Below are 115,343 nucleotides of genomic sequence, written 5' to 3'. Positions count from 1 at the left end.
CAACGTTACGAGAAACGCCATATTTATTTTCGCGATGGAAACCAAATTTTGGTGGCAATAAGCCATCACGAGCAACTTGAATAATTGTTTTTGATGGTCCAGTAACCCAAGCAGATAATTGTAATAACACGCCTAAGAAGACCATGAAACTAAAGATATTACCAATAATTGTTGGTAAACCTAAAACGTCACAATAAAGCAAAATTGGTTGTGTAATGTTAGACAATTCCATTTTGCCATTTGGAACAATATTAGCAACAAACATTGCATTAATAACGTTTAATAAAACTAAACCAATTAATGAAATGAAAACGCCTTTTGTATAATTTTTTGTTGCATCTTTCAAACGAGGAATATAAACAGAAGACATTTCAATCCCAACAAAGATAAACGCAATCCCTGCTAGATATTTAAATGTGTCCATATTTTCTAAGTTTGGTAAAACTTTTGACCAAGAGAAGGCACCTAAATAGCCGCCAGGTGTTAAGCCTACTTTAATCATTGAAAGAAGACCTAAAACAAACATAACTAATACTGGGATGTAAACACCTAGCCAAACACCAATATTTCCGCCAACTTTCGCCATGTCAAATTTCAAGTTCAAGATTGTAATAATCCAGTAAATCACTAAGATACAACCTAATACGAACCAATGATTTTCACCTAAGTGAACATTACCAAATGTATTACCTAGCAAAGGGCCTAATGTAGAAGCAACCATTACCATTCCTGGGAACATTTGCACCCATAGTAACCAAGCGACAACAAAACCCCATTTGCTACCTAAGGCAGTTTTAACCCAAAGTTGAGGGCCACCTTCTTGAGGAAGCATCGTAGATAATTCACCAGATATCAATGCGATTGGACCAGCAAAGAATAAGACCGCGAAAATTGTGTAAGAAATTAATGTCCAACCAACAGCAGCAAGTGTTGGGATACTACGTACAGTTGCACACAATGCCATTGTTAAACCGATAAAAGTACCTAATTCAATTTTTTTAACTTGTTGTTTATCCAATTTTGTACACTCCTTATAAGATTTTGGATAAGGAGCATGAATGACTGTTATACGCTGAGTAAAACAGTCATTCGACTGCCTCTTACCCAGACAAAGAATTGGTTAAGAGGTTAGCCGTCTGGTTGATTTATCTATTGAATAAATCAACCAGACCAACGTTCCCTCGTTCGGTTACCATTTCTTTTTTCCGTTTAAGATTCAATTATTTTACGTCGTAAATTTGTTCTAATTTTTCTTGTAAAGCAGCTTGAATCTTAGGAGCGTAAACATCAAATTCTTCTTTATCGTTCATGTATGGAGTCATTACAGCAGCACGTAACACAGTTACTTTACCTGCACGGTTCCATTCTTCGTCACTAAATCCTAAGCTGTTTACAAATTTTAATGGGCTGTTGCCATAATCTGGAATAGCAAAGTCAGTATGTGAAGTAATGAATTCGTTGTTGTAAATATTTCCTTTAACGTATGATGCATAGTCATATACATCATGGTTTAATTTGTTCATTGCTACTAAATCATCGTTGCCTTTTTCTTTAAACACATAGTCAACCATGTTGAAGTCTGGATGAGTTAATGTGTGGACTTCGATTTCTTTGTCGCCAACTTTGAATGTTAAATCATTCAAGAAGTTATAGAAATGATGTGATCCTTCAATTGAAGCACCAATTAATTTACCATAACCTGCAACGTTTAAAGGTAAAACGTGATGTGCAGCCCATACAGAAGCAGCTGTTGCACCAGCTTTTGAACCTTCAAGGATATAAGCACCTAGTAACGCAGGAATATCGGCACCTTTTTCAAATACGTAAGTTGCGAAGTAAGAAATAACGTCGCGCATACGGATATCTTGGATAACGATACCACCAGCTGAATAAGGGATATAACCCATTTTATGAGGGTCAATTGTTACTGATTCTGCTAATTCGATTGCTTTATATGCATCATACACTTCTCTTGAAATGTGTTCTTTTTTCTCTTTGAAGACACCGTATTCTTCGTGAACATCTTGTAAATCTTCGTAAGGGATGAAGTTGTTGTCTTCGTCTAAGAAGATGGCACGTCCATAACCACCATAAGCAGCATCAACGTGTACATAATAGTAAATACCGTCTTTCATTAATTCATCGCGTAAAGCAATAATTTTATCGATTGAGTCAACGGCACCTTCTTCAGTAGAACCAACTACACCGACAACACCTAGCACTGGAATTTGTTCTTCTGCTAAGCCACGAACGATTTTTTCTAATTCGTTGATATCCATACGGTAGTTATGGTCAACTGGTACTGGGATAACTTGATCTAAACCGATACCGATAATATCAGCAGCTTTTAACCAAGAATAGTGTTTAGTTTGTGGGACTAACCATTTACCGATTGCTTGTAAATGTTTACCTGAACGAGCTGAATGAGCTTTGATTTCATCAATTTCATCTTCAGCTGATTCTAATAAGTCCATAATTTCTTTTGTTGGCATGTTCAATAGTTCCCAATCTGATTTGCCAGCAACTAATTCTGGTTTTACTTCTTTCATAGCAAATGGTAATGATTTAATGTTACGGGCATACCATAAGCCTTCTAAGTTAGCTAAAGAACCATCAGCAACGATGTGTCCCCAACCATTTTTGTAGCTCATTAAGTGAGCAAATTCATGTCCTACTTCTTCTTCCATTTGAGAAGTTGCTGGAGAAGATTCATAGGCAACGTTGTTCCCGTTCCATAGCATTGCAAAGTTGTAAGCTAATAGAGAAGGCATTAATGTTTCTGAGTTCATATGTCCCCAATATCTACCTGCTGTATGCCATGGAACTGAATGTGTACGCATGCGAGAAGAGATTTCATTCAATACATCTTTCATATGGTTGACAGTTTTTTCGTAGCTTTCAGATGTGCGTTCTTGAGAAGAGATAACTGGCATGTCTTGTGGCATGTAGTTTTGACGCCATCCTAAATGTTCATCTACTAAGTCGATCAACAAGTCTTTATATAATTGTCCGTTTTCGGCTTTGTCCCCAATGAATAGTGCATTAAGGTTCATTTCGCCTTTTGCTAATTTTTCGTTTTTCATACGAAAATTCCTCCTTACAAATTTTAATGAATTAGATTTTGCATTCACAACTTACACCCAAACGGCTAAAGTGTAAAGAAGAAAAATAACAATGGTTATCATAGCTCTTTAATTTTATAATTTTTTCACAAGGTGTCTTGTCAGAACCATTATATAAAAAAATAAGAGTGGGATTGTGTGTACAATCCCACTCTTATTAGGTGTATTAACGGTTTCACCACTACCTGTAAGGAGAAATAGAATTTTAACTTTGATCAAATAATCACACGTCTTCTCTTCGTGAAATTATTATCAATTTCTAATCCATTACTTTTGCTAAAAAGTAATTTTTCTTCCCTTTCCGTACAACAACGAATTTTCCATCGAAATGTTGTGTTGGATCGACTGCAAAATCTAAATCGGTAACTCGGTCACCGTTAATACTTATAGCTCCTCCGCTCACATCTTCGCGAGCTTGACGTTTTGATGGTTCGATTTCTGTGTCAACTAACCAATCTACAATGTTTTTAGCATCTTTGGTAATTTCAACAGTTGGCACATGTTCTAACCCTTGCTCGATTTCCTCAATCGTTAAGTCTTTAATATTGCCTGAGAAAAGAGCTTCTGAAATTTTTTGCGCTTCTTCTAATGCTGCATCATCGTGAACAAATCGTGTCACTTCTTCAGCTAAGCGTCTTTGTGCTTCACGTTTACCTGGTTCTTTTTCAACTTTTTCAGCTAACGCATCGATTTCTTCTTTATCTAAGAAAGTAAAGAATTTCAAGTATTTGATGACATCACGATCATCTTGGTTTAACCAGAATTGGTAGAATTCAAATGGTGAGGTTTTCTTAGGATCTAACCAGATAGCGCCACCCGCTGTTTTCCCAAATTTTGTACCATCTGCTTTTAGCATTAAAGGAATGGTTAACCCGAATACTTTGGCTTCTGGTCCTTCTTTTTTACGAATCAAATCTAATCCTGCAGTGATATTGCCCCATTGATCAGCGCCACCAATTTGCAATTGAATATTATGTTTTTTATGCAATGTGTAAAAGTCAATTGATTGAAGAATTTGGTATGTGAATTCTGTAAAGGAAATGCCACTTTCTAAACGACTAGCGACAATGTCTTTTGCCAACATCGTGTTGACATTAAAGTTTTTCCCGTAATCTCTTAAAAAATCTAATAAAGATAGTTCTGATAACCAATCGTAGTTGTTCACCATTGTTACCTCAGCATCTTTACCAAATAATTTTTTCATTTGGTTTGAAAGACTGTCCACATTATGTTGCACAGCTTCCATCGTTTGTAAAACACGTTCAGTTGTTCGTCCACTTGGGTCACCAATTGTTCCAGTTCCGCCACCAATTAAAATGTATGGGTGATGACCTGCTAATTGGAATCGTTTCATCATCATAAAAGGAATTAAATGTCCAATATGCATGCTATCTCCAGTTGGATCGACACCGCAATATAGCGAAATGCTCGTATTTTCTGTAAGTTCTCTTAGTCCTTCTTCGTTTGTTTGTTGATTGATTGCATCACGCCATGCTAGCTCGTCAATGATATTCATGTTATCACCCTCCATATTTATAATTATCTCTTTATAGGAAATCGTTCATTTAACGAAATAAACGATTAACACACTTGTTTTTACACGATATCCCGTGTTTATTTCTATGTATACACGGGTTCACGAAATTTTCTTTGGTCTGCCACGTATTCAAAAAAAGAATACAAAAAATCCCTAAGCCGTCGAAACGACTTAGGGACGAATTTCTCGTGGTACCACCCAAATTTATACATAGTTTAGTTTATTTAAAATACTATATACCTCTTAACAAATAACGCTGTTACCCGTGCCCTGTAGGCAGAAGCTCAAGAATGTAATTCGATAAATAACGTGTACTAGTTTCCAGCGCCACTAGCTTTCTGTAACAGTGGTTATTTCTCTACTGCTTTTCTGTCATTGCTTTGTATTTAACTTGTACATGTAGCATATTCCTTTTCGTTTTTTTTGTCAACACTCTTTGCTTAATTTTTTTTACTTTTACAAAAGACGCCCCTTTTTCACAAAAATAAAATAACGAATCCACAATAATATTTATTTGTTTTAACAACAACTACAGATAAAAAAATAACGAAAAAATTTAAAAAATATTCTTTAAATTTTTTTTGACTTTTTTTGTGATTTTCTATACTTTTATAAAATTCCCGAAGAAAAATGACGAACTTCGGATCAGAAGTTCGTCATTTTGTGAAAAACAGTTTTAAAGAATTGGTGAAAATAATCGTGAAATTTGTTGTTTAAAAATCAACCATTTTGACATGTCGCGAACAACTTCTGGAGTCATTGTTGTACATTTTTTTCGATCTTCTAAGAAAATTGCTTCTAATTGATCAATGATTTTTTTATCATATAACACAGCATTTGCTTCAAAGTTTAATTTGTAACTTCGGATATCTTGATTGGCTGAACCAACTGTGCAGACTTCATCATCCATAATCATTGTTTTCGCATGTAAGAAACCACCGTTATAAATTAAAATTTCAATATTTTCTTTCATCAATAAGCGGCCGTAATACTGTGTTGCTCGATAAATAAACGGATGGTCGGGCTTATCTGGAATCATAATTTTAACATCTACTCCTGAAGCCGCAGCAACCTTTAAAGCAGCCAAGACACTGTCATCAGGAACTAAATACGGCGTTTGAATCCAGACTCTTTTCTTGGCAGAAGTAATCAATTTAATAAAGGCCAATTTAATTTGTTCACGGTCACTGTTAGGACCACTGGCAATCATCTGAATGGATGTATTTGCCTCTGGCACCAATGCTTCAAGTTTAAAGAAATAATCCAATTGATACGCCACACGATTTTTCTCGGGGGAAGAGACGTTCCAATCCATTAAAAAACGCATTTGCAGTAATGAGGCTGCTGGCCCTTGAATCCGTAAATGTGTATCCCGCCAATAGCCAAACTTTTTAGTCGTTCCGGCATATTGATCGGCAACATTAAAGCCGCCAATGTAGCCTACTTTTCCGTCAATAACAACAATTTTCCGGTGATCATGATAATTCAAACGAAACTTCAAAAGTGCTTTTTGAGAAGTAATAAACGTTTGGACAAAACCGCCGTTTTTTTTCAATTCATTCAAATGATGAACCTTGGTACCCTTTGAGCCAAAGGCATCGTAAAGCAACCGCACTTCAACCCCTTCAGCCGCCTTTTCTTCTAATAAGTTCAAAATTTTGGTACCGATATGATCCGTTACAAAGGCATAATATTCAATATGAATGGAGTGCTGAGCTTTTTTTATGTCTGCCATCAACGCATTGAATTTTTCCGTACCATCCGTAAAAATTTCAACATCATTTTTCTTAGTCAGAGGCATCCTATTTAACGAGGAAAAAAAGTCTGTAAACTGTTGTTGCTCCTCCGTCGGCATCTTTTGACTATAAAGTTCAAAACTTTCTTCTTGGAAATTCTGAAAATTCTCTAATTCCCGCAAATCACTTTGTTGCAAATAAAATTTCTTTTTGTCGGTTAAACCGCGACCAAAGAATAAATATAAGAAAAAACCAAAAACGGGTAGAGCAATCAGTACGAGTAGCCATGCCCAAATTGCTGCTACATCTCGAGGTTTTAACAAAATGGTAATTCCCGCAATAATTGCATTAATAAAATAAATAACTGTTAAGACGCTAAGAATCAATTGTCTTCCTCCTTTATTTGTTACGTTTTAGTATACCATCAATTACGGATTTGGAATATCTTTTCTTTAGCGACTTCTGTCTCAAAAAATAAAAAGAGCCCCCATTCTAGTTAGTGATACTAGAATGAGGGGGTCTTTTTGATGTTTGTTTGAAAGTCTTTTAACTTAATTTCGTGTAAATGGACCTTTAGGAGCAATCAATTCTAAATTTGTACCATCTGGATCGGTAAAGTAAGCGACACCTGTACCAAAACCGCTCTTCAAGCCATCTTCTTCTTGGAATGTAATCGGCTCTCCATCAGGTTCTACGCCAATCGCTCTTAAACGTGCAACAGCTGCATCAATATCTTCCACTTCGAAACACATATGCATTGCACTAATTTGTTCGTTGGAATAAGAAGCTTTTTCTGATTTTGGTTTAACATATTCTAATAAATCAATATTGATGTTTTCTAGATGCACATTGGCATACTTGATTAATGTATCATCTAACCCTTGTGTTTGGGCCATCCGTTTTCCACCAATTTCATCACGATTTGCGATTTTTGTTCCTGTTAATGCTTCATAAAACTTTACTGATTCATCCAAATTACTGACTGTAATCCCCACGTGGTTGACTACTGAAAAACCTTTAACTGCTTCACTCATTGTATCTCCTCCTAGTTAATTTTTAGAAATCAAACGTGTCTGGATCTGGTCCCACACGTAACGATTCATTCAATTGGTTAATTTGTGCCATTTCTTCTGCACTTAGTTCAAAATCAAAGACCGCTGCATTGCTAATCATCCGTTCTTTGTGGACAGATTTCACGGCTAATAAGATATCTTGTTGAATATCCCAACGTAAAATCACTTGGGCTGCTGATTTATTATGGTTCTCAGCAATCGCCAAAATGGTTTCATTCGATAATAATTGGCCTTGCATCAATGGTGACCAAGCTTGGACTTTGATATCATGTTTTTCACAGAAATCACGCACTTCTTTTTGATCCAATTTTGGATGTAGTTCCACTTGGTTAATTACCGGAACAACTTTTGCATAAGAAAGTAAATCTTCTAAATGATGAACTTGGAAGTTGCTGACACCAATTGCTTTCACTTTTCCTTCAGCATATAAAGTTTCTAAAGCTTGCCATGATTCTTTGTAAGAATTATTTCCTGGCCAATGAATTAAATACAAATCTAAATAATCTAAACCTAAACGTTCCAAACTATCATTGAAAGCTTGAATTGTTTCATCATAGGAAATATGCGCGTTCCAAACTTTCGAGGTAACAAATAAGTCCTCACGGTTCAAACCAGTTGCCGCTAAGCCTGCTTTAATTCCCGCTCCTGTGCCAGATTCATTGCCATAGATTTGCGCTGTATCGATTAAACGATAACCATTGATAATCCCTTCTTCGACCACTTTTGCTGTCTCTTCGTCTGGTATTTGAAATACCCCGAGACCCATTCCTGGAATTTTAGTGCCGTTGTTTAATGTTACTGTATCTGCTAGTGATGTAATCATTTGATTCGCTCCTTTAACGTTTTCTGATATCATCATATACCGTGCCGTACATGCTGTATAGTACGTACTTTTTCGTTTCATAGGAACCAAAAAGTGCGCTTTTTGGTAAATTCGCTTTTTTAGCCTGAAATTTTTTTAACTTTTTTTATTACCTGAACTGCCAGAAACAAAATATACTAGTTTTTTATTAGTTTTTCAGGTATCAGCAATAAAGTTACTAACTGATTTTGGTAGCTTTGCCCATTTTTTAGCTTCAATGAAGTTCCATTGATTAATTTTTCATATAGCTAAAATCTAGCCTTACTCCGAGGAACTTGCCATAGGCTTCTTTTAATGTCCAAAAAAAGAAGAATCTTTCAGTTTCGCTAACTAGGAAGCTATAATTGCTAAAAATGACTTTGTTTTTAAAAATAAAAAAAGAAGTTACTACATTAGTACAATTTAAAGTTGTAATTCTCTGAATATCTACTTCTAACAGATAATCTGAAATTACAATAATAAATTTGTTATAAGAATACAACACACTAAATTCTGTTTATTCCAACAAAATTTATTATTGAAGGCGTACATTTATAATACCCAGTTCAATTGCTTTAACAACTGAAGCAATTGCAGAATTTGTTTCTAACTTTTCATTGATGGAATAAACATAGTTACGAAGAGTTCGGTCAGTAATATTCATTTTGGAAGCTATTGCTGATTGTTTTACTCCTTGCGATAAAATTCTTAATACTTCTTTTTCTCGAGGAGTAATTAGGTTATGCTTTAAATCATGTCTACTTGTTTGAGGAAATATTTTTTTGTCTTCATAGCTTATTTTTTTCAAATTCTCAATCAAAGAGTCAACCGCTATATGTTTGTCTAAAAAGCCATTAGCTCCGATACCAATTGCTTTATCTCTATACTCTGCTAAATCAAACCCAGATAAAAAAACTAATTTTGTTTTTGTTTTTCTCAACACTTCTTCTCCCAATTCCAAGCCATTGAACATACCCATGTGAATATCCATCAAAATTATCGATGGTCGATATGTTTCAATCATTTCAAAAACCGTGATTGGATCTGAAATATATCTAAACTCTTTAACATCTGCATAGTTTTTTAAAGTCATCTCGAGACTTTTCCCAATCAATTTATGGTCATCAACTAGTAATATTTTCATATTGCTCTCCCTTCATACAAGGAATAGTGACCCAAACTTTCGTACCGCTATTTGGACCTGGTAAAGACAACATCTTAAATGAACCATTCAACCAATTAATGTCATTTTTTATCGAAAGTAGGCCGATGTGATCATTCGTCTGAATTAACGATTTTTCAAACTCTAAAATATTGCCAACCCCTACTCCGTCGTCTTCTACTATCAACTGAATCTCAGCGTTGTCTATTTCAACTGTTACTTTTCCTATTTCAGCATCTGCATGTTTTCCAATATTTTCATTTAACTCTTTCACGATCCGATATAGTGGAGCGATAACATGCTGTGGTATTATTTCCTCAATACTATAATCCAATGTAAACTCTGTCTTCGGGTATTTTTTGTTAAAATCATCAATTAATATTTGTAAGTTTTCTTTAAAAGTAAGATGATAAAGCGTTGATGGATACGTGTTAAAGATTTCAGAACGTATAGAACTAACTAATTTTGAAAACTCCTCATTAATTAAATCCGTAATCATGACATCTCCTGACAAATTTGATATTAAAGTATGGAGTCCAATAACAGACTGGAGTATGTTATCGTGAAGATAATTAGCGTAATTTTTCTTCTCAATCTCCATACTATTAAACAGCTTGATTCTTAACAATTGACAGACCTCTATTGGATCTTTCACATAACTTTTGCTATGTAAGTGAAGTAATCTTACGGTAATTATCAAGGTTCCATGTTGTTCTACAGTTTTATGTATAGATTTCAAATCAATATCATTGTCATTGTTTTCAAAGAAAATCCAAACTGTATATCCAGAGATTATTATGGGTATACAGGTATATTCTTTTTTTCGAAACTTAATTTTTTGTTTTTGTTTTTTTAGTGAATGAATCTCTTTTTTTAGTGAATTAAAAACTGTTTCGCCTTTTTGACATAGTAAATAACACTCTTCTTTTGATTCAACAAATACAGCTAGTCTTTGGCTCGCAGTTAATTCTTCTAATTTATCGAGCAATAATTCAGATACATTATTGAGAAATTGCGAGTATGTAACTTGATCTAGTACTTCTAACTTTTCGTTATTTAAATTCCTAAAATTATTTTTTAATTGTTTTACTTTATTTGAACGTATTGCATTTATTGATAGATGAGTCAAATAACATACTAGGGCGAAAAGAATAGTCAAAATGAAACTTTTCCAGAGAACAATACCAATTACTTCTAGAATTAAGAAGAAAACTGCACTATATACTAAGACACAAAACGCTAACAGAAATTTTTCAGATAATATAATTTCTCTTTCTTTAACGAGAATATAAACTACACCAGTTGGTAAAATAGTAACTAGTATGGTAGTTTTATCCCAATCATAAAAAGATAACTCTGGGAAAAGCAGGCATATAAAATAAAATAAGATAAGTAGTACAAAAGAGAGTAGTAATGAAGTAATCAAAACTTTATATTTTAGTGCACTAAAAAAAAATTTTTTTTCTTTAATAATTGTTAAAGAATTGACAGTAATTGACGAAATCATTAACAAGATCAAAGTAGGTCCTACATAAAAATCAAGTAAAAGAGCCAAATAGCTGTATAGTGAAACACAACATAGAAGAATACGATTTTTATTAAGTTTTTTCTTATCATCTATATGTATAAAGGAATACAAAAACTGATAAAGGGTTAATGGATGGCAACATAAAAGAAATAGTCCTACTAGCTTTAGAACCCATATATCCGAGTAAACCAATAACACTGTCCAACCCAAATAGAAATTTAATGAAAAAAACGCTAATGAATATAGTTTTTCGGGGAGCTTTATATAGACAAAACTTCCTAAAAAAATGATATATATACTGCACAATAAACTTAGGAAGCTCATTTCTTTTTCCATAAATGCTGAGTAAATAACAATATATGATATGGTAACCAACCATTTCAAACCAATTCCAACTTTCTTTCGCTTATCCACCAAGTACTTTCTCCTCGTAATATATATTTTGATAGAATGCTTATCCCTTCATTCTATCTTATGGGCTATCCCCCAATTTTTTTAATAAAAATAACGGTTTTTACTTAGATACTGTGTAAGATTCCTGAATAATAAGTCTTAGAAAAAACTTACGAGAAGATGTTAGCTCTCCTTGCAGCTAGTCTGTAATATAAAGTTTGCCTAGATCATTGGTATAGCCTCCAACAAATTAGCTGAGTCCACCTCTAGTAGAGATTAGGCGGCTAGCCTAATGAGAGAAACTCAATGAATTCGAGCAAAGCTGTCGTTAAGCAACGAAATTTCGAGGTATCTTACAGTACCTATGCACATTCCGAGTAAATAATGATAAGATCCTTTCACAGCAAACTTTTTGTCGGTTTAGATGTTAGTTCCGAGAAATTAGATGTTCGCTTTATGATAGACAATCCAACATTCCCTGTGCCAAAAGAAGTATCATTTGAAAATAATTAAATTGGCGAAATCCCGAAGAAATTGCGAGAGATATTTTGACCCATTTGTAGTTCTTATCGTTTAGGATAGGTTTATCAGGACTCGTAGACCTTGGCTTAAGTGTTTTTTAGCAAAAAAATACAAAGTCTAGATAAACTAATTAGGTATTTGTACAAAACCATTGATGATTTAGTCGTTATATTCCCTGAATATCAATATTTAACCAGCATTCCATGAAGCAATCCTTTTTATATTGCTGATTTACTCCCTGAAATTGATTCTTTAACCGTTTTTCCGATAAAACCAAGTTAGCGAAATATGCTGGTTTTTATTAACGACTAAATCAATTAAGTAACTCTGAATACGGAAACACACCTATAGTCAAACAAGTTACTCGTTATCTCCACCATTAATTAGTTAAGTCTAACCAAGTCCATGGAGAGATTTGATCCTAAACGCAATATGTATTATAAGAAAAACTACAAGAAAATAATCGGATATAACATATTTTTTAAGTACTTAGCATATTGACCAATCTTCTACACCAAAAAACGCTTACATCAAATTATAATAACATTCTCTACTTCAACTAAGATAATTATTCTTACTTGAAGTAGAGATCAGACCGAACTTATTCAAAAATCATCATCCTAATATCTAAGTGATAAAAGTAGTGCACCTGAAAAAATGACCAGAATTTCACTAACATTCTGCGAGCTAAATCATAAAACAGGAATACATAGTACATTAAGTTCTACTATTATTCTATTTCTAATTCATCTGAGCAATTCAATCTAAGTCTTATTTATACTATACATATTAACACACACTGCCGCTCATTACTAATTAATTTAATACTAATTAGTTGACAAATAATCTTTTTTAGTTTTATGTCTAAAGAATAGATAAAACTTTGACAAGACTATTCGTCTATTATTTTTCTATAACTTCATTTTTTTTATTTAAAAAGACAATATTAAAAGGGCCAAGAAGAACACTCCTAAGCCCTCGCAAAAATTCAAATTTCTAGCAACAAGTTACTAAACCTTTATTTGGTGTAATAACTTCTTCAATACTGTCCAAATCTTCGAAATCAAAATCATGTAAAAACATTTTTTATTCCTACTTCCTTCTTTTTTTGATATCTCATAAAAAATTAAAATATCCTAAGTTATGATTTGTCCTTCTTCCAATTTAAAAACTTGATCACAGAATCGCTCTACAGATTCATCATGTGTTACAATAATGAAAACCTTGTTTTCCATAAATGGAAGCGTTCGAATCAGTTTCAAGAATGCATCTGTATTTTTTTTATCTAAATTTCCAGTAGGTTCATCAGCCAAAATAATTTTAGGTTCCATTAGTAAACAACGGGCAATTGCCGTACGTTGTTGCTCACCACCAGAAATTTCATTTATATATTTTTCTTCAATCTTCTTAATTCCTAACCAATTGACTAGCTGTTCATAATTATCTGAATGATTTTCAATCTTTTCACCTTTTAAACGAAGCGAGAAAAGAATGTTTTCTTTTACATTTAAAAAGGGAATCAAATTAAAATCTTGGAAAATGAATCCAATATCATTAGTACGTAATTCAGCTAATTGATTACTATTAAATTCTGTGATGTTCTTATCCCCTATTTTCACTTCCCCTTTAGTAGGATGAATTAACCCACCAATAATGTTCAGCAAAGTAGATTTACCTGAGCCAGACGGTCCCACTAAAGCATAAATATTACCTTTATCTAGAGTAATTGTTATACCATTTAGAACTTGCTGAGAGTGCCCATTTATTCCGTATTCCTTTTCGATAGACTTTAGTTCAATCATATTTTCACCTCCCTATTCAGATTCTTACTTACTATTTTTTTCTTTTAAAATAACTCTAGAAATTAAAATAATCCCCAAGACAAGTATCAAATAGATAACAACTAATACTGAACATACTTGCAAGTAAGGAATATTAATGGCAGGTTTGAATACAATGACTTCTTCCATCATCTTAATCCCACCTTCAGCAAAAATAATTCCGAAAAGCCAACCTAAAACAACACCTAAAATATAGATAATAGACATTTCTATTAACATGCTGACTAGCAAAGCTTTTCTTTTCATCCCTATAATTAATAATCCTTTGTATATTCTTTGTCTAGAACTAATTGAAAGAATAAACATATTTAATATGATTGCTCCACTGAAAAAGATCAGCGCATAAATAAATGCTTCAATCATTTCAGTTTGTTTAATTGCTTGATTTTTGTATTTCTCTTTCAGATCACCAATGTTCATTAAGTCATAATTTTTAACAGATAAATACTTTGTGAATTCTTTTATTTCCTCATCACTCAGCCGATTCAAATAGATTGTGTTGTAAATTCCTTTAACACCCTTTCCAAATAAATACTCTGTTAAAGCAGATTTGGATGTAAACACTTGTTGTAGATCCAACGGCTGATAAAAATCTTTCGGACTAATTTTTATAGATTTGTCTTTATCAAAGGAATAATCTATGACTTGATTACGTTTAATCTTTGATTTTTCAGCTAATTGTGACGGAAATAATACATTCAAACTATCATTATTTAAATCAAAATCTTTAATATTAAACTCTTTTTCAATTTCTAGCACTTGAATATTTTTGAAGTTAGAAGAAACGCCTGTCAAAATCAAAGTGTTTTCATTATTTTCTTTTTCAATTTCCATACTTAAAGCAATCTCAAAAGCTGCATGTGGATATAAGTTCTGCAAATAAGCCTTAACTTTTTCTTCTTTAACCTCAGATAATTCATTCATCACAAGTATATGTTCAAATCTATAGGTCTCATCTACCTTTTGTACAACAGCTTCCTTGACAGAATGAAAAAAGGTCAACATTCCTACTAGAAGCATAACTGAAAAGGCCAATGTAGATATTAATGAGCTGATTCTTTTAATATTCCAGCAGTTTTCTTCCACAGCAACGAACAAAGAAAGTCGGTTAAAACGGAGCGACAAAAAACGAAGAGACGCCAAGGTCCCTGCTATTAACGGATCAAAAATCAAGATTAAACCTGTAAATAGTAAAATTATTTTCATAGTTGTGTATCCACTAACAATTGAAACAATCAAAAGGATAATACCTAAAGCTAACTTGATTCTAAATAAAAATTTTTCTTTAATAGTAGGTTGAGACTTAAACGTGCTGCCTTCTTTCTGTTTACTTTCTACTTCGATATTCATACTTTTTAGATTTTTTGAACCGCACCATATAAAAAATAAAATTGCAGAAACAATAACTAGTAGATAAATATAAATTGGAATATGTTCGACCTTCATGTCTTGATAATTAGACAAAAATACTCTTGAAAACACTATGCCTATGAAAAGTCCCATAACGGCTGTAACAGAACTTAGCAGAAAGCTTTCAATACTTAAAATCTGCTGAATTTTTTTGTATTTCATACCTAACTTATATAGCAGTTGGAATTCTTTCTTTCTCCCTTGAATAACAATCGAGTATGTATTATAAATAATAAATAAAGAAAAACCTACAAGAACTCCCGTCCCTAATTGTAAAAATAATTTCATATTTTTAAAGTCTTTTTTTAATAAATAGTCTGCTAACTCATTTTCAATTCTGTAGTTTATTGTATAAATAACTCCTAAAGAAAATGTCAATAGCAGCATTGTTACAAAAAATATCAATATGATGAAAAGAAACTTACTACTATTTTTTTTAAAATTTTCTCGAATATATATCCACATATTTCTCACGTCCTTCATAATGTCTTCAAAAAGATTTTAATGCTTTCTTAAAAGAAAGAAGTACTTGTATTAGACTTATAAATGCCATTACATAGACGAAAATGCTTAGTACTGTTGAACTAAATCCAAATACGTTTAGATAATTCAATGTTATACGTATAATAGAAAAAATCCCTGCAATACCAATAACATATGAAAGAATAAAATAAAGAAACAATCCAATCATTTTTTTGTTTTGAAATTTTTTTAAAATTGAGGTCTCTTTTTTTAGTACTCCTGCAAGAAGCAACAATAACTGCCATCTTGTCCCTTCACTACCATATATGATTGTAAAAATATGGTATCCATCACTCGTTGATAGCGGTAATAAACTACTAAAAAGATACCCTATATTAAGAAGAGCTATATAACCAAACCACCAATTATTTGTAATGATAAATAAGCATAATGAGAAAAATATCAGTATACAGTAGTCACATTTAAAGTTGAAAAATTTATCTGGCTTATGTAAGAATCCATTAGTTGAACTGGAAATTTAATAATAATTGGAAATCCAATTAACATTACAGCTATCAACAATAAATTTAAATAATATATGCCTTTAGCCACTCTCTCAATTCTTTTTTGAATAGCAAATAAAGGAATTTTAAATAGTTTCCGACTATTCAACTCAAACACGATATTACTTTGACTATTTGTATTTGGGTATGTACACAAATTATGCTTACTTAATATGGTTCTCATTTTTTCGTAGCTAATCGTACTATTTTCATGTAAAAATTCTTTTACTTCTTCAATTTTTTCTTTCTTAAGCAAAGCAATATGTACAATCGAAATTACATATTCTAGCAGACATAAATGTCAACGCAACAGTCCCTCTACCTGGAACTTTTTCTACAGCTACATCCGAACTATTTTCCTTTTTAAATTGCTCTTGATCACTATTTATTAAATACAGCTGATTCTGCATGCTTTTCCTCCTTATATATTACTACTCGCTTCATAAAATCATTTTAAATTTACAAATAATGAAATACCATGTATATAGTTTAAAGGAACAGGAATGTAAATTAAATAAGTAAAAGCGGAAAATTGTTATGACTCCATAGATAAATTTTTAGTAATGTTTACACTTTAAATGTTATAAAATAACAGGTAATATGAAATGCCTACAACTTTTTTAAATTATTTTGTCTAGAGATACACCTGTTCATAAAATAGCAAGGAGAAAACAAAGCGTTGCTTAACTCACACATTCTTTCACTAAAGTTGGAGTCCCACCCAGTTTCCAAAAAGCTTATTATTCCCTATCGCTTTTCTTAGCGAGCGCGAACAACATATTTGTAATAGTTATCGTAATCTCAACAGAAAAACGACCTATCAAATAGGTAGATATGCAGCAAAAACTGTTGTTTCTCTCAGCCTATTATTTAATATCAACCATTCAGCATGCAGGAAGTCTCGCTGTCTCATACAAAAAATACAACAATCGTACCTGAACCACCTGCATAGCAGGTGGTTTTCAATATATACAAAAAATTCCAGAGGATTTTCTCCTCTGGAATCGACAGGATTCTACAATTTCTCTTTACCAACATTATTTGACAAAGAGCAAAAAAAGAGAACGCGTACTCCGTCTTCGAAACGTCCTAAGACGCCGACAGAATACCGTTCTCGTGGGTTTGGCACCCAATGGGGGCATAGGGATTCGAACCCTAGACCCTCTGATTAAGAGTCAGATGCTCTAACCAACTGAGCTATGCCCCCGTTGTATAAAATGGCTTTTCAGCTACCTCAATATTGTAGCACTCCGCTATTATTTATACAAGAGGGAATTTTTTTCAGTTGTTATTCTTGTGAAGATTGTTCTTTTTTTACAGGACAAGCTGTTTGACAATCTTCACAACTTTCCCCTTTTTTGATTCGTCGATAGGTGATGATTCCTGCTGTTCCAAAAATTAAAATGGATAAAATAATTGTTGCCATCCGTTATTACCCTCTTTCTAAAGAAGTGATTGCTTGGATACTTTCTTTGCCTGGCTTTGGTTTTCTTATAAGGAAATAAAATCCAGCTAAAACAACGCCCATCGCTAAAAAAGTCCCCAGAGTTAGTGTACCTTTTTCGACTAACACATGGCCCAATTGATAAATCACAAAACTAACCATATAAGCCAAACCGCATTGATAACCAATGGCTCCTAATGTCCATTTAAGGTCTCCCATTTCACGACGAATTGCGCCAATTGCAGCAAAACAAGGTGCACATAATAAGTTAAAAGTTAAGAACGAATAGGCCGCGACTGGCGTAAAGGTGTGTTGCAATGCGCCCCAGACTTCTACCCCGTTTTCAGAAACATCTTTCACATTGCCAAATAAAATGCCTAAGGTGCCAATAATATTTTCTTTCGCTATCAGTCCTGTAATTGTGGCAACTGCCCCTTGCCAATTACCCCAGCCTAATGGGATAAATAGCACCGCCAACCCTTTACCTAGAAATGCTAGAATACTTTGACTTTCTGGAACGGGTTGAAACGTCACAGAATAATGTGACATGAACCAAATGAGAATACTGGAAACAAAAATAATCGTTCCTGCTTTTTTTACAAATGAGCGACATCGTTCATAGGCATGTCGAACCACACTTCTAAGCTGTGGCAAATGATAGGCGGGAAGTTCCATAATAAATGGTGCTGGATCTCCCGAAAAATGCTTGGTCTTTTTTAAAGCAATCCCTGATAACACAATGGAAGCAACCCCTAAGAAATAAGCAGAGGGCGAGACCCAACTTTGGTTAGGAAAAAATGCACCTGCAATCAGAGCGATAATTGGCAACTTCGCCGAACACGGCATAAAAGTCGTGACCATAATAGTCATTCGCCGATCGCGTTCGTTTTCAATCGTTCGACTAGCCATCACGCCTGGGACCCCACAACCTGTCGCAATTAACATCGGAATAAATGACTTACCAGATAGGCCGAATTTCCGAAACAAGCGATCCATGACAAAGGCAATCCGTGCCATATAGCCACAATCTTCTAAAAAACCTAAACATAAAAACAGGACGGCCAGTTGCGGTAAAAAGCCTAACACCGCCCCAACACCTGCAATGATCCCATCTAAAATTAAACTTTGCATCCATGGCGCTACTTGCCATTGCGCCAACCAATTTCCCACAAATTGAGGAACCCATTCCCCGAAAAAGACATCGTTTAACCAGTCTGTCCCCATTGTACCAACCGTTTGAATAGACAAGTAATAGACCAACCACATCACAAACGCAAAGATTGGCAACGCCAACCACCGATTGGTTACCACTCGGTCAATCTTATCACTGTGAGTAAATGTCATTTCTGTTTTTTTCGTCGCACACAAAGCAATTAATCGAGCAATAAAGGCATAGCGTTCATTGATGATAATCGCTTCACTTTCATCTTGAAAGATTTTTTCAGTAATTTGAATGACTTCTTCAATTTCTTTTTCTTGAAAAGAACTCAATAATAATTGCTCTTTGGTTCGAACATCTCGTTCAAAAAGTTTTAAACTATACCAACGCTGTTGCGTTTCAGGAACAGTATTCCCTAAAATATCAACAATTTCAGCAAGTGCTGCTTCTAAGCGATTATCATAAGAAGGATAAATAACCTCTGTCTCTATGGCATTCGCTCGCTGCTTACTTTGTTTTAAAGCGTGATCCAACCCACGATTCTTCAAAGCACTAATCTCAACGACAGGCACGCCTAAGCCATAACTTAACTTTTCACTATTCAATGTTTGGCCGTTTTTTTCCAACAAATCCATCATGTTTAACGCACAAACAACCGGTAATCCGGTTTCAATTAATTGTGTTGTTAAATAAAGATTCCGTTCCAAATTGGTCACATCGAGAATATTCAAAATCACTGAAGGTTGGTCCTCCAAAAGGTAATCTCGCGCCACAATTTCTTCAGGCGTATAAGGAGAAAGAGAGTAAATCCCTGGCAAATCTTGAATAATGAGTGTCTTATCTTTCTTTGCCACCCCCTCTTTGCGTTCCACAGTCACCCCTGGCCAGTTTCCAACATATTGGTTGGCTCCTGTTAACATATTGAACGTTGTCGTTTTACCGCTATTAGGGTTGCCGGCTAGTGCAATTTGCTGAGTCATTCGCTTTCCTCCTTCTCAACCAAGATCAGTTCCGCCTCACTTTTTCGTAACGTTAGTTCGTAACCACGTACATTGATTTCAATTGGATCAGCTAAAGGAGCCACTTTGCGAATAAAAATTACTGTTCCTTTTGTTAAGCCCATGTCCATCAACCGACGTTTCACCGCTCCTTGTCCGTGGATCCCTACTATTGTAGCGCGTTCTCCAACTTTCAAGGTATCCAAGGAGACCCAAACTTTCTCATTCGCCGAGCGCTCCTCCACATGAATCGCTTGTAAAATCGTATCTGTCAGCGCAATTCGACTATTATGTAATAAAACAATACCATTTTGATTCTGATAATTGACAAGGACAACTGCTTGGCCTGCAACGACACCTAAATTGTTCAGATGTTTCTTTGTCTGAACATCTGCTTGGACGCTTTCGACTGTATAGACTTTCCCAACTTCTGCCTGCGCTAACGTAATCATTTACTTTCCTCCATGTGAAAAAGTTTCAAACGAAAATGAGAATCGTTCTCAATTAAAAGAATACGCTTGCTTACACGGAAAGTCAATGAATTTCTGGATGTATCTCCTGTTTTCTTCTATTTTCCTTCTATATAGAGACACTTTTTTCAGGTTACCATTTTTGAAAAAAAGTCAGCACTTGTTTTTTATGTTACTAGCTACTGTAAAATTCCACTCATTCAATAACAAATCCGCTTGTTTTTTCTTCTTGTGCCTAACTCAAATGTCAACACAATATTTAGTGTTTTTTCACTAAATGTTCTCTTTCAAAATTTTAATTTTTTTGTTTGTCAAACACTGACCAATGTGTTTTTTCTCCCAAAAACGAGGATTCACGTGTTTTCATTTTTCTTTCAAAAACACAAAAACTAGTATTATGAGAAAAATGCACCACAATATATAGTGTTAAAGTGTTGACTTTTTTCTACATAGATTTATACTAGTCTATGTAGAAAAAAAGAGGAGGAACTTTCAATGAACGTAAAAATCTTTTCAAAAAATAACTGTATCCAATGTAAAATGGCGAAACGTTTCCTAAGTGAAAATAACATCGCTTTTGAAGAAATCAATATCGACGCACAACCAGATGCTATCGACTGGTTAAAAGAACAAGGGTTCCAAAGCGTACCGGTAATCACATCTGAAGCAACAACCGTTGTTGGCTTCCGTCCAGACCAATTAAAACAATTGGCTAGCTAAGATGAAACTTGTTTATTTTTCAGTCACCGGTCAAACAAGGCGCTTTATTAAAAAATTGGATTTGCCTGCTTATGAACTTGAGCCAGCGAATCCTTTTTTTGAAATAAATGAGCCTTTTATTCTTGTCATTCCTACCTATGATGCAGAAATTACAGAGGTAGTGAATGACTTTCTTGATTATAAAAGTAATCAAGAACTGTTAGTTGGTGTAGCTGGTGGGGGCAACCGTAATTTTGCTGAATTATTTGTCTATACCGCCAAAGATATTGCCCGCGATTACCACGTTCCGCTTCTATACTCCTTTGAGTTTAGCGGAACAGACGAAGACGTGGAGACCTTTAAGAAAGTAGTGGAAGAAATTGAGTCTAAAAGAAATTAAAGATGTCAGCTATTTCAAACTGAATAACGAGATTAACCGTCCTGTTGATGGTCAAATCCCTTTAAATAAAGATAAAGAAGCACTCGCAGCCTTCTTTAAAGAAAATGTAGAACCGAATACGCGTAAATTCAGCTCTGCTGAAGAAAAAATCAACTTTTTAATGAAAGAAGATTTTATTGAAACTGAATTCATCAAAAAATATTCAATGGACTTTATTGAAAAATTATATGCTTTCTTAGATGAACAACATTTCCAATTCAAGTCTTTCATGGCGGCTTATAAATTTTATTCTCAATACGCTTTAAAGAACAACGCCGGAACAGAGTATTTAGAAACATATGAAGATCGGGTTGCCTTTAATGCCTTGTATTTTGCGGATGGCGATGAAGAGTTGGCTTTAACATTGGCGGATGAAATGATCCATCAACGGTATCAACCAGCCACACCTTCTTTCTTAAACGCTGGACGTAAACGTCGAGGCGAATTGGTTTCTTGTTTCTTAGTTCAAGTAACAGATGATATGAACAGCATTGGGCGTTCAATTAATTCTGCCCTTCAATTATCACGAATCGGCGGCGGCGTAGGAATTACTCTTTCCAACTTACGTGAAGCGGGCGCACCAATCAAAGGTTATGATGGCGCAGCAAGTGGTGTTGTCCCTGTTATGAAATTATTTGAAGATAGCTTTAGCTACTCTAACCAATTAGGTCAACGTCAAGGTGCTGGTGTGGTTTATCTAAACGTCTTCCATCCAGATATTGAAATGTTCTTATCTGCTAAAAAAGAAAACGCTGATGAAAAAATCCGTGTAAAAACGTTGTCTCTTGGTGTTATTGTTCCAGATAAATTTTACGAATTAACACGTAACAACGAAGATATGTATTTATTTAGTCCTTATAGTGTGGAACGTGAATATGGTGTGCCTTATTCCTATGTAGATATCACCAAAGAATATGATAACCTAGTGGCCAATCCAAACATACGTAAACGTAAAATTAAAGCCCGTGACTTAGAAAATGAAATTTCTAAATTACAACAAGAATCTGGCTATCCTTATATCATCAATATTGATACAGCTAACAAAAACAATCCGATTGATGGCAAGATTATCATGAGTAACTTATGTTCTGAAATTCTTCAAGTTCAAACGCCTTCTGTTATTAATGGGAAACAAGAATATGAAGTTTTAGGAACAGATATTAGTTGTAACTTAGGTTCAACTAACATTGTTAATTTAATGGAAAGTCCTGACTTTGGAAAATCTGTTCGCGCTATGACGCGTGCGTTAACTTTTGTAACAGATGCTTCTGAAATTGATGTCGTGCCAACTATCCAAAATGGAAATCGTTTAAGCCATACAATCGGGCTAGGCGCAATGGGTTTACACACCTTCTTCGCTAAAAATCATATGGAATACGGCTCTGAAGAATCATTAGACTTTACAGACATTTATTTCATGTTATTAAATTACTGGACTTTAATGGAAAGTAACCAAATTGCGAAAGAACGTAACCAAGTCTTCCACAATTTTGAAAAATCAGATTATGCTTCTGGTGCTTACTTCGATAAATATATTGAAGGCAACTTTACACCAAAATTTGATAAAGTGAAAGAAATTTTCAAAGACATTCAGATTCCAACGGCTGAAGATTGGGCTGCGTTACGCGATGCTGTGAAAAAAGATGGTCTTTATCATCAAAATCGTCTAGCCGTAGCGCCAAATGGTTCAATTTCATATATTAATGATACTAGTGCCAGCATTCATCCAATTACTCGCATGATTGAAGAACGTCAAGAGAAGAAAATTGGTAAGATTTACTATCCAGCGCCTTATTTAGCTAATGATACAATCCCTTACTATACTTCTGCTTACGACATGGATATGCGCAAAGTGATTGATGTCTACGCAACAGCGCAACAACACGTTGATCAAGGAATGAGTTTAACCTTGTTTATGCGTTCAGAAATCCCTGAAGGCTTGTATGAATGGAAAGAAACACCAAAACAAACAACCCGTGACTTGAACATTTTACGTCATTATGCGTTCAACAAAGGGATTAAATCAATTTACTATATTCGTACATTTACAGATGATGCTGAAGAAATTGGCAGCAATCAATGTGAGTCTTGCGTGATTTAATGAAAAGCACTTAAATAAGGCGTTCTGCTTGAGCGTCTTATTTTTTAGGAATGTTCTCTTTTTAAACAGGACATTTTCAGATATACTGGACAAAGAAGAACGGCTGCACGCTCCTATTTGGACTCTGTAGAACGTTTTAAGCGAAGAAACGAGACAACTAGTCAAACAGACTGCTGTCCCAGCATACAGGAGGAATAACCATGGCAACGTATTATGAAGCAATTAACTGGAACGCCATTGAAGACGTCATTGATAAATCCACTTGGGAAAAATTAACCGAACAATTTTGGTTAGATACACGGATTCCGTTATCCAATGACTTAGATGATTGGCGGACTCTTTCCGATTTAGAAAAAACTACTGTCGGCTACGTTTTCGGCGGTTTAACTTTATTAGATACTGTTCAATCAGAAAGCGGCATGGATCAACTGAGAAATGATGTGCGGACGCCTCATGAAGAAGCCGTCTTAAATAACATCCAATTCATGGAATCTGTCCATGCCAAAAGTTATTCTTCTATCTTCAGTACATTAAATACAAAAAAAGAGATTGATGATATTTTTGAGTGGACAAATACCAACAAACATCTGCAATATAAAGCAGAACGGATTAACGAAATTTATAAAAACGGTACTCCGTTAGAGAAAAAAATTGCTAGTGTATTTTTAGAAACGTTTTTATTCTATTCTGGGTTCTACACTCCCCTTTACTATTTAGGAAACAACAAACTAGCGAACGTCGCTGAAATTATTAAATTGATTATCCGTGATGAATCAGTGCACGGCACGTATATTGGCTATAAATTCCAATTAGGATTTAATGAATTACCAGAAGATGAGCAAGATAAACTAAAAGATTGGATGTATAATTTACTTTACGAATTGTACGAAAATGAAGAACGTTATACAGAAGAATTATATGATGACTTAGGTTGGACCGAAGAAGTAAAAACCTTTTTACGTTACAACGCCAACAAAGCTTTAATGAACTTAGGTATGGATCCCTTATTTGCGGATACAGCCAATGATGTGAACCCGATTGTAATGAATGGTATTTCGACAGGAACTAGCAACCATGACTTCTTCTCTCAAGTAGGAAATGGCTATTTACTAGGAACAGTTGAAGCCATGAAAGATGATGACTATCTTTACGGTTTAGATAAATAGCAAAAAGCTAGAAACGATTAACGTTTCTAGCTTTTTATTTTACCAACTTCCAGAGGCACCGCCACCGCCGAATGAGCCGCCACCGAACCAAGAACTAATCCAACCAAACATACTTTTCACCTCCCTAAGTAAAAGATATATATAAATTAGAGTATGAAACCATTTTATTATGTACCCTACTCTAACTTATAAGTAATTTCTTTTCTCATTGCCCCTGATAAACAGGATAACAATTAGCTTATGCAAAATGGATTACTTTTTTCTTTTAAAAGCAACCTGGATAATTTTGGAGAAAATAAAGCTAAAAATTATGATGCAGGCTAAAATAACAAAAGAACCGATAGTATTTTCCAAAACATTCTTAAATACGGGAATTTTTATTAACCCTAGATACCCAATAAGAGATAAAATAATGCCCACCAAATAAAATTGGAGTATTTCTCGGCTAGATTTTTCTTCTCCTTTTTCAAATCTGGTAGAAGCAAAATCTCCCACTTGAAATGGAAGGGGTGAACCATTTTGCGAAGGATCTACTTTTGTATTCATTTTATCAAAAGAAGAATTAGAGATATTCATTTTCTCATTAGCTTTTTCTTGATTATTTTTCATCCTACATCCCTCTCTATTTTCATTATCCCTATAAAACTAAACGCTAAAAGCATTCATTTCATGAGATATTTTTTAATTTCTACACATTAATCAATCGTAATTTTGTTACATTATTTGAAACAGATAGATCTTCGATAACATCGGCATACGTTAGGCCTTTAGGCAAATCAATAGTATAGATATTCGTATAGATTTTTGTATCATCCACCCAAGAAACATTGAAATTCACATCATAAATTTCAATATGTTTTTCTTCAAAATACTGATTAATAAATTCTTTGGTTTCTTGTTTATGTTGATAGCGAATTTCTAATTTTTTGATTGTTGGTACGTGAATAATTCGTTTGACAATGGTTAAGGCAAATAATACACCGATAAAACTTGTTAAGGCAATCGTATAGTAGCCCATGCCCACCGCGATCCCTAAACCAGCAACGGTCCATAGTGACGCTGCTGTCGTCAATCCGGTGACACTTTGTTTCGTTACAATGATGGTTCCAGCACCTAAAAAGCCGATTCCACTTACAACTTGTGCAATCAACCTTGCTTGATCTGAACGAATGACCCCCGTCAAAGCCGGATTAGCTAACGCATCTTTCAATGCATTGATTGCAATTTGCGACTGAATTAACGCAATAATAGCCGCGCCCATACAAACTAAAATGTGAGTGCGCATCCCTGCTGGGCGATTCTTATATTGTCTTTCAAAACCAATTGCACCACCCATCACCATCGCTAGGACTAACCGTAAAATAATTTCTGGAATTGTTAGCTGTAACATCCTTTTCACCTCTTCTTCTATTACTTCCAGTATAACAAAAAAAGAACTTGAAACATAAGGAAATCCTTATGTTTCAAGTTCTTTTTCATCAACGATTATAATTTACTTGCAGCTGCATCATCAATGATTACAACAACATCTTGATGGTTTTGTAATGCACTTGCTGGCATGTCTGTTGTTACTGGTCCGTCAATCATTCCTTTAATGGCCTCTGCTTTTGCTTCGCCATAAGCCATTAAAATCATTTTTTTACCTTTCATGATTGAGCCAATCCCCATAGAAACAGCACGTGTTGGGACATCTTCTACTTTGTCAAAATAACGTTTGTTTGCGTTGATTGTTGATTCAGTCAACTCAACGACATGTGTTAAGCTATCTAGAGGTGTGCCTGGTTCGTTGAAACCAATGTGTCCATTTTGACCAATACCTAAGATTTGGATATCTACTGGATGTGCATCGATAATTTTTTCATATTCTGCGGAAGCAGCATCTAAATCTTCTGCTTTACCATTTGGTACAAATGTTTCTTTAAATGGTTTTTTGTCGAATAAGTGTTTGTTCATGAAATAACGGTAACTTTGCTCATCTTCGCCACCTAAACCAACATATTCATCTAAGTTTACAGAAGTCATTTCTGTAAAGTCGACATCACTTGCTGTCATTTCTTTATATAATGTTTCTGGTGTACTACCTGTTGCTAAGCCTAAAACTTTCGCACCATTGTTCATACCTTCTTTAATTAATTCAAACGCTTTTTTGCCGCCTTCTTCTGCATTTGCTACACGGATAATTTGCATTTTGACACGCTCCTTACGGTTTATTTTGGTATAGTCCAATTATAACACCTTCTGAAAAAAATTTCTAGAATAAAAGAAAAAAACTTCTATTTCCCATCAGAAATAGAAGTTTTCGAGCTTGTTTAACAGATTAATATTGCGGTGCGTTGGGATCCACATACGTATTTGGATCAGCATAAGCGTTTGGATCTGTGTACGCATTTGGGTCAACGTACGTATTCGGATCGTAGGCTCCTTCTGCTGCTTGTTGCGTATTGCCGTTGTATTCTGTTTGTCCGGCTGTGGTGTCCGCTGTGCTACTCGAACTAGTAGAGCTATTAGCACTTGAATCACCAGATTCACCAATCAGTGCAGTATCTGTAACAGCATAGCTAAACTGATTATAAAAGGCTAAATCTTTTTCACGTTCAGAAGCATGTTCTTTTAAACCAAGTTGTTTTCTAAGCGTTGTTTGTGTTTTGTATAAGCTATTTGGATCTAGGACTTGATAATAAATATCATCAATGGTTGCACTGTATCCTTGTAATTGTTCTGAGTCAATTGTTTTAAAGGCAGATAAATATTTTGATTGGATGTCCATCATGTCATCCCAAGTTAAGTCTGTTTTTACGTTGGCTTCAACAGCATCAAGAATTTTTCGATATTTTGAAACACCATCAAAACTCATGACTTTGCGCACAATTTTCTCAACAACTTCTCGTTGGCGGCGTTGACGACCCACATCTCCTTCAGGATCTTCGTGACGCATCCGCGCATAAGCCAAACCTGTCGTGCCATCTAACTTGATTTTACCTGCTGGAACAGTAATACCGTCCAACGTAAATTCACCAATCGTATTATCTACTTCAATACCGCCTACCGCATCAATCAGGTCTTTTAACCCTTTCATATTGATGGATACATAGTGATGGATGGGAATATCCAGTAATTCTTGGACTGTATTAATCGCCATTTCGGCGCCACCAAATGCATAGGCATGGTTCAATTTGTCTTGTGTGTCATTTCCAACAATATCTGTTAGAATATCTCTATCCAAACTGATCATTGTGGACTTGTTTTCTTTCGGGTTGATGGTTACAACCATTGTAGTATCTGAACGACCTTGCTCTGTTCGGCCTAAATCGCCTGTGTCAATCCCCATTAAAAGAACAGAGAATGGTTCTTGCGCATCAATATTGGCCGTGGCTCCTTTATTGGACTTACGGTTAACTGATTGATAGATCCCATTAATTGTTGAATTGGCATCTGAATACATCTTAATCCCGTAAGCACATACCCCAGCTACTACCACTAGCAAGACGCTCAAGAAGCCCAGTACTACTTTTTTCCATAGTTTCATAAGACACTTCCTCGTTTATCTAAGAATAATTCTTAATTCATGCCCTTTATTTTCTCATAGTTTGCTTATTCAAGCAATATTTTTTATTTTTTGGAACAAGAACTTAACACAATTGTAAAATAAAAGAGCGCTTTATCAAGGAACAATTGTTATTTTTGAGAAAGTGTTTGCAGAAATTCTTGATAATGTTTCTGTTCATTCGTTTCAGTAATAGTTATTTTCTCAAATGCACCATTTAGTAAATCAGTCAGTGATCCTTCAATCAAATGCGTAATCGTGGCATTCCCAATTAATTCCATCCAATAACTGCCATCTGACGTTTCGTGGACGACTGTTTTCACCATACCTCCAGCATTTTTGACGGTTATTTCTTCATAAAAAACACCATCTTTCAATAACGTATAAAGTAAACTGCTTGCACACATGGCTGTTCCACAAGCACTTGTAAAACCTACACCACGTTCATACGTTCGAACAAATAGTTGATTTTTGCCAAGAATTTCAACAAAACTCACATTTATCCCTTCTGGAAAATATGGATTTTCATTATTTACATAGGTAGCGATTCGTTCAAATTCTGGACCATTTAAGGTTTCGTGATCCACAAATGCTACAAGGTGCGGATTAGGCACTGCTACCGCTGTAAAGCGAATGGTTTTAGATAAGGCTGGTACGATTTCATCAATTAATGTTTGGACCCCTAAATGCATTGGGATAGTGACTGCTTCAAAACTTACTGGTGAAATTTCCACTTGGTAAGTCGCTACTTCTTCAGCTAAATTGGGGGCTTGACGTACTTTCAAATCTGCAAACATTGTTTCAACTGTAAATGATTTTTCTTGGTTTTTTTCAGATAAATAACGGGCAACCGTACGCAAGCCGTTCCCGCACATGCTTGCTTCACTACCATCGCTGTTAATCACTCGCATTCTAGCATTGGACGTGCCGTGAGTCCCTTCTCCTACCAAAAGTAACCCATCTGCTCCCGCCAATAATCCTGTTTCCCGCGAACATAACTGGATGCGCAATTGCTCAATTTCCTCAGCGGTTAAAGAACGCTCAAACTGTGTTTCATCCAATAAAAAGAAATCATTTTCTGACCCGTGTACTTTTTGCATCATAACATTCATTTTTTTAGCTCCTTCTTTATGTATCCGTTATCTTTCCCTACTTACTTTAGTATGCCATAAACGAACAACTATTTCGACCCTGGATTTGTAAAAGGAAAGAGTCAAATGACAGCCGTCATTTGACTCTTTCCTTCACAATTGGCAAACTTATTTTGCTGCTGCAAAAAGTTCGTTTACTTTATCCCAGTTAACAACGTTCCAGAATGCTTCAATGTAATCTGGACGAACGTTTTTATATTTTAAGTAGTACGCATGTTCCCAAACGTCAAGACCTAAAACAGGTGTTTGGCCATCCATTAATGGTGAATCTTGGTTTGGTGTTGAAGTGATTTCTAATTTACCGTTATTCACAACTAACCAAGCCCAACCTGAACCAAAGCGGCCAGTTGCAGCTGTTTTGAAAGCAGCTTTCATTTCATCAAAGCTACCAAATGTTTCATCGATTGCTTCTTTAATAGCGCCAGTTGGTTGTCCACCAGCATTTGGTGCCATAATTTCCCAGAAGAATGTATGGTTTGCGTGACCGCCACCATTGTTACGAACGGCAGTACGGATATCTTCAGGAATAGCATTCATATCTGAAATTAGGTCTTCTACAGATTTTTCGCCTAATTCTGGATGTTTTTCAATCGCTGCGTTTAAGTTAGTCACATAAGTGTTGTGGTGTTTATCATGGTGTAAGTGCATTGTTTCCACGTCAATGTAAGGTTCTAATGCATCATAAGCATATGGTAATTCTGGTAATGTGTAAGTCATTTTTTAAATCCCCCTATTTTTTAGTATGTAACATACGTCTTTCATACAACTATTATGATAACAGAGTGAACCGCTTTCTACAAAATAGTTTGCTTGCCAAAAGAAAAGTTTTACAAAAGAGGGAGATTACCTTGTGTTTCCCTCATAAATTCGCTAGAATGACCTGTAGAAGAATGATGTGAGGAGTAAATAAATGAATACATTGCAATTATTTAAGCAGGCCTTTTTTTCAGTTTCAGAATTACGGCATGCGAAAAAAATGGCGTTTTGGAAAGTAATTCTCTATGCTGTTTTTTTAAGTGCTATTTTAGCACTACCTATTACCAAACAAGTCTTTTCTGTGCTACAAGAGGTGCAACAAGATGGCCAAAAAATTGCAGAAAAGTTGCCTGACTTTTCTATTGAAAATGGCACGTTGCAAACAAAGGCCAAAGAATCTGGCTTTATTTATCAAACCGACTCGATTATTTTTACGTTTGATCCAGATGGAAAGCGTACAGCCGCTGATGTCCAAAAGGATTTAATTGGTAATGCGTTTGGTTTGGCTTTTTTACAAGATGAATTTGTAGTCGCCTTACCAAATTCAGGCGCAACTGAATCAATTCTAGGCACTGACCAATTTATCTTCCCCTATAGTAAAGGAACCTTAGATGGCGTTAACGCTCAGAGTATCAAGACTGCGCTAAGTGAGGCAGCGATCCCCTGGTGGACAAAACTCATTGTCTTTTTAGTGGCTATTTACCCTGTTCTAATCGGTTTAGTTTTAGACTTACTGATTGCCGCTATCGGTGCATCTCTCTATTCAAAATTACGTTTTTATTCTTTACGTTTGATTGATTGTTTAAAAATTATTACGTATTGTGCTACCGTGCCAGTTATCTTAAGTGCTATTTTAAACTTCGTAAATCCGATGTTTAACGATGGCATCCTAGTTATTTTACTAAGTCTGTTCTTTTTCTTTGTCACAACCAAAAACGAACCACGGAATATCCCTGGTTCTTAAAAAAAGAGCCTGGGACAAAAATCACTTTGGATTTTTGTTCCAGGCTCAAAACCTGATAAACGGCGGGAACAGAACCAACTCCTTCGGAAATAAGCCGAAATTCTCCAAAAATTAAAAAGCAATTTTCGGAAATTCCTTCTTATTTCTCGGAGCTAAACGGTTCCGTCCCGACCTCTTTCTATTCTTCAAATTCTTCTTCATCTGTTAATTCAGGTAAGTCAATCGTGGTCACCGCAGATTGGCCAATTTGCGTTAAATATGCAGCTAATTCATCCACATTTTCCACAGGTGACACGGCTGCTTCAATTGCCATTGCTAAATTAAGTCCGGCGACTACTCGCAATTGCGGATAAGTGCCCATGGCCATCATAGCCACATTACAAGGTGTTCCTCCTTTTAAATCAGCTAATACAAGCGTCGGGACATTGCCAGCTTCTTTTAAGATTGCTGCCAGTTTTGCTTGCGTGCCGCTCAAGCCATCTTCTGCGGTCATTGACACAATCGCAGCATCTGCTAATTCCCCGACAATCATTTGAGTAGAAGCTAAGGTTTCTTCTGCCATCCGTCCATGGCTCATTAAAATTAATTTTGGTTTCATCATATCCTCCTAAAAATACTGCTGATAAATTTTTGTTCGTGCTTTCAGAAAACCACGTTCTTCACGAGTGGGATGAATCCGATTCGTCAACAAAATTAGGGCTTCTTTGGTCTCTTTTTTCATACCAATCGCCGTTCCAGTAAAGCCAGTATGATACAAATAGTCTGCCCCAGCTTGCGTCTTTTTCACTTCCCAACCAAATGTACGTCCCCCTTGATTCATAGACCAGAGAGCAGTGAACATTTTTTCAGAAAATAATGGTTTGCCAGACGGGTAGCGATTGTTCATAAAACACTGAACAAAAGTGAGTAAATCTGGTAAAGTTGCAAATAAACCTGCACTGCCAATTGGCGCTTTCAGTTGATAGGCTTTCGAATCGTGGACTACCCCCTGAATAACGCCGCGTTGTTTTGTAATTTCTGTGGGCACTGCCTGGGCAAAATCGCTGACCGTAAAACTTGTATGCTGTAGGTTCATTGGTTGAAATACGTATGTTTGAAAGCTCTCTTCTAATGAGCAGCGATCCAATACTTGAATAATTTCTCCCAATAAGTAATACCCTAAATCAGAATAAGTGGTTTTCCCTCGTTCAGATAACGAATGCGTTAAAATGATTTCTTGCAAGCTTTTTTTTGTGACATTTTTCTTATCGACAACATCAGCTGGCAGTCCGCTCTGATGCAGTAGAAGCTCCCCAATCGAACAAGATAGTCCTTGATAATCAGGCAGGATTTCCCCCACAGTGGTTGAAAAAGCAAGCTGATTTGTATCGATTAATTGTAACATTCGATTTGTTGTCCCAATAACTTTCGTTAAGGACGCTAAATCATACAGGCTAGCTGATGAAATCTTTTGTCTTGCAAATGGACCAGTATTACCTAAAAAGCCCGTATACTGTTCTGATAAGCTATCTTCTGTGATTGTCCCCCAAGCGACACCCGGAACGACTTGCTGATTAATCAGTCTCTGAATTGTTTCTTGAATTGCGATTTGATTCATTGTTCACCACTTCTATGCTAAAACTTCTGAAATCCGTCCGTCATGTTCTGCTAATAGTTGTTTGGCTTTTTGAAAATCAACGTGAGCTTTCGCCATTACAATGGCTGGTGCCACTTCTAGCTGCGCTGCCTCCAAGTATTCTTTGGCTTGCGATTCCTCGATTTCTGCTGCTTCTTTAATGATATTCGTGGCACGTTGCATTAATTTTTCGTTCGTTGGTTGTACGTTGACCATCAAATTTTGATAGATATTCCCTACTTTAACCATAATCCCTGTTGAAAACATATTTAACACCATTTTCTGTGCTGAACCCGCTTTCATTCTAGTTGACCCTGTAATGACTTCCGGTCCTACAATTGGCGCAATCCCAATTTCCGCCAATTGATTCATCGGACTTTGATTATTACAGGTAACTGAAATGGTTAGAGCGCCCACTTTTTTTCCGTATTCAATTGCGGAAACAGCATATGGTGTCCGACCACTAGCAGCAATCGCAATTACGACATCTCGGGCGGTCAATTGATGTTGCGTTAAATCTTCGATAGCTAATTCTTTCGAGTCTTCAGCGCCTTCAATTGCTTGATACATTGCTTTTTCACCACCAGCTAAAATACCAAATGCGCGTTCTGGCGACACACTATATGTGGGCGTTAATTCAATCGCATCCAAAGCACCTAAACGTCCAGACGTTCCTGCACCACAATAGATTAAACGGCCCCCTTTTTTAAATCGTTCTGCCGCTGCATCAATTGCTGCAGCAATCTGCGGAAGCACCTTTTCAATTGCTTGTGCTACCTTTTGGTCTTCTTGATTTATTAAAGTCACCATCTCTAATGTTGACACTTGGTCAATCTTTTTAGTCGCTTCATTTCTGGCTTCTGTCGTTAATCCTTCTAAGTTCATTTTCTTGCACACCCCTACTTCTCTTTTAGACGGCTGACAAGTTGACTCGTTTCAATCATATTGCGTTCAATTTCTGTGTCTAAATCATCTTGAATTGAACCTAAATACAGAACATCGCCAATTGCCATTGACGAAGCAATCGATGAAATGGCCCCAACTCGAATAAGGTGCTCATTATTTGGTACTAAAAGAACTTCATCGCTCAATGATCGCACGTTTTCTCCATCGTTACTGGTAATAAAAATAACCGTTGCGCCTCTATTTTTGGCAATTTCACAGGCAATTAAGGCTTCTTTTGTCAAACCACTATAGGAGACCGTGATCAAAATGTCTTGTGCCGTTGCATAATTTAAAAACTCCAACATCATGTGACTATCATAATTAAAAATTGCTTGGCGACCAGCGCGGTTAAACTTGTGATAAAGATTATAAGTCGTTAAAGAAGAGGCACCAATTCCAACCAAATGAATTTTTTCCGCTTTTTTAACATGCGCGATTGCTCGTTCCAAGGCTTGTTTATCCACTGTATAAAATAAATCCTCAATCGTAGCATTTAATAAAGATTCTACTTTCATACAAATAGTATCCACCGAATCATCCGCCGCTACAATTGGATCAATATCTTTTTTACCGTTACTGGCAGCTTGTACCGCTGCAATGGATAGTTTTAACTCTTCCCAGCTGTCAAACCCTAATTGTTTAGAAAAACGGGTAACTGATGCTGGAGAAGTTTCGCTATTGCTAGCAATTTCGTTTGCTGTTAATGAGAGAAGACGGGTCGGATCCTTCAGTATATAGTCTGCGATTCTCTTATTTACTTTGGAAAAGTCCTTATATTTTTGTCTGATTGAACGGATTGGCTCCATCTTCTCATCTCCATTTCTATTTTATGAAAGTTAAAATTGCTTCGTTTGGTTCAGAAGGGATCATCTGTGCGGTAATAGTCACCCCATTATCTGTTAAACGACGAACGGTTTGAATATCTTCATCGGTTAATGCAACAGATTTTTTAATTGCACGACTGCCTTCTTTTTGAGAAATATTGCCGACATTGAAGCTCTGTAATGGGACACCGCCATCAATTAAAGCCGCCATGTCTGCAATGTCTTTCGTAATTAAAAAGACTTTTTCTTCATCATAATTGCCTGCTAAAATTTTTTCAATCGCTTTACGTTTTGATAAAATGGATAATTTAACTCCTGCAGGCTTAGCCATTTTTAAGGCACCAATTTGTAATTGATCTTTGACAGCGGCATCATTTACTACCATGATTCTTTGTGCGCCAACCGTATTCGTCCAAACGGTTGCAACTTGTCCGTGAATTAAACGCTCATCTACTCTTGCATGTACAATTGTCATAATAAATCTCTCCTATTATATACTATTTTTTTAAAATAAACCGCCAACCCAAGCCAACATTGGTTGTAAATTGCCTAAAACCATGCCAATTAAAATTAAAACAAAGATTAGCCGTGTTGAATTCATTTTCTTTTTCCCTAGTAACCAATAGGATAAAAGAACAATCCCTAAAGGAATTAATGCGGGTAAAATTTTATCCAACATTTCTTGAACAGATAATGTTACATCTCCCATTTTATAAGTTAAATCTAATTTGTAAGTAATTACCGAAGGAATCAAACCGCCGACCACCGTTAACCCTAAAATAGCTGCACCTTGCGTAAACAATTTCATTTTATCCGCAAATTCTGTCGCAATTTTTTTCCCTTGATGGTAACCAATCCAAGTGAATTTATAGCGAACCCATAGGACCACTGCTCCGGCAATTAACGGGATCATTAACCCAACAACCTGGCCCCCTTGCGCCATGTAAGCTGCAATCGAAAAAACAATCGCACGATAAATCGCGATAAAAATGGTATCACCAACACCAGCAAACGGACCCATTAGACCTGTTTTCAAACCAGTAATGGCCGTTTCATCTTCAATGCCAACTTCTTCTTCCAAAGCCATATCAGCTCCGACAATTAAATGCGACATGGCTGGCGTTGTATTCATAAAGCCAAGATGTGTCTTCAAGGCTTTCTTCATAGCTACTGGATCTTCACTGTATAGTCGCTTTAATGCAGGCATCATCACCCAAGCGTAACCAAGTCCTTGCATTTTTTCATAGTTCCAGCCCCACTGATAGCCAAAAAGATTACGGACGTAAACTTTATTAATATCCTTTTTTGTTAATTTGTTAGTCATCAATCTCAACCTCCTCATCATCTTCGTAAATAACCGTGCCACTTGTTGTAGCTGCGCCGCCTTTGTTATGATTCATCACATAAATCGCTGCTAAAGCCAAGCCAACCAGTGCGACACCTAAAACTGAGAAGAATTGGGCCCCATAAGCAAGTAACACGAACCCAATAATAAAATAGGGCCAGTATGTTTTAATTGGTAAGTAACGCATTAAAATAGCAATCCCCATCGCTGGTAAAATAGCGCCTGCTGCTTTTAGCCCATTCATCACCCAAATAGGAATCCAATTATTGATAGCGTTTACAACTTGTTCACCAAAAGCTAGGCCAATAAAAACTGGGATGACACGAGAAATCGTCCAAGGAAAAATTCCTAAAACATTGCAACGCTCGACCCCTTTATAATTGCCTTCTTCCGCATAGCGATCTGCTTTGTGTTGGAAAAACGTATTAGCCATTCTGCCTAAAATATCTAGTTGTGTCAATAATAACCCAATCGGAACCGCAACTCCGATACCATACTCTGCCCCTTTCCCTGAAATGATTGCATAAGCCGTTCCCATAATGGCCCCTGAAAGAAAGTCTGGGACTGTTGCTCCTCCATAAGTCGCTACGCCTAATGTCATCAATTGAAGCGTTGCCCCAATCATCAAACCTGTTTGAACATCTCCTAAGACTAGGCCAGTAAACGTTGCAGCAAACAATGGTGTATATGGACCAATCTGAATAGAAATTTGGTCAAGTACACCAACAACTGTGTAAAGACATAAAATCAAAATAATACCAATCGATACTGTCATGCTTTCTCATCCTCCTTGAATGCGTTTTCTTTTTTGTATTTGTAGAATACCATTAAAGAAATATCATTTCAAGTTCTTTTTAAAAATATTTTTAAATGAAATTGCATTTCTTATATAATTTTTGTGCTATACTAAAAGAAAACGGTTTAGGAGTGATTATGTGCGGGTTTTGCTGATTTATTTCATAACTATTTTTCTATCCAATACAGTTGGGGCGCTCTCTGGGATGGGTGGAGGCGTCATTATTAAGCCTGTTTTGGATTTTCTTGGGTTCCATTCGTTAAATAGTATTGCGTTCTATTCAAGTGTCGCTGTTTTTGTCATGTCCATTTCTTCGACTTATAAACAGTATCAAAATGGTGTCCAAATTGAATGGAAAAAAGCCGCGAGTATTTCGTTTGGTTCCTTAGTCGGCGGTATGTTGGGTGATTTACTTCTTAATCAGGCGATTGCACTAGCGCCAAATGAAGAAAAAGTACAACTAATCCAATATATCATCATGTTGCTGACCTTGGTTTTGGTTCTTCTCTACAATCAATTTTCCAACTGGCACTTACACCTCAACGGATTGAGCATTTTTCTGATTGTCGGATTAGGCTTAGGGATTCTATCAACCTTTTTAGGCATCGGTGGCGGTCCCATTAATGTAGCTTGCCTTATTCTCTTTTTTGGAATGGATATCAAATCAGCAACTGTCTATTCCATCATTACTATTTTTTTCTCCCAACTCGCCAAACTTGGCAATATCGGCTTGACCACAGGGTTTGCGGTTTTTGATTTGACAATGCTTTGGGCTATTATTCCTGCCGCTTTATTCGGTGGTTATGTTGGCGGTCTTTTCAGTAAAAAATTATCTCAACAACGGGTCGCCCAAATTTATAGTTTAGTTGTTTTTTTAGTTATTTTGTTAAATATGTATAATTTGTGGACTGTTATCTAAAAAAGAAGCGCTTTGTCGTATAGACAAAGCGCTTCTTTTTTAATTAAATCACTGTTAATTTAACGTCTATATTATTTCTTGTTGCTTTAGAATATGGGCAAATTTCGTGGGCTTTTTTAACAAGTTCTTCTGCTTTAGCTTGATCTACCCCATCAATATGAACTTCTAATTCAGCACCAACGCTAAACCCATCTTCTCCTTGGAATAAGGATACACGTGCGGTTACTGTACTTTTACCTTCGACTTTTTCTTGATCCATCACTAATTCTAACGCACCGTTAAAGCAAGCACTGTAAGCCGCTGCGAATAATTGTTCTGGATTTGTTGTATTTTCTTTCTTGACACCTGGCGAAGCAACCGCATAAGAAAATGATTTATCCGGTGAGTGAACTTCTCCTGCACGTCCGCCCGTATTAATGATAGTTGTTTCATAGATTTTTTTCATGTAAATTCCTCTCCTTTGTAAAGTTTTACACTTCTGAGAACTTTTTACTTACATAATTATTGTAGGAAACTTTGCCAGATACAGCAAACGTTGTGCTTGTGAATAATAAAAAATAACATTTAACGTTGTATTTTTGACGTAGAAAAAGAATCCATTCTATGATAGGATAAAGTGAACTTGTACATTTGTACACAAACTATTTTACAAAGGAGACTTTCCCTTGACACACTTACTTGATTATCAACCATTAAACCTCTATACAAACTATCAAGAAGCCGCAGAAAAAACACCAACTGTTCCAATTATTTTTGATGAATCTTTGCCTGCTTTTCCTGCACTTGGCTTAGAAACAACTTATGGTGAAAGCCATCAAGAAATTTTGAAACGGGCATATCAATTAGCCGCTTTAGGTGTAAAAAAAGGCGACAAAATTATTATTTATAAAAGTCCTAAATTCGACACGTATTTACTAGCTGTTGCAGCCTCATATCTAGCAGCCGTTCCTGTAATGGTTTCATATCATTTACCTTTTGAAACAATTGAAGTATTCGTTGATCGTTTAGAAGATCCTTATATTTTATTTGATGATGTGACTGCTGAAAAAGTTCAAGCTGTTCGTAACAGCTCTGCCAATAAAAAACTTTCGGTTGCTTCTCTTTTAGAAGCTGATGCCACGGAAGTTCCTCAAGACGAACTGACTAAAGACGAAATTGCCTACATGACCCACACCTCTGGAACAACAGGTATTCCTAAACTTATCTGTCATTCCAATCACTCTATGGGTTGGCGTACAAAATGGCAAAAAACCATTTTTACAAAAATTGCTGAAAAGAAATTAGTTGGCTTTCATATTTCGCCAGTTCATTCTCGTTTTAACATTGGCGTGTCTTCTTTAATGGCCATGGGCTTCCCTATGATGCCTTTAGCAAATGCTTCGAGCGAAAAAGTCGCTGAAATGTTCAGCACCTATCAACCAATCGCTGTAGAAACACACCCCAATAACTTCGTTCAATGGGTTCGTTTGGCCAAAGAAAAACCTGAAGCTTTCGCTAGTGTCCATTATTATCATTCTACTTTTGATGCAATTAACAACGCTACAATGGTGGCTTTCTTAAAAGCATCTGCTGCCAATGAACCAATTTTCCTACAAGTTTATGGACAAAGTGAATGCGGGCCAATGATCTTACGAGCGCATACTTTAGACTCCTTAAAAGATTCAGATGCTCGTGACATGGGTGTTGGTTTAGAGGATTTAACACAAGCTCGAATTACCGATGAAAAAGGACAAGTTTTACCTGCGATGACGGATGGCCATATCCAATTCTTATCAAAAGGACGGGCCTTAACGTATTACAAAGAAGATGCCCGCTTTGCAGAAAATGTCTACGGCGAATGGTGGGACAGCGGCGATTACGGAATGTTAGATGAACGCGGCCACTTATTCTTGAAAGATCGCCAAGTAGATCTAATTGAAAACATCGACAGTAATTTAGCTATTGAAGATCATTTATTGGATGCATTGGATTTCTTAGAAGAAGTGATTATTGTCCGTGGCAAAGAAAATGAACCTCAGCCAATTTTAGCGGTTGTCCCTGGGGAAGAAATGGATTGGGATGCTTGGTGGACACAAGTAGCCGATTTACCACATTTAAACGAACCTATCATTATGGTTTTTGATGAAATCCCTCACACAGCTACTATGAAAGTGCAACGTTTACAACTAGAAAAATGGTTGAAAGAACAATAAAATAAAATTCTTTGTTAAACAGTGTTGGTCAAAAGAACGTTTAGACCAGCATTGGAGCAAGTGGAACAGAAAGCTAAAAAGTTAACTCGTTGTAGGTTATCTTAAGCTTTAAAAAGAGGGGCAGCCGTCGTTTTGACGGCTGCTCCTCTTTCTTTTGTCTACCGTTAATTAAATCCTTTTTGTGAAGAACTTGACATGGGATGGTTCCCACAAATTATACTTAGCTTATTCAAAGAATGGAGTGAGCAAGTATGAAAATTTTAATTAAACAAGATTTCGACACGATGAGCGAATGGGCAAAAATGTTACTTCTAAGCACGATGAGCCAAGATAAACGAGTGAATTTATCAATTACCGCTGGCAAAACGCCAACACTTGTTTATCAAAAATTAGCCTCGATTGTGAAAAATTCATCTGACTTTGATAATGTTCATTATTATAACTTTGATGAAATCCCAGTTCCTCATCAAAAGGAAGGCATTACTCTGACAGATTTGCGGACGCTGTATTTGACACCTGCAGAAATATCCGAGCAAAACATCCATCCATTAACTGTTGAAAACTTTCAACAACAAGAACAACGGATTGCTGACGCAGGCGGCTTAGATTTGATGTTAATTGGCTTAGGAGCAGATGGTCATTTTTGTGGGAACATGCCCACTACCACTCATTTTAAAAATGAAACCTATCAAGTGACCGTCACTGGTTCAGAGCCTTGGTTTGTTCCTGAAATGATGCAGCCAGGCATGACCTTTGTTACGATGGGGCCAGCCAGCATCATGAAAGTTAAGCATCTTGTCCTAATTGTAAATGGTGAACAAAAAGCTCAGATGGTCAAACAAGTGCTCCAAGGACCTGTCACAGAAACGTATCCTGCCTCTATTCTTCAACTCCATCCAAATTTAACGGTTCTCTTGGATGAAGCCGCAGCGAGTCAATTAGAAAAATAAAAAATTGCGCCTAGATTATGCTTCTCTGCATAGTCATAGGCGCAATTTTGTTATCATTACATGATTTTTTGATACTGACTGTATTTTAGCAAATTCGTCTGGGAAAGTGTAACACCAATACCATGTCCCTGAGGCACGGTCATTGTCCCTTGCTCTAAAATAAAAGGTTCCGTGATGATATCTTCATAAAAATAGCGTTCCGTTGCTGAAATATCACCTGGAAAGGAAAAGGTAGGCTGTGACGCAAATTGCAAATTCAATGCGCGACCAACACCAGACTCAAACATACCACCTAACCAAACCAATAAATCATTTTCTTGGCAAAATGTGGCAATCTTCAACGCCTCGTGAATCCCACCTACACGAGGAATCTTCAAATTGATACTACGGCAACTGCCTAACGCTAAAGCCACTTGGCAGTCTTTGAGGCTGCGAATATTTTCATCCAAACAAATTCTTGTCTTCAGTTCTCTTTGTAATTGTGCGTGATCTAAAAAATCATCTGCAGCAAAAGGCTGTTCAATCATCGCTAATTGATAGTGATCTAAACGTTGCAATTGAGACAAATCAGCCAATGTATACGCTGAATTGGCATCGACCATTAAAGGCAAGTTAGGAAAATGCTGACGAATCAAAGCAACGGGTTCCACATCATAACCGGGACGAATTTTCAGCTTCACTCGTTGATACCCTTTTTCTACAGCTAACTGAACTTGTTTAAGCAATCGAGGTAACTCTTCTTGAATCCCTAAACTAATCCCTACAGGAATTTTCCTCCGCGTTGGTCCAAAAAATTCAGTTAAACTCTTCTGTTGCCGTTTGGCATATAAATCCCAGATGGCAGTTTCTAACGCAGCTTTTCCCATCCAATGCCCTTTAACTTCTTCAAAAATTGTTGAAACCTCTTGCGGCTGTTCAATCGCTTCTGTTAAAAGTAACGGAATTAAATGCTGTTGGATGATGAAGCGTTCGGTTACCAACGTTTCTTGCACATAATCAGGTTGCTCAAAAGCCACTAATTCGCCAAACCCTTGATTTCCTTGCTCATCTGTTATTACAAATAGATCAAACGCTTTTTCTTCCAGGCGACCATAGCTCGTGACAAACGGCGTTTTTAAAGGCAAACGAACCTGATAGGTTTCAATTGATTGAATGTTCATTCAGATAGCTCCTTCCAATAACGCTGTCACCTTTTCATAGAAAATCGTTGGTTGTTCCAAATGGATACAATGTCCTGCTTCAGGAAAAATTGTCAGCCTCAACAACGGTTGACGTGCCTGCATTTTTTTCGCAATCCCAATAAATTTTTGATCTTCGCCGCCTACCAATAAATCGGTAGGAATCGGCTGCAATTCTACTAGACGTTCCCAGTAACTCTCTTGCGCTCCTGTCCCCATATACCACAAACTACTAGCCAATCCAAAGGCCGATTGGCTCAAACGTTCCTGACGAATGGCCATTTGCTGTGCCACAGACAAGGCTTTTTGCGTTTGAAATAACGGTAATTCTTGCCAGAAATCAATAAAATCCACAAGCGGTTCCTCTAAGAGACGTTCCGCCAAACGATGATCTTGACAGATACGAGCCTGACGTTCTGCGGCGGTAGCCAAACCTGGTGATCCACTTTCCAATAAAAGATGCTGTACCTTTTGTGGATAATGTAATGCAAAACCTAAAGCTGTTCGAGCGCCCATTGAATAGCCTAATAAACAAAAGCAAGGCAAATTTAGCGATTCGGTTAGTTCAGCAAGATCATGGCAAACCTGTTTCATGGTATAACGCTCTGGTGCTACCAAACTAGCAGTCGCGCCATGCCCAGGTAAGTCAATGCCTAAAACGTTATAAGGTGTTTGACTGGGAAAAACGGCTGCAAACGTGGCTAACGTTCCTGTGAAACCGTGTAAACAGACTAGAGTCGTTCGCTTTGCATCAAAAGGTGTTAACCATTGATAATGGTACTGCATCCCCCGAATTAACCGTTCCATGAAATCCCCTGTCTTTCTACTCGTCTACCAATTTCAGCTAAAATTGATTCGTACAAATGAACATTCTCTTGGCGATTTCCTTTGACTTCGATCACTTGAAATTGTGGTTCTTCAGCCGCTGTTTGTAAAATTTGCTTGAGCTCCGCGATTGTTTTGACTTCTTGGTACGAAGCACCGTAAAGTTCAGCAACTAACGAAAAATCTAAATCAAGCGGTGTTCCAAATAAAGGCTCGAAATCGTCCTCACGTAAAGTTCGTTGAGATAGAAAAGAGAAAATCCCGCCACCATTGTTATTTAATAAAACAATTGTTAACGGCAACTGATAACGTTTAGCCAAAAATAAACCATTCATATCATGATATAGCGCTAAATCACCAATCAGTAGAACGTTTTGCTGTGTCGGTGCTACGGCACTCATTCCTAAAGCAGTTGAAACAATCCCATCAATCCCGTTGATGCCGCGATTTCCAAACATCCGATAAGGGCGACTATCCATAAATCGATCTAAGTAGCGGATAGCCATACTATTAGATACAAATAACTGACCGTTCTCTTTCATTGTTTGGTGAACAGCTAAGCTGGCTGTTGTTTCATTTAATTCTGTCGCGTTCAGCGTTTCTAGAAGAACTTCAGAGACCGTTTTTTCCAGCAGGAGCCATTGTGCTAACCAAGTCGCTTCTGTTGGTTTGACAACCGTTAGCAGTTGTTCTACAAACGTGGTTTCCTTTGCCTGAATAACTGTTTGTGATTTTTTCAATTGCTCTTGCCATTGCCCATTTTCGTCCACAAAATAAAAAGCAGTCTCTGTCGTTGCTAAGCGTTTCAACCATAACATGATGTTTTTAGAAATTGGCAGCGAACCAAAGCGCACTACCACTTCTGGTTCTTGTGGCAAGGTCGCCACATTTAGAAACAGATCACTATGTGCAATAACAACTTCACTATTTTGCCCATGTGTCACAATGTTTGCTAAAGGATCCGCTAGTAACGGCCATTGCAAAGCTTCGGCTAATTGAATAAATAACGCCGCTTCCTCCTCTGTATGACTGCCACCGACAACCAAGACGCCGTTTTTCTGGTACCATTGATCCGCTAACTGTTGCACTTGTTCTGTAGAAAGGATTGATTGACCAGCGAATAAAGCCGTTTGTTGAGAACTCTTTGTTTTTCTCTCTAAGTCAGGTAATAATGGTTCCCGCAAAGGAAAATTCAAATGAACAGGTGCTGCAGGCGTTTGTTGCGCGAATGCTGCTCCTTTAGCGCCTTGCCAATAGGCGTAATTCAACATCTCTTCTGTTACTTCTGGCAAAGCCATTTCAACAAATAATTTCACATGATTTTGATACATTTGTAATTGGTCCATGGCTTGAGGGGCGCCAACTTGGCGTAACTCATGCGGCCGATCCGTTGTTAAAACAACTAAGGGTACATGGCTAATATTGGCTTCGCAAATTGCTGGATAATAGTTTGCAGCTGCTGTTCCAGAGGTACAAAGTAAGACCACTGGTTTTTGACTCGCTTTACTTAATCCTAAAGCAAAAAAAGCAGCGGAACGTTCATCGACATCGACAAAAGTTTGGATTGCGGTTTCCCGATGAAGTAATAAAGCCAGTGGTGTGGAACGGGACCCTGGACTAATGACTGCTTGTTCAACCCCACTATTTTTTAAGCCTTCAATAAAGGCCGTTAAATAATCGGTCATTGTTTCTTGATGATTCATTAAACCTGCCCTCCAATTCCTCGTAACATCGGTTGAAATTTTATTTTCGTTTCTTCTCTTTCTAGCTCTGCTTGGGAATCCGCAACAATACCACAACCTGCATAAAGAACGCCTTGCTGACCAGCAAAGACACCTGAACGCAAGGCCACAGCGAACTCGCCACTATCATCATTCCCTGAAATCCAACCGATTGGCGCACCATATAACCCACGACTCCCTGGCTCATATTGTCGAATCCATTCGACTGCCAACTCTTTGGGCTCACCGCCTAAAGCTGGCGTTGGGTGTAACTGCATCACACTTTCCAAGAACGAAATTCCCGGCTTACGTTGACCCGAGATTGGCACATAAAGATGTTGTACATCTCGATTTTCCAAAATAATGGGTGCTTGAATACTGTTTTCAGAAGTCGTCATCTTCGCCAACTCTTTCGCTAAACGTTCCACCACAATTTGGTGTTCTCCGGTATTTTTGCGGTCTTGTAAAAGTTGTGCTCCTAAAGCTTTCGTTTCTTCTGGTGTTTGACCCGTTTTAATGGTTCCTGCAATACAAGCGGTCGCAAACGTTTCTTTAGTACCCAACAGAAGTCGTTCTGGTGTTGCACCAATGAAACTTGTGTCTTTGGCTTCTAAAGCAAACAAATACGTATTTTGTTGTTGTGCCATTAAATTAACGAGCACTTGGTTACTTCGAATTTTTTCAGGACTGCTCACAGCAAGTTGTCGAGCCAAAACCACTTTTTTTAAAGGGCCATCTTCTCTTAAGACTGCTACTGTTTCGTTGACAGCTTGTAGCCATTCAGTCACGGCAACTTCTTCCTTGTCAATCTTTGTTTCCACTACAGCTGGCAACTCCTCACAGGTAGCTAACAAGCGATCAAACTGAGCCACCAAAGTCGACCAACGTTCCTCGACTTCTTGTTCACTAGAACCTGAAAAGTTCAGCGTTCCATAAATACGTGAACCTGAAAAAGTAAATAGAATACTTGGTAGATAAAACCAACCTTCCCCTAACTCTCCCCAGGCCTCAGTAGGCGTTTGTTCTGTATCAAAAGGCAAACCGCCAAACAGAAGAGCCCCCGTACCAGAAATAGACATATTTTGAAAACGAGTTGCCGCCTCTTTTTTTAAAAAGTTGTTCAATTGATGCGTTTCTGTTTCTGCGCCTTTTAAGATAGTTTCATATCCGAAGCCAACCAAAGCAAAATCTTTTTTCGGCGTTTGCCAAAAAAAACGTTCTCCTTGGTATGCCTTTTCACCAGCGGCAAAAATTGCCAAGGCTGTTTGTTCTGTTTCTAATGGAAAAACCCAACTGAACTGACGGGCATTCTTCTGATAGGCTTGTCGTAATTCATCAGGCAATTTCATCTGATTAAAAACGCCTCTCTTTCTTCTGTCATGAAACGATGTTTGGCAATCTTTCCACTTGCTGTTTGCGGGAAAGAATGACAAAAATAAATGCGTTTCGGTCGTTTATATTTTGCCAGTTTTCGTGAACACTGGTCTTGAATTTGCGCTAAGGTGATTTCTTGGTCACTAATCACATATGCAACTGGGACGGCTCCCCATTGCGTATCTGGTTCTCCTACAACTGCCGCTGCTTTAATTCCTGTTATCGCCTGTAACACCTGTTCAACCTCAGTGGGGTAAATATTTTCACCACCAGAGATAATGAGTTCACTTAAACGACTAACCAAATACAGGTAACCTTGTGCATCTAAATAGCCCATGTCGCCTGTTTTAAACCAACCATCTGCTGTCCATTTTTCAGGTTGACGATGGTTAAGGTAACCTGAAACAACGTTTGGTCCCTTAAGTAAAATTTCCCCGACTTGCTTTTCTGGCTGTTCTTGTCCTAGTTCATCAACAATTTTGATCTGCATGTCTTTTAACGGTTGCCCAGCAGAGCCGATTTTCAGTGCCGCATCTTCAAATTTCAAGGCAACAACTTGCGAACACGTTTCCGTCATCCCATAAGATTGAATAACTGGAATCCCTTTTTCCTCACACTGCGCTAATTTATCCGGTGCAATCGGTCCGCCGCCCAATAGCATTCCTTTAAAGCTGGCGCTGTAGCCAGCTTCAGGATAGACAAACAATAATTGTTGCAACATTGTCGCAACCACTGAAATGACGGTTCCACGGCCTTCTTGTAAATCTTGTGTCACTTGCTGTTCATCAAATTTATCGTAAAGGCGAATACTACAACCTAAGACGAGTTGTCGAACAACAATCGACAATCCGCTAATGTGAAATAATGGGACTGCACACAACCAACAATCTTCAGCAGTAATCCCCATATTTTCTTGGGTGCCTCTAGCACTGGCCAAATGATTTTTAAACCGTTGCAAGACCCCTTTAGGCTGTCCTGTAGTTCCAGATGTATACATAATAGAAGCCACCGACTCTAAGTCACTTGGCTGTTGAAACTCCTGATGTGAAAGACTATGCTGTTTTTTAATCATTGGCTGAACGTCGACAAAAGAAATTTCTTCTAACAAAGCCTGCGTTTCAGGCGCACCAATAATCGTTTTAACTTGCGCATCTTTTAACTGAAAAGTCAGTTCAGCAAGTGTCAAATGCGTATTTAAAAATAATAACTCTTTCCCCAATTCCCATAAGGCTAGAATTGAAAAATACAACTCTTTGCTGTTCTTACTGAATAAAGCCACACGTTTTTCTTCTGGTGCAAGCACCTGTTGATATGTGGCTACCCAATGGCTGACTTCTTGTTGCACTTCTAAAAACGTCCAAGATTCATCCTGAAAATAAAAAGCAGGATGATCGGGACGTTTTTGTACTTGTTTATTTAACCAAGTCATTGGTTTATGGGAATTTAGGGAATTGATCGAAATCTGGTGTCCGTTTTTCTTTAAATGCATCTCGGCCTTCTTGTGCTTCAGCCATTGTATAGTAAAGAAGTGTCGCATCACCAGCTAATTGTTGCACACCAGCCAAGCCATCTGTATCGGCATTTAAAGAGGCTTTAATCATCCGTAAAGCAATCGGGCTTTTGGTTAACATTTCTTCTGCCCACTCCATTGTCACATCTTCTACTTGATCCAATGGAACAACGGTATTAATCCAGCCCATATCTAAAGCTTCTTGGGCAGAATATTGTTTACACATAAACCAAACTTCTTTCGCTTTTTTATGGCCGATAACACGCGCTAAGTAACCTGAGCCGTATCCACCATCAAAGCTACCGACATTTGGTCCTGTTTGCCCAAACTTAGCATTTTCAGCCGCAATTGTTAAATCACAAACTAATTGTAAAACATTGCCACCGCCAATGGACCAGCCTTTCACCATTGCGATGACTGGTTTGGGAATGACACGGATTAACCGTTGTAAATCTAACACATTTAAACGTGGAATGTTGTCTTCGCCAACGTAACCACCATTACCTCGAACTTTTTGATCGCCACCAGAACAGAATGCTTGGTCACCTGCGCCTGTTAAAATAATAACCCCGACATCTTCTTTATCACGACTAATGTTAAATGCATCAATCATTTCCATGACTGTTTTCGGTGTGAATGCGTTGTGAACATGCGGGCGGTTGATAGTAATTTTTGCTACTTTGCCTGCTTGCTCAAATAAAATTTCATCATATTCTTTAATTGTTGTCCAGTTTCTCATTAGGAAACCTCCTTCATTAATCTCATCTTTTCTATTATACACAAGAATCGGCACTTTAGAGAAAAAGTCGCTTGAATTTTAAGAAAAAACATGGCTATTTCAAATTTTCTTCATTCCTGTATAATAAATAAAAAACCTTTTATTCTCTCTTTTATTAGAAAGGACTGATTACTATTCATCTTTTAGAGTATTTAGGCATCACGATTCAACACGTTTCTGCTGAGAAATGTCAGCTTACTTTAGCGGTAAAAGACGTGCATAAACAACCCTATGGCCTTGTCCACGGGGGCTTAAACGGCGTCTTAATTGAAACTGCCTGTAGTTTAGGTGCGAACGAAAACGTTCCTGAAAACACTTTTGCTGTCGGCATAGACTTACAAGTAAATCATCTTCGTAGTGTCCATGATGGTAGCCTTACCGTGATTGCGACGCCCGATCACTCGGGAAAGACCCTTCAAGTTTGGGAAGCAAAAATTTATAACGCAGACCACCAATTGACGAGCGTGGGGCGTTGTACCTTAACAAATCGACAAAAAAAACAGTAATCTTTACAGGTTACTGTTTTTTTGTTTATGGTTTTTAATAAGTAATTAGATTACTTCGTTTATTTAATTTTAGTACCAACCATTTGCTAACCAGAATGATTTAGCTGCATCCCATGAACCATAGCGACCTGCTACGTACTGATCTGCCACGCGTTCTTGGTTGGCAGGTGAATAGTCACCATTTAAATAAGAGGCAGATAATTGGTAACGACCGATATACTGACCGTTTGTTGCATCGTAAGAACCACTAGATTCACGTTGTGCAATCCACTCTTTTGCATCACTGCTTGCGGCAGGTGCTGCTGGTTGCGCTACTTCTTGAGCAACAGGTTGTTGTACTTCTTGTTGTACTGGTTGTGCAACAGGTTGTTCAACTACTTGTTGAACTGGTGCAACTTCTACAGCTGGTGCTGGAGTATTAGCAACTTCTTTTTCTGAACGAATAACTAATTGTTCTCCTTCAAAAATTAAATCAAGGTTTGGCAATTTGTTATCAGAAGCAATTTTTTGAATTAAGCTATTGTCTCCTGCAAATTGATGAGAAATTGTTGATAAAGTATCTCCTGCTTTAACTGTATATAAGCTTTCTGCGTTTGCGTCTGTTCCTAAGAATAATCCTAAACCTGCGGCCAAAGTTGTTCCAAGTAAAATCGTTTTGATTGATTTCATGTATGTTTCTCCTTTGTAATTAAAAATATTTGATTGTTGCTCTTAGCACTCGGCAACAACCACGTCTGCTTCGCTTTATCGAAACGACTTCACATACTTTATCATCGAATGGCCGGCCGTAGGTGAATATCTCGTGACAATTTATTACTAGAATGTCGGTTTTGTTACATTTTGTAATAAAAAGCTGCTGGAAGCTTGATATTATCCTGTTTATATTTTGCGAAAAAAAGTTAAAAAAACAGGATTTTATTTTTGAGAAACCGTTTTCTAACCCTTGATTAGCCCTTAAATGTCGGTTTTTTTACATTCGTTTCAGTCAAAAAGTAACAAAATGTTAAAGATACTAGACATGAGAATGTTTTTTTCAAAAACTCAGGCCTAAAAAGAACGGGTGTTTTCTTTGAATTTTTTTATCATTCACTATTTTTATTTTTCCTTCTATTATATAGATAAATTTTTTGTCGTATTCATTTTTCAATTCTGAAAAAAAACTAAGCACTTCCTATTGAAACAAAAAGAGTTAAACAAAAAAATCTTATATTTTGCTTGTTATTTATTCATTTTAATCTTATTCAAAAAAGGAACAGCTAAAGCAACTATGAAAACAAAGTATTGAAAATAAAGCAGAATAAATATTCATTTTTATCATAATTCACGAATAAAAAACAAACAATCGCTCGAACGCTTGTTATTTAAAAACATAATCAGTTTTTTCTCTTTCTATTTTCCAATCTATGAGTAATAAAATATATGAATCTACATTTAAGTCATTTTATTATCAAATATTCTGAATATTATAAGAATTGGAGTTTTATCTATGAGTGACAAAGAACAACTTGAGAAATTAGACAAATCCTTTCTGGGACAACCGAAAGGACTAGCAACACTGTTCTTCACAGAAATGTGGGAACGTTTCAGTTACTACGGCATGCGTGCTATTCTAATGTATTACATTTACGATACCGTAGCCAATGGCGGTTTAGGTCTCCCCAAAGCAACTGCCTTAGCCATCATGTCCATTTATGGATCAATGGTTTTCATGTCCAGTATCATTGGCGGTTGGGTCTCTGACCGTGTCTTAGGTTCAAGGAAAACTGTTTTTATTGGTGGTTTGCTAATCATTGCTGGACATATTGTTCTCGCTACCCCATTTGGTGTCCCCGCCTTATTCGTTTCTATTATGTTGATTGTATTTGGGACTGGGATGTTAAAACCAAACGTTTCAGGGATGGTTGGCCATCTTTATTCAAAAACTGACTTACGTAGAGATGCAGGCTTCTCCATTTTTTACATGGGGATTAATATCGGAGCCTTAATCGCTCCCCTTGTTGTCGGAACTTTAGGACAAGAATATAATTATCATTTAGGCTTTTCCGTTGCCGCAGTAGGGATGTTCTTCGGGCTACTACAATATTATTTCCAAGGACGTAAATCTCTTGCTGGGATTGGTCAAGCCCCAACTAATCCAATGTCTAAAGAAGAGCAAAAGAAATTTGCTAAAGCATTTATGTTGGCAATTGTCGTTGCTTTACTTATTTTTGGTGGCGCCTATGTCACAGGACATTTAACAATTGATTTCTTTATTAATACCATCAGCGTGTTAGGAATCCTGTTACCAGTTTATTATTTCAGCAAAATGTTAACGTCTAAAGATGTCACTGCTGAAGAAAAACCAAAAGTTCTGGCTTACTTGCCATTATTCTTAGCAGCAATTGTTTTCTGGTCATTGGAAGAACAAGGTTCGTCTATTCTTGCTCTATTTGCAAATGAACGGACACAAACAAGTTTGTTTGGCTTCCCAATTGCCGCTAGCTGGTTCCAATCATTAAATCCTGTATTCGTAGTTATTTTGACCCCTATTTTTGTTACATTATGGACAAAACTAGGTAAACGTCAACCATCAACAGTTGTGAAGTTTTCACTAGGGCTAGTCTTTGCTGGTCTTTCCTTCGTCTTATTAATGTTGCCAGGTCTACTTTATGGTACCGAAGGACGAGTGAGTCCACTTTGGTTATTCTTTAGTTTCTTCATTATGATTGTCGGAGAAATGTGTTTATCTCCCGTTGGCTTATCGATTACTACAAAATTAGCACCGAAAGCTTTCGAAGCTCAAACCGTTGCTATTTGGTTATTAGCAGATGCCGCTTCACAAGCCATTAACGCTCAAATTGCTCGTTTCTATACACCTGGAACAGAGTCAGCATATTTTGGGATTGTCGGACTTGTAGCTGTCGTTGCTGGGATTCTCTTATTCATTGTGAAAAAACCAATCCAAAACTTAATGGGTGACGTCCGTTAAACCGTCAAAAAGTTGCCTTTCTCTTTTTTGAAAGGCAACTTTTTTATACAGCGTTTTGATAACGTTTTCATCAAGTGGTATACTAAATAGAAGGAGGACGAGGACATGCGTTACTTAATTGGCGGTATTTTTTTATTGATTAGTATCTGGCAATTCATTGTTACTGGACGGACATTTGCCTACTTAAAGAAAGAGGGCGGTAAAAGAACCTCACCATTTATTCTGTTAGGACTATGGAGTAGTTTAGTGTTTGCTATTATTTCATTTGCTGTGGCGATTGCTTCTTTCTTTTATGTGAGTTTTTAAGGCAAGTGTATTTTATATTTTGTCTTATTAAGCAACAAAAACATCTCAAAAAATCGAGATGTTTTTTGTTGCACATTTTTATTTAAATGGAATGATATTGCGAAACTTTTTGATAGGCACTTGCTATTTTTTCAAATGGTGTTTCCTCAAAAATAGTGAACAGTCCGGGCTTATGTTTATTCAAAAATTGAATGGTTTCTTTAAGAGGTACCTGCCCTTCGCCAATGGCTACCGGAAATATCTGCTGATTTCTTATAATGAAATCTTTCAAATGAAAAGCAACGATTTTTTCACCAAAACACTCAAACGCTTCTTCTACTATTTCCAAATACGTTTTATCTATATCTACTCGAATTAAGTTGGTAGGATCCAAAATAATGCCTAAATTAGTTGAAGCAACCTCGTCAATCAATCGTTGCATTTTTTCAATTGTATGAATTGGATGATTGATTCCTGGTTCAATCCCAACAATTATCCCATACTTTTCAGCTTCTCGACATAATCTTCTAACAGAAAATAAAACTTCTTCGTATGCTTCTTCTGTATAATTATCTTCAGTGTAATAAATCGTTTCATATATACTGCCTGTTTCAGTTGCAACGATTTTTGCCCCAAACATTGAAGCGTAACGAATGTATGTTTCAAATTGATGCAGTCGTTTTTCTCGCTCTTCTAAATCTGGATGAATCAGATTAATATAACAACTTAGGACACTAATCGTAATCTTTTCATCTTCGAAAATATTCTTAAATTGACTTCCTAGTCCTGGAGATAGAACAGCAGCACTTGCATATTCTGGATAAGAAATACCTAAGGCAAATTGAATTGAAGTGATGTTCGTTTCAGCAATTTTTTTAGCCAATTCCACAGGAGATATTTTGGTGCCAACATCATGGGCACGTACTGCAAGTGTCAACATTTTATTCAAGCCTCACTTTCTTGATAGATTCTTCGTAATGATCAAAATGAATGATCTGATTATTCTTATGTTGCACCAAAAATTCTTTCGGTGTCATATTAAACTCTTTTTTAAAGGATTTCAAAAAGTGTGGATATGATTTAAATCCACATTTCAGGTAAACATCACTAGCACTGCGATATTCTTTTAATAACTGTTTAGCGTAAAGTAGTTTCTTTTTCAGCACAAATTGATGGAAAGTAAATCCTGTATGTTTCTTAAATTCCCGCGTTACATAATACTTAGTCACAAAAAAATTTTTTTCCATCTGTTCTAAGGTTAATGGTTGATCCAAATTTTGAGAAATGTAGGTAATCATTGCTTCAATTCGTTCATTTTCAATCATTTGTTTTGGTTGGCTCTCATTCTCTTCTTTCAGAACTAATTGATTTAAGTAAATTAAAAAGTCTAACAGTTGTTGTTCATAACGAACATCCGCACCATATTCTTCTGGCAAAGGAGAATGATCTAACGGGGTCAAGTAGTTTGCTAATTTTGCTACATCCACTTTGATAACTTTACTACGACGCTGACCAAAATGTTGAAAACAAGCAGACAAGTTTGTCCGTTTACTAGATCGTTGTTGTAAAAAATCGGGTGTTAAAAAAATATACATCCGTTCAAAATCATCAGTACTCTGCTTAATAATTCGATGTAAATCATGATAATGAATGAGTAAAACGGTCCCTGCTTCAACATCAAATTGATGTCCATCTAAAAAGAACGTTGCTACCCCTTTTAACGTACAATGGACTTCATAAAAATCGTGGTAATGATAGATGGTTTTTTCTGGACTAACCATATCTTTTACATGAAAGATCTCATATTGATCTGAAATCATACTATTTACTTGTGATTTCCGGATTTCTTTTACACTCTTCAACAAGATTCACCTCTTTTTTTAGAAGTTAACTATTTTTTGAATAAACAGTTACAGCTAATGTTGGTACAATTTATTACTTTCTGGAACAGGCGTTACCACAAAGGCTTTCTTTGTAAGTTCCAGAACAATTTCTTAAAATCAACTCCACTCAAGTAAGTTGTTTTGTGTACAATCATACGATTCACTATAACAAACTGTTCTATTTTAAATTATAGTTCAAAAACTTTTCTTAATTCAGTCGTCATCGGCGAGCAATCAGGATTTGTTTCCATAATATCTTCCATATAGTTCCACCATTTTTGATTGATTGGCGTCAGTGCTATTTGTTCCCAGCGAGCTTCATCTTCTATTTCTAAATAACCAAAAAGTGTACTGGTTTCAGGATTTAAAAAAATTTGATACTTAATTGCCCCATGTTCTTTCAGCATTTGACGCATTTCTGGCCATAACTCCTCATGACGTCGTTGATATTCGGCCTGTTGATCAGGATATACTTGCATACAAAAGGCTTTTTTTATCATAGCTTTCTCCGTTTTGATACTTTCTCTTCCAAATAGCCAACTTTCGGTGTCACACCAAACGCTTCTGCTAAGCGCCATAAATCTGCATCTGAAATTGTTTGGCGAACGCCTCCTTGCGCACAAACATAAGTGTACACTTCAGCGGCTTTTTCGGCAGTTTCAATTAAACCAAATACTTCATCCATATCACGGCCAGTACCATAAATACCATGTTGCGGCCATAAAACCAAACGAGATTCTTTCATTTTTTCAGCCGTTGCTACACCAATTTCATTCGTTCCAGGAACCAACCATGGAATAATACCAACACCGTCTGGAAATACTACTAAACATTCGGTACACATTTGCCATAATGTTCTAGTAAAGACTTTTTCATCTAATTCGTGGGTAAAACTCATTGCTAATAAATGACTCGCATGATTATGCATGACAATGCGATTTTCTGGATCAACAGCTAAACGAGCAATATGGCTCATAAAATGACTAGGTAATTCACTCGTTGGCACAGCTTCATCTTCTAAGCCCCACAATAGTTCTAATTCCTGGCCATTTTCACTAACTCGTAAAATCCCTAAGTTTTCACTTGGTGCATCACAGACATTTTTAAAATATTTTCCTGAGCCTGTCACGATAAAATATTTTCCTGCTAATTTCGTTGCATCAAATTTCATTGGAATCTTTCGGAGCACTTGTGTTGGATTTAGAAAAGGTAAAATCTCCTCCTCTTTTAATAAATACGAAATATTTCCGCCATTTCGTTCATCCCAACCTAAACGATATAAATTTTTGGTCGTTTTGACCATTTCTTCCACAAATGGTGCTTGTAACACGTTCATTTTTTTCATTTTAGAAGTTCCTCTCGTTTGTTAATTTTATGAAAAACGACAACTATCTTTACCTGTTGGCAATTGACGAGTTGGTAAAATCACTTTTTCGTATTCTTGAACATCCGTTAACCAATCTAAGCCGATAGGTACGTGATTTTCTTGACAGTAGTAGTTCCAGATATCGACGAATGGAAAGTCTTTTAACTCTTCCGTTAAGGCTAAACGTGTGGTAAAATCTCCTATCAATTCAGCTTCTTTTAAGACGTTTGTTGGCTCAAGCATCGCTTTCATTAACGCTTTTTGTGTATTGCGGGTGCCAATCACCCAAGCGGCAACACGATTGATTGTGGCATCAAAGAAATCTAAGCCCACGTGTGTTTTTCCTAATAAATCATTGCGAACTAACTCCTTGGCAATTTCTTGCAATTCATCATCCATAATGACAACGTGGTCACTATCCCAGCGAACTGGACGACTGACATGTAATAGCATTCCTTCGCCAAATAAGGATAATGAAGATAACTTATTAGAAATCACTTCTGTTGGATGAAAATGACCAGCATCTAAACAAATTAATTTATTCCGCGTTAAACCGTAGCCCATATAAAATTCATGAGACCCAACTGTATAGGCTTCTGAACCAATCCCAAAGAGCTTGCTTTCCACCGCATCGACTGTATAAGCTGGATCAATTTCCTCTGAAAAAATTTCATCTAGCGAAGCCATTAGCCTCTTTCTCGGCGTTAAACGATCAACTGGGTTATCTTTAAAGCCATCTGGCACCCAAAAGTTATTGACAGCTACTTGTCCTAATTCTCTTCCAAAATATTCAGCAATTCTTCGTGAACGTTTCCCATGCTCAATCCAAAAGTCTCGAACTTGCGGATTCGGATGAGCTAAAGTAAAGCCATCGCGGTACATTGGATGCGAGAAAAAGGTTGGATTAAAGTCCAATCCTAAGCCATTTTCTTTTGCCCAAGTCACCCATGGTTCAAAATGCTTTGGTTCCAGTTCGTTTAAATCCACCCTTTCCTCTGTGTCTAAATAAATAGCATGCAAATTCAATTTGTGTTTTCCTGGAATTAAAGAAAACGCTTTTTCTAAATCTTGACGTAGTTGCTGGGGACTTCGAGCAACGCCTGGATAATTCCCTGTAACTGAAATACCACCAGAAAGTTCATCCTCACTTAAGAAGCCTCTCACATCATCTCCTTGCCACACATGCATTGAAATTTTGACATCAGCCATTTTTTCCAATACAGCTTCGGTATCTACGCCAATACTGGCATATTTTTCTTTCGCTTCTTCATATTTTTGTGTAATGGTTGTCATAATGAGCTCCTTTTCATAAATGCTTGATAGCGATTTTTTATTGTTGAATCAATTGGATTTGCTTGATAGATTTCCGTGGGAAAAGATGTTTGGATACAAGTACGAGCTGCTGGAATATCTTTAAGTTCACCTGTTGCAATCATCTGCATCAAAAGATTACCTAAAGCAGTTGCTTCTCCAGGTCCCGCTTTCACTGTAACATTAGCAACATCAGCAGTTAGCTGGTTCAATAAACGATTATTGGAACCACCACCGACAACATGTAAAGTTGTAATTTTCCGTTCGATTCCTGTTAATTGAGCTAATTTTTCTAGTTCTACGCTGTAACACAATGCTAAATTATCATAAATACAACGAGCGAGTTCACCAGGGCTTTCAGGAACTGTTTGTTGTGTTTCACGGCAATAGGCTTGTAATTCAGTAATCATATTTCCTGGATTTAAAAAACGAGGATCATTTATATCAATAAATTGTTGAAATGCTGGTTCTTTTTCAGCTAAGGTGGCCAATTCAGCATAGCTATATTGGTAGTTTTGTTGCCGTGCCACTTCTTGAATTAGCCACATACCCATAATATTTTTTAAGAAACGAATTGTGTTCTGGGCGCCCCATTCATTCGTGTAATTTTCTTGGAAAGCTTCAGCAGAAATTGTTGTAACAGTAGCTTCAATACCTAATAAAGACCAAGTACCACTGCTAATGTACGCCCAGTCATCGCCAATGCCTGGCGTGCCTAAAATTGCTGAAGCTGTATCATGACTAGCTATCGTAATCAACGTTGCATTTGGTAAATCATAGTCTGGAAAAGCCGCTGTTTGCAGGTCGCCTAAAATCGTGCCCGGCTCTACTAATGTTGGGAATAGTGTTTCATCAATTCCTAGGAAATCCAGTAATTCACTTTCCCATTGTTTCGTTCCAGCATTCAACAGTTGCGTGGTGGAGGCGTTGGTGGCTTCGATGACTGCTTTTCCAGTAAAGACATAACCTAAGTAATCAGGGATTAACAACAATTGGCTGGCTGCAGCCAAACGTTCCTTTTCCTCTACAAATAACTGAAAAATGGTATTAAAAGGTTGAACTTGAATCCCCGTTTGTTGGTACAATTTTTCTAATGAATAGCCTTTTGAAAAATTTGTTACAGCTGCTTCTGTCCGTCCATCTCGATAAGCAATCGGTTCGTCCAAAAGTTGACCAGATTGATCCAGCAGACAATAGTCAACACCCCAAGTATCAATTCCAATAAAGCATTCCTTGATACCTAATTGTTTAACTTTTTGCAGACCAAGCAGTAACTCATGGACTAAACTAGCCATATCCCAACGCTGATACCCATCTTTTTGATGAAAACCATTTTTAAAACGATGAATTTCTTCTATTGTTATCTGACCATTCGCTAAGCGTTGACTTTTCATTATGCGACCGCTAGAAGCACCAATATCAACCGCTAAATAGGTTCGTTTTTCAACTTGTTCTTTTTTCACTTTGTTGATAGTTGTCAATCCTTTCACTATTTTTATTTTTTGTACGTTAGACTAACTTTATGTATTCATCATAAACAAAAAACAGCGCTTTCACCTCTCACAATTTTGAGATATAATTGTACTATCTTGGTAATTAGGAGGTTCTTATGGATTATTGGGAAAAAGCCGACTACTCTTGGTCAGACGATTCTAAGCGACATATTTTGACACCTAGCAGCAAAAGTCGCACACTTTTTTATTACATACAGGAAATTGGACAGTTTAAAACCTCGCGCCCTTATTATACGGAGCGGGCACATTTACCATCATACTTAATTAAATTCACGCTAAATGGTACTGGGGAATTACGCTATCGTTATCATACATACAGCTTACAAAGAGGTGATTTATTCTTTATTGACTGTCGGGATTATCAATACTATCAAGCAACCAGCGAAGAGCCTTGGGAAATGGACTGGATTCATTTTGAAGGAGGAAATTCTGGCGCTTTTTTCCAAGAATTTATGAAAAATGGTTCACCTGTTTTCTCCACTAATCAGCTTCCTGAAGATAATCCTATTCATTTAATCATTCAGCAACTATTACAATTACAAGATTTACAACATGCGCAAACTGATTACCAATCTTCCGTTTTAATTCATCAATTACTGAACGAATTATTGTTGCAAAAGTATCGTCAAGACTTTACCTACGAAACGATTCCATCATTGGTTTTGGAAATGAAAGCTTACATTGATCAACATTTCAAAGAAACAATTTCTTTAGAAGACTTGGCTCAACTCTTTCATTTAAATAAATATCAATTGAACAAAGAGTTCTCCAAATACATTGGATTACCGCCAATTAAATATCAAATTAGTAAAAAAATTTCTTATTCAAAAGATTTACTACGCTATTCTAATCAAACAGTGAAAGAAATTGCTGTAGATGTTGGTTTAGAAAACTATGCCTACTTTAGTCGATTATTTAAAAAGCGAACTGGATTAACTCCTAGTCAATACCGTAAAAGTGGCTTCTAAAAAATCTCTCTATGACACATAACGTCATAGAGAGATTTTTTATTTCTATGCCTCCTAAACTCAATATTTTATAGTAAATTACCAAATCTAGTTGATTGAACAACTTATATTTCGCTCAATTGGGGTTGTTAGACAATTTGTATTGAATTAAGAAATTAGATTTGGTAACCACATGACAAGTTCAGGTACATATGTGATTAAAAGTAAAATTGCTAGAATTATCAGATAAAATGGAACTAGCGGTTTCAGCATTTGCTCAGCTTTAACACCCCCAACACTAGCACCAACATATAATCCTGTTCCAACAGGTGGTGTAATTGAGCCAACACACAAGTTCATAATCGCAAATAAACCAAAATGAACTGGATCCACTCCAACATTCATAACAATTGGTAAAAAGATTGGTGTAAAAATCAAAATAGCTGGACCAACATCCATAAACATTCCCACAAACAATAGGACAACGTTTACTAATAATAGAATTAAGTATTTATTGTCTGTGATTCCTAAAATAGCTGTACTGATTGCTTCTGGTATCCCTGTAAAAGCCATCGCAAAAGACATCATTGAAGAAGTTGCCAACAAGAACATAATGGTTCCGCTCATCAAGACAGCCTCTTTTAACATTTTAGGTAAATCGTTTATTTTCACTGTTTTGTAGTAAAACATTGAAATCAATAATGAGTATGCGACAGCGATTGCTGATGCTTCAATCGCTGTAAATAACCCCGTCAAAATACCGCCAATAATAATGACAATTAACAATACACTGGGAACCGCTTCTCGCAAAACCTTGCTGACTTCTCCTTTTTTTGCTTTTGCCACAGTAGGATAATTATGACGTTTTGCAATAACATAAGCTACCACCATAATTCCTAACGCCCACAAAGAACCTACCAAATAACCGCCTAAAAATAAAGAAGAAATAGAGGCCCCACCAGCCACCAATGAATACATAATAAACGCTGTACTTGGTGGAATAACCATCCCTGTAGGAGCAGAGGCAATATTTACAGCCGTTGCAAATTTCCGATCATAGCCCTCATTTACTTGTTGCGGAATTAGCACGCCACCAATAGCAGTCGATGCTGCAATTGCAGAGCTAGAAATCGAACCAAATAATGCGTTCCCTAACACATTAGTATGTGCTAGCGCGCCGGGAACACGACCAACAAATAACATAGAAAAATTTACCAACTTTTGGGCAATTCCCCCATTATTCATAATCACGCCAGAAAAAATAAAAAACGGAATTGCTACGAGAGAGAAACTATTTAAACTAGAGACCATTTTTTGAGCTGAGGTAAATGCAGCTGCTTCAAAAGGAATTACTAATAACAATGTTGCAATTGAAGATGCCGCAATGCTCATACCAATTGGCATACCAACTACCAATAAGACTGCAAAAACTACAAATAAGATAATGCCTGCTTCTAAAGCCATATTTTTACTCCTATTCTTTTTCTTCTATAAACGCATTAAGAATCTTTTGATTGCGTGAATAACTCTAGCAAATTCATCAAACTATAAATAAACATCAAAACACCTGCTACTGGAACAGCTAAATAGACATAACCCATAGGAATTGCCAAAGATGGTGAAATTTGTCCTAACGTAATTACTACACCATTCCAACCGCCAAATATCATAATCACTCCTGCAAAAAGTAGGAACAACAATTGAACAATAAATTCTAAAAAGCGTTTTTGTTTCCCTTGTAATTTTTCACTTAACAAAGTTACTGCTAAATGTCCCTTTTTTCCAACCACATAAGCAGAAGCTAACATCGCCAGCCAGACCAATGCAAAGCGAACAAATTCTTCTGTTAAGGTACTAGGATTTTTTAACACTGTCCGGGCAAACACTTGGTACAAAACGACCAAAACCATTGCAGCAAGAATGATTGATCCAAGTATTTCTAAAAGTCGATTTAAAAATTTTCTAAAACCTTTCATAATTACCTCCTTAATTAGTCCGCCAACTGGCGAATAGCCTGATACAGTTCGCCATATTCTGAGCTATTTTTGAATGATTCATGCAACGGTTGAACGAGTTTTTGGAATGGTTCACTGTCTACTTGATTGAACACAACGCCATATTCTGCTTGTGCTTTTTTCTTTTCTTCTTCAACCGCTTCTTTAAAGACCGTTTTTTCAAAAGCGGTCGATTCTTTTGCTGCTTCTTCAATCGCTTGTTCTTGTTTCGCTGTCAAACGTTCTTTTGTCCCCTCGTTCATAATCACAATATCTGGCACTCGAGTATGCTCATCATAAGAATAATACTTAGCCACACCACCATGACCAGCTGTATATAAAACGAACTCATTATTCTCTGCACCGTTGATTAGATTAGATTGTAGAGAAGTATATACTTCCGAACTACCCATAGGTACTGGCGAACCCCCTAAAAGTTCTACCATTTTGATGGCGGTTTCACTTTGCATAACCCGAATTTTTTTACCTTTCAAATCATCTGGAGATGTAACAGGCCCTTTGCTCATATAAAAACTTCGTTGACCAGAGTCATAATAAGTTAAACCAACAAATCCTAATTTTTTTGTAGAATCATACACTGGTTGCATTAGCGCTTGATTATCCATTACTTTAAAAAAATGTTTTTCATTATCAAAAATATACGGAATGGCAAATACAGAATAATCTTTAGAAAAACTTTCTAATGCTGATCCACTGACTTTTGCAAAATCAATTGCACCTGTTTGTGTTAATTCAATTAGTTCTGTTTCTCCCCCTAATTGACCATCTGGAAAGTATTCAATTTGAACTTTACCATCTGTTTTTTCCTCTACCAATTCACCGAATTTCTTCATAGAATCGATAACTGGTTGGCTATTGCTAGCATACGCATAGCGCAAGACTACCGTATCATTTGCCGAAGCTTCTGTTTTGCCGCAACCACTTAGCAACTGTAATCCTGCCAATACCATAACTGTTGTAAATAAAACCTTTCTTTTTTTCATGAACTTTTCTCCTTACTTTTCTAGCAATAAGAAACAAGCAATTCAGTCAAACATAGGATTGTTAATGATTGACCATAAGGCATCGCTGTCATTCCAATTGTGCGATAAAAATCTAAATTATCACCCATTCCTGTACCAACTGACACATGTTGTACTTCTCCCGTTTCATCAATCTCATTTAGTAAGCCAGCAATTGCTTTATTTGCCACTTTTTCATATTCAGAAGAAATATATTTTTTATGAACGGCTTTTAAAATCCCATAAGCGAATCCCGCTGTAGCAGAAGATTCTAAATACGAATTTGAATCATTAATTAATGTATGCCATAAACCAGATTCATCTTGGTATTTCGCTAAAGCTGCCACTTGCGCATTGAGGGTACTTAATAAAAATTCCCGTAAACTATCTCCTTTTGGTAACTCTAAGATTTCAATAATTTCTGGAATAGCAATCGTAATCCAGCAGTTTCCTCTTGCCCACAGTGCTTCCGCATAATTATGATTTCCTTCAAAAGTCCAACCGTGATACCATAGACCACTTTTTTTATCTTGTAAATATTTAATATGGATTAAAAATTGACGCTTTGCTTCTTCCAAATAATCGAGTCGATTCAACAACTTACCAATTTTTGCCAAAGGTAAGACAGTCATCATTAACGTATCATCCCATAATTGATTTTTATTTTCTGGTCCATATGTCGCATGTTGCAAACCACCTTCATTCGTTCGGGGCATTTCTTCCATCACCCATTCCGCCCATTGCTCTAAGTAAGGTATATATTTAGAGTCTTTCGTGTCTTCATATAGATAAGCCATTGTTAAAAGCGGAGCCATCGTATTCACATTCTTAGGCGGCGCGCCTTCTTGCATCCGACCTTCAAACCAGTCGTTAACTACTTGTAAAGCTTTTTCACTTTTAGTATTTCGATAATTCTTATATATACCATACAACCCAACGCCTTGCGGCCAGTTCCAAATCGTCCAACTTTTGTCATCAACTTTTAAACCATCAAAATCTAACAGAAATTCACCTGTGTTATCTTTAATCGTTGTTAAATTTCTAATTAATAAGTCAATCGTTGTTTCTACTGTATCTTTTGGTATGAATTGTTCCTGTTTAATAATCATCGGCAATCAAAACTCCTTTTCCATCCCACCAGCGCAAATGAAACGCTTTCATTTTTTTATAATTTTAGTTTAGCAAGGAATGTTAGCAAATTATATAGTTAATCTTGACGAATTACTGTCAAAAATTGACTTTTTTTAAAAATTAGATACGGTTTTTACCAATTCAATCAATGAGTAAATAACAAAAAACGGACATCCTTTTTAGGGATGTCCGCTTTTTGTTACTTATTTATGGTTGTTTTCCAATATAAGCTAAAATTCCACCATCGACATATAAGATATGTCCGTTAACAAAGTCAGAAGCGTTAGATGCTAAGAAAACTGCTGGGCCAGCTAAGTCTGCAGGTGTGCCCCAACGATTAGCAGGTGTTCGTCCCAAGATGAATTCGTTAAATGGATGCCCTGGTTCTCTTAATGGCGCCGTCTGTGGCGTTTCAATGTAGCCAGGTCCAATCCCATTACATTGAATATTATATTGTCCATATTCAGAAGCAATATTTTTCGTTAACATTTTTAGTCCGCCTTTTGCTGCCGCGTACGCACTAACTGTTTCACGACCTAGTTCACTCATCATTGAACAGATATTGATAATTTTGCCATGACCCTTTTCAATCATATCTGGAATAACCGCTTTTGCCATAATAAATGGCGCATTCAAGTCAACATCAATCACTTGACGGAACTCTTCTGCTGACATATCCACCATTGGAATTCGTTTAATAATTCCCGCATTATTGACTAAAATATCAATAGAGCCGACTTCTTCTTTAATCTGAGCAACCATCGCTTGAACTTGCTCTTCATCAGTGACATCACACACATAACCACGTGCTTCAATCCCTGCAGCCCGATAATTTTCCAAACCTTGTTCAACTGATTCAGGAGATAAGTTATTAAAAACAATTGTTGCTCCTGCTTCAGCTAGGGATTTCGCAATCTCAAAGCCAATCCCATAAACAGCACCTGTAATTAACGCTACTTTTCCATCTAATTGAAAATCATTCATTTTAAATTCCATGTTTTCTCCTCTTTCTTTAGTTTATTTTAATTGATCCATCGCAACCATATCCATGTCTGTGTACGTAATATTTTCTCCGCACATGGCCCAAATAAAGGAATAATTACTTGTACCAACCCCAGAATGAATTGACCAGCTTGGTGAAATAGCTGCTTGTTCATTACTCATTACTAAATGTTTCGTTTCGTCTGGTTTACCCATCATGTGGAAAATCCGCGTATCTTCTTCCATATCAAAATAAACATACGCTTCCATCCGACGTTCATGTGTATGACAAGGCATTGTATTCCAAGCGCTACCTGGTTCTAAAATGGTGTAGCCCATTTGTAACTGGCAACTTTCACAAACGTTCGGATGAATGTATTGGTAAATTTTACGTTGGTTCAATGTTAATGGATCACCCGTTTCCATTGAGGTAATTTCATCAATACTAATTTTTACGTTCGGATATTTATGATGTGCTGGGACACAACTAATGTAAAATTTCGCTGGATTATCAGGGTTTTCTGAAGAAAAACGAACATGTTTTGTTTCTTTCCCAATATAATAGCCATCTTGTTTTTTCATTGTTTCTTTGGCGCCATCAATTTCAATAAAGCCTGGTCCCCCAATATTAATAACTCCTAGTTCACGGCGTTCTAAGAAATAATCAACTCCTAATTCCTTGTCCAAAATAATTTCTAATTCTTCTGTGGTTGGTGTCACACCACCAAAAATCATCCGATCATTATGTGTGTAGGTTAAGCTGATTGCACCTGGAATAAAAACTTTCTCTACTAAAAATTCATCTCTCAATTGTTCTGTTGAATAGTGACGGATATCCGCCGGACTATGTGTATAACGTGTTTCCATATTTTGCATAACTAAAATCTCCTATCTATTTATTTTTCCTGAGCCCGTTGCCAAAAAAGCAAGGACTTCTTTTTGACTAAATTGATTACAATCACCATGTACAGTATGTTTTAACGCACTAGCCGCTGTTGCAAAATCAATACAGGTTTGTGGATCATAGGCAGCTAATAAACCATGTAAAACCCCACCAGCAAACGCATCACCGGCACCGACACGGTCAACAATCGGTTGTAATCGATGACATTTGGACGTATAATACGCACCTTTGTACCATAGCGTTCCGATTAAGTCATTATCTGTCGCTGAGTGTACTTGACGTTTGGTTGAATAAAATACTTGAATGTTGGGATAACGTTCTTGCATTTTTCGGTAGTACCACATTAATGCGTCTTCAAGTTCTTCCTCTGGTTCTGGAATCTCCAGTAAATAACGAGCATCTAATACCCCAGCTGAACAAATATCAACAAATGGAAGAATGGCCTTCAATGCCACGCTCGCTTCTTTCTGGGACCAAAGTTTCCCTCGATAATTAATGTCAAAACTTACTTGGCACCCTGCTTGCTTCGCTGCTTTAACTAGCGCAACCGTCATACTTTGCCAATTTTTTGATAACGCCGCTGTAATTCCTGAAATATGAAAGATCTCTACTCCTGAAAACAGCTCATGTAAGTCCCATTCCATTTCTTCGATTTGAGCAAAGCTTGAATAGGCGCGATCATAGACAACACTGGCTGCTCGTTCTCCTGTACCAGTTTCCAAGTAATACGTTCCTAGGCGTGTTCCGCCAGTTCGTACAAATTCCGTTGAAACCCTATAACGACTTAAATGCTTTTTGGCGGCTTCTCCTAATGAATTATCGGGCACTTTACTAGCAAAAGTCACTTGGTGGCCATAGTTCGCTAACGAAATCGCTACATTCGCTTCACCACCGCCGTAATGTACAGCGAAATTTTCTGTTTGTGCTACGCGTATTCCGACAGGCGTGGACAAACGCAACATGATTTCTCCCAATGTTACGACTTTCCCCATGTGCCTACACCCCTTTGATTGCTTGGAATTTTTCCATATAGGCTTGGGCAACCTCACGAACTTTTTCAAAATCCCCAGTTGCTGCTGGCGCTAACAGATTGCCACCAACACCGACGGCCGTCACACCTGCAGCAAACCACTCGGCCATATTTTCTAAACTGACACCACCCGTTGGCATAATATTTAACTGAGGCAATGGCGCTTTAAATGCTGAAATAACACTCGGTCCATAAACACTTCCCGGAAATAGTTTAATAATATCTGCTCCGCTTTTCAGTGCTTCTTTCATTTCTGTGATGGTCATACAGCCTGGCAAGTAAGGAACTTGATATAAATTGCAAATTTTAGCGGTTTCTTCATCGAAGCTTGGACTCACAATATATTCAGCCCCTGCTACAATAGCTAAACGAGCAGTCGTAGCATCCAAAACTGTCCCCGCACCAATGACTACGTCAGGATTCTCTTGGTATAACGCAACTAATTCCTGAATCACTTCTGTTGCTTGAGGAACAGTAAAGGTTAACTCAATCCCCCGCATACCGCCTGCTACAATGGCTTGACTAGCTTTTAGCGCTTCCTCTTTTGTCTTTCCGCGAACCACAGCAATCACGCCAGCATTTTCTAATTTTTGTAAAATTGATACTCGCTTCAACAGACTCCCTCATTTCTTATTTAGAAATATATATTTATTATAAAGAAATTCACAACTTCATTATACAGATAAAAAAAGAAAATGCAAACGTTTTTACAAAAATAAAAAAAGAAAGCCAAACAAAAATCCCAATCGACTTTTGTTTGGCTTTCTTTTTCTACTATAATTTCGCTTCAATCGCTGCTTTTGTTGCTAAAAGGGCTTGATTAATCGTCGTTTTATTTTCCTCTGTCAAACGATATTTCGGCATGCTCACACTAAAAGCACCCGCAATTTCGCCATCTTTCATTAAAGATACTCCGCTACAGAAAATATCTTGTTCAATTTCTTCATCATCGTAAGCAACCCCCGTTTGTTGCACTTGTTTTAATTCTTTTTTCAAACGCAAGGGATTGGTAATCGTATTTTCGGTATAGGGAATTAATGTCTGCGTGTCTAAATATTGTTGCACTTGTTCTTCCGTAAATTCTGCTAAAACGGCTTTACCCATGGCCGAATTATACAAAGGTCGAGTAATTCCCACTTTCGAGGACATGCGAATGGTTTGATTTTTCGGTTCTAATTTATTGATATACAGAATTTCATTATTATTTAAAATCCCTAAATGAATGGTTTCATCGACCGTATTTTGAAGGTTTTCTAAATAAGGTACCGCAATTTCAGCTAAATCGATTTGCTCCACACTTTGATTCGCATAGCGAATCAATTTTGTTCCTAAGCGGTACGTTTTGTTCGTGTCTTTTTGAACATAGCCAATTAATGTTAAGGTTTCTAAAATTTTGATTGCCGTTGATGCCGTCATTTCGGTATTCTTTGCAATTTCCTGTAAGGTTTGATCGGGTTGTAAACTTAGACAGTCCATGATTTTAGCCGCTTTTAACAAGACTGTTCCGTAAGGTTTTGTTTCTTTCATCGAAACCCTCCTTTTCCATATAAGAAATTATATAGAAAAATAAAGAAATTGCAAGAAAAAAAGAACTCGAAGATTCATTCAGTAACGTTTCACTTTCACTTCAGGTCTTTCTCCCAGTCCTATTTCATTCTTATTTTCTTTTCTTTAACTCATCAGAAACATCTGCATCCTTAGGAATTAAAAGATACTCACTGACTTCTGTGGTTTCATTAAATACGACATATAATTTTTGTTCTTCATCGAAATCGCCTAAATCAATCGCTACGTAATTAGGACAAACTTCTGAGATACCATGAAACATTTGACTAAAGATTTTTTTCGTCATCCCTACATTACGATGCTGCTCTTCTGCTTTTTCCACCGCACTTTGTAACGTATATCCTTCATCTAAAAAACGCTTGATCCAATGCACTTTGACGACTGTATGTAACCGATATTTCCGTGGACCGTTTGCGTCTTTCGCAATGGAAGAAATATACCCTTTTTCTTCCCAATAACGAAGTTGACGTGGCGAAACTTCAGCAATTTCACTTAGTTCACTAATTCCTATCAACAAATTTTCTTCATTTAACAAACGCTGAATCATTTTTGACCACATTAGTTTAACTTCCTTTCCCTTATCCTTTCCTTAATTGTAGTTTTTTTTACACCTTTGTCAAGTAAGTTGACAAAGATTCTAATTAGTTGTAAAGTAGTTAATGCAATTTAATTTGAAACTTACAGAAAAAGGAGCGATATATGTGACTTCACAACAACCTGTGGATATTCACGGAAAACCTTATAACCGGTCGTTACTAGTCGGTGTTTTACTAATCGGAACATTTTGTACGATTTTAAACCAAACACTTTTAACGACGGCCTTACCTACATTAATGAAAGAATTTGATATCTCAGCTTCAAGTGTACAGTGGCTAACCACTGGATTCCTACTTGTGAACGGCATTATGATTCCCATCAGTGCTTGGTTGATTAACAAATTCAGTTCAAAAAAATTATACATAACAGCGATGTCAACGTTCTTAATCGGAACCATCATCTGTTTTGTAGCTCAAGACTTCGGCATGTTATTGACTGGACGTCTTGTTCAAGCCGCAGGGGTCGGCGTATCTATGCCTCTTTTACAAACAATTATGCTTTCAATTTTCCCGCCTGAAAAACGTGGCGCTGCCATGGGCACAACGGGAATTGTTATCGGATTAGCACCCGCTTTAGGTCCAACATTATCTGGTTGGATTATTGATTCTTATACATGGCGTGACCTTTTTGGGATGGTCATTCCAATTGTTGTTTTAGTCCTAATTTTAGCTTCATTTTTAATGAAAAATGTCATCCAATTATCTAATCCAAGTATCGATGTCTTATCGGTCATTCTTTCTACTCTCGGCTTTGGTAGCTTACTTTACGGTTTCTCAAGCGTTGGTGATAAGGGTTGGGGTAGCCCACAAGTCTATGGATTCTTAATTGTTGGTGCGATTGTTTTATGTCTTTTTACATATCGACAATTGCATTTAGAACAACCTTTCTTAGAACTACGCGTTTTTAAATCAAAAGTCTTTACTGTTGCAGCCATTTTATCTGGCGTAACCAACATGGCAATGATTGGTGCCGAAATGGTTTTACCTTTGTATATCCAAAATATTCGTGGCGAATCTGCCTTCCATTCAGGGTTAATGCTTTTACCAGGAGCGTTAGTCATGGGACTTATGATGCCAGTAACTGGTCGCATTTTTGATAAAATTGGTGCCCGTCGTCTTGCGATTACTGGGATGTTTATTTTAACAGCTGCAACGTTACCGTTTGCTTTCTTAACAAAAGCAACACCTATTATTTATATCATTGTCCTATATGCGATTCGGATGTTTGGTATTTCGATGGTCATGATGCCTGTGACAACTTCTGGCATGAATGCTTTACCAATGAATTTATTAAGTCACGGAACTGCTGTAAACAACACCTTCCGACAAGTAGCTAGCTCAATTGGAACAGCTGTTTTGATTAGTGTTTTAACAAATGTTACAAAAGACGGCTTACCTGCATCAGACTTATTAAAAACAGCCCCACTCGCTTATCGCGATCAAGCAACAAACGCAACATTAAACGGCTATCACGCAGCCTTCTTCGTGGCAACAATCTTTGGCGTTCTCGGCTTGGCGATTACTTTCTTCTTAAATAAAAAAGAAGCGATGCCGGTTAAGGAAGTAGGTGCAATGAAATAATGATTATTTTTCTTTTAATCCTTTGCGTGTTAGGCTTTGCCTATACGAATGTATTTGGCCGAAAAGTCTGGCATAAATTCTGTATGGTTATTTTTGGTTTAGGCTTCTTAGCTTCGTTAAGTCTTATCGTTTTAAACGATAAAGATCATTTTGGTATGACCGAAGTTACTCAGGACAAAACGTTTGAACTAAAAAGCAGTAGTTCAAGCAAAGATGGCCCCAACATGTTATTGTACCAGCCGTTGGGCGATGGTTCCGAAAAAGTTTATTTGTACAACACACCAGATAAAAAGAAACTACAAAAAACAGGAACGGAAAACGTCACAAACACAGTTCAAAAAGATGCTCAAAAAGCCACATTAGTCCAAAAAACGACGAAATGGTCCTATCAAGAGTCTTGGGCCAAAACACTATTTGGCCTTGCTGACAACGATAACCAATTTGCAAAACAAGAAAACACCTTCAACGTTGCTAGTGACTGGCTAGTCTTAAGTGCTGATCAAGCAAAAAAATTAGGCGAATATATGGAACAACATGCCGCTGATATCAAAAAAGAAGGGACTGAAACAGTTGGCAAAAAAATGATGGCTGCTATGATGGCGAATCCATCAATGTCCCAAGAAGAACAAGCGAAACTCACCGAACAATATACCAAAGAGTTTCAACAAGAATTGATTCAGAAAATTCTTAGTGACATGAAATAAAAAGAAGGACTGCCTGAGAAACTTATCAGGCGGTCCTTCTTTTTTAATGATTAACCCAAATATAAATACCTTGTTCTTCTTTTTCAAGAACTTTTGTTTCCGAAAGCAAATTTCCTGTCACTAAATCATATCTGAGCAGCGTCTGACCAGCTAAAACCAACAACTGATTATCTTTCGTTGTATTTACACTATAGATCATAGATTCTTCTAATTCTTCCGTCTTTAACTGTCCATTAATATTTAAAAAATAACTTTCTTCCGTAGCGAGATTAACAATTGACAGCCCCACTTTCCCTAATGCATTTGGCTCGTGATCAATAATCAAATATTCGGACGTTCTACTTTTGTAAATTAGGTTAGGAAAATTCTCTGTCAATTGAATAAAACGTTGATTTTTAGCATCTAAACCCATTTGCATAATTCGATTATCTGGCACATTTTCATAACTTACTCGGTTTCTATGAGCCGTTATCGGCAAGTAAATTTGATTATTTACAATCACAGAAGAAGTAAAACCATAAACATACTCTGGGTTTGTATCTAAAAATATTTCGTCTGTTAATGTCAAATTTTCCCCTTCTTTAAAAATGAACAACGTATTCTCATAAAGTTGTTTTTCTTTGGCTTCCTGACTAGCGACGACATATAGCTTATTTTGTGTTCCTGAAAATTGCGTAACTGGTGTTGTAGATTCATTAAACATGTATGAACTAACTGGATTCCCTTCAGTATCAAAAGAATAAAAACGCTCTGCTTGAACAGTATAAAAATAGTTGGAGCTATAACCAGTACCAGTATAAGGATATTTTTCTGTCTTTCTTTTCAAAAGTTCTCCTTTTAAAAAATCAACACTCACTATAAATTCATCCTTAGTGCTGCTCAAAAGATCACCCGTTGAAAATAGTAAATAGTGGGATTGTAATCTTCCTTTTGAAAACCCTGTTGGGACAATCTCTGGTAGATTCACACGACTTCGCTTATGTTTTTTGATGTCATTTTCAGAAAACATGAATGAATAAATCGCTTGGGTTGATAATACATAAAAATCTGTTTCTTCTTGCACAACAAAAGATTGCTTTTTTTCTTCTATCAATTTGTCTTTTACAACAAATAACATTATTCCAATACTAATCAAACTAAGAAATCCTGCTACTATTTTTTTCATATTTTCGTTGTATTTCTATATGTAATTGGCTCCTGAACTTTTTTAAACAATTATCTTATACTCACTATATTATTCCCTAGACAGCTTTGATACCTTTCTTCTACAGTCCATTCTACATAACCAACCAAAAACAGTCTAACCGTTTTTTTCATTTTCTCTCCTCCTATTAAAACAATATGCTTCCATTGTGACCATGCACAACAAAAGCATATCATTCAATCTTTTAACAAACAATCTCATTTCAGATTATTTGAACTGTTTAGAAAAAACCAAAAATATATCTTTTTAATTATAAATCGCTTTAATCGGATCCATCCTCGAGGCGCCAATTGCTGGAATAATCCCGAAAAAGATACCTGTGAAGACCGAAACCAATGTTGAAATAGCAAAGATGGACGGCGTAATAATTGGCGTAATCGAAATATACCCACCGACCACAGTTGCCAATAAGTAGCCGCAGCCGACACCAATCAAACCACCAATCAATGTGATAAACGCTGCTTCCATTAAAAATTGGAATAAAATGACTCGTGGTTTAGCACCAATGGCCCGACGAATCCCGATTTCTCGTTTCCGTTCCGTGACAGACACATACATGATGTTCATGACGCCAATTCCTCCGACTAATAGGGAGATTGCAGTAATTGCCATCAGAAACATCGTCATACCCGTGACCATTTCTTCCATTTGTTGTTGGAGTTGTTGGTCTTGGTCATTTTCTTTAAACGTTCCTTTCACTTCAGGATGATTTTCACTTAAAATAGCGATTGCCTGTCCTAAAATTGCTTCCCGGTCCGCTCCCTCACGAACCTTAATATTGATGCCACTAATTGCTTTTGTTTTCGCTAATTTATTATATGATTCTCGAGAAACAAAACTGCTCATAGCAGTTGCCCAATCATCATTCATACCCAAACTATCTAAATCTTTTGGTGCTAAAATACCAATCACCTTGTACATATAACCACCAATTGAAACAGCTTTTCCAATGAGTTGGCTAGGATCATCAAGCCGAATTTGCGCTTCAAAGATGTCATGATTTAAGACAATCGCATCTGTATTTGCATCGCTCGGTTGAAAATCACGACCATATAAAATATCATTCTGCCCTTTAGTCGACGTAATGGATAAATTCGCTTGCGCCCCAAAATAATCCATCGGTACAAACAAATTGTCTCCGCCCCCCATCATTGATTCACCATATTGAGGATAAATACTTTCAATTCCTTGAATGTCTTGTAATTTTTTCAAGTCCACTCGGCTAAACGTATAATCTGGCTCTTCATAGGACATAAAATTGTCACTGCTACCATCCGACATTGTATAATGAATCTTCAAAACATCCGCGTTCACTGCACTGGATGCCTTCACAACTTGACGCTTCATCCCTTCACCTAGTGCAGAAATCGTTACGACTGATGTAATCCCAATAATAATCCCGACCATCGTTAAAAATACCCGCAACTTATGTGCCTTTAAGCTTAAAAAAGTACTAACAAATAAATTAGCAATCATCTAATCACCTCTTCTTCCAAAAAGCGACCATCTTTCATATGAATCACTCGTGAGGCATATTTTTTCATATCTTCATCATGTGTCACCATGACAATTGTTTTGCCCTGTTCATTCAATTCTTTCAATAATTCCATGATTTCTGTACCCGTTTCACTATCCAATGCCCCAGTCGGTTCATCAGCCATAATCAATAATGGATCATTCACCAAGGAACGAGCAATGGCTACTCTTTGTTGCTGTCCTCCAGAAAGTTCAGTAACTTTTGATTTGGCTTTTGTTTCCAAACCGACAATTTTTAGGTACTTCTCAGCAATCGCTTTTTTCTCAGCGCGGCTTTTTTTCCCTTCATAAACACAGGGCAATTGAACATTTTGACTAACATTTAAGGAATTAATCAAGAAAAATTGTTGAAAAATAAACCCTAGATATTCATTGCGAAAGGCTGATTTTTTATTTTCAGACAATTTTGAAACATCTGTTCCTGAGAAATGATAGCTTCCGTCTGTTAAGCGATCCAAGAAACCGATAATGTTCATCAGCGTTGTCTTACCGCTGCCGGACTTCCCCATGATTAAAATGAACTCTCCTTGATGGATGGTCAAGTTCAATTCTTTTAAAACATGTAGTTTTTCCTTACCTACTGGATAGAACTTGTTAATGTCCCGCAATTCAATGAGGGGTTGATTTGTATTGTTTGCTTCCACCATCAAGCCCTCCTATTTCGACGCATCTGTCATTGATTCGTTGGTTGCTGATTCATCAGAAGCAATCGCTGCATCTGATTCAACAATATCACCGACTTTTACTGGTTTTTTTGAAGAAATAACCACTCGGTCGGCTGATTCTAAGCCAGATTCAATCGCCATTTTGTCGCCATTTTCTTGCCCAACTTGGACATCACGACGAATGATGGTTCCAAAATCATTCACTAAAACGTAGGCCTGTTCACCCTCTTTTTGAATCGCTTTTTTCGGTAACTCAATCGCCCCTAAATCGCCTAAATCAATGGTTGCTTGCATATGATAGCCATTTTTGACTTTGTCTAAATTGGCCAACGCAATTTTGACGCTATAACTAGACATCGTCGTGCCGCCCTCTGGATTGCCACTCGCGGCATCGCTGTTGCCTTCAGGAGGATTATCATCGATGTAAGAAATTGAGCCATCCACAACCACATTGTTGGAAACAGAAGTTAGTTTAGCTTTTTGCCCAACACTAATTTTAGTCAAATCCTTTTCATTCACTTTCCCAGCTAAATAGAGATCTTCTGAAGTTAACCGTAAAATCGGTGAATTGGCGTCTTTTACTTCTGGAATTGATACGCGACCTTTGAAATTAGCTTTTGTGGAAATATATTGCTTCGCTCCTAAATCCGCTAAGGTTTCATTGGTGAAGGTGATCTCTTCATCTACCGCATCGACTTCTGTTTGATATTGTTCATTTAAATCATCCCCAGACATCGTGCGGTCTTCTTCTTTAGTTTTATTAAATTTATCAATGGCCCGATTCCACTTATTATAGATATTCGCCCGCTTCGTTTCTAATTTGGCTAAGCTATTTTGTTGTGCCTCAATTTCTTTTGTGACCGCCTCATCTTCATAAGTAAATAATTCTGTGCCTGCATCTACGACATCGCCGTTTTTCACCTTAATCTCTGGATCCTTTGTTATTTTTTGATCGCGCGCAAAGGCTTCCATTTGTTCCGGTTGAATGACACCGTTAATATAAATTTGTTGCAAGTCAGGAACGTCAAAATAGTCAATTCCCCAGTCATCTTTAGGCGCTTGCTTGACAGCTACTTGTTGTGCATTTTTATTTAACGCATTCACAGTTACGATGCCCCCAACCGCAATTACCGCAACTGCCCCCAATATAATGATCGTTTTCTTCTTCATTTTCTTCGTTTCATCTCCTCATTCTGTCTATTTTCCCTAACAAACTAAATTGCTCGGTCATTCACTTATAACTATTTAACCATGCTTGAATTCAAGAAACAAGGGCCTTTCTCTAGGCCTTTAGTCTGATTTATTTCATCTTTGTTCATTTTTTTGTTTATTTCACGACAATCAACAACCATTGTTGGGTCTTTGTGTTTCAACAATCTAAAAAGGTTATTTTTATGTTATTTATAATTAAACTATACGCAATCGAGATTTTTTGCTTCTTTTTTTATTTAAGGTACACTAGAAGAAACAATTGAAAGTGAGGGCTTGCCATGAAAATCATTATTTTTGGCGGTAGCGGTTTTTTAGGTCAACAAATCGCGAAAATTTTAGTCCAACGCCAACATCAAGTCATCAGTGTTTCACGTCATGGAAAGCCTGCCACGCTCTCCGCATCTTGGAGCCACCAAGTGCAGTGGGTATGCTCCGATGTTACTCGTGACACGAATTGGCAAGAACAAGTCCAACGTGCTGACTGGGTCATTGATACAGTAGGTATTTTATTTGAAAATCCACGAAAAAAGAAAACCTATCAACGGCTAATTCTGACGCCAGTGAAAAAAATCAGCTCTTTTTTAGCACAACAAAAAAAGCCAGCTAAGTTTTTATTTATTTCAGCCAATACTGTTCCTTTCCCTTTGAGAAAATATATGGATGCCAAATTGGCAGCAGAGGAACTAATCCACCAAGAAGTCGCCGAAGCAGTAATTTTTTATCCTAGTTTACTCGTAGGTCAAGAACGTACCGGCACCATACTTTTTAGTAAATGTATCTATTTTTTTAAGAAAATCCCCTTTTTAAAGAACTTATTTATTGGCTATGATCCCGTGCCTGTGGCAGAAATGGCACAAGAAATTGTTCACGTTTTAGAAGGCGGCAATTCTATTTACACACACAGAAGGACCCGTTAACAAGTTATCTCCCAATCGTCTCTGTCTAGAGGCGGTTTTTTTGTGTTACAATACAACTGTTCGAAGGAGAGAAGAAGCATGAAAAAAATTGCCATTATTGGCGGCGGCATTATCGGAATGACGTTAGCTAATTATTTAGATCCACAAAAATTTGACATTACCGTTTATGATGAAGGGCTCGGCCAAGCGACTAAAGCAAGCGCTGGGATTATTTCCCCTTGGCTATCCAAACGTCGGAATAAGAAATGGTTCCAATTAGCGCGAGAGGGCGCTGCCCTATTTCCAAAGCTAGTCAAAGATTTTCAGCTGACGGAGGATATTTATCGTCAATCAGGGACAGTCATTTTGCGCCCGGCAGCTGCTTTGGCAGACTTAGCCCATTTGGCAGAAGAGCGTAAGCAAACTGCACCTGAAATTGGAGAAATCACGATGTTGTCAGCGGTTCAAACAGCGAAGTTCTTACCGCTACTTAAGGAAACTCCCTCACTTTTTATTTCTGGCGGCGGTCGCCTAGATGGACCAGCTTATCTAAACCATCTTCAGAAACGCGCCGAAGCCAAAGGGGTCACTTTTTGTTCACAACGGGCGCACTTTCGACAACTGAATCAAGGGTGGGAAATTGTCACAAATTCAGAAAAAAAGAGCGTTGATTTTCTCGCTTTAACACCTGGTCCTCATTTAAAGGAATTACTCGCTACTTTAAATTTATCTGTGGACATTCGTCCCCAAAAAGGACAATTATTAGTTTTCGAGACCCCTTTTACAAACAGTCAGCAATGGCCTGTTGCTATGTTAGATGGCGAAGCCGATTTAATTCCTTTTAATCAAGGAAAAATTTTATTAGGTGCCACCCACGAAAATGAACAAGCCTGGGATTTAGAAGAGACTGCTAGCGCTTTTCAACAACTAACTTCTGGGACTGCGCCATTTCTAAAAGAAGCAGAGCAGCTTTTTAAGCAACCCATGCATTACCGCGTCGGTACACGTGCTTATACATCTGATTTCGCTCCGTTTTTTGGCCCTTTGCCAGAAATGCCCCACCTTGTGGTTGCTAGCGGACTTGGTTCATCAGGACTCACTACTGGCCCATTCATTGGTTACCAATTAGCTGAATACTTCAATACAGGTGCCTTCAAAGGAGAGCTTTATCAAAAACCACTTAGTCAATATGTTAAAAACAACCCCTCACTTTAATCAGCGAGCGGTTGTTTTTTCCTTTAAATTAAGAAATGTGAAGTATCTTGGTAGAAGGATTTTGTTATTATGCTACTTGTGGTCGCGCATAGCGTTCTACGTTTTGTTTAATATTTTTAACCGTTTCTGGATCTTCAATGCCCGTTACTTCAGCGATCACTGTATCAACGCTTTCTTGGTCAAGCATTTCCTGTAATTGACGGCTTTGTTCATCTTCTGGATCATGATAATTAAAGACAATACCAATCATTGCTAATAAATGCGGCGACACTAGATTGCGTTCCTGTAATTCACGGATTGGTCGAATAAACCGTTCTTGCGCACCTAATTTTCTGATTGGTGTCCGTGCTACACGTGTAATAGCATCTGAAATATATTTATTTTGGAAACGTTGAATAATTTTTTCAATATAGGCTGCATGTTCTTGTTCATCAAAATTCCATTTAGCCACTAAAAGTTTACCGGTTTCCTGCAAAACTGATTTGAGTTGTGCTACCACTAAGGCATCCTGCATCGCTTCGTCAATGGTTTGATAGCCTAACAACGCCCCTGTATAGGCAACTGTAGCATGGCCAGTGTTTACACTAAATAATTTTCGTTCAATATACGGCTCTAAATCAGCAACGTAATGAACGCCTTCTAACTGAATCTCTTTGGCTTTTCGGTTGGTATCATCAATGACCCATTCACAAAAAGGCTCAACTTGAACAAAAAGTGGATCTTCATGTTTTTGTAATGGAACAATCCGATCAACTGCCGCATCAGGAAAACCAATCCATTGTTCAGCATAAGCTGGGTTTTTCAAATATTTGGCCACTTCTTCTGCTAAAAAGGTTGAACCACCAATCATATTTTCACAAGCGATAATATCCAGCGGCTTTTGACAATTTGCTTCGGCACGTGCATCAATTCCTTGGGCAATTAATTCAGCAATTCTTGGTAAAATATTGGGACCAATCGCCGTCGTGACTAAATCGGCTTCCGCAATTGCTTCTACTACTTTTTCTGGTTCTGTCATGTTATTTAATCCGGTCACATTTTCAACGTTAATTTGTTGATGTGAGGCATCGGCCAATTCAATTGTATAACTTTTACGTTCTTTTAACGCTTGAATGATGGTTTCATTAACATCCACAAACGTAATATGAAATCCGTTTTTAGCTAAAATTTCGCCGATAAAGCCGCGTCCAATATTTCCTGCTCCAAAATGTACTGCGTTCATTCTTATTCTCTCCTTTAAGCAATGGCTAAATTTTCTGTTATTTCTTCTTTACTTAATGCATCGGCAAGTTGCACCACGTTATCCATATCACTACAATAAAGTGCAATTTGTTGGACTAATTGCAAATGTTCTTCACCGACTCCGGCAATCCCAAATAATACGGTAGCAATTTTTTCATCTTCTTCGGTGCCAAAATTAACGCCCTCTGGGACTTGCACTACACAGATTCCTGATTTTTTCACTAATTTTTTGGCTTCTTCTGTTCCATGAGGAATGGCAATAAAATTCCCCATATAAACAGATAGCAATTGGTCTCTTTCAATCATTGCTTCGATATAAGCGGGCTCAACACAGCCTGCCTCGACTAGTTTTTCGCCGCAAAAGCGAATAGCTTCTTCTTTTGTATTAAACTGTTGATTTAATTCAATTGAAATATTCGTAAGATTTTCCATTGTTTTCTTCCTCTCTAGGCACTTTCTTTTAAGAGCGAAACCACTGTTTCATATTTTTGGGGATTAACCATACTTTTTACTGATAAGTGTGTCGCTTTCGGTGCTTTTTTACGGGCTTGTTCCGTTAGTTCAGCTTTTGTGACAATTAAAGCCTGTGTTTGTTGAGTTAATTCATTAATATTAATTTTTCGAATCGGCATTGAAATTTTCTCTTTATCTAAAATTTCTTCTAAGACTTTCATTCCCATCGTTGCTGACCCGACACGGTCATCGTGAACCAAAAGAATCTCATTGACATTTGCTAAATCTCCCTCAATTTCAGAAGCAGGTTTTGCTTTGGAGGCTGTTGGTTGTGCGTCGTTTTTTTCTTTGGTACCTGATAGTTCAGCCACAATTTCATCATAACGTGGTGAGTTCAAGAAATTTTCAACTGCTACAAAAGTTGCATTAGGTGCTTTCTGTTTGGCCCGTTCTTGCAATTCCGCTTGTGTGACAATCAATGTATTTCCCTCATCGGTCAAATTATTAATGGCCCGATTCGTCACAGTTTGTACTAAACCAGCCTCTTGGACCTTTTTCCGTAAGATAGACGCACCCATTGCACTAGAGCCCATCCCAGCATCACAAGCAAAAATAATTTGTTGAATTCCTGACAATGAAGCACTACCATTTGCGACAGTTAATCCTTTTGATGCTGCTTTAGCAGCTTGGGTTTCTTTCACTTTTTGGGCAAATTCATCACTTTCTTCTTTCGCATCTGCTTTTAAAATGACTGCGGATACTGCAAAGGAAACAGCAGTTGCTGCTAAAACACCTAAAATAACTGGTAAGTAAGAACCCATTGGTGTCATCGCTAAAATAGCTATAATGGAGCCTGGTGAAGCGGGCGCACGTAAACCAGCATCTAACGTTTGGAAAACTAAACTACCTGTCGCGCCACCTGCAATAACCGATAAGAATAATAACGGTTTCATCATTACATATGGGAAGTAAATTTCGTGGATACCACCAAGGAAATGAATAATTATTGCTCCCGGCGCAGAAGATTTTGCCGCACCTTTTCCAAAAAACATAAATGCTAATAAGACACCTAACCCAGGGCCAGGGTTTGCTTCTAATAGGAAAAGAATTGATTTGCCAGCCGATAAGACTTGTTCTGTCCCTAAGGGTGTTAAAATGCCATGATTAATCGCATTGTTTAAAAAGAGCACTTTTGCCGGTTCAATAAAAATACTCGTTAATGGAATCAAATGAGCATTTAAAATGATTTCCACACCACGTGCCATTGCAGCAGTCAGCGCATCGACAATTGGGCCAATCGCTGAAAAACCAAGTAAAGCTAATGCAAAACCAATCAATCCAGCTGAAAAATTGTTTACTAACATTTCAAAACCAGCTTTAATCCGATGTTGGAAATACTGATCAAATTTCTTAATTGTAAAGCCACCAAGTGGACCCATAATCATGGCACCTAGCATCATCGGAATATCGGTTCCCACAATCACGCCCATTGTCGCAATTGCGCCGACTACGGCACCGCGATCACCTGCAATTACTTTCCCACCAGTGTAGCCAATTAATAATGGAATTAAATAGGTCAACATTGGGCCAACCATCGTGGCAAAGGCTTTATTTGGCAGATATCCATCTGGGATAAATAGCGCTGTCAAAACGCCCCACGCAATCAACGCCCCGATATTGGGCATCACCATGCTAGATAAGGTGCTGCCAAGTCTTTGGACTTTCGCTTTAATTGATACTTTATTTTTTTCTGGTACTTGTTCCATTTTTATTCCCCTTCTCTCAAGTAACTTTTCTTGTTGACTAAATTGTATCCGCTTTCCGAATCTGGAAAAAGTCGTACTTTGGCACAAACCATTGTGCCAAAAGTTGAAAGAAAAAAGCACGTGTTCTCTAGTTACGAAAACCAGAAAACACGTGCTTATTCCATTTCTAATAATTTCAATAATAAATGAACAACTTTTTATGCTATACTCAAATTGGCGACTTGCCTCGAAAGGAGGTGCATCACATGTACGAGATTGTCACAAAAATTCTTGTGCCGATTTTTGTCGGGATTGTCCTGAAACTTGTAACCATTTGGCTGGAAAAACAGAACGAGGAATAAACAAGTTGCTTCCAGCCGCTGCTGTCTAAACAGCAAAAAAAGACACCCTACTGCAATAGGGTGTCTTTTTAGTGCATCCATGCACGACTTTGTCACAAGTTACTTTAAATTTATCATAGGGCCTATTTTTTGTCAAGGAAACTTCTTATCTTTTTTGTTTAACCTCTTAAATAAAAAATATTTTATTTTTTAATATAAAATTATTTCAATAATTTTTGAACATTTCAGATTGAATTGATTTTTTTCAGACGTAACTTTAGGCTTGAGCCAGAATTTTTTGCGCTTCATCTATTGTTTGACAATCACTGAGCCGCTGAATGTTTTCGAGATCTGAACAGAAAAAAGCTAATTCTTGAAGCATGCTTAATTGCTGTTGACTTTTTAGAGCAACAACAAATAACAAGGTGGCTATTTTTCGATCTGCTTCCGTACCAAAGTTGACCCCATCAGGCACTTGAATAAAGCAAATCCCTTCTTTTAAAACTTGTTCATCTTGTCCTTCCGCATGAGGTAATGCCACGAAGTTACCGATATACACGCTGACTTTTTGTTGACGTTGATACATTGCTTTGACATAGTCAGGCGTGACCAACTGATTTTTTAGCAGTAATTCACCAGAAGCTGCAAGTGCTTCCTCCCAACTAGCATACGATTGATTCAACATTATTTGCTCCGCTGTAATTTCAAACATCTCTCAACACCTAGCCTTTCATTTCTTCAATTAATAATGACGAAAGCAACTGATAAACAATGGCTTCATTTCCTGAATGAAAAATTTCTGTATTTAAATCATTCATAATAATCGCACCACTGATTTTTCCTAAAATTTTCCCGATTGTTTCATCAATCGGCATCGGCGCTAGCATGAGTAACATACGTTGTAACTGCATCGGCTTTTTATCCATACCTTCAATCATAAGTGGCTGGGCCAGATTAAAAATACAAAAAACAGGCTGTGTCACTGCTGTACTTGAGGTATGGAATAAGGCCATTTCCGTCTGAGGAATCCCAATAGGCGCTTGCTCGTAACGTTTCATCAATTGCTGACAGACGATTGCACTATCGGTGATTAAATCTGCGGAAAGTTGCGCGAGAGCTTGTTGAACGGTTTCAGCTAAATCCGCTTGATTATTTAAATCTGCTATGAAAAATGTTTCTAATAGTTTACTAATTTCTTCCATGAAAGCGACCACTGTTTCGTAGCTTTCTTCGCCACCTATTTTTTTCACAGGCGCTTTCCTAAGCGAGCGTTTTTCGTGACTAATCCGCTTAAACTCTTCTTTCAATTGGCGGATTTCATCGTCTAAAAGTAACGGTGAGATCAATTTATATTTACCATTGTATCCTGGTAATAACGAAGTGGAAATCACTAAGTCATAGTTTTCCTCAACATTCACCTTACCTAAATCCGCAATCCGAAAAAAATGAATCTGGTTGATAAAAGGAAAGTAGCGCCGTAATCGCATTTCCAGCATACTTGTCGAAGCCAAACCGCTAGGAGAAAAACCAGCAATATCAACTTCCATAATTTTGGGACTCCGCTCTAAAGAATTGGCAAAATGAAGTACCATGTAGGCAATTTCCTCTTCCGATAAATTCTTTTGCGGAAAAATTTGCGGCAACGCTTGGCGTAAAGCCGCAGCTATTTCTTGATATTGATTCATAATCCGTTCTAAAATGGGATTCGTTAAATCTTCTTCTTGTAAAACCGCCCGAGAAAAAACACCTGATAAATGCGTCAACAACATTTTATACAAATTGGTATCTTCGAAAAAATTAACTTCTGTTTCTTGACTTACTGCTTCAATCAGTTGTTTCACTGCATAAGCCAACTGAGTGTCAAAATGTTCATCAAAAAAATCTTCATCAAAAGAATTAGAAAAATCACTTAATAAGCTAGCAAAAAAAACAATCTCACTGACAGCGTATAGTTGTTTCGTTTCAGCAGCGACTTTTGAAAAAAGTCGTTTAGAACAATTTAGAAAGGCCTTATTCATCTGCCCAGTATAGGTCTCATCAGCTAAATAAAAACCTGCAGTGACCCGATCCATCGCAATTGTTAACATTAAAATCAAATGTTGTAATTTGCGATCACTTAATGCTGGAAATAAAGTTTCTACTTCTGGCTGAACAATTTTTTGTGCAAATGCTAAATGTTCTGCATGAATAAACTGAAAGAAAAAATGGTCGTTTGTTGTTAATTCGGTAAAATGAAAAAATTGGTACTCATTAATTTCCATACTTAGAATATTCGCCATTAGAAGACGGCGATATTTTTCAGAACCAGTCACTTCATAGCCTTGATTCCGAGAAATCGTCAACGGAATCCGAGCAATCCGTGTTTCTAATTGTTTAATATCGGCATAAAAAGTCGTATTACTAATACAATACGTTTCCAGAAAATAATGCATAGAGACTGGCTCTTTTGTTTGCAGTAATGTCAATAAAATCGCATGTTGCCGCGCCAAAGTAGAAAGTTCCTGTGTCTCTTCTCCTAAAATAGCAGCCTGAATTTCCGTCATCGCTGCTTCATCTGCTTGAATCGAAAAGCGCCCACGAGCTACTTTTTCCAACGTCGCGCCCATCGATGCTAGCGAGGTTTCTAAATTTTCTAATTCACGATATACCGTCCGACGGCTAACCTTTAACAAATTCATCATGCGGTTTACTGAAACAGGGGTGGGACTATTCACTAATTCCGTTAATAGAACAGTTTCTCTTGTCGTTAAAAACATCTATCAGCTCCTCCTTCCAGCCATTCTTGATACTCTTTCTTATTCAAAAAACTAGTAACTACGTATAAATTTTGTTGCGTTAGATCTAAATGATAGGCTTGCGCCAGTTCACGAGTCACTACGTAGGTTGTCTCCTTGGTAAAAAAGACTGTTTCCAGTGGCTCTTTAGATACTTCAATCGCGACTCCTTGTTTCGCCGCTTGTTGCCGCAATAATTCCATTCCCATTGTTTGCGATCCTCGAACATTCTCGGCATATAAAAAAACAAGCTTCTGTATTTGTTTGGTCGGGTTCGTTTCAGTAGACTCTGAACCAAGTGAAGATTGCTCTTGAGAAGAAGCAGTCAGTTTGGCTAAAACTTGCGGGTAATAGGATTTAATTTCTAAAAAATTTTGAACACTCACCATATCCTTTTCTGGGACGTACTTTTGTGCTAACTGTTTCAATTCTGCTTGAATGATCACTAATGTCTTAGGCTGCCACTTCATCTGATGAACGGACTGGTAAGTCACAGGCATCTCCAAGTTCACCGCTTTTAATTGTCGGCTTAGCAAACTAGCCCCCATGGCACTTGAGCCCATTCCTGCATCACAAACAAATAAAATTTGCTGATAGTTAGGTGTGACTGTTTCCACTTGGTCTTCCTCCTTCATCTTTATCATTGAAACTGGTTCAATTCCTCGTTGACGTTTTAATAACAAGCTTGCTATTGCAAAAGAGCACAGAAAGCTAACAAAAATTCCACTAAAAACCGCCAGCCTTGCCTCAGTCGGGGCATTGGCTAAAATCGCAACCAATGAACCTGGCGAAGCTGGAGCACTTAGCCCCCCATTAAATATTTGAAAAACAAGCGTACCACTCATTCCTCCAGCAATTACTGCTAAAAATAAGCGCGGATCCATCAAAACAAACGGAAAATAAATTTCATGAATGCCCCCAATCAATTGAATCATGGTGGCGCCTCCTGCTGTTTTTCGTTGTCCTACAGGCCCAAACAGCAGAAAAGCAACCAAAACGCCCACGCCTGGTCCAGGGTTTGTTTCCAATAGAAATAAAATGGACTGACCTGTTTGACTAGCACCTTCTAAACCTAGAGGCGTTAATAAGCCATGGTTAATCGCATTATTAAAAAATAACACTTTTAAGGGTTCTAAGAAAACGTGAACCAATGGTAAAAGATTGGCTTCAATTAACCAAGAAGAAAATTGATACAGCCAAAAACTAGCGCTTTCAACAGCCGGAGCTACAACCAGAATACCAAAACAGCACAGCAGTCCTCCCACAATTCCTGCTAAAAAGTTTTTAGTCAGCATCTCATAGCCTTCTTTAACTTTCGGTAAGAGAATTTGTTCAATTTTGGCGAAAGTATATCCTGCTAAAGGACCAATAAACATAGCACCAAACAACTGTGGAACATCTGTGGAAACAATCACGCCCACTGTCGCGATAGCCGCAACGACGCCGCCACGTTGTTCCTCGAACATTTTTCCGCCTGTAAAACCAATTAAAATCGGTAAAACAACTCGAATCATTATCGTTTCGACTTCAGAAAGAGCTAGCCGTAGATTTCCAGTCGTATAGCCAGCCACCAAAGACAATAAGCTCCACGCAATAAAAATACTCAAATTTGGCATAATCATCCCACTCAAACGATGACCAAAACGACGTAAATAGGGAGTTACTTTCACAAACTTATGTTTAAAAAAGAGCGAATGCATTTCTTTTTCCTTCATATTCCTTGTCCCTCGCTCTCTATGTAGATAATTAGAATACTTCTATTATATGAAATTTCACAAAAAAATAGTATAGATTTTTGTAAAATAATTCTTTTATGCACCTCACAAGAGAATCCGTTTACATTAATAGAAAAAACTTTTATACTAAAAGAAAGAAACTCTTCGGATTGGAGGCCAATTATGGCAGTCAAAGCAATTGTAATGGATATTGATGGTACCTTGTTAACTTCAGAAAAAAAGATTTCACCAAAAACGCGACAAGCATTAGTAGCTGCACAAAAGCAAGGCCTATCACTGATTTTGGCTTCTGGCCGCCCGACTAACGGTATGCGGCCCTTAGCAGATGAATTGGAGATGGCTCATTATAATGGACACCTACTTTCCTATAACGGCGCTTGTGTCACCCATCATGGCAGTCAGCAACAACTATTTAACCAGACAATTTCAAAATCATTGAGTCAACAAATTTTAGAGCATTTGAAACAATTTGACGTAATTCCAATGATTAATGATGAAACATTTATGTATGTCAATGATGTTTTTCATAACACCTTACATTTAGAGACTGGTGATTTTAATATTATTGAATATGAATCACGGGGCGGCAACTTTCAATTATGTGAGTGGCATGATTTAGCCGCCAGACTAAACTTTCCCTTGAACAAAATTTTAATTGCTGGTGAACCCGCCTATTTACAAAAATATCATGAGGCCATCTACGCGCCTTTCAAAGAAACCGTCACCGCTGCTTTTTCCGCTCCTTTCTATTTTGAATTTACCGCCAAAAATATTGATAAAGCGCGTTCTTTAGAAAAACTAACCCTACAGTTAGGCATAACTGCTGAAGAAGTAATTGCTTTTGGTGATGGTCACAACGACTATACAATGTTGGAATGGGCCGGCACAGGGATTGCTATGGAAAACGCTGTTGACGAGCTTAAAAACATCGCAACAGAAGTCACTTTATCCAACGACAATGACGGCATCGCTGTTGCATTAGCCAACTTTCTTTAAGATCGTTGGTTGATGCAAGCGTACGCCGTCATTTTTTATTGCCTATTCAAATGTCGTGATTTTTTCTGGTGCTAAACGAACAGATTCATAGCCAGTTTCCATGCCCTTACCCACAGATAAAATCATTACTGGGACATAGCGCTCTTGATCTAAACCAAATGTTTCGGCTAATTTTTCCGCTTCAAAACCACCGATTGGATTTGTTTCATATCCGTGAGCTCGGGCCACTAACATAAATTGCATAGCTGCTAAACTCGCATCAATTTTTACGATGTCATTCATTTGTTCTCTGCTTAAACTTTCATAATGGGGAATAATCGCCGCTAATTGTTGGTCCCGCACTTCTTTAGGCATTTTACCACTAGCATAGGCTTGATTGTAAATTTCCTCTCCTCGTTCATGGCAGTTTAGATCACCAAAAATTAAGAGCATTGCAGAAGATGTTTCATTTTGACGCGTATTAAAGCGAATTAAGGGTTTTAATTTTTCTTTGCCTGCTTCACTTTCCACTACGACAAAACGCCAGGGCTGCATGTTAACAGAAGAAGGGGCAGTGGTCGCTTCTTGAATCATTGTTAACATTTCTTCATGAGAAATTTTATGGGTTTCATCGTACACCCGAACCGATTTGCGGCCAAAAACAATCTCTGAAAAATCATTCGTTGTATATGTTGTCATTCTATCATACCTCTTTCGTTGTAATGCTTTGATCTAGTTTTGTCAAAAGTTCTTTTAACTGGCGACAGTCGTCCTTTGTAAATGTACTGGGAATAATTTCTGTTACCGTTTGTTGCTTGGCTGTACATTGCTGTAGTTCTTGTTGTGCTTTTTCTGTTAAATGCACTAGCACTTCCCGATTATTTTCTGGATTTCGCTGTCGTGTCACATACTGTTTCTCTTCTAAAATTTTCAAATGGCGAGTGACCGCACCACTATCGATTTTTAAGTGTTCTTGAATCTCCGTTTGAAGACACGGCTGACGTTCTTTTAAAATCATCAGCAACTCATAACGAGTCAAACTCAAGCCAACTTGCTCTTCAAAAACTTTGGTAATTTTTTGATCTAATACCTTTAACTGACATAATAATTGGCTAACTTCCCGTAATGATAACGACATAGTTTCCTCCTTAAAAAGATGACTCGTCAACAATTGACTAATCAACTATAACTGTTTCTTTCTAAAAATGCAACCTTTTTTACAAGAAAAATAGAACAATTGACAGGGAGAAACTACAGTATTCCCCATCAACTGTTCTATTTTAATCAATCTATTTTTCGGTAACAGGTTCTGCTGATAACCGCTTAATCCCTAAACCAGTAAACGCACTGACCATTGAGAAGACAGGCGATAATAAGCTAAAGAAAACAAATGGTAAGTAAGTCAACGTTGGTACGCCAAAGGTCCCCGCTACGAAGCTACCTGCAATCCCCCAAGGAATGAGGTAGTTAATAACCGTCCCGCCATCCTCCAAGGTTCTGCCTAAAACAGTCGGATCCAAGCCTTCTTTTTTGTAAACTTCTTTAAAGGCATTCCCTGGTAAAATAACCGATAGGAATTGTTCACCAATAAAAATATTTACGCCAATTCCTGTTAATAACGTTGATAAAATCAATTTCGGTGTACTGCTCATTTTCTGAGAAACAACTTCCATGACCGCAGAAATTAATCCTAATTCCATTAATAAGCCACCTAGAGACAACGTTAGAATAATAAGTGCCACAGTCGGCATCATACTCATAATTCCGCCACGACTTAGTAATTGATCAATTTGTGCGTTCCCCGTTTGAGAAACAAACCCATTTTCCAACGTGTTTCCTAATGCCTGCAACGATACTTTCGGATTTTGAATAATAATCATAATTACTGCCACAATAATGTTTAACAAAATCGTGATAATCGCTGGAATTTTGCGCCAGGCACAGATTAACATTAAGGCTAATGGTAACAATGACCAAATGGAAATGGTAAAGTGGTCTTCCAATACTTGAATAACTTGAACTACTTCTGTCAGACTAGTATTCGCGTACGTTTGTCCTAAAATCATAAACAAGATTAAAGAGACGATAAATGCTGGTACAGTCGACCACATCAAGTTTTTTATATGTTTAAACAAATCCGCTTCAACAATCGCTGCGGCTAAGTTTGTTGATTCTGATAAAGGTGACATTTTATCACCAAAAACTGAACCAGAAACAATCGCACCCACAACTAAAGCAGGATTTAACCCTAAGGTACTGCCAATACCGAAAAAGGCAATTCCAATTGTTGACATCACTGTAAAAGCACTACCTACTGCACTGCCGACAATCGCACAGACAATAAAAACTGACGGCACAAACCATTTAACACTAATCATTTTAAAACCAAAAACCATAATCGTTGGAATAATTCCTGCTTGAATCCAAACGGCAATCAATGCACCCACTAAAATGAAAATAAAAATTGGAATAATCCCTGGCTTCAAGCCATCAACAATCCCTTTATGCATTTGATCAAATGGTACTTTACGAAACATTGCGTAGCCTAAAATCAATGCAATCACAAACAAAATAGTAATATTTGGCGATATCTTTAAGCCAATTACTCCTGTTGCAATAGCTGCCACAATAATTAATAACACGATACTTGCTTCTCGAACACTCACGGTCTTCTTTTTCTGTTTTTCTTTCATTTCGTTACTCTCCTCTAATCTTTTTTCTGAATACTCTGACATTAAAGGATCTTATGATAACGAATAACCCCTCCACAACTCATTGAAAACGCCTCCTAAAGCTACATAAAAAGAGAGATTCATCCTTAAAGAATAAGGACGAATCTCTCCGCGGTACCACCTTAATTAGAAGCTTACTTGCTTCTCGCTTATGTATTATGTAATTGTTACTACTTATTAGTGTAATTCACAAATAGACTTGATCGATTCGCAGCAACCATCGACTTTCTGAACAAAACATCTATTTCCTACTGGGCTAATAATTTATGAATCTCAATATACCAAGAAGAAACCGACTTGTCAACGAAAATAGTATAAAAAATTTTTTCACACGCCAACAAAAATTACTTTTTCTTTTTGTAAAAATAGAAAGAGGTCGGGACAGCAGCGTTTAACTCCGAGAACCAAGTAGGTACTGTTCAACATCTATTTGCTTTGCAAATAGTGTTTCTCAGCAATAAGAAGGAATTTCCGAAAATTGTTCTTTAATTTTTGGAGACCAAGTAGGTATTGTTCATCATCGAATCACTACGTTCTTCGGGATTCTCAACAATTTCGGCTTATTTCCGAAGGACCTTCAACTCTTAGAGCTTTAGCTCTTAGAAGTTGTTGAGATCGGAGCAACGCGTAGTGTTGCTTCTGTTCCCGCCGTTTATCAGTTTTTGAGCGTGGAACAAAAATCCAAAGTGATTTTTGTTCCACGCTCCTGTTAATTAGTGGGTTGTGCCACCTTGTAGTTGAATATCTTCTTGCGTTTTTACCGCTGCTTCAATCATATAGAACAAAGAATCTGTGATTGCTTCTAATGACATAGAAGCAAACGTTGGTTTATCAATTGTTTGTTCTGGTAGGAACGGAACATGAATAAATCCGCCACGAATAGTTGGATATTTAGTGTTAATTAAGTGTAGTAAGTGATACATAATATCATTACATACAAAGGTTCCTGCTGTATAAGAAATCGCTGCAGGTAATTGATGGTCATGACAATTTTTTACCATCGCTTTAATCGGTAAATTTGTAAAATAGGCTGTTGCTCCATCTTCAACCAACGGCACATCGCTTGGTTGTTGTCCTGCATTATCCGGGATACGCGCTTCCGCTAAATTAATCGCCACTTTTTCAACAGTGACTGTTTGACGGCCGCCTGCTTGTCCAACACAAATCACCATATCTGGTTGATGGGTTTCAATTGCTTCAGCCACTTTTTCACCACTAGTGCCAAAAACAGTTGGCACCTCAACTTTAATAATTTCAGCTCCTGCAATTTCAGCAGGTAATTTTTTGACTGCTTCAAAGGCAGGATTGATTGCTTCTCCTCCAAATGGATCAAAGCCAGTAACGACAACTTTCATTTCGATCATCCTTTCTTATTTGAATAGAATCATATAAACAATTTGGAAAATTAACATGAAAAGTGCAATCGGCAATTGATTTTTAATGACGCCGTACTTATCTTTCATTTCCAACATGGCTACAGGTACGATATTAAAGTTCGCAGCCATCGGTGTTAACAGTGTACCACAAAAACCACATGTTAAGGCAACCATCCCAACTAATGCGGGATCTGCACCTAAAGAAAAGACAAACGGCACACCAATTCCGACTGTCATCACGGTTATTGCTGCAAAGGCATTGCCCATGATAGCCGTAAAAATAACCATTCCCACAGCATAAATAATAATCCCTACATTGACATTTCCTGCTGGTACTACGGCACTAACACCTTTTGAAATAATCTCACCAACACCAGCGCTAGTAAAAACAGCACCTAAACAAGCTAATAGCATTGGCAACGTACTAAGAGGACCGACTGTTTCTAACATTTCCGCCGCATCATCAAAAAATACTTTCGGCGTATTATTTTTAGAAAAGAACATCATGATGAAAATCGCTACAAAGACACCAACACCGACACCGACTAAAGCTCCTAAAGTAGTCAATGTGGCAAAAAGAATTGCAAAAACCCCGATACTTAGTGCGGGAATAAAAATCTTCATTCCTAATTTTTGAGACATTTTTTCCATGTATTCTTTCGAAGGTAAGCGACTTTCTCCTTTTGTCACTTTTTGAAGAATTGCCGGAATTGTCATCACAAAAATAAGTACGCCACAGGCAACTGGTGGGATAAACCGACCAAAACCGATTAAGATCCCTAAAATCCCCCAGAATAAACTAGTCCCATACGCATGTTGATTGGTTTTATCACGAAAACTACGAAAACTTGTATATAACAAGATAATCCCCATAAAAATATAAAGGACTTCCAATAACTTTGCACTCAAATCAATACTTGGATCTGTGAAAAAACTCATTTCAGTCCCTCCTGTCCATAATATTTTTTACGTAATCTTTTTTCTTTTAAAGTAAAGTAAATACTTGCCGAAATTAAGGCAACTAAGGCGACTGGTACTTCCACTAAAGCCAATTTACCTAATGTCACTTCATAGCCTAAATCTTTCAATGTTGATTGAACAAGCAATGCCCCAGCCCCACCAACAAACAGAACTTGACCAAAGAACCAACAGATATTTTCCATGGCTGAAGCCATCCCTTTTAGTTCTTCTTCATACTCTGGCACCATTGGTAAATTTTTTGATTCAATTGTTCCTAACGCCATTGGCAAAATAATCGGACGCACAAAACCTGCTACCCCACCAAAACTTACGTTAAAAGCGGCGAAGATAATCCGAAAGACACCATAAATGTCAATAATCACACCAGCAGATACCTTTTTGAATCGTTTAATCAACGTAGCCGCTGACTCTTTCAAGCCATTTCTTTCTAACGTTCCTGTTGCTAACATAATAATAATAAAGATAGCCATGCCTCGATTATTCACAAAGGTTGTTCCTAGTGTTTCTAGCATTGATGTCAAACCAAGCCCGCCAGTAAAAGCCGTCACTATTAAAGCAACCATCACAATCAAGATAGCATCAAATTTCAATGCGAAGCCGACAATGACGATCAATACGCCTAATAAAGGTAATAAATCCATCAAATCTCTCCTTCTTAAAATAAAATTTCACTTTCCATTATATGCCAATTTTCGCTCATTTGTAAGACTTTTTTAATTTTTAATGTTATTTTTTCTAAAGACACAGTTTCCAACACTTTTTAGAGCTACCACTCGCACTTTTTTCTTTTTTCCGCTAGAATAAAAGAAACAATAACATTGAGGAGGATTTTTATGTTCCAAACTTTTAGAGAAAATTTTCGGCGCCATACCCTATTGCGCGACGCCGTCTTTATCGTTATCGGAAGTGCCATTGTCTTTAATCCCGGTGCTTTCTTCCAGTTCGTCGGTTATTTAATTGCTGGTTATTTGATGCTTTTAGGGTTAATTAATATTTATGATGACTACAAAATAAAAAAACAAACGGGTAGCTGGGGACTTGGTTTCGTAACAGGTTTAATCTTTGTCGTCTTAGCAGTAGCCTTTTTATTTTTTGCACCAGTGATTGTTTCGATTCTGCCGTTTTTATTAGGGATTAGCATTGTTATAAACGGCCTCGTTCAATTGACTTTTGCTTTAAATACTCGTCAAACAGGCGCGCTTATCTACAGTATTCTGGTTTTAATCGCTGGAGCCGTTTTAGTTTTTAATCCCTTCAAAAGTCTCTTAGTTTTGATGCAAGTCTTTGGATTTATCCTGATTTTCATGGGTGTCATTGAAATTATTGGTCATTTTAGAAATAAAGCTTAACGAAAGGAGCAACTTATGGATAAAGAAAGTACCAAGTGGATCCGCTTTTTAGGTGGGAAAAATTTACTTTACACATTAACTATCCTTTGTCTAATTGCTGTAACTATCTTTTTATTCAACACTGTTTCATTTATCTTTAAACCAATTTTTGTTATTTTTAGTGCCGTCTTAGGCCCGGTACTTTTTGGTATTATTCTATTTTATTTGCTTAATCCAATGGTGAAACGCCTTGAGAAAAAAATTCCCCGTGTTTGGGCGATTGCGATTCTCTATGTCTTAATTATTGCATTACTAGTGTTAGCTGGACTGCAACTTTTCCCAATTATCCAAGACCAAACGGAAGAATTAATCAAACAATTCCCAAGTTTTTGGAAAAGCACGCTCCAAACAGTACAAGAATTTATGGCTAAAACACCTTTTGCAAAAGATTTAGAATCTGCTAATGAGTCGATTAATCAACTCTGGGGCAAACTTGCAAACTCCTTTAAAGACTTTGCAGGGGATTACCTACAAACAGGCGCACAAGGTCTGGGAAGCGTCTTTTCTGCAGTCTCTTCTACTTTCCTAACCTTGTTTACAGGACCTATCATCGCTTTTTTCCTTTTAAAAGACAAAGAAAAGTTTTATCGCTTTGTAAAAGGCATCATTCCCCCAGCTTTTCGTCCTGATTTTGACGAATATAGCCAAATTGCCAACATTCAAATTGGCGATTATCTAAAAGGTCAAGTCATTGCTTCCTTGGTTTTAGGGATTATGTATTGGCCAACTTTTCTATTAATTGGTTTACAATTTGGTAGCATTTTAGCTTTAGCTGCGGGTATTTTATGTATTATTCCTTATATCGGGCCATTTATTGCCTTTATTCCTGGATTGATTATTGCCTTTCAGGATTCCACATTTATGGTAGTTAAATTTGTTATCGTCTGGTTTGCCATCCAATTGATTCATGGTGATTTTGTTATTCCTCGTGTGATGGGCGATAAATTAAAAGTCCATCCGATTACTATTTTACTTGTCTTGTTAGTTATGGGTGAACTGTTTGGTTTAATGGGCGTTATTTTTGGGATTCCAATGTATTGCCTAGTTAAAGTGACAGTCATTTATTTATTCCGCAAATTCAAACAACGCTATAACCGCTTTTATGGTGACAACGGCGAGTATGAACACACGAATTTTACTAAAGATCAATATTTAAAATAATATAATGAAAAAACTGGGACATAAGCCGTTTAGACTTATGTCCCAGTTTTTTTACCATACTTCTCTAGCAATTTCTTGAAGTAATTGAACTTTGCGCCATTGTTCTTTCTCCGTCAAACGATTTCCTTCTTCCGTTGAAGCAAAACCACATTGCGGACTAATACTTAAGTTTTCTAAAGGAACAAACTGTTGGGCTTCTTCAATTCGTGCTTTCACTTGTTCAGTCTCTTCTAATTCAGGAAACTTAGAAGTAACTAAACCTAAAACGACTTTGCTGCCATTATTTTGCCAATGTCTTAATGGGGAAAAGTCCCCTGCACGATCTGAGTCATATTCCAAGAAGAAACCATCATAATTCGTAGCAAATAATTCTTTTGCTATCGGTTCATAACCACCTGAAAATAACCAAGACGAAGCATGGTTCCCACGGCAAATGTGTGTGGTTACAGTTAAATCTTCTGGCTTGCCAGCTAAGGCTTCATTAATAATCGTGGTACACACTTGTGCAATTTCTTCTGGCTGTATTCCTTTTGCTCGTAATTCTTCTTGTTTTGTCTGATCCGCTAGAAACGCCCAATTTGTATCATCAAATTGTAAATAGCGGCAACCTCTCTCGTAAAAGGCCGCAATTGCGTCTTTATATGTTTGTGCTAAATCCTTATAAAAAGCACCAATCTCTGGATAAATTGTTTGAATGCGCGAGGTGCCATCGTTAGATAAAATTTCTTGACGTAAAATCATGGTCGGACTAGGGATCGTTGCTTTGGCTACCGTGCCATCACCAACTTCCACCACCTCTTTTAAAAATGAAAAGTCCTCTAAAAATGGATGTTGCGCAGGAAAAGATATTTTATCCACTACGCGGATATTATAGGCCGGAGCTGCTTTTCCATGAAAGGTTTGGTTATACCCCGTTTCTGGGATATAGCCTGTCACACCATTTAATCCTTCTAAGAAATCAATATGCCAAAAACCGCGACGAAATTCACCATCTGTGATTCCCCGTAAGCCGCCAGCTTTTTGTTTTGCTACTAATGCTTTGATTTCTTCATCTTCAATAAGACGTAGCTCTGCTTGAGATAACGCACCTGCTTGGACCTTTTTCCGTGCTTTCTTAATTGTTTCTGGACGTAAAAAACTTCCCACATGATCAACTGTAAAAGGAATCTGACTACTCATTTGCCTCACTCTTTCCTATTTTTATTTATAAAAAAACGCCCTTTTACTAGCCGTAACTAGTAAAAGGGCGATTATTATCGCGGTACCACCTTTTTTCGGAAAGATGACTCTTTCCCTTCAACTGACAATCATAATCAGCGGTCTTGTTAACGAAAGACATTACGTTTTTGCCTACGTTTCGACAAAAATTCCTCCTAGGCCATTTTTCGATACAGACATCTAACTTTTTTCACCAACCAAAGTCTCTCTACCAGCTGTCTTGTATTTACTTTCCTATTCAACGGAAATTATTAGATTATAATTAGAATACCACGTTTAGCAAATTTGTCAACGGAGACGGATGAAATAGTAATGAAAAAAGCAGCTTCTTTTCAGAAGCTGCTTACGTCTATTTTTATCATTGCTGATTAGGCTGAGTGTCCTACGATTGTGCTACCTGAGTAACCAAAACCGACACGTGTAATACCTGGGTTAATTTCCCAATCACGGTGACCGCTACCTGAAGCTGTTACCATGTTTGTTTCATTGTACCACGCCATGATTACTGAGTTACCTGGCGCCCACATAATTGCGATAACTTCATCTCCACGAGACCAGTGATCATTTGGAATACCGCCTGCTTCAACTTGTGCTGCACGAGCAGTTGCAGAAGCTGCTAAACCTGCATCCCATACTACTGGACGTAAACCTAATGATTGACGTAGAACGTTCAATGCATTGATTGTTGGGTCAGCCGCAACAGGAGGAGGTGTTTGTCCACCGTTACCATTACCGTTGCCGTTGCCACCGCCATTACCAGGAGTTGGAGTTACTGGATCTGGTGTTTCTTGTCCACCACCATTATTTCCATTATCACTTGGTGTTGTAGGTTGTTCTGATGAAGAAGAGCCAGTATTTTCTGTTGCACTATTATCTGTACTTGGTGTAGTTGTTTCAGTTGTTTGTTGCGTGCTTGATTCAGTTGCTGAGCTTGAGCTTGCTGGTGCTTGTGCTTCTGTTGTTGAAGAAGAGGCAACTGGTGCTTCTGCTTTTACTTCAGCTTTAGCTTGAACTGGTTTTGCAGCAGCTTGTTTAGCTTTTTCAGCTGCAGCTTTTTGTTCAGCAGCTAAGCGTGCTTGCTCTGCTTCAGCAGCTGCTTTTTGTTTTTCTAAGCCAGCTTTAGAACTTTCAGCTGATGATTGTTCTAATGCTAATGAAGCTTTCATTACGTTTAATTCAGATTGTTTAGAAAGTAAATCTTGACGTTTTGTTTCTAATTCAGTTTCTGTTGCTTCAAGTTGTTTCACTTTTTTCTCGTTTTCAGCTTTTTTATCAACAACCGCTTGTTTGTCTTCTTTTTGTTGTTGCATTAAGTCGTTGTTGGCACTTACGATTGTTGAAACAGCTTGAACACGGCTGATTGCATCTGCAACTGAGTCCGCATCTAAAACTGCATCTAGCATTGTTGTGCTTTGTCCATTAACTTGAACATCACGTGCTTGATTTTTGATTGCTTCGTTACGTTTTTCAATACGTTGATTCAAGTTTGTAATTTCTTGTTGTAATTGTTCTGATTTTGCTTTTAGTGTTTGCTTTTGTTCACGTAAAGCCATGCTTTCATCAAATACTGAAGATACTTCTGCTTCTAAAGAAGATACTTGTGAAGCTAAATCCCCTTGTTTTGCTTTTAATGATGAAATTTCTTGATTTTTTTCTTCAATTTTTTTATCAACATTGTCCGCCAAAGCGATGCTTGGGGTAGCAATTGCTGATAGCGTTAATGAACATAGTAATACTGATGCAAATAGACGTTTCTTCACTTGTCATTCCTCCGAATTAATTTCTAAAGTTTATTTAAAATATCTTAATCTTTTCTTACGACAAAAACATTCTACCACACCCATATTTCAATTAAGCAATAGAAATGTTACAAAAACATTTCAGATCACTCGTTCTTTCTCCATAATAGGTAAACTTACCTTTTGTAAGGCTTTTATACCTTGTCATGACTGGTTTTCATGTGTTTTCAATTGTTAAACAATTCTTCGATTTTTTTTCATATTTTTTCTTTTTTTATTCAAATTTTGCTTCTTTTTTGTCGATATATGCTTTTTTTCGTAAAATTAATCATTTTTCCTTCTTTTTATCAAACGTTTTTGTTACAAAATTCGTTATATTTTGGTAATGAATCAAGAAAAAGGCCGCTTCGTTGAGCCGCCTTTTATTGCTTTATTTAAAGAATTATTTTAGTTTCTCTGCTTAAGTAAATAGAATCCAGATAAACCTACCAACAAACCACCTAATAGTAAGAATACTCTTTGAAATTTCTGGGTTTCGTTTGTTTTTGGCAAATGTCTATCATTGGGTGTAGCCTTCGTTATTTTTTTTGCTGTTGTGTTCGTCTCTGCTGAGAAATTATTATTCTTTAGTTCTGAGGTTGTTGTGGTAGTTTCTACAACAATTGGTTTTTCAGCACTCGAATTTGTCGTAGCAGTCTCAGAACTTAAAGACTCATTCGTACTTGTATCTGTTGTGCTGGAAACAACTTCTTTACGACGATTTGTAAGGATAAATTCATCCTTTGTCTTTGTCATTATACTGTCAAATTCAGCTGGCACGTTCACTTCTTCTATCTGATATACAAAGTCTTCACCCCTGTTATTAAACTTTGGTAATGCTACTTCTGCGCCATTAACCGTTACTTGATTAATCAGCTTTTGATAGCCTTCTTTCTGGGTTAATTGCATGACTTCTGAAGTGGACCAAGCAGTTTCATCTGTTGTCGCTTTTCGAGTTACTTGATATTGAATTGCTTCTGGAATTTCTTTTTCTGCAATATTTTCCCAGTTCTTAATCAATTTTAATTGTACAGTAGGTGCTTTAATTGCTGGAATCGGAAAATCAACTGCTTCTTCTTCTGGAGTTGGTTGTAACGTAGTACGATCATTACATAAAAACCATGTATCTCCTTTAAAATCATTTGTTTCTGTGTTCAATCTAATCTGATAAGTTAATGTTAAACGTTCGTTCTTTCCTAATGAAATAGTAGAAATATGGAGCACTTGATTTTCTTCTGTAACTACGACATCAGTCAATAAGTCACTAGCCTCTAACCATTCACCCGTTGGCATTTTTCGCCAACCTTTTAGTTGGTAGTTATCTTCTGTGAAATTCCCAGCACCTTGTAAAAGAATATTTTCTCCCATTGGATCGATAATGAGCCCCTCATGGATAGTATTATTGATACTCCCAGCTAATTCTTTCAGTGCAGTGCCCAAACCAGATAAATTTTCATCAATAATCAAATAATTTTTAGGATCAGAAGCTATATTCCTACTAATATACTCTCCTCTTAACGAAGGATTAGCTGCAATTGAATAATAAGTATCTCCTGATTTTTTTAGAGAAACAATGGTTCCTAACGTATTATCTGTCACTGTTGTACTGTTTGTTTGGATAGCGTTAGCATCAGTAGAAGCACTGTTACTTGTATAGTACTGATTGGATTCTGTTTGAAACTCTTCCATGTAGGACGATGTATGGTAACCGTTGTAATCGATAATTTCACCATTATTGGGATAGCTTTGAGCATTTTCTCTAGGTAAAAAACTAGCATTTGCACTACCATCACCAATATGAACCAACATCTTTTTTGCATTTGGACGACTTTTTTCAGCCAATAAACGTTGCCCTTCTAGCAAGCCTTTTTGCATAAACGTACCTGAATGTGGCTCGGCTGTATTTCTTAAAAAGTCTTCTAAGTCATTCATGTCTGTAGAAAAATCCGCGGTGGAGTAAGTTAGTCGATTATAGGCAACGATACCAATTCGAACATGACCATCTGTTAATGAATCTGAAAGTTCTTCGCCGAATTGTTGCAAACCTTTCAAAGCGTTGTTTAATTTTTCACCTTTCATTGACGAAGAATAGTCAATCACTAGCACTAGATCAATAGGGCTTTCTGTCTGATTTCCTTTTACATCTAAAGTCACATTAAAAAGCCCTTGCTGGCCTGTTACAGCCGCCACACTTTTCTTCAAATAAGCTTCATCTCCATAATTCACATATTGTTCTTCGTCAAATGTCGCTTCAGGGGCATGACCATAATCATAATTGTTTGTGTCTCCCTCACTAATTCCGTTCGTTAAATAATGACCTTGTTCGTCATTTTTATAGTTAAAATTGTATGTTTCTGCGGAAACGTCTATACTAAAAATAGTCATTAGGAAAAAGAACATAAATAAAAATAAGGTTGTTTTTTTCAATTTTTTTAACTCCTTTGTGGTAAGTAATTTCTCATTCAAATGAAATTTGAGCGATATATGTAACTTACTACAGAAATAACTTTTAAGGAGACAAAAAAATGTACTTGTTAAGTACATTTTTTTAAACAATCGAATAAAAAACAAGTTATACTTATTTTAACAAAAAGAATCGAACCAATTGGAGAAGAATAATGGAAATATTAGACACTTTTTTCGGCTCAGAAGTTAAAAAGGAATTGGATTTACTGCGTTTGTTGTACCATAAAAAAAACTTTATTCGTATTGAAACACTTAGTCAATTGTTACAAATGGATCGACGTTCAATCAATAAATACTACGAATCCTTAATTAGTAAACCTTATGTATTGGCTAATAATTGTTCACATATTTTCTCTGCCGAGCGAGGTAAAGGCTATTGTTTCATGGGGTCAAAAAAAGAATATAAAATTTTGACGAAGCAAATTTTGCAAAGTAGTCCGTATTTTACATTGCTCGAAAAACTATTCTTCGAAAGCAATGTTCATTTAACCAAATTTAGTATGGACCAATTCTTATCCGAATCAACTGTTCGGCATAAGGTTGCTGAGTTAGATACCATTTTAAAAACCTTTGATTTTTCGATCCAGAGAACCAAAGGCGAGATTCGTTTAGTTGGTGCTGAACCACGCATTCGTTTTTTCATGATTGCTTTCTTTTGGCGCGTTTTTTCTGGTCTCGATTGGCCATTTGCTGACGTCTCGCAAACAAAATGTGAAACCCTTGCGAAAGAGCTGATTGCTTTAGGCTATTTCCCAGCCAATCAATTGAATATGAAACTTATTTGTTATATTTTAGCGGTAAATATTATTCGTTATCGAAAGGGATTCCAGACAAATTTCCTACTTTCTGAATCTATTTCTTCTTTATCTAATGAAGATCAAGAAGTACTGCTTCAATTTGTTGACACTCATCATCTACTAAAAGAACATTTAGAAAATCAATTAACGAACGCCTTTCTGTTACCCAAGAGTGAAAGTCAGCTGATTTTTTTATTTCTATTAACAAATACAACAGTACAACTCTCGAACAAACATTTTATAGATTTAATCGAACCTAACCAACCATTTTCAGAGACGAATTCCTTTATTAAAAAGATTCTTCACTCCCTTGAAACAGAAAACCCTCATGCCTTTGAAACCACAAAAAACAGGGCCTTATTTACAAAACAATTAGTGGCCGGCCTTCTTTTCGTAGAGTTATTTGAACAAATGGATTTTACACTTACTGGCTACAACATTAAGAAGTATTTATTACAAAATTTTGTTCATTTATTTGAGCATGCACAAAAGATAGTCGCCGAGCAAGACATCTATGTTTCGAATCCAGCTAAACAAACTGGCTTAGGCCTTCAATTATCGATGGCCTACACGTTAATTACTGCTCCAACAGCTTTCAATCAAACAATTCACATAAAAATAGAAACAGACTTACCTACACCGATTGAAGCGATTATCATTCAACGAATTCGTGAAACGTTTGCAAGTTTCTATCACCTTGCAATTAATCAATTGTCTGAAGAAGATACGTACGACCTGTATTTAAGCACTACGCCTTTGCTCCAAGTAAAACAAGCTGCACCATTTTTATTAATTAATGCGCAAGTTTCTTTACCTGACTTACTAGCGATTCAAGAACAATTAGTTCGGTTGGTAGCAAAGGAATGAGCTAACTCTGTTAATAAATAGAACTCGTGGAACAAAAAAATAACTAAAACAGGATCAATCAAACACATTTGCACCTTTATCAAAAAAAAGCTCAAAAAGTTAGTTGCGCAAACTAACCTTTTGAGCTTTTTGATTTTTTTCTTAACGAATGATTTCGACTTTTTTGTCTGTCTTGACTGTAACACGGCCGTTTTTAATAACATATAACCGTTCTGGAATATCAATAATCGCATGTTCAACCACTTTTGTGTCTAATAGGACTAAATCTGCTTTATTCCCAACTGCGACACCGTATCCTTCTAGTCCCATCGCACGAGCAGGACTTGTTGTTACCATTGGTAGCACTGTTTTTAAGTCATCCGCTCCACCTAGGTGCCCAACAGGAATGGCTAGCATCGCTGTTTGAACAATATCCCCTGTGCCATATGGTGTAAAAGCATTGCGAATATTATTTGTAGCAATACAGACATTCACGCCACCATCGCGTAATTTACGGATTGGCGTAACCGCACGTCGAACATTGTACTGATCACCGCGAGCCCCTAAATGTAAATCCGTTGCTGGTAAAGCCATCACGCTAATATTTGCTTCCGCCATTTTTGCAATAATAGGCGCCAATTCTGCTTCAGGTAAGGCGTGCAATGCCGTTAAGTGGCCCACTGAAACACGGCCTTGGTAGCCTTCAGCGATGGTTTTTTCACATAAATATTCAATACTCATATCATCAGCTTCATCGGCAAAATCTTGGTGTAAATCTACATCTTTATCATATTTTTTAGCAATTTCAAACACTAAATCAATATGTTCTTTCGCTGGTGCATCATTATAAGGAATACCGCCGACAACGTCTGCGCCCATATCCATTGCTTCATACATCATTTGTTCTGTTCCAGGGGCTTTAAAAATTCCTTCTTGCGGAAACGCCACTACTTGCATGTCAATTAACTCTTTGTATTCTTCTTTCAAACGCATAATTGTTTTGAAGCCAGTAAAACCTTGCGCTGGGTCAAATTCTGCATGCGTTCTTAACGCCGTGGTTCCATGAACGATTAACATTTCTAAGGCACGTTTAGCACGGTCGTAAATGTCTTCTTCGGTAAATGTTGGTTTTAATTCTGCGGTTACTTCAATCGCTTCTTTCAACGTACCTGATTTATTTGGTTTACGATCAGCGATTAATGCCTTGTCCAAATGTAAATGGCTTTCTACAAAACCTGGGATTAAAACACGACCATCTGCTTCGATGACTTCTTTGGCATCGCCAGTAATAACTGGGGCGATTTCAATGATTTTTCCTTCTTTAATAGCTACATCTTGTAATGCTTCACCGTCTTGAAGACGAACTTGTTTAATTAATAAATCCATGTTTTCCACTCCCTAAATTTTTTTTTATCCAAAGATTAAACCGATAACTAATAATAGTACAGAGGCAATACTTAACCATTTCACGTTTCCTTTAACTACATCCAAAATTGGAATTTGGAAGCCTGAAGATAAAGCTTGCATAGTAATATTAACGAAACTCATTTGACTACCTAAACCAACACCCATTGCTACAAAACCTAATGCTAACGGCGGGAAGTTCAACGATACAGCAACTGGTAGCACTAAAGTTAAAACAGAACCTACGTAGGCCCCAGCTGGAATCCCAATTAAAATCCCTGTTAAAATGGCAACTGGCACGACAATAAAGGCTGGTGCATTTTCAGCAACACCTGCGATTACAGCAAACGTTCCTGTTTGTGCAATAACATTAATAAAGGCTAAGAAAATCCCTACTTGGAATAAACGAGTCAAAATATATGTAGACCCATCTACCATCGCTTCGACAGATTTGTTCATTGAGAAATCTGTACATAAGAAAATTAAAACTAATGTTAAAATCATGTATACAAGTGGCGTAAAGAAGGCAAAACCAATTAAATCATTCACAATTGGTCCAAAAATTACAGCAAACAATAAGAAAATGGCTGGCAAGGTAATTTTAAATAATTCACCATTGCTCTTTTTATCAAATTCATCATCTGCCGACTCTTTAAAGCCAATCTTTCTATGTTTCGTTCCCCAAAAGGCTAAAACAATCGCTAATGCTACGAAGAATAACCAGTAAGGTCGCATGGTTGAAACATATGAACCGACACTGATATCGCCTAATTTTGAAACAATACTTGATTCTAATGAAGCGGGTGAGGTTGTAAATGATACCGCAGCAGCTAAAGACATTGCTGCAATTAATTCAGGAACAACGCCAACTGCAGCAAAGGCCAATGGCGCAATAACCATCGCACTTCCGCCACCAATTCCTGACATATATGTGGCTGCGGCTAATAAGATAACAATAAAAGCTGAAACATACTCGACTTTTCCTTTTGTGCCTCGTTTGGCTAAAGTTAATGCAGCTGAATAACTACCTGCTTTAAAGACCGCCATCGCAACAGCTGAATTAATGATGGGAACGGTAATTCCTAACATCATCGGGATAGCTTCCAACATCTGTTTATTCGCTTCTTCTAGTCCAATGCCGCCAATCAGCATCGCTAAGACGCCACCAATTAAACCAGCAATAATCATATCGACTTTCATAAACAATAGAACCAAAACAACAATCAATGGAATAATCACAACTAATGCCATGATTCCTGTCGGGGCAACTACATCCCCAATCTCATCAGCAAAGGCCGCAACTGGCACAAAAATACTAACTAAAAATGCAAAAATAAGTGCTACTTTTGACGATTTTTTCATTTTACTTTCCTCCAATAGAAAGAAGGCGAGAGCAACGCAGCAGCGAATACCCTCTGCGCTCCTCATTATTTGGCAAAGGCACCTTGCCCGCCATATTTATCGTAATGTACAATCTCACTAACTAAATAATCATAAATACTTTGTGGAATTTCAATGCCTTCTGACATGGCTTTTTGATAGTTTAGCTGACCAATTTCTCCTGGATAGTAAACTTGTTGAAACCCTTCTGCTGTAGGCACACTATGAAGTTCTTCCACCATTTGATTAATATTTTCTTTAAATCGTTCAGAATCTGTAAAGCGGCTTGGATCGATGACTAAAAACATCTGTCCCAGATTCCGTTTCTCCGTTAAATCCGCATACATGGAGCTGACATGTTTGCCAAAAGGTAAGCCTAACAACGAACCAGCTAAGACATCGACCATCATCATTAGTCCATATCCTTTTGGTCCTGAAATCGGCAATAAACCTCGTACTTCATAAGGATCAGTCGTTGGCTGGCCTTTTTCGTCTACTGCCCATGTGTCGGGAATTTCAACATCTCTTGAACGTGCATCTAAAATTTTCCCCCAAGCCTGTACTGTCGTAGCCATATCAAACACGACTGGTTCATGACCTGCTCTAGGTGCTGCAAAAGCGATTGGATTTGTCCCAAAATAATTGCTTGTACCACCAAACGGTACCACCATTGGATCAGATTGACACATCGAAAGAGCAACCATGCCTTGTTCCGCTGCTTTTTTAACATAATACGATAACGTCCCGCTATGACTCGTTTGAGAAACGCCAACATATGCTAACCCTGATTCTTTGGCTAGATCAACTGCAGCAGCTAATGCTTCGTTACAAACAAATTGACCCACGCCATTATCGCCATGAAAAATGGCAGTGGACGGTCCAGTTTTTTCAAATGATAATTCGGGGTCAATCGTGATCCCGCCTTTTGCAATCCGTTCCGCATAATAATCCATACGAACCGCCCCGTGTGAATGAATACCGCTAGCATCTGCAAAAGTTAAATGTCGAGCAACTTCTTCGGCATGTTCAGAATGTAAACCAGCAGCTTCTAATTTTTGTTTCATCAGCTTTTCTAATTTTTCCGGTGTAACGACAACCATTTCTTCCATTGCGCTTGCTCCTTTATCATTAATCTTAAAAAAGGGAAAGAAAACAAGTGATTTTCTTCTTCGTCCTTGCATTTCCTCCCCTTTTTTCACTACTTATTGCTACTGTTAAAGACAGTATAGTCAATTTCATCCACTGATTTTGCAACTAGAATAGCAGAGTAAACATCTGAATTGACATTTAAAATTGTTCGTAACATGCCAACAAACCATTCGACGCCTGCAAAAATTGCAATACTCTCAATGGGTAAACCCATTTGCGGAACAATCACTGCCAGTGAGACTAAGCCCGCACCGGGAACAACTGCGTTTGCTAGTGAGACAAACGTTGCTGTAATTGCTAAGTAAATCATTTTCGTAATATCAAACTCTAGCTGATACATCTGAGCGATAGTCATTACAGTAAAAGCCATATGCATCGCTGAACCGTTACTGTTTAACGACATGCCTAACGGCAACACTAAGTTAGTAATTCGCTTACTTAAACCTAATTTTGTTTCTGTTTCTTCCAAAGCTACTGGTAAAGTAATTGCTGAAGAAGTTGTCGCCAAGGCCATCACAGACATATTTTTCATGTTTTTAATTAAACGTAGTGGACTTACTTTACAGTACAATGTGATAACCAAAATCCAGATGCCCAAAAATAAAATAGTTCCTAATCCATAGACCAATAGATACTTCACTAACGGTAAAATAATTTGAAGGCCTAAGTGACTAATTGTTGAAGCAATTAAAGCAAAAATCCCCAGAGGTGCTAGATACATGACGAATCGAATGACTGTAATGATAACTTCATTAAAGTCCACAATTATTTGGAAGAGTTGTGTCTCTGGATGGCTTTGTAAGTATTTATTCAGTGCTAAACCAAAAAATAATGCAAAGACAATAATTTGAATAATCGATCCTTGAGTCAGTGAATCAAAAATATTTTTCGGAACGAAATTTAAAATCGTATCAGTGATTGAGATTTCTTGCGCTTTGATAGAAGCATCTTGGAAGCCAGTCATTTTAACACCGTATCCTGGATTAAAAATGACTGCCATTAGGACGCCCCATAAAGCGGCAGCTAAGGAGGAAATCCCGAAAACAGCGATTGTTCTACCCCCAAGGCTCGTTAATTCTTTTGGATTAATACTGCCAACTGCTTGGACAATTTGCCCTAAGATCAAGATAGGAATAGCCATTTGCATCAGTCGCAAAAAGACATCTCCAACTATTTTCAAGTAATTGCCGCTAGCAGGAATCAAGAGTCCTACGAGGATTCCTACGACAACAGCAATTGCAATTTGGGTGATCATGGACGGTTTTTTCATGGTAAACTACCCCTTTTGACTGATCACAGTTCCTGCTTCTTTATCGATGTTTTCTAAGTTTTCGATAGAAGTAATGATTGCTTTCCGTTTGTCATCACCTTTTACGAAGTCTAAGGCAGCTTCGATTTTTGGTAGCATACTACCAGCAGCAAAGTGACCTTCTTTAATGTATTCTTCTGCTTCGGCTACACTGATTTGTTCTAATGCTTTTTGATCTGGTTGATTGTAATTAATGTAGATGTTATCAACGCCTGTCAAAATAATCAAACGGTCTGCATCAACGTTTTCAGCTAAAACACGTGCAGAGAAATCTTTGTCGTTAACCGCTTCCACACCTACGTATTGTCCGTCTTCTGCTACGACCGGAATGCCCCCGCCACCAGAACAGATAGTTAAAACGTCCGCCTCTACTAAAGCACGAACCGCCTCTTTTTCAACAATTTCTTTAGGCATTGGTGATGGAACAACTTTTCGGTAGCCACGGCCAGCATCTTCCACATACGTAGAGCCATCTTTGGCTGCTTCCGCGTCAGCTTCTTCTTTTGTATAGAATGGACCAATTGGTTTGGATGGTTTTTTAAACGAAGGATCTTCTTTGTCCACACGCACTTGCGTAACTACAGAGATAACTGGTTTAGCAATGTTACGTTTTTCAAACTCATTAGTTAAAGCATTTTGTAACCAGTAACCGATGCTTCCTTGTGTCATCGCAACACAAGTATCCAATTTCAACGCTGGATTTTTTTCACTTTCGCCTGCTTTTTGTTGTAAAAGCAAATTCCCTACTTGTGGTCCGTTTCCGTGACAGACAATGACTTGTTCCCCTTTAGCAACAAATTCTGCAATATATTTGGCCGCGTGATTAACGACGGCTTTTTGGCCTTCATCTGTTGGATCCGTATCTAAAATAGCATTCCCACCTAGGGCAATTACGTTTAAACTCATTGATTGATTCGCTCCTTTTTAGTAAAGCAAAGACAAAATCTTTTCAGTATCGACGGATAAGAAATAATTTGTTTACGAAATGAAAGATTTTGTCTTGCTCATTTTGATTGTTTCAGTCATTATCGAAGGGATAATTAACCTAATTTCGGTTTACTTTCATCTTTAGCTAAGAAAGCAAAAGCTAGTAAACCAATAACTAATAGTACACAAGAAAGATAGAAGCCAACTTGCATTGAGCCTGCTGTATCTGCTAAATATCCTGTGACATACGGCGCTAGGATTGACCCTGACATCCCGATAAAATTATAAGCACTTAACGTTGTTCCTAAGGCCGCTTTTGGTGCATGTTTGGTAACAAAAGTTACCATAATTGGATCTAACGCTAATTTCCCTGTTAACCCATAAAGAATTAAAACAGAAATTAACAATGTCCGATTTGTTACAAAAGCAATCGCAAAGACAGATAGGATTGCTAAAGGTACTAATGTAAAGACTAATTTTTTCGTCGCACCTGTTTTATCATTCAAACGAGCGAAGATTAAGGCGCCTGGAATAGAGGCCCATGGTACAAGTGATGAAATGAAACCAACGCTCGCTCCTGTAAAGCCACGTTCAGCAATTAAAAATTGTGGCAACCAAGTAATAATGACAAAGTTTGCATAAATACTTGTGAAACATAAAATAAATGCGGCTAATAAATTACGATTTGAGAAAATTTCTTTTAATGAGATCTTTTCTTGCGGTCCTTCTTCAGCAGCTGCTCGTGCGGCTTCTTCACCAGGACGAATCACTTTTTCTTTCAAAATTGTATAGAAAAGAATCCCTACGATAAACGTTGGAATCGCCATGATAAAGAATGGTTTGCTCCAATGTTCACCATTTTCTAAAACCAACTTACTTGAAAGTAAGTACCCACCTGATGTACCGAAGGCCATCCCACTATTGATGATGGCATTACCGATGGTCCGTTTACTTGCTGGAATCGCTTCTGTCGATAGCGCATATTGCGGGCCATAGTAAGCGCCTTGACCAATACCAGCAATTGCACGAATGACTAAAAACATAACAAAGGTTGTCGCTAATCCACTAAAATAAGTAGAAATAGCAAGAACGATAAACCCAACAGCAATGACTAATTTCCGCCCAATTTTATCGCCAATCATCCCAAAAGGAATCTGTGCAACAGCATAGGTTAGAAAGAAGATACTATTGGCTAAACCAAGTTGTGTGTTACTTAGACCAAATTGTTCTCCAATGACCCCCATCACTGGATTAAAAATAGTTCGTGTTGCGTACATTAAAATCCAGCCTACGAAGAAAATGGCTACGACTTTAATCCAGTAACTATTGCTCACTTGCACTGCTTGATTTTTTTTACTATTCTCCATGTCTTCTCCTCACTTCTCATCTAACTCTACAGATTGTAAAGCTAGTAACATTCCAAATGACATATCTTTACCAGAGGAATGTCCGATTTGTATAATTCTGTCAATATTTTCGTCAACTCTATTATCCCGATGGTTCTCCAAATCCAAGAGTAACTGATACAACAATGAATTTACATATCCTTTAGCCGAGCTTGCAATATAGCCTTTACTAACATCTGTTGTGGATAAATTTGCTGCCGAAAGAGTAGCGGCTAACGCCGCAGCTCTTTCATCAGCAAGTATGAACAGAATTGTTTGATACGCCACTAAAATGTCATCACCACTCGGGGTTAACCCTTTGCCCCGACCAATCAGATAATTCGTTACTTCTTGCCATTCCGATAGTGTCCAAACTTTTTGTTTTTGGCTCATTTTTTTGAAAATATGCTTTGCTCGTTCGTCTAAAGGCAGGCCAATTCTACGTTCTAAGTTTCTCGCTAATAAGCGGTCTCGCAACAAGCGTAATTGGTCTTTTTCTAACTTGAAATGAGTAATGTTTAAAGAAACGACCTCGGCAGGTGTGAGTTGGATCGTTTTCACGCCGACTGTACTGTAAAAGGTCAACTGATTTTCTGTGATTTTGACTTTATTACCTTGTTGTACATACGGAAAGATTTCTTGAAACAATTGATCTGGCAAAAACATACCAAAGCTTGATAAATAATTATGGAAGTTTGCAACATTGATTAATTGATCCTGGACTTTCAGATTAAATGAACGTTCAAAAACACTGTGAATGGTTCCCATCTTGCCATATTGGTGGATAGGAAAAATGTAGTCACTAATGACTAGTTGGTTATTCAACCGTAATGCCTAGTTTCTCAGCATACGCTTCTAGGGCTTTTTCAAAACAGCCTAGAGGTGCTCTAACTGTCCCTGCACCAATTTGACCAACACCGGCATTTTTATGTGCAATCCCTGTATTGATAATTGGTGTAATTCCTAATTCCACCACTTTACGGATATCAATTCCTAAACAAGTTCCTTGGAAATCCCAAGTTGGAATTGAGAATGTTGGGTTGTGTCCTTCACAGATTTTTGCCATTTCATTTGAGGTTGCTAACGCATCTTCAAAGCCACCTGCACCAACAAACCGTGTTACGCCAGGTGCAGCTACCATAGCCATTGCTCCAACGCCTACTGTTTCAGTAATTGCACTATCCCCGACATCAGGATTTCCGTCTTCTTCGCTGAAACCAGTGAAGTAAAGACCTTTTGGTGTATTTACTGGTGCGGTATGCCATTGATCGCCTGTTTCTGCAATCCGGACCCCAAAGTTCACGCCGTTACGAGTCATCGTTGTGACAATCGTTCCGTTGGTATCTTTACGGGCACCATCAACAATTGCTTTTCCAGTTGCCATCATGACATTTAAGAAGAATTGATCTGTGTCAGCTAAGAATTTGATTACTTCGTATTTTTGATCTTCTGGAATATCTGTTTTGATAATTAATGGAGACAATTCTTTTAAGAAGTTCAACGATGCGGCAATATTTCTTTGGTGGAACTCGTCACCCATTGTAATAGAGCGCGCAATCAATACGTTTAAGTTCAAGCCTTCTTCAGAAAGTTTCAAGGCTTTCGCAATCGTTGGTCCTAAAACATCTTTAATCCAATCTAAACGATCAACTACTTCTTGTGAATAAGCACCAAAACGCAATACTTTACCGATACCTTCATTCAAGATACAGTATGCTTCGTTACCTTCTAAACGATTTTCTACAACAAAGACTGGCATATTACCAGAAGTAATACCGCCCATTGGTCCTACTGCTTTTACATGGTGACAAGGAATGAAACGTACTTCGCCAGCTTCAAAAATCTTCAAAGCATCTTCTTCATTGTCTGCCCAACGTTCGAATAATGCAGCTCCGATACAAGCACCTTTCATTGGTCCAGTCATTTCAGACCATTGGATTGGTGGTCCAGCATGAAGTAATGTTTTTTGTGCATCATCATTTAATTCTGGAATCACTGATTTCGCAGGTACCACATCTACTAAGAATGGTTGTGCATTTTTAATTTTATCTGTTACTTTGTGATTTTCAGCTTCGATTTGTTCACTGTAATCTTCCAAAGCATCCAAAATTTTAATCATTTTCTTATTGCCGTTGGCACGCGGACGCCAGTTAAATTGAACAGTTTCGCCACCGTAATCAACGATTGATTCTGTAAAGCTTTGCAACCCAACGTTAATAATTCTTGGTTTGGTTGTTAATAGTTCCATTACTTTTTCGCCTGGTTTTGGTACATCGACAGTTGGTCCGTTGTAAGCAACCACTTCTTTATCGTCTTCTGAAATTTCGATTCCTTTTAGTAATAAAGCTAATTGAACAGCTTTAGCATTGCTTTCTGCAACTAAAACGCCGCCTTCTTTCAAACGATCAACCGACGATTGGTAATTTTGCGGATCTTTCGTCGTCCCACAGACAGTTGCAACAAAGTAAAGATCACGTCCTGCTTCTTTGGCTGTGGCACGCGCTTCTTCAATTGCTGGTAATAATGCACCAACCATGTCTTCATGAGCACCGTAGCCTAACACCACATCGAATAAGATAATCCCCGTTTTTTCATCTTGTGCGTATTCACGAATTTTTTCGATACGAACATCTGGGTCAATCATTGGGTGCGGACGACCTTGTGTATACATATCATCGCCTAAGTCAATGACTTCATAACCGTGAGATTTCAAGACATAGCCTTCTGCTTTCACTAAACCGCCAAGGTCTAAAGCTTCAGAAATTAACATACCTGCTTCAGAAGCTAATGTACCACCTGAATATAAGCCTTTTACAACTTTATCTTCTGGTAATGTTGGTACAGCTGGTTTTGCTAATGCTTCAAAGTAATTTTTCTTCACGGCCACATCATTTGCTAAATCAACAGCAATTTTAGCTGTTTCTTCTAATGTATGAGCTAGATAAACTTTACCTTCGTGACTTGTTGGTTTTTCTCCTAAGAAAATCGCAACGACTGGTTTTGAAATGCTTTGTAATAATTCAACCACTTCATCACGAACTTCTTTTGCAGGTGGTTTAGAGATGACTGTAATCACATCGGTTGGTTCGTGATTTTCTAAGGCCACAATAGCATCTTTCACAGTGATAGCGCCTACTTTGTCGCTTAGGTCACGACCACCAGTACCAATGGCGTGAACAACTCCGCCACCTAAGCGGTCAATAATCGTTGTAACTTCTTGAATCCCTGTTCCTGAAGCACCAACAACGCCAATGTTTCCTGGAGAAACAACATTTGTAAAGGCGATTGGAATACTTGAGATAATACCAGTTCCACAGTCAGGGCCCATCATTAATAAGCCTTTTTCATGCGCTAATTTTTTCAAACGTACTTCATCTTCAATTGACACATTATCCGTGAAAGAGAACACGTGTAAATCATTTTTTAAGGCACGTTCCATTTCTGGCGCACCATATTCACCAGGAATACTGAATAGCGCTACATTCGCCTCTGGTAAAAGATCAAACGCTTCTGACCAAGAAGTTGCTGCTTGTGCTTCTTCACTAGTTCCCTTTGCTGATAAATCATCTAAGAATTCATCAATCGCTGGCATAACTTCTTCCATGATGTTTTCTTTTTCACTGTCAACCACAATCATCATGTCGTTTGCAGATGCACTATTGGCCTCATCCGTTAACAAGTTCGTGTTGTTAAGGATGTCTTTGTTGGCATCTGTTCCCATCATGATTTGACTCATGGTTACACCATCTAATGCATTGATTTTATTGGTCAATAACATTAAGTTGATGGAGTCTTGGTAATTGTTTTTCAAAATTACTGTGTGTAACATTGTTCATCCTCCTATCTATTCCTTACAATGCTATTGTATCGAAACGAGAAAGTGTTTTCATCGGACATAATTCTAAAAAAATGGTATAATTTTTATCCATAAGAGGAAAAAAGGAGAAAATGATGAAATTAAGAGAGTTATTATCGATAGGTGACTTAAAAAAAGGTAAAATTTTGACGAAAGAGATTGGTTTAGACAATGAAGTTGACTCGGCAATGGTCTTAGAAGCGATTGACATTGAGAACTGGAGTAGAAAGAATCAGTTAATTTTGACTTCTTTCTACGCATTGCATGATTTACCAGAAAAAGAGTTGGAAAATTTTTTCGTAAAGATGCGTCGAATTGGCATCAGCGGCTTAATTTTGAAAACAGATCGATTCATTAAAATGATTCCAGAGTGGTTTATCGAATTATGTTTCAATTATGAAATTCCTTTAATTAAAATCACACAAGACATTAGCTATGAAAAAATTCTGTTTACGATTTACGAGCCTTTGTTGAATTATCAGTCGCATGTCTTACGTACGTATTACGATGTGCGCCAACGTTTCACCAAATTAGAGCGCCACTACCCAACGGTTGAGACGATTATGCAAGAATTTTATGACATCATTAAATTACCCTTCGCTTTAAAAATGTTGGATAAACATCTAGAAATTAGCGATGGCGACTTACCTCATGATGCGATTGTGCTCTCAAGAGAAAAACTAAAAAACAGTGAATTCACTAAAAATGATTACTCTCTTTTAACACTTTATTCTCATGCCAACCCCAAAAAACAGTTGGCACTAGAAGTTTCTATTTTCAATAGTTATTCCACTAATTGTTTACTTCTGGTTTATTTACAAGATGAAAAGGTTAAAGAAACGGATTTAGTGATTATCGAAAATGCGATTGATGTCTTACAAGAAAAATTCAATACCGAAAATTTGTTAAAAAAAGAACGGTATACTCGTTTGAACAACTTAGCGGATGCTATTTTACAAAATACACCGCAAAATCCTGACGAGCTAAACAGTTTGCTTCGTGAAGTGCAAATGCAAGAGCTAGATTCTTACCAAGCGATTGCTTTTTCTACCAAAGACACCAATACACAACTCATGAAAGAACGAATTATTGCCTTACTTCGTACCCTGCGTGTGAAATCCATCTTCTTTGATCAGCTAAATTATTCGGCGGTCCTTTTTAACTTCAATGAAAGTGATGGAAAAATTACAAAGCTGCAATTAAGTCGTTTATTAGCTGAACTTTTAGAAGAAAACGACACGCTTACCGTCGCCGTCAGCAGTTTAAAATCACGAGAAGGGATTAAAGAGCTACTGATTGAATGTCTGGACATTCTGCGCTTTAATGAAACTTTTTATAACGGACCAATTGTCACCTTAGCCGATATCGGGGTGTTTAAAAATTTTATCCGCGAAGACCAATTGGAAAATTTAGACGAATTAATTCCTCGCGCACTTTATCAATTAGCCGAAAACAACTACGATTTATTTGAAACTTTGTACAGTTTTTTCCAAAATAACCGCAACTATAAACAGACCTCTGAAGCGATGTTCCTTCATTCAAAAACGATTCGTTATCGTTTAAACAAAGTAGAACAACTTCTTGATATTGACTTAGCCAATCCCTTGCAATTGTTAAATTATGAAATTGCCACATACATTATAAAGATGAGGAGACGTGCACTTGAAAAACAATCAAACACTCGCTAATGGCGCAACAGTTACTATCTACCCCGCTACGACTGAATCAACGAACTATGTCGTCTATTTACACGGTGGCGGGATGATTTATGGAACCAAAAGTGATTTACCAGAAGAACTGAAGGAGCTGTTTACAAGCAATGGCTATACCGTTTTAGCACTGGACTATTTGTTGGCTCCAAATACAAAAATCGATCACATCTTAGGGACACTAACAGAAACCTTTCAATTGCTAAACGAAGAGATTATTCAGAACCAGCCCTTTGGTTTGTGCGGGCGTTCCGCTGGTGGTTATTTAATGTTACAGTTAACCAAACAATTACAAACATTAAATTTGACGCCACAATTTTTAGTCAATTTTTACGGCTATACAGATTTAGAATTTATTAAAGAGCCACGGAAATTATTAAAGCAAGCCATTTCCGCTAAAGAAATAGCTACCATTGACCAAACGAAGCCTGTTTGGGATGATCCTTTTCTTTCTCGCTATCTGCTGTATCATTACAGTATTCAGCAAGAACTATTGCCGCACTTTTACGGATTACCAGAAAATGGGGACTGGTCTGCTTACGCACTGTCAGACGAAACATTAAAAACTTTTCCACCTTGTTTCAGTACAGCTAGCAGCTCAGACGAAGAAGTACCGTTCCGCTATAGCAAAAAAATCGGACGGACCATTCCTGAGAGTACCTTTAAAGCGGTTTACTATTTAGAACATGATTTTTTAAAACAAACCAAAGATCCTTCGGTCATCACTTTATTTGAGCAATTGGATAGCTGGCTGAAGGAACGATAAGCATAACAAAAAGAAGCGAGAAATCTCGCTTCTTTTTGTTATTTTTGATAAAGTGTGGTTCCTTTTACCACACTGATTTCCACCGGTGTCTGACGAGCGACAAAAGCCGCCGCACATTCTGCTTCAGTGAGTAAGTATGTTGCTTCAGCACCAACTTGCGGCCAATTTGCTTGCCCTTGTTCGTCTAAAGTTGTGACACCATCTGTCACTAAGCCCAATAATTGGGTTAAAGCATCTTGATCTTTCACATTAAAAAGTTCACCTAAACGAGCCAATTTTTCTTGTAATGAGCCATCACCATAAGGAGACCAGCAATCGTAGATATTGTCACAACCAAGATGGACATTGACTCCATGTCGTAACAATTCCATAATTGGCG

At 37.3% G+C, this 115,343-nt stretch carries 103 protein-coding genes, 1 tRNA gene and 3 other annotated features (2 of these 107 cut by a window edge); of the genes, 24 read left to right on the top strand and 80 right to left on the bottom strand.

Annotated elements, in window-relative coordinates; all coding sequences use genetic code 11:
• From tyrP to IGL07_RS02135, 15 genes are all read right to left on the bottom strand, one after another.
• Nucleotides 1–1,018, bottom strand: partial view of a tyrosine-tyramine antiporter gene (gene tyrP, locus IGL07_RS02205; protein ID WP_002355453.1) — the 5' portion only. 401 nt of this gene lie to the left of the window's left edge; only the first 1,018 of its 1,419 coding nucleotides appear in the window; its start codon is at nt 1,016–1,018; the stop codon falls past the left edge of the window.
• A 202-nt stretch (nt 1,019–1,220) separates the two neighbouring features.
• On the bottom strand, nt 1,221–3,083 hold the full coding sequence (tdc, locus tag IGL07_RS02200; RefSeq protein WP_002355450.1) for a tyrosine decarboxylase: 1,863 nt from the start codon (nt 3,081–3,083) through the stop codon (nt 1,221–1,223).
• 298 nt (nt 3,084–3,381) lie between these two features.
• Nucleotides 3,382–4,638 (bottom strand): tyrosine--tRNA ligase, encoded by a 1,257-nt coding sequence (tyrS, locus tag IGL07_RS02195; RefSeq protein WP_002355444.1) that lies wholly within the window; start codon nt 4,636–4,638, stop codon nt 3,382–3,384.
• A gap of 191 nt (nt 4,639–4,829) precedes the next feature.
• Nucleotides 4,830–5,044: a binding site (T-box leader), on the bottom strand.
• Nucleotides 5,045–5,335: 291 nt separating this feature from the next.
• Nucleotides 5,336–6,781: a cardiolipin synthase gene (gene cls / locus IGL07_RS02190; RefSeq protein ID WP_002361214.1), complete on the bottom strand. Its 1,446-nt coding sequence runs from the start codon at nt 6,779–6,781 to the stop codon at nt 5,336–5,338.
• A 165-nt stretch (nt 6,782–6,946) separates the two neighbouring features.
• Entirely contained in the window at nt 6,947–7,429 is a 483-nt protein-coding gene (locus IGL07_RS02185; protein ID WP_002355441.1) for a VOC family protein, read from the bottom strand.
• Nucleotides 7,430–7,451: 22 nt separating this feature from the next.
• On the bottom strand, nt 7,452–8,327 hold the full coding sequence (locus IGL07_RS02180; protein WP_002384874.1) for an aldo/keto reductase: 876 nt from the start codon (nt 8,325–8,327) through the stop codon (nt 7,452–7,454).
• A 517-nt stretch (nt 8,328–8,844) separates the two neighbouring features.
• On the bottom strand, nt 8,845–9,453 hold the full coding sequence (locus tag IGL07_RS02175; RefSeq protein ID WP_002361211.1) for a response regulator transcription factor: 609 nt from the start codon (nt 9,451–9,453) through the stop codon (nt 8,845–8,847).
• Entirely contained in the window at nt 9,434–11,413 is a 1,980-nt protein-coding gene (locus IGL07_RS02170) for a sensor histidine kinase (RefSeq protein WP_010817027.1), read from the bottom strand. Before IGL07_RS02170 ends, IGL07_RS02175 begins: the two co-directional genes overlap by 20 nt.
• Before the next feature lie 1,637 nt (nt 11,414–13,050).
• Nucleotides 13,051–13,716: an ABC transporter ATP-binding protein gene (locus tag IGL07_RS02165; protein ID WP_010775565.1), complete on the bottom strand. Its 666-nt coding sequence runs from the start codon at nt 13,714–13,716 to the stop codon at nt 13,051–13,053.
• A gap of 24 nt (nt 13,717–13,740) precedes the next feature.
• The gene (locus IGL07_RS02160; protein WP_025189476.1) at nt 13,741–15,648 is read right to left on the bottom strand and encodes an FtsX-like permease family protein; all 1,908 of its coding nucleotides are present in this window, start codon (nt 15,646–15,648) and stop codon (nt 13,741–13,743) included.
• Nucleotides 15,649–16,438: 790 nt separating this feature from the next.
• Nucleotides 16,439–16,600, bottom strand: coding sequence for a hypothetical protein (locus tag IGL07_RS02155; RefSeq protein WP_010817025.1), 162 nt, complete (start codon nt 16,598–16,600; stop codon nt 16,439–16,441).
• 723 nt (nt 16,601–17,323) lie between these two features.
• Nucleotides 17,324–17,397, bottom strand: a tRNA-Lys gene (locus IGL07_RS02150).
• A gap of 81 nt (nt 17,398–17,478) precedes the next feature.
• Nucleotides 17,479–17,616 (bottom strand): hypothetical protein, encoded by a 138-nt coding sequence (locus tag IGL07_RS02145; RefSeq protein ID WP_002355364.1) that lies wholly within the window; start codon nt 17,614–17,616, stop codon nt 17,479–17,481.
• A 6-nt stretch (nt 17,617–17,622) separates the two neighbouring features.
• On the bottom strand, nt 17,623–19,773 hold the full coding sequence (gene feoB, locus IGL07_RS02140; RefSeq protein ID WP_010711987.1) for a ferrous iron transport protein B: 2,151 nt from the start codon (nt 19,771–19,773) through the stop codon (nt 17,623–17,625).
• Nucleotides 19,770–20,243, bottom strand: a complete 474-nt coding sequence (locus tag IGL07_RS02135; protein ID WP_002355361.1) for a ferrous iron transport protein A — start codon at nt 20,241–20,243, stop codon at nt 19,770–19,772. Before IGL07_RS02135 ends, feoB begins: the two co-directional genes overlap by 4 nt.
• Before the next feature lie 513 nt (nt 20,244–20,756).
• On the opposite strand from IGL07_RS02135, the gene IGL07_RS02130 reads away from it, so the two are divergent.
• The 4 genes from IGL07_RS02130 (at nt 20,757) to nrdF (ending at nt 24,666) form a co-directional block, all read left to right on the top strand.
• Complete coding sequence (locus IGL07_RS02130) at nt 20,757–20,981, top strand: redoxin NrdH (protein ID WP_002355360.1); 225 nt, start codon at nt 20,757–20,759, stop codon at nt 20,979–20,981.
• Nucleotide 20,982: 1 nt separating this feature from the next.
• Complete coding sequence (nrdI, locus tag IGL07_RS02125; RefSeq protein WP_002355359.1) at nt 20,983–21,360, top strand: class Ib ribonucleoside-diphosphate reductase assembly flavoprotein NrdI; 378 nt, start codon at nt 20,983–20,985, stop codon at nt 21,358–21,360.
• On the top strand, nt 21,341–23,500 hold the full coding sequence (gene nrdE / locus IGL07_RS02120) for a class 1b ribonucleoside-diphosphate reductase subunit alpha (RefSeq protein ID WP_002358443.1): 2,160 nt from the start codon (nt 21,341–21,343) through the stop codon (nt 23,498–23,500). Before nrdI ends, nrdE begins: the two co-directional genes overlap by 20 nt.
• Before the next feature lie 200 nt (nt 23,501–23,700).
• Nucleotides 23,701–24,666, top strand: a complete 966-nt coding sequence (gene nrdF, locus IGL07_RS02115; RefSeq protein ID WP_002355357.1) for a class 1b ribonucleoside-diphosphate reductase subunit beta — start codon at nt 23,701–23,703, stop codon at nt 24,664–24,666.
• A 252-nt stretch (nt 24,667–24,918) separates the two neighbouring features.
• Here the strand turns inward: nrdF and IGL07_RS02110 are convergent, their stop codons facing one another.
• The 6 genes from IGL07_RS02110 to IGL07_RS02085 form a co-directional block, all read right to left on the bottom strand.
• Nucleotides 24,919–25,275: a hypothetical protein gene (locus IGL07_RS02110; RefSeq protein ID WP_002375865.1), complete on the bottom strand. Its 357-nt coding sequence runs from the start codon at nt 25,273–25,275 to the stop codon at nt 24,919–24,921.
• A gap of 79 nt (nt 25,276–25,354) precedes the next feature.
• The gene (locus IGL07_RS02105; RefSeq protein ID WP_002355354.1) at nt 25,355–26,056 is read right to left on the bottom strand and encodes an MgtC/SapB family protein; all 702 of its coding nucleotides are present in this window, start codon (nt 26,054–26,056) and stop codon (nt 25,355–25,357) included.
• Between the two features lie 95 nt (nt 26,057–26,151).
• Nucleotides 26,152–26,853 carry a glucosamine-6-phosphate deaminase gene (nagB, locus tag IGL07_RS02100; protein WP_002355352.1) on the bottom strand — a complete coding sequence of 234 codons (702 nt, stop codon included), beginning with the start codon at nt 26,851–26,853 and terminating at the stop codon, nt 26,152–26,154.
• Between the two features lie 130 nt (nt 26,854–26,983).
• Nucleotides 26,984–28,192: an LCP family glycopolymer transferase gene (locus IGL07_RS02095; protein WP_002390468.1), complete on the bottom strand. Its 1,209-nt coding sequence runs from the start codon at nt 28,190–28,192 to the stop codon at nt 26,984–26,986.
• A 149-nt stretch (nt 28,193–28,341) separates the two neighbouring features.
• On the bottom strand, nt 28,342–29,322 hold the full coding sequence (gene dapF / locus IGL07_RS02090) for a diaminopimelate epimerase (RefSeq protein WP_010777383.1): 981 nt from the start codon (nt 29,320–29,322) through the stop codon (nt 28,342–28,344).
• A gap of 147 nt (nt 29,323–29,469) precedes the next feature.
• Nucleotides 29,470–30,078, bottom strand: a complete 609-nt coding sequence (locus IGL07_RS02085) for a superoxide dismutase (RefSeq protein WP_002361201.1) — start codon at nt 30,076–30,078, stop codon at nt 29,470–29,472.
• 193 nt (nt 30,079–30,271) lie between these two features.
• Between IGL07_RS02085 and IGL07_RS02080 the strand changes: the two genes are divergently transcribed.
• Entirely contained in the window at nt 30,272–31,081 is an 810-nt protein-coding gene (locus IGL07_RS02080; protein WP_002355344.1) for a DUF1189 domain-containing protein, read from the top strand.
• A gap of 178 nt (nt 31,082–31,259) precedes the next feature.
• Here IGL07_RS02080 and IGL07_RS02075 read toward each other — a convergent pair whose 3' ends face one another.
• The 7 genes from IGL07_RS02075 to IGL07_RS02045 are packed head-to-tail and all read right to left on the bottom strand — an operon-like array spanning nt 31,260 to nt 36,585.
• Nucleotides 31,260–31,679: a PTS sugar transporter subunit IIA gene (locus IGL07_RS02075; RefSeq protein WP_002363016.1), complete on the bottom strand. Its 420-nt coding sequence runs from the start codon at nt 31,677–31,679 to the stop codon at nt 31,260–31,262.
• A 9-nt stretch (nt 31,680–31,688) separates the two neighbouring features.
• Nucleotides 31,689–32,678 (bottom strand): serine hydrolase domain-containing protein, encoded by a 990-nt coding sequence (locus tag IGL07_RS02070; protein ID WP_010817024.1) that lies wholly within the window; start codon nt 32,676–32,678, stop codon nt 31,689–31,691.
• Between the two features lie 12 nt (nt 32,679–32,690).
• Nucleotides 32,691–33,581 carry an N-acetylmuramic acid 6-phosphate etherase gene (gene murQ, locus IGL07_RS02065; RefSeq protein WP_002361198.1) on the bottom strand — a complete coding sequence of 297 codons (891 nt, stop codon included), beginning with the start codon at nt 33,579–33,581 and terminating at the stop codon, nt 32,691–32,693.
• A 14-nt stretch (nt 33,582–33,595) separates the two neighbouring features.
• Nucleotides 33,596–34,447, bottom strand: a complete 852-nt coding sequence (locus tag IGL07_RS02060; protein ID WP_002355339.1) for a MurR/RpiR family transcriptional regulator — start codon at nt 34,445–34,447, stop codon at nt 33,596–33,598.
• Between the two features lie 16 nt (nt 34,448–34,463).
• Nucleotides 34,464–34,940 carry a PTS system mannose/fructose/N-acetylgalactosamine-transporter subunit IIB gene (locus tag IGL07_RS02055; RefSeq protein WP_002355337.1) on the bottom strand — a complete coding sequence of 159 codons (477 nt, stop codon included), beginning with the start codon at nt 34,938–34,940 and terminating at the stop codon, nt 34,464–34,466.
• Between the two features lie 30 nt (nt 34,941–34,970).
• The gene (locus tag IGL07_RS02050; RefSeq protein WP_010777381.1) at nt 34,971–35,789 is read right to left on the bottom strand and encodes a PTS system mannose/fructose/sorbose family transporter subunit IID; all 819 of its coding nucleotides are present in this window, start codon (nt 35,787–35,789) and stop codon (nt 34,971–34,973) included.
• Nucleotides 35,782–36,585 (bottom strand): PTS mannose/fructose/sorbose/N-acetylgalactosamine transporter subunit IIC, encoded by an 804-nt coding sequence (locus tag IGL07_RS02045; RefSeq protein ID WP_002358431.1) that lies wholly within the window; start codon nt 36,583–36,585, stop codon nt 35,782–35,784. The genes IGL07_RS02050 and IGL07_RS02045 overlap by 8 nt, the downstream gene beginning before the upstream one ends.
• Nucleotides 36,586–36,754: 169 nt before the next feature.
• On the opposite strand from IGL07_RS02045, the gene IGL07_RS02040 reads away from it, so the two are divergent.
• On the top strand, nt 36,755–37,525 hold the full coding sequence (locus IGL07_RS02040; RefSeq protein ID WP_225581367.1) for a sulfite exporter TauE/SafE family protein: 771 nt from the start codon (nt 36,755–36,757) through the stop codon (nt 37,523–37,525).
• Between the two features lie 43 nt (nt 37,526–37,568).
• On the opposite strand, the gene IGL07_RS02035 is transcribed toward IGL07_RS02040, so the two are convergent.
• Nucleotides 37,569–37,970, bottom strand: coding sequence for an organic hydroperoxide resistance protein (locus IGL07_RS02035; RefSeq protein ID WP_002355332.1), 402 nt, complete (start codon nt 37,968–37,970; stop codon nt 37,569–37,571).
• Between the two features lie 220 nt (nt 37,971–38,190).
• Here IGL07_RS02035 and IGL07_RS02030 point away from each other — a divergent pair, with 220 nt between their 5' ends.
• Together IGL07_RS02030 and IGL07_RS02025 are read left to right on the top strand one after the other, a co-directional pair.
• Nucleotides 38,191–39,717, top strand: a complete 1,527-nt coding sequence (locus tag IGL07_RS02030) for a class I adenylate-forming enzyme family protein (protein ID WP_010817023.1) — start codon at nt 38,191–38,193, stop codon at nt 39,715–39,717.
• A 251-nt stretch (nt 39,718–39,968) separates the two neighbouring features.
• A complete protein-coding gene (locus tag IGL07_RS02025) occupies nt 39,969–40,667 on the top strand; it encodes a glucosamine-6-phosphate deaminase (RefSeq protein WP_002375854.1) in 699 nt (232 codons plus the stop codon).
• A gap of 56 nt (nt 40,668–40,723) precedes the next feature.
• Here IGL07_RS02025 and menC read toward each other — a convergent pair whose 3' ends face one another.
• The 6 genes from menC to menB are packed head-to-tail and all read right to left on the bottom strand — an operon-like array spanning nt 40,724 to nt 48,068.
• Nucleotides 40,724–41,827: an o-succinylbenzoate synthase gene (gene menC, locus IGL07_RS02020; protein ID WP_010817022.1), complete on the bottom strand. Its 1,104-nt coding sequence runs from the start codon at nt 41,825–41,827 to the stop codon at nt 40,724–40,726.
• Nucleotides 41,828–42,652: a 2-succinyl-6-hydroxy-2,4-cyclohexadiene-1-carboxylate synthase gene (menH, locus tag IGL07_RS02015; RefSeq protein ID WP_010817021.1), complete on the bottom strand. Its 825-nt coding sequence runs from the start codon at nt 42,650–42,652 to the stop codon at nt 41,828–41,830. It lies immediately after the preceding gene.
• A complete protein-coding gene (gene menD / locus IGL07_RS02010) occupies nt 42,640–44,373 on the bottom strand; it encodes a 2-succinyl-5-enolpyruvyl-6-hydroxy-3-cyclohexene-1-carboxylic-acid synthase (protein WP_010711978.1) in 1,734 nt (577 codons plus the stop codon). The genes menH and menD overlap by 13 nt, the downstream gene beginning before the upstream one ends.
• The gene (locus tag IGL07_RS02005) at nt 44,373–45,740 is read right to left on the bottom strand and encodes an isochorismate synthase (protein WP_075575531.1); all 1,368 of its coding nucleotides are present in this window, start codon (nt 45,738–45,740) and stop codon (nt 44,373–44,375) included. Before IGL07_RS02005 ends, menD begins: the two co-directional genes overlap by 1 nt.
• A complete protein-coding gene (locus IGL07_RS02000; protein ID WP_025189473.1) occupies nt 45,737–47,194 on the bottom strand; it encodes an o-succinylbenzoate--CoA ligase in 1,458 nt (485 codons plus the stop codon). Before IGL07_RS02000 ends, IGL07_RS02005 begins: the two co-directional genes overlap by 4 nt.
• A 4-nt stretch (nt 47,195–47,198) precedes the next feature.
• Nucleotides 47,199–48,068: a 1,4-dihydroxy-2-naphthoyl-CoA synthase gene (gene menB, locus IGL07_RS01995; protein WP_002391106.1), complete on the bottom strand. Its 870-nt coding sequence runs from the start codon at nt 48,066–48,068 to the stop codon at nt 47,199–47,201.
• Between the two features lie 110 nt (nt 48,069–48,178).
• Between menB and IGL07_RS01990 the strand changes: the two genes are divergently transcribed.
• Complete coding sequence (locus IGL07_RS01990) at nt 48,179–48,559, top strand: PaaI family thioesterase (RefSeq protein ID WP_002361187.1); 381 nt, start codon at nt 48,179–48,181, stop codon at nt 48,557–48,559.
• A 69-nt stretch (nt 48,560–48,628) separates the two neighbouring features.
• On the opposite strand, the gene IGL07_RS01985 is transcribed toward IGL07_RS01990, so the two are convergent.
• The gene (locus tag IGL07_RS01985) at nt 48,629–49,228 is read right to left on the bottom strand and encodes a LysM peptidoglycan-binding domain-containing protein (RefSeq protein WP_002355317.1); all 600 of its coding nucleotides are present in this window, start codon (nt 49,226–49,228) and stop codon (nt 48,629–48,631) included.
• An 817-nt stretch (nt 49,229–50,045) separates the two neighbouring features.
• On the opposite strand from IGL07_RS01985, the gene IGL07_RS01980 reads away from it, so the two are divergent.
• A complete protein-coding gene (locus tag IGL07_RS01980) occupies nt 50,046–51,527 on the top strand; it encodes a peptide MFS transporter (RefSeq protein WP_002355315.1) in 1,482 nt (493 codons plus the stop codon).
• Between the two features lie 105 nt (nt 51,528–51,632).
• Nucleotides 51,633–51,833 carry an immunity protein PlnM gene (locus IGL07_RS01975; RefSeq protein ID WP_010717459.1) on the top strand — a complete coding sequence of 67 codons (201 nt, stop codon included), beginning with the start codon at nt 51,633–51,635 and terminating at the stop codon, nt 51,831–51,833.
• Between the two features lie 82 nt (nt 51,834–51,915).
• Here the strand turns inward: IGL07_RS01975 and IGL07_RS01970 are convergent, their stop codons facing one another.
• The 6 genes from IGL07_RS01970 to rhaB form a co-directional block, all read right to left on the bottom strand.
• Nucleotides 51,916–52,752 (bottom strand): sugar phosphate isomerase/epimerase family protein, encoded by an 837-nt coding sequence (locus IGL07_RS01970; RefSeq protein ID WP_010711975.1) that lies wholly within the window; start codon nt 52,750–52,752, stop codon nt 51,916–51,918.
• 1 nt (nt 52,753) lies between these two features.
• Entirely contained in the window at nt 52,754–53,632 is an 879-nt protein-coding gene (locus IGL07_RS01965) for an AraC family transcriptional regulator (protein ID WP_002358417.1), read from the bottom strand.
• Between the two features lie 251 nt (nt 53,633–53,883).
• The gene (rhaM, locus tag IGL07_RS01960) at nt 53,884–54,195 is read right to left on the bottom strand and encodes an L-rhamnose mutarotase (RefSeq protein WP_002380032.1); all 312 of its coding nucleotides are present in this window, start codon (nt 54,193–54,195) and stop codon (nt 53,884–53,886) included.
• Nucleotides 54,192–55,040, bottom strand: coding sequence for a rhamnulose-1-phosphate aldolase (gene rhaD / locus IGL07_RS01955; RefSeq protein ID WP_002363003.1), 849 nt, complete (start codon nt 55,038–55,040; stop codon nt 54,192–54,194). The genes rhaM and rhaD overlap by 4 nt, the downstream gene beginning before the upstream one ends.
• Before the next feature lie 27 nt (nt 55,041–55,067).
• Nucleotides 55,068–56,354 (bottom strand): L-rhamnose isomerase, encoded by a 1,287-nt coding sequence (gene rhaA, locus IGL07_RS01950; protein ID WP_010817018.1) that lies wholly within the window; start codon nt 56,352–56,354, stop codon nt 55,068–55,070.
• The gene (gene rhaB, locus IGL07_RS01945) at nt 56,351–57,862 is read right to left on the bottom strand and encodes a rhamnulokinase (protein WP_025189472.1); all 1,512 of its coding nucleotides are present in this window, start codon (nt 57,860–57,862) and stop codon (nt 56,351–56,353) included. Before rhaB ends, rhaA begins: the two co-directional genes overlap by 4 nt.
• A 119-nt stretch (nt 57,863–57,981) precedes the next feature.
• Between rhaB and IGL07_RS01940 the strand changes: the two genes are divergently transcribed.
• On the top strand, nt 57,982–58,854 hold the full coding sequence (locus IGL07_RS01940; protein ID WP_010817016.1) for a helix-turn-helix domain-containing protein: 873 nt from the start codon (nt 57,982–57,984) through the stop codon (nt 58,852–58,854).
• 147 nt (nt 58,855–59,001) lie between these two features.
• Here IGL07_RS01940 and IGL07_RS01935 read toward each other — a convergent pair whose 3' ends face one another.
• The 10 genes from IGL07_RS01935 to IGL07_RS01890 form a co-directional block, all read right to left on the bottom strand.
• Nucleotides 59,002–60,297 (bottom strand): TRAP transporter large permease, encoded by a 1,296-nt coding sequence (locus IGL07_RS01935; protein ID WP_002375834.1) that lies wholly within the window; start codon nt 60,295–60,297, stop codon nt 59,002–59,004.
• 35 nt (nt 60,298–60,332) lie between these two features.
• Complete coding sequence (locus IGL07_RS01930; protein WP_002355305.1) at nt 60,333–60,809, bottom strand: TRAP transporter small permease; 477 nt, start codon at nt 60,807–60,809, stop codon at nt 60,333–60,335.
• Between the two features lie 14 nt (nt 60,810–60,823).
• Nucleotides 60,824–61,831, bottom strand: coding sequence for a TRAP transporter substrate-binding protein (locus IGL07_RS01925; RefSeq protein WP_010711972.1), 1,008 nt, complete (start codon nt 61,829–61,831; stop codon nt 60,824–60,826).
• 20 nt (nt 61,832–61,851) lie between these two features.
• On the bottom strand, nt 61,852–62,958 hold the full coding sequence (gene bglB / locus IGL07_RS01920; RefSeq protein WP_010817015.1) for a beta-galactosidase BglB: 1,107 nt from the start codon (nt 62,956–62,958) through the stop codon (nt 61,852–61,854).
• Between the two features lie 229 nt (nt 62,959–63,187).
• Nucleotides 63,188–63,976, bottom strand: a complete 789-nt coding sequence (locus IGL07_RS01915) for a gluconate 5-dehydrogenase (protein WP_002362994.1) — start codon at nt 63,974–63,976, stop codon at nt 63,188–63,190.
• Nucleotides 63,977–63,997: 21 nt separating this feature from the next.
• Nucleotides 63,998–64,837 (bottom strand): 5-dehydro-4-deoxy-D-glucuronate isomerase, encoded by an 840-nt coding sequence (gene kduI / locus IGL07_RS01910; protein ID WP_010817014.1) that lies wholly within the window; start codon nt 64,835–64,837, stop codon nt 63,998–64,000.
• A gap of 12 nt (nt 64,838–64,849) precedes the next feature.
• Nucleotides 64,850–65,857, bottom strand: a complete 1,008-nt coding sequence (locus IGL07_RS01905) for a sugar kinase (RefSeq protein WP_010817013.1) — start codon at nt 65,855–65,857, stop codon at nt 64,850–64,852.
• A gap of 4 nt (nt 65,858–65,861) precedes the next feature.
• Complete coding sequence (locus IGL07_RS01900) at nt 65,862–66,509, bottom strand: bifunctional 4-hydroxy-2-oxoglutarate aldolase/2-dehydro-3-deoxy-phosphogluconate aldolase (protein WP_002367887.1); 648 nt, start codon at nt 66,507–66,509, stop codon at nt 65,862–65,864.
• A 160-nt stretch (nt 66,510–66,669) separates the two neighbouring features.
• Nucleotides 66,670–67,422, bottom strand: coding sequence for an IclR family transcriptional regulator (locus IGL07_RS01895; RefSeq protein WP_002397543.1), 753 nt, complete (start codon nt 67,420–67,422; stop codon nt 66,670–66,672).
• 130 nt (nt 67,423–67,552) lie between these two features.
• Nucleotides 67,553–68,020, bottom strand: a complete 468-nt coding sequence (locus IGL07_RS01890; protein ID WP_002383688.1) for a MerR family transcriptional regulator — start codon at nt 68,018–68,020, stop codon at nt 67,553–67,555.
• Between the two features lie 100 nt (nt 68,021–68,120).
• Between IGL07_RS01890 and IGL07_RS01885 the strand changes: the two genes are divergently transcribed.
• Nucleotides 68,121–69,638, top strand: coding sequence for an MDR family MFS transporter (locus IGL07_RS01885; protein WP_002389910.1), 1,518 nt, complete (start codon nt 68,121–68,123; stop codon nt 69,636–69,638).
• Nucleotides 69,638–70,342 carry a DUF4811 domain-containing protein gene (locus IGL07_RS01880; RefSeq protein WP_002361178.1) on the top strand — a complete coding sequence of 235 codons (705 nt, stop codon included), beginning with the start codon at nt 69,638–69,640 and terminating at the stop codon, nt 70,340–70,342. The genes IGL07_RS01885 and IGL07_RS01880 overlap by 1 nt, the downstream gene beginning before the upstream one ends.
• Before the next feature lie 43 nt (nt 70,343–70,385).
• On the opposite strand, the gene IGL07_RS01875 is transcribed toward IGL07_RS01880, so the two are convergent.
• The 4 genes from IGL07_RS01875 to IGL07_RS01860 form a co-directional block, all read right to left on the bottom strand.
• Nucleotides 70,386–71,507 (bottom strand): hypothetical protein, encoded by a 1,122-nt coding sequence (locus IGL07_RS01875; protein ID WP_002375823.1) that lies wholly within the window; start codon nt 71,505–71,507, stop codon nt 70,386–70,388.
• A 285-nt stretch (nt 71,508–71,792) separates the two neighbouring features.
• Nucleotides 71,793–73,022 (bottom strand): ABC transporter permease, encoded by a 1,230-nt coding sequence (locus IGL07_RS01870; protein WP_002375822.1) that lies wholly within the window; start codon nt 73,020–73,022, stop codon nt 71,793–71,795.
• The gene (locus IGL07_RS01865) at nt 73,019–73,729 is read right to left on the bottom strand and encodes an ABC transporter ATP-binding protein (RefSeq protein ID WP_002383683.1); all 711 of its coding nucleotides are present in this window, start codon (nt 73,727–73,729) and stop codon (nt 73,019–73,021) included. The genes IGL07_RS01870 and IGL07_RS01865 overlap by 4 nt, the downstream gene beginning before the upstream one ends.
• A gap of 9 nt (nt 73,730–73,738) precedes the next feature.
• Nucleotides 73,739–74,917 carry an efflux RND transporter periplasmic adaptor subunit gene (locus IGL07_RS01860; RefSeq protein WP_002355284.1) on the bottom strand — a complete coding sequence of 393 codons (1,179 nt, stop codon included), beginning with the start codon at nt 74,915–74,917 and terminating at the stop codon, nt 73,739–73,741.
• 320 nt (nt 74,918–75,237) lie between these two features.
• On the opposite strand from IGL07_RS01860, the gene IGL07_RS01855 reads away from it, so the two are divergent.
• Both IGL07_RS01855 and IGL07_RS01850 read left to right on the top strand, forming a co-directional pair.
• Nucleotides 75,238–75,876, top strand: a complete 639-nt coding sequence (locus IGL07_RS01855; protein WP_002373205.1) for an NAD(P)H-binding protein — start codon at nt 75,238–75,240, stop codon at nt 75,874–75,876.
• Between the two features lie 78 nt (nt 75,877–75,954).
• Complete coding sequence (locus IGL07_RS01850; RefSeq protein ID WP_010817011.1) at nt 75,955–77,070, top strand: NAD(P)/FAD-dependent oxidoreductase; 1,116 nt, start codon at nt 75,955–75,957, stop codon at nt 77,068–77,070.
• 67 nt (nt 77,071–77,137) lie between these two features.
• On the opposite strand, the gene IGL07_RS01845 is transcribed toward IGL07_RS01850, so the two are convergent.
• The 3 genes from IGL07_RS01845 to IGL07_RS01835 are packed head-to-tail and all read right to left on the bottom strand — an operon-like array spanning nt 77,138 to nt 80,531.
• Nucleotides 77,138–78,292 (bottom strand): mannitol-1-phosphate 5-dehydrogenase, encoded by a 1,155-nt coding sequence (locus IGL07_RS01845; protein ID WP_002355280.1) that lies wholly within the window; start codon nt 78,290–78,292, stop codon nt 77,138–77,140.
• 14 nt (nt 78,293–78,306) lie between these two features.
• Nucleotides 78,307–78,744 carry a PTS sugar transporter subunit IIA gene (locus IGL07_RS01840; RefSeq protein WP_002355279.1) on the bottom strand — a complete coding sequence of 146 codons (438 nt, stop codon included), beginning with the start codon at nt 78,742–78,744 and terminating at the stop codon, nt 78,307–78,309.
• Between the two features lie 14 nt (nt 78,745–78,758).
• Nucleotides 78,759–80,531 (bottom strand): PTS mannitol-specific transporter subunit IIBC, encoded by a 1,773-nt coding sequence (locus IGL07_RS01835; RefSeq protein ID WP_010711968.1) that lies wholly within the window; start codon nt 80,529–80,531, stop codon nt 78,759–78,761.
• A 245-nt stretch (nt 80,532–80,776) separates the two neighbouring features.
• On the opposite strand from IGL07_RS01835, the gene IGL07_RS01830 reads away from it, so the two are divergent.
• A complete protein-coding gene (locus IGL07_RS01830) occupies nt 80,777–80,872 on the top strand; it encodes a type I toxin-antitoxin system Fst family toxin (protein ID WP_015543884.1) in 96 nt (31 codons plus the stop codon).
• A gap of 256 nt (nt 80,873–81,128) precedes the next feature.
• Here IGL07_RS01830 and IGL07_RS01825 read toward each other — a convergent pair whose 3' ends face one another.
• The 3 genes from IGL07_RS01825 to IGL07_RS01815 are packed head-to-tail and all read right to left on the bottom strand — an operon-like array spanning nt 81,129 to nt 85,340.
• Entirely contained in the window at nt 81,129–81,563 is a 435-nt protein-coding gene (locus IGL07_RS01825; RefSeq protein ID WP_010711967.1) for a PTS sugar transporter subunit IIA, read from the bottom strand.
• A gap of 10 nt (nt 81,564–81,573) precedes the next feature.
• Nucleotides 81,574–83,607, bottom strand: coding sequence for a BglG family transcription antiterminator (locus tag IGL07_RS01820; protein ID WP_002355275.1), 2,034 nt, complete (start codon nt 83,605–83,607; stop codon nt 81,574–81,576).
• Nucleotides 83,598–85,340 (bottom strand): PTS transporter subunit EIIC, encoded by a 1,743-nt coding sequence (locus tag IGL07_RS01815; protein WP_010817010.1) that lies wholly within the window; start codon nt 85,338–85,340, stop codon nt 83,598–83,600. Before IGL07_RS01815 ends, IGL07_RS01820 begins: the two co-directional genes overlap by 10 nt.
• Nucleotides 85,341–85,523: 183 nt before the next feature.
• On the opposite strand from IGL07_RS01815, the gene IGL07_RS01810 reads away from it, so the two are divergent.
• A complete protein-coding gene (locus IGL07_RS01810) occupies nt 85,524–86,357 on the top strand; it encodes a Cof-type HAD-IIB family hydrolase (protein ID WP_010817009.1) in 834 nt (277 codons plus the stop codon).
• A gap of 42 nt (nt 86,358–86,399) precedes the next feature.
• Here the strand turns inward: IGL07_RS01810 and IGL07_RS01805 are convergent, their stop codons facing one another.
• The 6 genes from IGL07_RS01805 to IGL07_RS01780 all read right to left on the bottom strand — a co-directional run bounded on the left by IGL07_RS01805 (nt 86,400) and on the right by IGL07_RS01780 (nt 92,066).
• A complete protein-coding gene (locus IGL07_RS01805) occupies nt 86,400–87,035 on the bottom strand; it encodes a nitroreductase family protein (protein ID WP_002358386.1) in 636 nt (211 codons plus the stop codon).
• Between the two features lie 4 nt (nt 87,036–87,039).
• The gene (locus IGL07_RS01800; RefSeq protein ID WP_002362972.1) at nt 87,040–87,474 is read right to left on the bottom strand and encodes a MarR family winged helix-turn-helix transcriptional regulator; all 435 of its coding nucleotides are present in this window, start codon (nt 87,472–87,474) and stop codon (nt 87,040–87,042) included.
• Nucleotides 87,475–87,625: 151 nt separating this feature from the next.
• Nucleotides 87,626–89,071 carry a Na+/H+ antiporter NhaC gene (gene nhaC / locus IGL07_RS01795; RefSeq protein WP_002383673.1) on the bottom strand — a complete coding sequence of 482 codons (1,446 nt, stop codon included), beginning with the start codon at nt 89,069–89,071 and terminating at the stop codon, nt 87,626–87,628.
• A gap of 89 nt (nt 89,072–89,160) precedes the next feature.
• Nucleotides 89,161–89,336 (bottom strand) — a binding site (T-box leader).
• Nucleotides 89,337–89,781: 445 nt separating this feature from the next.
• On the bottom strand, nt 89,782–90,423 hold the full coding sequence (gene pcp, locus IGL07_RS01790; protein WP_002355269.1) for a pyroglutamyl-peptidase I: 642 nt from the start codon (nt 90,421–90,423) through the stop codon (nt 89,782–89,784).
• 15 nt (nt 90,424–90,438) lie between these two features.
• Nucleotides 90,439–91,383, bottom strand: coding sequence for a DUF979 domain-containing protein (locus IGL07_RS01785; RefSeq protein WP_002355267.1), 945 nt, complete (start codon nt 91,381–91,383; stop codon nt 90,439–90,441).
• Entirely contained in the window at nt 91,380–92,066 is a 687-nt protein-coding gene (locus tag IGL07_RS01780) for a DUF969 domain-containing protein (RefSeq protein ID WP_002355265.1), read from the bottom strand. The genes IGL07_RS01785 and IGL07_RS01780 overlap by 4 nt, the downstream gene beginning before the upstream one ends.
• A gap of 192 nt (nt 92,067–92,258) precedes the next feature.
• Here IGL07_RS01780 and IGL07_RS01775 point away from each other — a divergent pair, with 192 nt between their 5' ends.
• Nucleotides 92,259–92,774 carry an HdeD family acid-resistance protein gene (locus IGL07_RS01775; protein ID WP_002381189.1) on the top strand — a complete coding sequence of 172 codons (516 nt, stop codon included), beginning with the start codon at nt 92,259–92,261 and terminating at the stop codon, nt 92,772–92,774.
• 15 nt (nt 92,775–92,789) lie between these two features.
• The gene (locus IGL07_RS01770; RefSeq protein ID WP_010817008.1) at nt 92,790–93,974 is read left to right on the top strand and encodes an AI-2E family transporter; all 1,185 of its coding nucleotides are present in this window, start codon (nt 92,790–92,792) and stop codon (nt 93,972–93,974) included.
• Between the two features lie 51 nt (nt 93,975–94,025).
• Here the strand turns inward: IGL07_RS01770 and IGL07_RS01765 are convergent, their stop codons facing one another.
• Together IGL07_RS01765 and IGL07_RS01760 are read right to left on the bottom strand one after the other, a co-directional pair.
• Nucleotides 94,026–95,153, bottom strand: coding sequence for a 5-methyltetrahydropteroyltriglutamate--homocysteine S-methyltransferase (locus IGL07_RS01765; protein ID WP_002366087.1), 1,128 nt, complete (start codon nt 95,151–95,153; stop codon nt 94,026–94,028).
• A 60-nt stretch (nt 95,154–95,213) separates the two neighbouring features.
• Nucleotides 95,214–95,443: a binding site (T-box leader), on the bottom strand.
• 117 nt (nt 95,444–95,560) lie between these two features.
• Nucleotides 95,561–96,952: a PcsB-like coiled-coil domain-containing protein gene (locus IGL07_RS01760; protein ID WP_010817007.1), complete on the bottom strand. Its 1,392-nt coding sequence runs from the start codon at nt 96,950–96,952 to the stop codon at nt 95,561–95,563.
• 185 nt (nt 96,953–97,137) lie between these two features.
• Between IGL07_RS01760 and IGL07_RS01755 the strand changes: the two genes are divergently transcribed.
• Complete coding sequence (locus tag IGL07_RS01755; RefSeq protein WP_033591568.1) at nt 97,138–97,317, top strand: hypothetical protein; 180 nt, start codon at nt 97,138–97,140, stop codon at nt 97,315–97,317.
• A gap of 61 nt (nt 97,318–97,378) precedes the next feature.
• Here the strand turns inward: IGL07_RS01755 and IGL07_RS01750 are convergent, their stop codons facing one another.
• A complete protein-coding gene (locus IGL07_RS01750; RefSeq protein ID WP_025189471.1) occupies nt 97,379–99,514 on the bottom strand; it encodes a VWA domain-containing protein in 2,136 nt (711 codons plus the stop codon).
• Nucleotides 99,515–99,588: 74 nt separating this feature from the next.
• Between IGL07_RS01750 and IGL07_RS01745 the strand changes: the two genes are divergently transcribed.
• Nucleotides 99,589–101,100: a helix-turn-helix domain-containing protein gene (locus IGL07_RS01745; RefSeq protein WP_010817005.1), complete on the top strand. Its 1,512-nt coding sequence runs from the start codon at nt 99,589–99,591 to the stop codon at nt 101,098–101,100.
• Nucleotides 101,101–101,241: 141 nt separating this feature from the next.
• On the opposite strand, the gene IGL07_RS01740 is transcribed toward IGL07_RS01745, so the two are convergent.
• From IGL07_RS01740 to fdrA, 8 genes are all read right to left on the bottom strand, one after another.
• The gene (locus IGL07_RS01740) at nt 101,242–102,465 is read right to left on the bottom strand and encodes an amidohydrolase family protein (RefSeq protein WP_002389547.1); all 1,224 of its coding nucleotides are present in this window, start codon (nt 102,463–102,465) and stop codon (nt 101,242–101,244) included.
• Nucleotides 102,466–102,489: 24 nt separating this feature from the next.
• Entirely contained in the window at nt 102,490–103,911 is a 1,422-nt protein-coding gene (locus tag IGL07_RS01735; protein ID WP_002408676.1) for a hypothetical protein, read from the bottom strand.
• Nucleotides 103,911–104,972: an ureidoglycolate dehydrogenase gene (allD, locus tag IGL07_RS01730; protein WP_002413499.1), complete on the bottom strand. Its 1,062-nt coding sequence runs from the start codon at nt 104,970–104,972 to the stop codon at nt 103,911–103,913. Before allD ends, IGL07_RS01735 begins: the two co-directional genes overlap by 1 nt.
• An 89-nt stretch (nt 104,973–105,061) precedes the next feature.
• A complete protein-coding gene (locus IGL07_RS01725; protein WP_075575523.1) occupies nt 105,062–106,282 on the bottom strand; it encodes a dicarboxylate/amino acid:cation symporter in 1,221 nt (406 codons plus the stop codon).
• 6 nt (nt 106,283–106,288) lie between these two features.
• Nucleotides 106,289–107,227 carry a carbamate kinase gene (gene arcC / locus IGL07_RS01720; RefSeq protein WP_002355252.1) on the bottom strand — a complete coding sequence of 313 codons (939 nt, stop codon included), beginning with the start codon at nt 107,225–107,227 and terminating at the stop codon, nt 106,289–106,291.
• Between the two features lie 134 nt (nt 107,228–107,361).
• Entirely contained in the window at nt 107,362–108,615 is a 1,254-nt protein-coding gene (locus IGL07_RS01715; RefSeq protein ID WP_002355251.1) for an MFS transporter, read from the bottom strand.
• 9 nt (nt 108,616–108,624) lie between these two features.
• Nucleotides 108,625–109,458, bottom strand: coding sequence for a DUF2877 domain-containing protein (locus IGL07_RS01710; RefSeq protein ID WP_002355250.1), 834 nt, complete (start codon nt 109,456–109,458; stop codon nt 108,625–108,627).
• A complete protein-coding gene (gene fdrA, locus IGL07_RS01705; protein ID WP_002355249.1) occupies nt 109,451–112,462 on the bottom strand; it encodes a DUF1116 domain-containing protein in 3,012 nt (1,003 codons plus the stop codon). Before fdrA ends, IGL07_RS01710 begins: the two co-directional genes overlap by 8 nt.
• Nucleotides 112,463–112,584: 122 nt before the next feature.
• Between fdrA and IGL07_RS01700 the strand changes: the two genes are divergently transcribed.
• Both IGL07_RS01700 and IGL07_RS01695 read left to right on the top strand, forming a co-directional pair.
• Entirely contained in the window at nt 112,585–114,177 is a 1,593-nt protein-coding gene (locus tag IGL07_RS01700; RefSeq protein WP_002355248.1) for a PucR family transcriptional regulator, read from the top strand.
• On the top strand, nt 114,152–114,964 hold the full coding sequence (locus IGL07_RS01695) for an alpha/beta hydrolase (protein WP_010817003.1): 813 nt from the start codon (nt 114,152–114,154) through the stop codon (nt 114,962–114,964). The genes IGL07_RS01700 and IGL07_RS01695 overlap by 26 nt, the downstream gene beginning before the upstream one ends.
• Nucleotides 114,965–115,002: 38 nt before the next feature.
• Here IGL07_RS01695 and IGL07_RS01690 read toward each other — a convergent pair whose 3' ends face one another.
• Nucleotides 115,003–115,343, bottom strand: partial view of an amidohydrolase family protein gene (locus IGL07_RS01690; RefSeq protein WP_010817002.1) — the 3' end only. It continues 871 nt past the right edge of the window; the window shows 341 of its 1,212 coding nt (coding positions 872–1,212); its start codon lies off the right edge, out of view; its stop codon occupies nt 115,003–115,005.

It is taken from the genome of Enterococcus sp. DIV1368f, assembly GCF_051712245.1.
GTDB classification, from domain to species: Bacteria; Bacillota; Bacilli; order Lactobacillales; family Enterococcaceae; genus Enterococcus; species Enterococcus faecalis.
This window is presented reverse-complemented; position numbering and strand designations above follow the sequence as displayed.

What these genes read in the sequence shown, in the direction of transcription:
- IGL07_RS02145 (WP_002355364.1), bottom strand. Translation starts at nt 17,616, where the DNA reads ATGGCAACAATTATTTTATCCATTTTAATTTTTGGAACAGCAGGAATC.
- IGL07_RS01985 (WP_002355317.1), bottom strand. Translation starts at nt 49,228, where the DNA reads ATGAAATCAATCAAAACGATTTTACTTGGAACAACTTTGGCCGCAGGT.
- dapF (WP_010777383.1), bottom strand. Translation starts at nt 29,322, where the DNA reads ATGAATGTTATGATGCAAAAAGTACACGGGTCAGAAAATGATTTCTTT.
- IGL07_RS01880 (WP_002361178.1), top strand. Translation starts at nt 69,638, where the DNA reads ATGATTATTTTTCTTTTAATCCTTTGCGTGTTAGGCTTTGCCTATACG.
- IGL07_RS02130 (WP_002355360.1), top strand. Translation starts at nt 20,757, where the DNA reads ATGAACGTAAAAATCTTTTCAAAAAATAACTGTATCCAATGTAAAATG.
- pcp (WP_002355269.1), bottom strand. Translation starts at nt 90,423, where the DNA reads ATGAAAGTTGTCGTTACTGGCTTTGATCCATTTGGAGGAGAAGCAATC.
- nrdI (WP_002355359.1), top strand. Translation starts at nt 20,983, where the DNA reads ATGAAACTTGTTTATTTTTCAGTCACCGGTCAAACAAGGCGCTTTATT.
- tyrS (WP_002355444.1), bottom strand. Translation starts at nt 4,638, where the DNA reads ATGAATATCATTGACGAGCTAGCATGGCGTGATGCAATCAATCAACAA.
- IGL07_RS02085 (WP_002361201.1), bottom strand. Translation starts at nt 30,078, where the DNA reads ATGACTTACACATTACCAGAATTACCATATGCTTATGATGCATTAGAA.
- IGL07_RS01810 (WP_010817009.1), top strand. Translation starts at nt 85,524, where the DNA reads ATGGCAGTCAAAGCAATTGTAATGGATATTGATGGTACCTTGTTAACT.
- IGL07_RS01855 (WP_002373205.1), top strand. Translation starts at nt 75,238, where the DNA reads ATGAAAATCATTATTTTTGGCGGTAGCGGTTTTTTAGGTCAACAAATC.
- IGL07_RS01830 (WP_015543884.1), top strand. Translation starts at nt 80,777, where the DNA reads ATGTACGAGATTGTCACAAAAATTCTTGTGCCGATTTTTGTCGGGATT.
- IGL07_RS02175 (WP_002361211.1), bottom strand. Translation starts at nt 9,453, where the DNA reads ATGAAAATATTACTAGTTGATGACCATAAATTGATTGGGAAAAGTCTC.
- murQ (WP_002361198.1), bottom strand. Translation starts at nt 33,581, where the DNA reads ATGAACTTAGAAGGATTAACGACAGAAGCCAGAAATGAAGCGACTAAA.
- IGL07_RS01785 (WP_002355267.1), bottom strand. Translation starts at nt 91,383, where the DNA reads ATGAGTTTTTTCACAGATCCAAGTATTGATTTGAGTGCAAAGTTATTG.
- IGL07_RS01970 (WP_010711975.1), bottom strand. Translation starts at nt 52,752, where the DNA reads ATGTTGACACTTGCAGTACGTGCCCATGATGTTGGCACCAAAATATCT.
- IGL07_RS01800 (WP_002362972.1), bottom strand. Translation starts at nt 87,474, where the DNA reads ATGTCGTTATCATTACGGGAAGTTAGCCAATTATTATGTCAGTTAAAG.
- IGL07_RS01895 (WP_002397543.1), bottom strand. Translation starts at nt 67,422, where the DNA reads ATGAAAGAAACAAAACCTTACGGAACAGTCTTGTTAAAAGCGGCTAAA.
- rhaA (WP_010817018.1), bottom strand. Translation starts at nt 56,354, where the DNA reads ATGACAACCATTACACAAAAATATGAAGAAGCGAAAGAAAAATATGCC.
- IGL07_RS01905 (WP_010817013.1), bottom strand. Translation starts at nt 65,857, where the DNA reads ATGGGGAAAGTCGTAACATTGGGAGAAATCATGTTGCGTTTGTCCACG.
- IGL07_RS01725 (WP_075575523.1), bottom strand. Translation starts at nt 106,282, where the DNA reads ATGAAAAAACCGTCCATGATCACCCAAATTGCAATTGCTGTTGTCGTA.
- rhaM (WP_002380032.1), bottom strand. Translation starts at nt 54,195, where the DNA reads ATGATAAAAAAAGCCTTTTGTATGCAAGTATATCCTGATCAACAGGCC.
- IGL07_RS02000 (WP_025189473.1), bottom strand. Translation starts at nt 47,194, where the DNA reads ATGACTTGGTTAAATAAACAAGTACAAAAACGTCCCGATCATCCTGCT.
- IGL07_RS01825 (WP_010711967.1), bottom strand. Translation starts at nt 81,563, where the DNA reads ATGTTTGAAATTACAGCGGAGCAAATAATGTTGAATCAATCGTATGCT.
- IGL07_RS01815 (WP_010817010.1), bottom strand. Translation starts at nt 85,340, where the DNA reads ATGAAGGAAAAAGAAATGCATTCGCTCTTTTTTAAACATAAGTTTGTG.
- IGL07_RS02055 (WP_002355337.1), bottom strand. Translation starts at nt 34,940, where the DNA reads ATGACAATTGTACATGCAAGAGTAGATGAGCGTTTAATTCACGGACAA.
- IGL07_RS02185 (WP_002355441.1), bottom strand. Translation starts at nt 7,429, where the DNA reads ATGAGTGAAGCAGTTAAAGGTTTTTCAGTAGTCAACCACGTGGGGATT.
- IGL07_RS01980 (WP_002355315.1), top strand. Translation starts at nt 50,046, where the DNA reads ATGAGTGACAAAGAACAACTTGAGAAATTAGACAAATCCTTTCTGGGA.
- IGL07_RS01885 (WP_002389910.1), top strand. Translation starts at nt 68,121, where the DNA reads ATGCAATTTAATTTGAAACTTACAGAAAAAGGAGCGATATATGTGACT.
- IGL07_RS02035 (WP_002355332.1), bottom strand. Translation starts at nt 37,970, where the DNA reads ATGAAAAAAATCTATGAAACAACTATCATTAATACGGGCGGACGTGCA.
- IGL07_RS01700 (WP_002355248.1), top strand. Translation starts at nt 112,585, where the DNA reads ATGAAATTAAGAGAGTTATTATCGATAGGTGACTTAAAAAAAGGTAAA.
- IGL07_RS01965 (WP_002358417.1), bottom strand. Translation starts at nt 53,632, where the DNA reads ATGATTTCAGATCAATATGAGATCTTTCATGTAAAAGATATGGTTAGT.
- IGL07_RS01765 (WP_002366087.1), bottom strand. Translation starts at nt 95,153, where the DNA reads ATGAGTAGTCAGATTCCTTTTACAGTTGATCATGTGGGAAGTTTTTTA.
- IGL07_RS02180 (WP_002384874.1), bottom strand. Translation starts at nt 8,327, where the DNA reads ATGATGATATCAGAAAACGTTAAAGGAGCGAATCAAATGATTACATCA.
- IGL07_RS02095 (WP_002390468.1), bottom strand. Translation starts at nt 28,192, where the DNA reads ATGAAACTATGGAAAAAAGTAGTACTGGGCTTCTTGAGCGTCTTGCTA.
- IGL07_RS01925 (WP_010711972.1), bottom strand. Translation starts at nt 61,831, where the DNA reads ATGAAAAAAAGAAAGGTTTTATTTACAACAGTTATGGTATTGGCAGGA.
- kduI (WP_010817014.1), bottom strand. Translation starts at nt 64,837, where the DNA reads ATGCAAAATATGGAAACACGTTATACACATAGTCCGGCGGATATCCGT.
- IGL07_RS01890 (WP_002383688.1), bottom strand. Translation starts at nt 68,020, where the DNA reads ATGTGGTCAAAAATGATTCAGCGTTTGTTAAATGAAGAAAATTTGTTG.
- nhaC (WP_002383673.1), bottom strand. Translation starts at nt 89,071, where the DNA reads ATGTCAGAGTATTCAGAAAAAAGATTAGAGGAGAGTAACGAAATGAAA.
- IGL07_RS01930 (WP_002355305.1), bottom strand. Translation starts at nt 60,809, where the DNA reads ATGAAAGGTTTTAGAAAATTTTTAAATCGACTTTTAGAAATACTTGGA.
- IGL07_RS02025 (WP_002375854.1), top strand. Translation starts at nt 39,969, where the DNA reads ATGAAAATTTTAATTAAACAAGATTTCGACACGATGAGCGAATGGGCA.
- IGL07_RS01850 (WP_010817011.1), top strand. Translation starts at nt 75,955, where the DNA reads ATGAAAAAAATTGCCATTATTGGCGGCGGCATTATCGGAATGACGTTA.
- menD (WP_010711978.1), bottom strand. Translation starts at nt 44,373, where the DNA reads ATGAATCATCAAGAAACAATGACCGATTATTTAACGGCCTTTATTGAA.
- IGL07_RS01770 (WP_010817008.1), top strand. Translation starts at nt 92,790, where the DNA reads ATGGATAAAGAAAGTACCAAGTGGATCCGCTTTTTAGGTGGGAAAAAT.
- rhaD (WP_002363003.1), bottom strand. Translation starts at nt 55,040, where the DNA reads ATGAAAAAAATGAACGTGTTACAAGCACCATTTGTGGAAGAAATGGTC.
- IGL07_RS01845 (WP_002355280.1), bottom strand. Translation starts at nt 78,292, where the DNA reads ATGAACGCAGTACATTTTGGAGCAGGAAATATTGGACGCGGCTTTATC.
- IGL07_RS02005 (WP_075575531.1), bottom strand. Translation starts at nt 45,740, where the DNA reads ATGAAATTGCCTGATGAATTACGACAAGCCTATCAGAAGAATGCCCGT.
- IGL07_RS02160 (WP_025189476.1), bottom strand. Translation starts at nt 15,648, where the DNA reads ATGAAGGACGTGAGAAATATGTGGATATATATTCGAGAAAATTTTAAA.
- IGL07_RS01975 (WP_010717459.1), top strand. Translation starts at nt 51,633, where the DNA reads ATGCGTTACTTAATTGGCGGTATTTTTTTATTGATTAGTATCTGGCAA.
- IGL07_RS02165 (WP_010775565.1), bottom strand. Translation starts at nt 13,716, where the DNA reads ATGATTGAACTAAAGTCTATCGAAAAGGAATACGGAATAAATGGGCAC.
- IGL07_RS01870 (WP_002375822.1), bottom strand. Translation starts at nt 73,022, where the DNA reads ATGATTGCTAATTTATTTGTTAGTACTTTTTTAAGCTTAAAGGCACAT.
- IGL07_RS01740 (WP_002389547.1), bottom strand. Translation starts at nt 102,465, where the DNA reads ATGGATTTATTAATTAAACAAGTTCGTCTTCAAGACGGTGAAGCATTA.
- IGL07_RS02135 (WP_002355361.1), bottom strand. Translation starts at nt 20,243, where the DNA reads ATGATTACGTTAGCGCAGGCAGAAGTTGGGAAAGTCTATACAGTCGAA.
- IGL07_RS02050 (WP_010777381.1), bottom strand. Translation starts at nt 35,789, where the DNA reads ATGACTAACAAATTAACAAAAAAGGATATTAATAAAGTTTACGTCCGT.
- IGL07_RS01755 (WP_033591568.1), top strand. Translation starts at nt 97,138, where the DNA reads ATGACTGGTTTTCATGTGTTTTCAATTGTTAAACAATTCTTCGATTTT.
- IGL07_RS01780 (WP_002355265.1), bottom strand. Translation starts at nt 92,066, where the DNA reads ATGGATTTATTACCTTTATTAGGCGTATTGATCGTCATTGTCGGCTTC.
- IGL07_RS01860 (WP_002355284.1), bottom strand. Translation starts at nt 74,917, where the DNA reads ATGAAGAAGAAAACGATCATTATATTGGGGGCAGTTGCGGTAATTGCG.
- allD (WP_002413499.1), bottom strand. Translation starts at nt 104,972, where the DNA reads ATGGAAGAAATGGTTGTCGTTACACCGGAAAAATTAGAAAAGCTGATG.
- IGL07_RS01835 (WP_010711968.1), bottom strand. Translation starts at nt 80,531, where the DNA reads ATGGAACAAGTACCAGAAAAAAATAAAGTATCAATTAAAGCGAAAGTC.
- menH (WP_010817021.1), bottom strand. Translation starts at nt 42,652, where the DNA reads ATGGAACGGTTAATTCGGGGGATGCAGTACCATTATCAATGGTTAACA.
- nagB (WP_002355352.1), bottom strand. Translation starts at nt 26,853, where the DNA reads ATGCAAATTATCCGTGTAGCAAATGCAGAAGAAGGCGGCAAAAAAGCG.
- IGL07_RS02155 (WP_010817025.1), bottom strand. Translation starts at nt 16,600, where the DNA reads ATGCAGAATCAGCTGTATTTAATAAATAGTGATCAAGAGCAATTTAAA.
- IGL07_RS02080 (WP_002355344.1), top strand. Translation starts at nt 30,272, where the DNA reads ATGAATACATTGCAATTATTTAAGCAGGCCTTTTTTTCAGTTTCAGAA.
- IGL07_RS02070 (WP_010817024.1), bottom strand. Translation starts at nt 32,678, where the DNA reads ATGAATCAAATCGCAATTCAAGAAACAATTCAGAGACTGATTAATCAG.
- IGL07_RS01865 (WP_002383683.1), bottom strand. Translation starts at nt 73,729, where the DNA reads ATGGTGGAAGCAAACAATACAAATCAACCCCTCATTGAATTGCGGGAC.
- bglB (WP_010817015.1), bottom strand. Translation starts at nt 62,958, where the DNA reads ATGATTATTAAACAGGAACAATTCATACCAAAAGATACAGTAGAAACA.
- IGL07_RS01940 (WP_010817016.1), top strand. Translation starts at nt 57,982, where the DNA reads ATGGATTATTGGGAAAAAGCCGACTACTCTTGGTCAGACGATTCTAAG.
- arcC (WP_002355252.1), bottom strand. Translation starts at nt 107,227, where the DNA reads ATGAGTTTAAACGTAATTGCCCTAGGTGGGAATGCTATTTTAGATACG.
- IGL07_RS01750 (WP_025189471.1), bottom strand. Translation starts at nt 99,514, where the DNA reads ATGTACTTAACAAGTACATTTTTTTGTCTCCTTAAAAGTTATTTCTGT.
- IGL07_RS01875 (WP_002375823.1), bottom strand. Translation starts at nt 71,507, where the DNA reads ATGAAAAAAATAGTAGCAGGATTTCTTAGTTTGATTAGTATTGGAATA.
- IGL07_RS01820 (WP_002355275.1), bottom strand. Translation starts at nt 83,607, where the DNA reads ATGTTTTTAACGACAAGAGAAACTGTTCTATTAACGGAATTAGTGAAT.
- IGL07_RS02060 (WP_002355339.1), bottom strand. Translation starts at nt 34,447, where the DNA reads ATGGAGCCAATCCGTTCAATCAGACAAAAATATAAGGACTTTTCCAAA.
- menC (WP_010817022.1), bottom strand. Translation starts at nt 41,827, where the DNA reads ATGAACATTCAATCAATTGAAACCTATCAGGTTCGTTTGCCTTTAAAA.
- IGL07_RS02075 (WP_002363016.1), bottom strand. Translation starts at nt 31,679, where the DNA reads ATGAAACCAAAATTAATTTTAATGAGCCATGGACGGATGGCAGAAGAA.
- IGL07_RS01840 (WP_002355279.1), bottom strand. Translation starts at nt 78,744, where the DNA reads ATGGAAAATCTTACGAATATTTCAATTGAATTAAATCAACAGTTTAAT.
- IGL07_RS02045 (WP_002358431.1), bottom strand. Translation starts at nt 36,585, where the DNA reads ATGACAGTATCGATTGGTATTATTTTGATTTTATGTCTTTACACAGTT.
- nrdF (WP_002355357.1), top strand. Translation starts at nt 23,701, where the DNA reads ATGGCAACGTATTATGAAGCAATTAACTGGAACGCCATTGAAGACGTC.
- IGL07_RS01715 (WP_002355251.1), bottom strand. Translation starts at nt 108,615, where the DNA reads ATGGAGAATAGTAAAAAAAATCAAGCAGTGCAAGTGAGCAATAGTTAC.
- IGL07_RS01745 (WP_010817005.1), top strand. Translation starts at nt 99,589, where the DNA reads ATGGAAATATTAGACACTTTTTTCGGCTCAGAAGTTAAAAAGGAATTG.
- feoB (WP_010711987.1), bottom strand. Translation starts at nt 19,773, where the DNA reads ATGACTCAGCAAATTGCACTAGCCGGCAACCCTAATAGCGGTAAAACG.
- IGL07_RS02105 (WP_002355354.1), bottom strand. Translation starts at nt 26,056, where the DNA reads ATGTTACAGCTAACAATTCCAGAAATTATTTTACGGTTAGTCCTAGCG.
- fdrA (WP_002355249.1), bottom strand. Translation starts at nt 112,462, where the DNA reads ATGTTACACACAGTAATTTTGAAAAACAATTACCAAGACTCCATCAAC.
- IGL07_RS01775 (WP_002381189.1), top strand. Translation starts at nt 92,259, where the DNA reads ATGTTCCAAACTTTTAGAGAAAATTTTCGGCGCCATACCCTATTGCGC.
- IGL07_RS01915 (WP_002362994.1), bottom strand. Translation starts at nt 63,976, where the DNA reads ATGGAATTTAAAATGAATGATTTTCAATTAGATGGAAAAGTAGCGTTA.
- tdc (WP_002355450.1), bottom strand. Translation starts at nt 3,083, where the DNA reads ATGAAAAACGAAAAATTAGCAAAAGGCGAAATGAACCTTAATGCACTA.
- IGL07_RS01935 (WP_002375834.1), bottom strand. Translation starts at nt 60,297, where the DNA reads ATGGCTTTAGAAGCAGGCATTATCTTATTTGTAGTTTTTGCAGTCTTA.
- IGL07_RS01805 (WP_002358386.1), bottom strand. Translation starts at nt 87,035, where the DNA reads ATGACAACATATACAACGAATGATTTTTCAGAGATTGTTTTTGGCCGC.
- IGL07_RS02110 (WP_002375865.1), bottom strand. Translation starts at nt 25,275, where the DNA reads ATGAAAAATAATCAAGAAAAAGCTAATGAGAAAATGAATATCTCTAAT.
- IGL07_RS01735 (WP_002408676.1), bottom strand. Translation starts at nt 103,911, where the DNA reads ATGAGGAGCGCAGAGGGTATTCGCTGCTGCGTTGCTCTCGCCTTCTTT.